The sequence below is a fragment of the Tumidithrix helvetica PCC 7403 genome (assembly GCF_965232925.1).
Lineage (GTDB): Bacteria > Cyanobacteriota > Cyanobacteriia > Pseudanabaenales > Pseudanabaenaceae > Tumidithrix > Tumidithrix helvetica.
This window is the reverse complement of record NZ_CBDDRA010000019.1, coordinates 1-115,343: the sequence shown is the minus strand read 5'-3', so window position 1 is coordinate 115,343 and position 115,343 is coordinate 1. Positions and strand designations below refer to the sequence as shown.

Below are 115,343 nucleotides of genomic sequence, written 5' to 3'. Positions count from 1 at the left end.
TGGGGCAGTGTTGGCAAAAACTAATTTGCGAAACTGCGATCTGAGTAAGGTGAGATTGTTTTATGGCAGTCTGGCGACGACTTCCCCGCGAGATCGCCTACATAACCCAAACTTTGAGACAGGGGAATATACTGGTGCTGTGGTAGAGGAGGCAGATTTTACAAATGCCCAAGATTTATCTGAAGAAAATCGTAAATATCTCTGTGCTTGGGGCGGAAGCAAAACCCGCCGCACCATCCCAGGTGGTTGTGACGGCATTCCCAATCGCTTGGGACGATAAAAGAGCAGACAAAAGCATCCATATGAGAATTACCAGACTGTTTCTCAGCTTTCCGATTATTCTGAGTACGTTCTGCGGTTCGTTGCCTCTGTACGCTCAGACAAATGACTCTTCGCTTCCACCTGCAAGCGATACGCCCGAAGAGGTTTTACGTGCAGAGATTTATACAGAAGCGCGATCGCCGATCGATGGCAAGGTCTTAACTGCGGCAGAATATATCGAACTATCGGAGGAACTGAGTTCCCTCGATCGCGTTCCGCCCGATGCCTTTGTCTCCCCTGCGGTGCGCCGATTGATAGGGATGTTAAGACTGCGTAAATTCCTACGCCAAGTGATTCCATTCTTTCCTTAAGCTCAGTTCGGGATAAGGAACCCTGAAAAGCTATACGTCCCAAGGATCCCCCCAGCCCCCCTTGAAAAAAGGGGGGAGAATTCACATTCACTTGTCCCCCTTTTTCAAGGGGGATGCCCGATAGGGCAGGGGGATTAAACCCCTCGGTTCCAAAAAGTTGGCTTGCTTTGAGCTTAAGTCCTTAACCCGAATTCACGCTTCGTATTTTTGGCGCTCGGCGATGAGGGCTGTTTTTACCCGATCGCTTTCTGAGATAAAGGCTTGTAATTTTTCAGGACTAACGTCTATCTTGCCATAACGTGCCATAAGCTCAAACTCTTTACAGAGGCTGGAGAGGGCTATAGCTCCAAGTGTAGCGCTGGTAGATTTTAGAGAATGGGCATTGTCTTTAAGAACTGCTGTATCTTGGGTGGCGATCGCGGCTTGAATTGCAGAGGTCATTCTTTCGCAATCTGTCAAAAAAACATCGAGCATATGTGCTAAAAAACTGGGTTCGTCTTTAAACTGATTTAGGAGTGTTTGGATCGCCTTAGGATCGAGGACTGGCTCGGTTGAACTTATGGTTGAGGTTGAGGTTGAGATTTTAAATTCGCATCGTTTTAACGCTTGGACTAAATCTTCTAGCTTAATTGGCTTGCTGATGAAGTAATCCATTCCAGCTTCTAAGCAGATTGCCCGATCGTCGATCAAGGCATTGGCAGTCAGGGCAACAATTTTGATGGGGCTGGGTGGTTGCGGCGCACGCTCTGCACTATTGCTTGATTCCCAAGCATTCAAGTTCTCGCGTTCTATTTTCCTGATCCGTTTGGTTGTCTCTAATCCATCCATTTCTGGCATTTGGACATCCATGAAGATTATGTCATAGGACTGGGAATTAATGGCTGCGAGGACTTCAATGCCATTGTTGGCGATATCGGCATCATATCCCATTTTTTGGAGAAAGGCGATCGCTAGTTTTTGATTGAAGACATTATCTTCTGCTAATAGGATTTTTAGAGGCGATCGTGTTGTTGCAGAAGCACGATCGTCAGAAGGAGCAGAAGGAGAAAGGTGGACAGTGGGGGGAGGATTGTCGGAATTGCTCGATCGCACTACGATCGTGAAGTAAAAGGTTGAACCTTCTGTACTGACGCTATCATGCTGCCATCCCACAGGAGGGGTTCCACCTAAACAGCCATTGCTCTCTACCCAGAGCGTACCACCCATTAATTTGCACAAGCGATCGCTGATTGCCAAGCCTAACCCCGTTCCACCATAGTGACGTGCAATTTCAGGATCTTCCTGACTAAAGGGCATAAATAAGTGGGCTAAGCGATCGGGCTTAATGCCGATGCCACCATCTTTAATCGCAAATAGAATCTCAATGGCTTGAGTATCTCGACGATTTGCTAAATTCTCAGATGCTGGATGCTCTAGATTCTCGGTGTGGGAAGTATATAGATTTACGGACAAAGTTACCGCACCACGATTGGTAAACTTGATTGCATTCCCGATTAGATTGATTAGAACCTGTTGGAGTCGAATGATATCTCCCATAATCGAGGTGGAAACCTCAGCAGCGATCGCATAGGAAAGCTCGATCTGTTTATCTTGCGCTTTGACATTTAGCAAACTAACTACGGCTTGAATGCATTCAGGTAAATTAATTGGCGTTAGCACCAGATCTAATTTGCCTGCTTCAATTTTTGAGAAGTCCAAGATGTCGTTCACAATGGATAGCAAATTCTCGCCACTGGCACTAATGATATCGACAAATTCTTGTTGTTCGGCTGTGAGTTGCGTATCTAAAAGTAACTGGGTAAAGCCAAGTAGACCATTCATCGGTGTGCGAATCTCATGGCTCATCATTGCCAAAAACTCGCTTTTCGCAAGGTTTGCTTTCTCGGCTTCGGCTCTGGCTGCCTGCTCTTGCTCTAAAAGCAAAATTCGTTCTACTTCTAGTTGCTGGCGTTGGGTAATGTCTTCGATCGCAAGCAAAATTAGGCGACGACTGCCACTGGGATTCTTCCCGTCGCTAGATTCCTCAATTTGGCGGGCATTGAGCCGCATCACTTTATGACCGATGGTGGCAAACTCATGTTCTACTTCAAAGTCTTGAAATTGACGATTGGTTTGAATTAATTCCGATAGCAGCGATCGCAAACGGAGAATATTCCACTCACCGTTGCTGATATTGTAGATGAGATGGTTCTCAACTTGAGCGGGTACGAGCTGAAACATCTGATAAAAAGCGCGATTTGCCGAGACAATGCTCAAATTTGTGTCGAGTACGAGCAATGATTCCCATAGAGTTTCGACGATCGCCAAAGCATAATTTTGCGATGCTAACAATCGCTGTTCGCTGCGTTTGATCGGATCGATGTCGATCGCGACAATCACGGCTCCCACAATCTGATTTTCTCGGGTTTTATAGGGTCTAACGATCAGGTTATACCAACGTTGTTCTAAGTCTTGTACCTCCTGTTGACTGACGCTGAGCGTATCAATCACTTGCAAGACCAATTGCTCTAAGTTGTCGATCTTGAGATTATGTCTGATATCAAGGAACGATCTGCCTTCGTCTGTGGGAATTAGGTTAAACATGCGCTCTGCCATCTGGGTAAAGCGCCGAATGCGCAGATCGTTCCCCAAAATCAAAATTGGCAGGGCGACACTGCTGAGTAAATTGAGCAAGTCGTCATTGAGCTGCGCTGCTTCTAAATTTCGGTTTCGCAGTTCGTCGTTTACGGTATTCAGTTCTTCATTCGATGACTGAATCTCTTCTTTGGCGGTTTCTAATTCCTCATTGGTGCTTTGCAATTCCTCATTACTAGAGAGAATCTCTTCATTGGCGGCGCGAAAATCTTGATTGGTATTTTCCTGCTCTTCAATAATGACTTGCAGAAATTCTTTGGTTGACGCTAATTCCTGCCGAAGTTGGGCAATCTCTTGTTCTAAGAGAGTTTGTTTTGCATTTCGGCTCGATCGCGACGGTTTGCGAGAGGGAACGTTTGCAGAAGCGGGAATCGCTGGTGTTTGGGACAAATCGGTGGGCTTGGGGTGATGCTCAATCCCCCATGGTTCCTGCTCAAACAAAATCAAGTAATAGCGCAGATCGGCTGCGGTCGGTTGAAATGGAATCACAGAAATAGCGATCGTTGTGCTGATTTTTGGATCTTGGAGTTTGATGCCATACTTTTCGATCGGAATATTTTGCTTGATCGCCTGACGAGTTGCCGTTCGCAATTCTAGGGCTAAGCCCGATCGCGCCATTTTGAGAAGGTTAAAACTAGGCTTCCCCGTCGCAGGACTGAGATAGAGACTGGTATCGCCGCGAAATTGCAAAATTTCTAGGTCGGCATTGACGATCACCCCAGCAGGAGCATAGCGCTCGATCGCGATCCGATCGGCAATTTTCTGGATATCTAACTCATGGGAGGCATCATCTGTCATGGATTTACCAGACCTAAGATTGTCTGAAGTATAGCGATTTTGGGTGAAATCAAAGTTTAATCTTGTTGCGATCTCTTTTTTGGTATAAATCTTGCAATCTTTGTCCAAGGTGGTAAACAGGTCAATAAACCCGTGGGTGGTTTCAGAAGTGCCTAATAGTAAAAAGCCATTAGGACTTAGCCCATAATGAAAACTTTGCATCGCTTTTTTTTGAATCGCCTTGCCAAAATAAATCAGGACATTGCGACAACTGACCAAGTCTAAGTTGGAAAAAGGTGGATCGCTAATCAGGTTGTGTTTGGCAAATACGCAGAGTTCGCGGATAGATTTAGCGATCTGAAAGCCACCCTTGACTGGGACAAAAAAACGACGCAACCGCTCTGGTGAAACTCCTGCCATGCCATGCCGATAGATCCCAGTTCTTGCGGAAGCGATCGCCGACTCATTCACATCGGTGGCAAAAATTTGGATGGGTGGTTTGATCGGTAAATTTTCTAGAAACTCTACTAAGCAAATTGCGATCGAGTAGACTTCTTCGCCCGAAGAACAGCCTGCTACCCAAATTCGGATCGGCAAATTGTGCGATCTCTCGGCAATCAGATTGGGAAATATTTGGGTTTTTAATGCCTCAAACACTTCAGGATCGCGAAAAAAACTAGTGACATCGATCAATAAATCTTGAAATAAATCAATGATTTCTGTGGGATTGTCTAGGAGATAAGCGACATAATCTTCTAGTTTAGACATGCCCTGTAAAGCCATGCGTCTATGGATTCTACGTTTTAGAGTGGAGGGTTTGTAATTACTAAAATCAACCCGCATCTCTCGCCACAATATTGTAAAAACCCGATCGAGCGGTTCTTCATCCATCGGAGACAAAACAGATTCTTTCGCTGCTTCCTCTAGCGGGGGAGTTTTAGTTTCATCTTCGACAATTTCATCTTCTGTAGTTTCATCATTTGCCTTCTCTCCTTTAAGGGGATTTTTGGCTTCTTTACCTTCTATAATTTCATCTTCTGACTTCTTTCCTTTAAGGGGAGTTTTGGTTTCATCTTCTGTAGTTTTATCATTTATCTTCTCTTCTTCAAGGGAGGTTTTGGCTTCTTCGCCTTCCACAATCTCATCTTCTGACTTCTTTCCTTTAAGGGGAGTTTTGGTTTCATTTCCAGTGCTTTTATCTTCTAACTTCTTTCCCTTAACGGAAGTTTTGGCTTTATCTTCTACGATCTCATCTTTTGGCTTCTCTTCTTTAAGGGGAGAAGATGGGTTTTTCCCAACGGATTCCTGAGAAATTTTGACCAACTCTTTTGCAATTCCCTCAGTAGGTAGAACAAAATCTACATAACCCGCAGAAATCGCGCTCTCAGGCATCTGTCCAAATTGCGATGATGCCGCATTTTGAGCAAAGGTAATTCCCCCCGCTGTTTTTATGGCTTTTAGTCCTAGCGTACCGTCACTATCTGCACCAGATAGCACGATCGCGATCGCATCTTTACCGCATTCTGTGGCAAGCGATCTAAAGAATGTATCAATGGGTAAATGTCGTCCGTGGGTCTTTTCGCGTGGCAAAAGTCGCAAGACTCCTTGCTCTAGCAACATCTTTTTGTTCGGCGGAATTACATAGACATGGTTGGGTGCGATCGGCATCTCGTTTGTGACTTCGCAGACGGGCATCTGGGTTTGCCGAGCCAGTAACTCAGTCAACAGACTCTTATGATCGGGGTCTAAATGTTGAATCAGTACAAACGCCATGCCCGTATCTGATGGCAAATGTTTGAGCAATTGGGTAAATGCTCCCAATCCTCCTGCTGAAGCACCGATTCCAACGACTGGATACATAAGCGACCTGATGCCTAGATTTGGTTTAAAATCCCTTGTTTCAATTAAAAATTAAGGGGGAAACGTTTTTTAAGGCATTGACTTAAGCATACAAGATAAAACAAGTTTCGCTTTCCAAAATCGCAAAAAAATTATATACAGCGTTCCCAAATGATACAAATGAAACATAAGGCTTAGAGCGTGTTTGCGAAGTTTTATCCTCTCTCCCATGGAATTGGCTGCCGCGCATGAGTAAATTTGTCTTCGTTATAAGCGATCTAGCCCCCTAAATCTCCCAATTCTGGGGGGCTTTAAGAATTCTTTTTCCCCCAGAATTGGGGGGCAGGGGGCAATTACCCTCTTAGGATTGTCAATCGGGCGATCGTTCGGGATGGATTTCAGTTTTTTTTTAGAATTGGGAGGCTATCGCATAACGGATGGAATGAGCTGCGATCGCATTTGAGAAGCTTTGATGGCTGAAGATCCTCAAGATTTTCTGCTATGCTCATGCTTGAAGGAGCTTTTCTGTAAAGAATCGTATGGTAATCAAACAAATCATGCAATTACTTTAGGTAAATCTAATAGAGTTTAGACAAACTTAGGAATAAAATCATGATCGCGACGAATCCACCGAAGCCTTTGATGGCTGTTTTGATTGTGGATGATTCTGAAAGCGATCGCGCCATTTATTCTCGCTATCTCAAGTCTGACCAGACCAGCAATTATCAAATTATCGAAGCTGAAACCCTTGAAGCAGGAAAAGAGCTTTGGAAATTGCATTCTCCCGATTTAGTTTTTGTCGATCTAAATTTACCCGATGGCAATGGCTTGGAACTGTTAGAAGCCATGAGGGAAGATGACCCAGATTTGTTTCTACCCGCGATCGTATTGACGGGTCAGGGAAATGAGCGGGTTGCGATTCAGTCAATGAAGTTGGGGGCAACGGATTATTTAGTCAAAAGCGAAGTCAATGCAGCGGTACTTTGTAAAAGCGCTCGTAATGCGATCAATCGCATTGTCATCCATCGATTGCAGCAAGAATCTCTCAAGGCTTCCGACTCTGTGAATATGCAACTCGATCGGCGCAATGACGAGCTAGAAAAAAGTAATTGCGAATTGCAGATCGCTCTAGAGGAACTGAGAACCACTGAGGAAGAACTCAGGGAAAAAAATATACAACTGCTATCCGAACAAGATCGCTACCGTTTTTTGTTTAACTTTGCTCCCGATGGCTACTTAGTGACCGATGCGAATGGCAAGATTTTAGAAGGGAATCAAGCGATTTCAGACCAACTTGCATGCAGACCAGAATATTTAGTAGACAAACCATTGGTTGTTTTTGTTGTACAACAAGAGATATCACTCTTTTACAGCCAATTGAGACAATTGTTGACTGAGACTCAGGTTAAAACTTGGGAGATGACACTGCAAGCGCGGCAGGGAAAGACGTTTCCCGTGGAAGTCACTGCAAATCATAGCTACGATCCTGCGACGAAAGAGACGCAAATACGATGGTTTATGCGCGATATCAGCGATCGCAAACAGTACGAAGCCTCACTACAGCAACTCAACCAAGAACTAGAGCAAAGAGTCGAGCAAAGGACGGCGGAACTACGAGAAACAAACCAACAACTGGTGATTTCCAATACCGAACTCGCCGCTGCTACGAGACTCAAGGACGAGTTTCTCGCCAATATGAGCCACGAACTGCGCACCCCCCTCAATGGCATCTTAGGAATGTCTGAAGCCTTTTTGGATCGTACTTTTGGTGATTATAATGACGGGCAAAAAAAGGCGATCGACCTGATCGAGCGTTGTGGCAAACATCTGCTCGAATTAATTACAGATATTCTCGATCTCTCCAAAATTGAATCTGGCAAACTAGAGTTAGAACCATCTTTGACCTCAGTCCAAAAACTTTGTAGTCATAGTCTGAGCTTCGTCCAAGAGATCGCTCACAAAAAAAACATTCGACTGACGATGCAAGTTCAGCCCGACCTCGATCTAATAGAGGTAGACGAACGACGGATGCGCCAAGTTTTGATTAACCTTTTAACCAATGCGGTTAAGTTCACGCCAGGGGACGGCATGGTGATTTTGGATGTAAAGACAGATCGCAGTGACCAAAAGATTCTATTCAGTGTATCGGATACGGGTATAGGTATTGCTGTCGAGGATTTCCCAAAATTATTCCAGTCATTTGTTCAAATTGATAGCAAACTCAATCGCCAACAAGAAGGTACAGGCTTGGGTCTATCGCTGGTCAAACGAATTGTGGAATTGCATCGTGGTCATGTTGACCTCGTGAGCACTGTTGGGAAAGGAAGTCAATTTACAGTGACCTTGCCTTATCCGATTTCATCGGGTAGTCAAGATTCGGGATCTTCTATTCAGTCAAGCGCGATCGCTGAAGCTCCAACGCCTCAAGCACAAAGAAAAGATATTGAGCGTGCAGGCTCATCCGATCGCGATCTTTCGGCACAACCCCTAATCTTACTGGCAGAGGATAATCAAACGAATGTCTTAACCTTCTCTGGCTATCTCACTGGCTGCGGCTATCGGACGATCGTTGCCATGAATGGTGAGGAAGCGATCGCTGCTGCCCACGCTCAAATACCCGATCTGATTCTGATGGATATCCAAATGCCCACAATGGATGGACTGGAAGCTATCCAAAGACTGCGTAGCGATTCTCGCTTTGATAAGGTTCCAATTATTGCACTGACAGCTTTGGCAATGGCAGAAGATCGCGAGAAATGCCTCAAGGCTGGCGCTAATGAATATCTCTCCAAGCCAGTAAGAATGAAACAATTGGTAGCTACCATTCAACAACTCTTATAGCAAGCATGATTCACCAGTAATTTTTTCTCTACCTAGAATCATAGGGGCAATTCATGAATTGCCCCTACATACTGACTTTTTCCGCTAGCGCTTTACGGGCGATGTGCGTAACGTAAACCGTCACTGCCAGTGTCGCAAGGAATCCCACAATCCGAATTGTCCATTGAATGGTGGAATTTGTCGGCTGATTTTCTGTGCCAATTCTCGCAAGATCGCCTGCGAGCGAACCAATATAGACATACATCACCGTGCCGGGAATCATTCCAATTGATGCCAGAGCATAATCCTTTAGGGTCACACCCGTAACCCCAAAGGCATAGTTCAAAAAGTTAAAGGGAAACAGGGGGGAGAGGCGGGTTAACAAAACAATTTTGAAACCCTCACTGGTAACCGCAGCATCGATCGCGGCAAACTTCTCATTTCCCTCAATTTTTTTGCCGATCCATCCCCTTGCCAAGTAGCGCCCAACCAAAAACGCCGCGATCGCGCCCAAGGTCGCACCAATAAACACATAGATCGAACCCAGTAGAACCCCAAACACGATGCCTGCCCCCAAGGTCAGGACTGTTCCTGGCAAAAAAGCTACTGTTGCAATGATATAGATGGCGATGAAGGTGATACCTCCAATCATGCCTTGACTTTCAATCCACTGCAAAGTGCCCCGCAGGAATTCTTGAGGATTAAAGCTTGTGCTGCTGCTCGGGGTTTGGGCAAGAACTGGAGAAGTTGCTAGTACGCAAGCGATCGCTCCTAAAATCAAACAGGCAACGATGCAGGTAATTAGTCTTCTTCGCCAAGATTTAGCCTGAGATTTAAAAAATTGCTGGAACATCATAGGTATTCTTAAGGAACGATTCTATGAATAGAAGCTACAAGCTTCTACAGGCGGATCAAATTGACAACTGGATTTACGGTCGGTTGCCATACCTTACCACCTTCCAAAATTTGAAATACTGCTGGAGGGTAGCTCTTGTCGTCAGCGCCGACCGCATTGCCGTCAACCTTAACCACAGATAACGTGACCTTATCCTTGTCGATCTTAACTTTCCCGACGATAGTTATCGTTTTAGAACTCGATCCGTTTTTTGGCGATATCATCTCAAAAGAACTATCGGGTTTGACGGTTAAACGCAAACTATCAAGCATGGGTTTTGACTGTTCGAGATAGCGTTGCTCGGAAACCGATCGCGATCGCAGAACTTTTGGGTCTAAAGCGCCTTTATAAACACCAGCAAGATCGGTAATTCCGATGGGCTTGACCGAGGTCTGAACCGTTCTGGGTGTTGCTGGAATGGTTTCAGCGATCGCTGGTAGAGCAATAGCTAGGGTAGCGATCGCACTGAACGTTACACAAATTCGACGAGCCATCATAAATTTTGGTAATCCTCAATAAAATACAAGCCTAGAATCGTAAGGGCAATTCATGAATTGCCCTTACGATTCTAACTGAGCTTCGTCAAAAACTTTAGAAGTCCTTGCGATCGCGGCGTGAGTAGGGTGCGGCGGTAGGCATCTGCGGCTTTTTTGATCGCTTCCGCTTGGGTGGGGTAAGGATGAATTACGCCAGAGAGGGCGCTAAGCCCCTGTTTTGTCGCGATCGCCAAGGTGATTTCACTAATCATCTCCCCTGCATGACGCGCCACAATCGTCGCACCTAAAATCCGATCGGAACCACGTTGATGCAAGATTTTCACAAAGCCCTCCGTTTCCCCATCGGCGATCGCGCGATCGACGGAGGAGAATGAAACCTTAATTGTCTCCGTTTCTAATCCCTTCGCCTGAGCTTCCGCTTCGTACAAGCCCACATGGGCAATCTCTGGATCGGTGTAAGTCACCCAAGGCATAACCAAGTTACTCAATTTGCTGCGTCCCAATCCAAAAGGCGAAAATAGCGTGTTTTTAATGACGATTCTTGCTGCCGCATCGGCAGCATGGGTAAACTTCCAGTTCATGCAGATATCCCCCGCCGCATAAATTTGAGGGTTGGTGGTTTGGAGATAGTCATTCACGCCCACACCGCGCCGCTTGTCATAGTCCACGCCCACTGCTTCTAAATTTAGTCCCTCGACATTTGGCGATCGCCCCGCCCCCACAAGAATTTCATCGACCTCTAGGGAGCCAGTCGTTCCATCTTGGCTGTAGTGGATAGTCTTCCCAGTTTCAGTCTTTTCTACACTTTCTAGCGTACAGTTCAAAATCAACTGCATACCCTCGCGCAGGAACCCTTGCTGGATAATCTCCGCAGCATCTCTATCTTCGCGATCGAGTAGGTGCGCGTTCTTATGGAAAAGTGTGACTTCGCAACCCAGCCGATAGAATGCCTGGGCAAGTTCGCAGCCAATGGGACCACCACCGATAACCGCTAAACGCTTGGGGCGATCGGTGAGGGAAAATGCCGTCTCATTTGTGAGGTATCCAGCCTCTGCTAGACCCTTGATATCAGGACGCGTTGCCCTTGCCCCTGTGGCGATGACAGCCTTCTTAAACCGCAAGCGATCGCCATTCACTACAACAGTTTTCCCATCCACAAATTGGGCTGAGCCTAAAAACACATCCACACCCAGCGATCGAAAACGTTCTGCCGAGTCATGGTGGCTAATACCTGCGCGAATACTTCGCATTCGTTGCATGACTGCGGCAAAATCAATATCGATAGTCTCTGGAGGATGAATCCCAAAGGGGGCAGCATTGCGAATATCCGTGATCGCGCGGGAAGAACGAATCACGCACTTGGATGGTACGCAGCCGACATTAAGACAATCGCCACCCATGAGATTTCTTTCAATCAGCGCCACCTTTAAGCCAATTCCTAACCCCGCTGCTCCCGCTGCAACCACCAGACCCGCAGTTCCCGCCCCGATCGCCACCAAGTCATAGCAGTCGGCAGGTGGAGGATTTACCCAGTCAAGCGGATGAACGTGAGAAAGGAGCGTGCGATCGGATTCATCGATCGGTTGTAGATCTGGGAAGGAATTGTTTGAAGTCATGATGGTGTTGTTTTGGGGATTAACGCATGATACCCCACCGATCTCACGATATTCAAGGCTACTGCTTCTGCCACTTTAATCCCATCAATACCTGCTGAGAGAATGCCACCTGCATAACCCGCACCTTCGCCAGCAGGATAGAGACCTTCTGTATTCAGACTCTGATAGTTCTCATTGCGTTTAATCCTGATTGGAGATGATGTGCGCGTTTCCACCCCAGTCAGCATGGCATCTTCCATGGCAAACCCTTTAATCTGTTTCTCAAAAGCAGGAAGTGCTTCGCGAATCGCCGCGATCGCATAGTCTGGCAAGCTCTGACTCAGATCCGTCAAATGTACTCCAGGCGTATAGGAAGGATGCACCGCACCGAGGGATTTAGAAGGGCGATTGGCAAGAAAATCGCCTACGAGTTGCCCGGGCGCATCGTAGGTTCCGCCGCCCAGTTCAAAGGCACGTTCTTCTAAGCGACGTTGAAAGGCGATTCCCGCCAGAGGATGACCGGGATAATCTTCAGGCGTGATGCCCACCACGATCGCACTATTAGCATTGCGCTCGTTACGAGAATATTGGCTCATGCCATTGGTAACCACTTTGCCTACTTCGGATGTTGCTGCCACGACCAGCCCACCTGGGCACATGCAAAAACTGTAGACAGAGCGACCATTTTGACAGTGATGTACCAGTTTGTAGTCCGCAGCACCCAAGCGGCGATGACCAGCCCAATCGCCAAATCTGGCGCGATCGATCAGAGTTTGTGGATGTTCTACCCGAAAGCCAATGGAAAAGGGTTTTGCCTCAATGTAAACGCCGCGATCGAACAGCATCTGGAAGGTGTCACGCGCACTATGACCCACGGCTAGAACGATATGATTGCTGGCAATATATTCCCCATTCGCGAGCGTGACTCCCTGTACCTTACCATTCTCGATATCGATATCCTCCACGCGACTTTGAAAGCGAATTTCACCACCAAGAGCTTCGATTTGAGCGCGGAAACTTTGCACGATTCCCACAAGTTTCAGCGTTCCAATGTGGGGTTTGTTGATGTAGAGAATTTCGGAGGATGCACCCGCATTGACAAATTCGGTGAGAACCTTGCGCCCATAATGTTGCGGATCTTTGACTTGGCTGTAGAGCTTGCCATCTGAGAAAGTCCCAGCGCCACCTTCACCAAATTGAGCGTTCGATTCGGGATTAAATTCGGCTCTTTTTTTCCAAAAATTAAACGTGTCTGCCGTGCGATCGCGTACTGCCTTCCCGCGTTCCAAAATAATCGGACGAAACCCCATTTGTGCAAGCATCAAACCTGCAAACATGCCCGCTGGCCCCATGCCGATAATAATTGGACGACTTGCAAGATCGCTGGGAGCTTTTGCTACATAGCGATAGCTCATGTCTGGTGTGGGCATGACATGGGGATCTTTTTTGAAGCGATCGAGCAGGTGCTTTTCCCTAGTCACTTCCACATCCAAAATATAGACGAGCATAATCTCACTTTTTTTGCGGGCATCATAGCTACGCTTAAAAACGGAAAAGCCAATCAGCTCTTTGGCAGAGATTTCCAGCTTTTTAAGAATGGCACTCTCGATATCTACTTCAGGATGATCGAGCGGAAGCTTGATTTCGCTTATTCGTAACATAGTCAATAAATCTATATGGGTTTCTCTACAGCCGAAATTCTTCTTAACCTAAGTTTTTTTCGCATTCTTGGAAAATATAGTGTAATGCCCCCAGTGTTTGCGGGGCATCATCTGAAATGTAGCCTCTACTTTCATAAACTGTATCTGTCAGGTCAAGTTTATAAAACATCCATTCCCTTGCATTAGTCACTATTCCTAATACATCAATGGGTTTCCCACCTTGTTTATTTTGCCATTGGCAAGCCTGCATTTCCACTAAGCATTGTGCCAGTCCCTGTTCAAAGTCATCTTTCTTCGCTTCGACAATACAAACCAATGGAGCTTCCAAATAGTCTTTTTTCTGGGCAATCAAATAGTCGGCATTCCCAATCAATAGGTCACTTTCCAACCTGCCGCCTTTCCAAATCTTAAGTTGGTCAAAATCTTCCATTGCTTCTTCACAGAAAGCATCGATTAGTAATTTCTTAGATTCTTCGTAGCTGCGTAGGTCAAAACGTTTCTGTAATCGCTCTAACCTCTTTTTAAAGAAATCGCTTATTGGTAGTGGATAACTTTCAAATTTCCAAGGCATCAATGTAATAATTCCTAGCTGTTTATAGGCTTCGCCAATACTAAAGCTGGAGAAGTTTTTCTTTTTGGATTTTGGGATTTTCGCTGTTGTCATGATTTATTCTTCCTCTGTATCAAGAATTTTTGTTGGATCTATCATAAATTCCATGATGGTTGTATCCCCCATAATTAATGTAAATATGGTCGCCTCGTTTAAATAATTTCAGTTAGTCCTCGCATGAATGATTCCCCCAACCTAGGAGTATTTTAAGTCTACCAATAAACTTTTGCGCCTACGTTTGCTTATATTATGTCCGCTATAATAGGTTCTCAGGTATTTACTTTTAGGAGCTTTAAGAATGACAACCTCCTTTAAATATGTGGTTCCCGATCTTGAGTATCCGAGCAGTGATGGTTTACCAATGGCAGAAAGCGATGCAGCAAGAGATTATTTAATCTATGGCGTTGAGGCATTGAGTTTATATTTTCAAAAACACCCTGATGCTTATATTTCGGGTAACTTGTTCATTTATTACGAACAGGGAAATCCAAAGGCAGTCGTCGCTCCAGATGTATTTGTTGTATTTGGCGTTGAAAAGAAAAAACGTCCGTCTTACAAACTATGGGAAGAAAATTACAAAGCCCCAGATTTTGTTTTAGAAATCACCTCAAAAAGCACAGTTAGCGAAGATCAAGGGATAAAAAAAGGACTGTATGCTTATTTGGGAATTAAAGAGTATTTTCAATACGATCCCACTTCCGACTATCTAAAGCCTTCCTTGCAAGGGCTGCGTTTAGTAGAGGGTAATTACTTACCAATTTCTTCACAAATCAAAGAAGGTGAGTTGTCCGTATTTTCTCAAGTATTGGGCTTAGAATTACGCCGCCAACAGGACGGACAAATGCGCTTTTACGATTTGGTAACAGATCGAAAATTACAGAGCACAGAAGAATTGGCGGAAGCAAAAAACGAAGCCGAACAAGCCAAACTTGAAGCCGAACAAGCTAAATTTGAAGCCGAACAAAAAGCTGCAAAACTGGCGGATAAGTTGCGCGAGTTAGGTATCGACCCCGAGCAACTGTCCTGAGTTTCAGATACTAATACAGTTCGTACTTCATTAACTGACAAGGTAAGGTTCCATTATAAACGGCTGTTCGTTGGGATGACTTTAGCCCAATCGATCGCGATAGTTCCTTATTACCGCTCAGCACGAACGCAGTCCAACCCTTAAATCGTTGTTTGAGCACATCCCCCAACAGTTTATAGAATGAACCCAAATCGCTATCTTTTCCCAAGCGTTCGCCATAGGGGGGATTGCAGAAAAAGACACCACTATCAGCGGGCGCGCATACTTCCGAAAGTTCGATTTGAGAGAAATAGACATGTTCTAGTACGCCGCAGGTCTTGGCATTTGCGATCGCTTGTTCGATCACGTTTGAGTTGCGATCGCTGCCCCAGATCGGTGCAGGTAGTGCATCGCGTTCGCCTTCCTGTGCTTCTTGCGCCAACTGCTTGAAAAGGGAGAGATCAAAGTCAAGCCAAGTCTCAAATCCAAAGCGATCGCGGAACATTCCTGGAGCAATATTTAGCGCTTTTAAACAGGCCTCTAGGGGTAGGGTTCCAGAACCACAGAGCGGATCGTAAAACATCTGCTCTGGTTGCCAACCTGAAATTTGAATTAATGCGGCTGCCAGAGATTCCTTGAGGGGGGCTGAGCCTACGGCTGGGCGGTAGCCCCTACGGTGCAGACTATTGCCAGAACTGTCGAGACTGACCGTGCAAACCTCGCGATCGATATGCACGCCAATGCGCACATCGGGTTCTTGGGTCTCCACATCCGATCGCGCCCCAAACCGATCTTGCTGCTGATCGACGATCGCATTTTTAACCTGAAGCGCCGTAAAGTGGGTGTGGTTGAGGCGATCGCTTTTACCTGTGGCATTGACTGCCAGCGTCAAATCTGGCGTGAGATACTCCGCCCAATCGATCGCCCTGATACCTTCATAGAGATCCTCGGCATCGCGACAGGGAAATTCATCCAGTTTCCATAAAATTCGGAACGGCAGTCTCGCAAAAAGGTTGACGCGATAGAGCAAGGCGCGATCGCCCTCAAAGGCAGCTCCACAAAATCCTGGCTCTACGGAATGAGCGCCGAGTTGCTCTAACTCTTGAGCCGCCAGCGTTTCTAAGCCTCGGGCTACCGTTGCAAAATATTGATTCATAAACCTATGATACGGTTGATTGTAGTGATTTGTTAAGTTCCCTTTCCGCTGACCTACTTTATGATCGCAATCGATCCACCAGCGCTGACGCCGTTGAATAGTATTTTTCTGTTTGGAACTGCCTTTCTTGGAGGCGGTCTCAATGCTGTAGCAGGGGGTGGGAGCTTCATTACCTTTCCAACCCTCATCTTTACAGGGGTTTTGCCGATCGCAGCGAATGCCACCAATAACACGGCGATGTGGGTGGCTGGTTTGGCGAGTGCGGGGGCGTACCGCAAAGATTTGGATATGCAAGGACGATCGATCCTGATTTTGAGCATCACCAGTTTAGTCGGTGGCATCTTGGGCGCGATCGCCCTGCTATTCACCTCTCCCGATGTGTTTAAGCAACTGATTCCCTATTTATTGCTGCTGGCAACGCTGGTATTTATCTTTGGCGAATCGATCAAAGCCCGAATCCAAGCGTTGAGCCAGAAATCATCCTCCGAGCCACCGTCTCTCTTGAGCTTGGTGGTAGCGCAACTAGCGATCGCCATCTATGGCGGCTTTTTTGGGGCAGGCATCGGCATTTTAATGCTGGCAACCTTGACGCTTTCGGGTATTAAAAATATTCACGCCATGAATGCTTTAAAAGCCTTTCTGGCAACCTGCATCAATGGGATTGCTATTGTTCCCTTTATCTTTGCGGGTGTCATTGTATGGCCTCAAGCCCTACTGATGGCGGTGGGCGGTTCCTTGGGTGGCTATATAATTGCGCGTTTTGCTCGAAAGATTCAACCTGCGATCGTGCGGCGATTTGTGGCGATCGTGGCAGTGAGTATGACCGCTTACTTTTTTATTCACGGCTAGCGATCGCGCATTGGCATGAATTTGGAAGAATGATTTTGGAACAAAGCCAGCCAACTTTGTGGAAGCAAAGGGTTCGATTTCCCTGCTTGATAGGGCATCCCCTTACAAAAGGGAAGAGATAATTGCGTTATGTTAAAAGCTCTCTGCCTCACTCCCAATCAGCCGCTATACTGCTAAACATAGGTTTTATCGCGATTCTAAATAATTCATGAGAGATTCTTGTCTCTGTTTGGAATCGTAAGGGCAATTCATGAATTGCCCTTACCTAAAAATCAAATTGCATAAAAGTGAAGAAACTTGATTTCGAGCGAGAAAATGATGCGATGAGCGATCTTGGTCTGACTCACATAGCCCTCCCTGTCTCAAATATCGATCGCAGCATTGCGTTCTATGCCACCTATGCGGCGATGCAGGTCGTTCACCGTCGCACTGATGCCGCAACGGGTGTGACCGTGGTATGGCTCAGCGATCGCACGCGTCCCTTTGCGCTCGTTCTGATTGAAGCAGATTCTGTACAGCCAGTCCTATCGCCCTTTGCCCATCTCGGTGTCGGCTGCGCTAGCCGCGAAGCCATGGATGTGCTTTGCGAAAAAGCAAAACATGAAGGAGTTCTGATCGAACCGCAAAAGGATTCGGGTTATCCGATCGGATATTGGGCTTTTTTAAAAGACCCTGACGGGCACACGTTGGAACTTTCCTATGGGCAAGAGGTGGGGCTTGCTGTGGAAAAGGCTTCCTAACCCAGTTGATGAAGCAATGTCGATGGAGCAATGTCGAAAAAGCAATCCTTTGGCGATCGCAGAACCTGCCATACTGAAGAATACTTTTGCTTAATTTGATTTCGATCGCGTGAACCAACCACCGCACTCTCATCATCCCCATAATCCCAACGAGTCACAGGATGCCGTGAATATTCGAGAGGATATCGCTTTTGACATTGTCCAAGAATCCGTGCTGGGGCTTTGGAAAGTTGTCAATAACCTGACGAGAATTCGTCCTTCTAAGCGCGATCGCTATCGGGTCAGTATTTTTGGCTCTGCCAGAATGCAACGTCAAGATCCGCTCTATGAGGGGGTGTTACACTTAGCCAGCGAATTGACGGTCATGGGTTGCGATATCGTTACGGGGGGCGGGCCGGGCTTGATGCAAGCCGCCAATGAAGGCAGTGTGATTGCCGATCCTGAGGATTTAACCCGTTCCATCGGCATTCGTGTCGATCTTGGGTTTGAGCAAGACACTAATCCTTTTGTGGAACAAATCTACAATCATCAAACTTTCTTTTCACGGCTACATCACTTTGTGTTGATTTCGGATGCTTTCGTCGTCGTCCCCGGTGGCATTGGCACGACGTTAGAAGCCCTGATGATCTGGCAACTGGTTCAGGCGCGCAAACTCCATGATACGCCGCTTATATTTGTCGGGCAGATGTGGGCAGATTTGGTTGAATGGGCTGATAAACATATGACAGAGCACAAAATGGCAGACCCTGCCGATATCTCTATTCCGCAGTGTGTGGAGCGATTTGAAGATGCTGTCGCCATACTTCGTGCAGCTCAAGCGCAATGGCAGCAAAAGAATCATTCCCCTTAAAACAAAAAGCAGCTTGGTATAATTTGTTACACTTCATTGCTAAAGCGATCGCATCCATATCCAGTAACAGACAATAGAGCTAGAGAAAAGCCTGAGTGAGTCACCGAAGTGAGTTTCTCCCCAAGTGAATTGCTAGTGAATTGCTTTGGCAACCATCAGTGGGGATAAATCATGAAAAAAGTATTCGTCTTGGATACGAATGTCTTGCTGCACGACCCAAATGCAATGTGGCAGTTTGAAGACAATGATGTAGTATTGCCAATCACGGTTATCGAGGAACTAGACCGTTTCAAAAAACAGCCTGAAATGACGGGCAGAAACGCCCGTCAGGCATCGCGCAATTTGGATGCTTTGAGGCAAAAGGGACATCTGACCGACGGAGTCACCTTAGAAAAGGGAGGTTTGCTCCGCGTCGCTCTCTGCCAGCGCAAGACATTGCAAGAGCTACCCGCAGAATTAGAGCGAGATAGTGGAGACAATGCGATTTTGGCGGTGGCTCTAGAACTCAAGCATCAGTGTCAATGTCCCGTGGTTGTGGTTAGTAAGGATACAAACCTTCGCATCAAAGCTGACGCACTGGGTCTAACTGCCGAAGACTATGAAAACGATAAAGTGGATGTTGACGAACTTTATACAGGTACGGCTGAGGTACTGCTGACAAGCGATCGGATCGACGAGTTGTACAAACAAGGAAGTATTTCCCTTGACGAGGAGTTTTTCCCCAACCAAGCGCTTACCTTAGTGGATGCGGCAAATCCTTCTCACACGGCACTGGCAATTTTTGATGGTATTACCAAGCAGATTGTGCCTTTATCTAAGCAAGCTTCTTCAGAGGTTTCCCATATTCGGGCGCGCAATCGCGAACAGAAGTTTGCCCTTGAGTTGCTATTGCGTGACGCTATCTCTTTGGTGACTCTCGTGGGACAAGCGGGGACTGGGAAAACCTTACTGGCGATCGCGGCAGGACTGACAAAAGTTGCCGACGATCGCGACTACACAAGGCTCTTAATTTCTCGACCTGTCGTACCGATGGGAAAAGATCTGGGCTATTTACCAGGAGATGTGAATGAAAAGCTGACTCCTTGGATGCAGCCACTCTATGACAACTTCGATCTAATCTTTGGCGCTCAAGATGCGGTCAACAAGTTTGCCCATCGCAGGAAAGGATATGAGGAATTAATTCAACACGGACTGCTGCAAATTGAACCGCTCACCTATATTCGCGGGCGCACGATTCCCAAACAATTTTTCATCGTGGATGAGGCGCAAAATCTCACCCCCCATGAAGTTAAAACTATCCTGACCCGTGCGGGAGAGGATACCAAGATCGTGCTCACGGGGGACATCAACCAAATTGACAACCCCTATGTTGATGCTTCTAGTAACGGACTTACTTATGTAATTGAGCGCTTTAAGCAAGATCCGATCGCAGGGCACATTACCCTAGTCAAAGGAGAACGCTCTAAACTCGCCGAACGTGCTGTGGCTTTGCTTTAAGCCTGGGATTCTATACTTTGCCTGCCTAAACTTCGCCCGACTAAACAAAAACATCATGGGAAAGCGAATCGTTAAATCCTTCAAAACGTTCTGAAACTGGCTCGGGACCAAAAGCGAATAGGCTGCCAAAAAAGAAAAAGGAAAAACCAGCAAAATCTCGATTGCGAGTTTCGAAGATCTGTTCTTCAATGGTGGCAAAAGGGACACAGCAATCCTTGAGCCCCGTCAGAATGCCAATGACTGTGGGGATGCGATCGCGGGCATTTCTCACCTCTGGCTTATTTAGCTCGTCAATAAAAGCTGGCAGATTGTCTCTATATATCTGTAAGACCATTTCTTCCATGAGTCCTTCTTGTTCCCATATATGCCAATCTGCCAAGCATTTGCTTTGAGAGAAACCGAGAGGATTGGGAGAAATGGAAAGGATGCAATCGGCATTTTTTGCCTTAATAGATTGAAATATTTTTCTCAGTAAATCTGTGATTTTATCCATTCGCCATTTTTTCCATAAATAGGAGTTGGGATTTTCCAGTGGATCTGCACCACCTGTCTCTTCTTTAAATAGTTCTAAAGTAAAAGAATCGTATCCCATTTCTACGGGCATAGCAAAATGGTCGTCTAGTTGAACGCCATCGATTGAATAATTTTGCGCAACTTCTGCAACTAGGTCTGAGATGAATTCTCGTACCTCGGGTTGGCAAGGATTTAGCCAGCACATGTTGCGATCGCTTAGAGATTTGTTTCCATTTCGATCCTCAGTCAAAAGCTCCGATCTCGTTTGCGTAAACATGGCGTTAGAGGGGGTCATTAAGCCATATTCAAACCATGCAATTACCCGAAAGCCATACGGTTTCGCTTCTTCAATCAGCTCGGCTAACATATCCCTATCTTTAAAGTGCGGATCGGGAGAAATAGAAGCCCCAAATGTATTTTTTGCAACGTCGCTAGGATAAAGCGTGAATCCTCTTTGCCACACAACTGGATAAATCGTATTAAACCCCAAGGCTTTCAGTTGGGCAAATCCTTTTCTCAGGTTCTCTCTAGATTGAAGGATATCACTATCTGCATTGGCAAGCCAAACACCACGAATTTCTTCGATCTGAACGTGCTCGTGAAAAAAGTAGCCTGAGGCTCCAACTGGAGAGATGCTCTCAGCCAGTTGCACGAAGTAGTGTTTCCCTTTCTTTTGGTATGACTTAATCTGTAGCGACTTACCTGCATTGATAAATGCTTTCTGAGTTACCGCAAGCGAGCTAGATGGATCGGTTGTTGCCTTAAAGAAAGTGTTTTGCGCAATTCTTAGTGTCAGCATACAAAAATTATTACCTTAACATCTATTTTGGCTGCAATTGATTGCAAAAGACAAGCTTTTTTTCATGTTTATGAAAGGCTGCTTGAGTCTACAGTACCAAAAAGTAAAAATGTTGGCATATTTGTATAACAAAAGTTTATAAAAATATCGTTATTCAGCTCAATTGGGAGGCATGATTCTGGAAACGGTTCTATATTTATGGCTTTGGAACGATGGAGGAACTCTACGAACGCGTGAAAACAAAGAATTCAGCATTGCTATAGATCCCAGCACTCTATTAGAATTAATCCTCCAAGTATAGGGAGCGCACAAACTTACTTCACAGTTGACAGCGACTTCAACACTTGAACGTAGGTTGACATGGGAACGGGACGACATGTCCTCCATCCACCATCGGCATTGCTGTCTGGCAGGGTTCCACCTGAAATTAATACAAGATTTCCTTTAAGACCCAAAAACGTGACAATGTTTCTGACACTGTTGTCACGCGCTTTTTCTATGTAAACTTCCAAGGTGCCAAATTCCGTCTGTTCTTCTCTCATTTTTTCTAGCCCGCGCGAACCAGATTGAGATGAGGTGACACTAATGCAGGTGTTGTTTTCGCCCTCATAGGCAATGATGTAGCCAGAATCATCATCACCATTGGCATATTTGGCTTTCTCACCAGAGGCTTTAACCAAGCGAAAGCCAGTAGGAAGAGAAGTTGGTGCGACGATGGGAATTGGTAGTTGCTTGAGTTGGGCTATTTGTTCGGGAGCCAATAGGTTACCCGTCATTGCCGATCGCGTATCTGTCTGGGGTGTGGATGTGCTAGAAATGCTATACCCAGGTTGTAGTTCAAAAAAAGAGTCCGTACTGTTTAGGCACTTTACCAAGGCTTCTGAATATTTGTCGTTCGCGCTCGGTTGAAAGAAAGTATATTCCTCTGGAGAACCGTTTTGATCGGTAATCAGAAGATTTCTCCCACTCTGGCGTAAGGTTAAGGTTTTCCCATACTTTTTCCAGCCATCGATCGCAAAATAATCTTTTTCGGGGGTCAAAGAACCCGTAGTTTCTCCCACGGATAATGCATAGCGCCCAGAGGGTGTAGAAAAACTTTCATAACAGGTGCGATTTCCTTGATTTGCGATCGTCATGTATCGGGAGCCGAGATTGTAAGTTCCTGCAATTAGTGTAGGTTGTGGAATGGATTTGTCAGCGACCATCGCAGTTTCTTGACTGGAAGTACTGACATTTAAATTTTTTTGTTGATTTGCATCTGTATTTGGAACTTGTTGGTTCGTACAGGCGACAGTGATTTGAACTGCTGCCAACAAGATAAGGGATAAAAGATATAATCGCGATCTCATATAACGTTCCTTATTCAACGAAAAGTCTATTAATTCTGAGTAAATCTAATCATGATACAGTTCTTGGAATCATTTGCCGATTTTTTTGGAGTTGCCATGCGATCGTGCGAAATAGTGACAGTACGATTATCATTTTTAGAAAAGCTACAGCGCTGTAAAGATTGTCAACCACATCACTGAAACAGGATACTATTGCTAAGGTAACGACTAATGCCAAATCTATGCATGCAAACAAAAATCTGCAATAGTAGAATAGTAGAGCAGTTACGTTCTAGTGCTTTATAAAAAGAGATGAGATAGAAGAGATGAGCGAACCTATCGTATGGACGGCTGAAGCTGAAGCCAAGCTAAAAGAAATCCCATTTTTTGTGCGTCCCGCCGCTCGCAAAAAAATTGAAAAATACAGTCAAGATCTAAATGCCTCCGAGATCACCCTTGAAATTTACGAACAGGCAAAAAAGAAATTCAACACGAAATGAGTGTTAAATCCCGATTAGTTAAACCTTGGCGGGGAGATTTGAGGTTTTGCACAAAACTTTACATAAAAAATATTCCTGTCACCTTTGCTATGCAAGCCTTTTAAGGCATTACTCCATTTAATTTGCAAAAAGACTAGCTTTTTTTAAAACAATGGGTTATATTACATTTGTGTGAGGAAGACCGAATTAATAAAAAAGAAGCCGAAGCGAAACATGGCAAGCTCGCGGCTTCTTTTTTATTTTTTGCATGGTTTGATAGGGATAAAAGTTCCCATCGTCAAGATCCATAAAGTTCCTATAAGATAAATAACTTCATGGAAGCCACCAATACCTACGATAATGGAATTGGAGAAATTATCTCATCATTTTAAAAAAATAATTTCAAAAGGAGGATGATCGATCGTGGCTACCACAGCGATGAAATCAGATCTTCATTACTACTCCATTGATGCAATTAAATGCGATGTTTGTCACCTTGTAAAAGAAGGCTATCTCGATCGCTTGCAACCGATTTACAATCTCTGTAATTTCTATGCCAATCGCGACTGGACATGTGTCGAGTGCGAGTTGGAGCGCAATGATTTTTTGCTACGCGATCGAATTATTGATTTGCTGGGTTGTGAAGAGTGGAGAGAAGATTAACGGCTTGCATGCAAGCTAAAGCTTCAGAGGTGGTTACTTCAGGAAAATGATTGTAAAAACTACTTACACTTCCAAACATGGTAGGTTCGGCAAGTAGAACTATTTTCTTGGCTTTGGATAAAAGTAGCGTTGACATACCCATAGGAGCCACAGGAGCCGCAATCCAGATGGCTTGGTAGGGTAGCGTACGCATCTCAGAAGCGATCGCCGCGATCGTCGCACCTGTGGCAATTCCATCATCAACAAGAATTGCTGTGGCACCGTTAATTGCAAGCTGGGGTCGGATCGGCAGAAAAGCTTGGAGCAGATCGCAAGCTTTTTGATGGGCTCTTTGGACGGCATCTGTCCATTCTTGGCAATTGGATACTTCTGGTCGATCTTGCCGCAGTATATGTCGATTGGGCGTGATTGCTCCCAAGGCAAGTTCTGAGTTATGAGGTAGCGTAATTTTTTTGGCGATCGCAACATCTAGGGGACAGGCAAGACGCTGCGCCACTGGTGCTGCTACTAAGAGCCCACCTCTAGGAATGCCATAAACAATGGGATTAATAGGCTGTTCCCTTGCAATCAGTTCTGCCAACTGCGCCCCTGCAGTTTGTCGGTCTTGGAATAGTCTACTTAGTTCCATGGGAAAATAGCCCTCCTAAGAAGCTCTACCATTCCTTCGCAATCCTAATAAAAATTTTATCATTTTCTTTGATGTAGGAGCAACCAGTGGGGATACTGCACAAACTTGACAGCATTACGATCGCTTTGTGAATTTATGTTGCCAAACTTGCATTTATTTCTTAATTTTCTCGAAAGAAAGCGATCGCTTATTGCGAACAAAGCGAGAATAAATATGCTCTATTTCATTGTTAAAGATTGATTACTTCAAATCAGGGATCGATTCTCGTAATCGGCTATGGAAATGCTCTCAGGAGCGATGACGGGGCGGGCTGTCGGGTAGCAGAGGTCGTTGCTAGCTGGCAGTTGCCCTACGTGCGATCGCTAACGGTTCATCAACTTGCACCCGAACTTGCCGAGCCGCTCGCTGAAGCAGATTTGGCGATCTTTATTGATGCTTACATCCATCCTAAAACTAAACGCAAGCCGACGATTCAAGTGCAGAGAATTTCGTCAACGGGTTGTCAGCCCATCAATACTGCCTTAGAAATCGGGCATTTGTCCGATCCCCGATCGTTGCTGTGTCTGGCTCGACAAGTTTATGGTAAAGCTCCTGCTGCCTATAGTCTTTTGTTGCCAGGCGTTGACTGGGAGTTTGGCGAACAGGTATCGGCATTGACGCGAAAAAGTATCGATCAAGCTGTCGATTTCCTCAGAACGCTATGTACGAAATTAGTCCCATCCAATCCACGCTAGAGACTAATTTTGCCCAAACCAAAAATCAAGACGCGACAAAAATTCATCAGTTCAATCTACAGATGGGTGAAGTTTCTCGCGACCATTGAGTATTCTCACGCATATCCCCATCGCCCGATCGTGTCGAATCAGTCAGAGGCAGAATCAATCCAAGCAAAACTTAAAAGACGCTCATACATTATTGATTGATATACGTTGGTATACTCATTGCGGCTAGTTTTTTAAACATCTCGTCTTGCAATCCTAAAAGCTGCTTGGATATATCACAATTTGCAATCATTCACTAAGTTTGTATGTCTGACACAGTCCCGATCTCGCAGGTTGATTTCAATCCCGATCCACTTAAAGCCTACCCTGGGCTAAATGAAACTGAAGTATCAGATCGAGTCAAACGCGGGGATATTAATGTTGTAGTTTTGCGATCGAGTCGCACCTATAAAGACATTTTCAAAGAAAACGTTCTGACCTTATTTAACATTTCCTTTGGGGTTGTGCTGGTGGTGCTGGCGGCGCTCGGACAGGTAACCGATGCCATATTTTCTGGCTTTACCGTATTTAGCAACATTGTCGTGGGTGTCGTGCAAGAGATCCAAGCAAAATTGATGCTCGATAAATTAGCTTTACTCTCTGTACAACAGGTAACGGTCAGACGAGATGGGGTTTCTTTGATTGTGCCCCTGAATGAAGTGGTTCGCGATGATTTGATCGAGCTTAAACCTGGCGATCGCGCTCCCGTGGATGGTGGGGTTGTGTTCTCTCAAATGGTAGAAATGGATGAATCGCTCCTCACAGGTGAATCCGATCCTGTTCCCAAGCAAATTGACGATGTAGTTCTCTCTGGCTCGTTTTGTTTGGCAGGTAGTTGCGTTTTTAAAGCTGAAAAGATTGGTAATGAAAGCTATGCTGTGAAGCTATCCCAGTCTTCTCGTGTTTACAAACGGGTATTTACACCTCTGCAAAAAAAGATTGACACAATTGTTGAGGTTCTAGTCTTAGGATTGATTGTCGCGAGTTTTCTGCATCTGGCTTCCAGTTTAAATAGCGGTTTATCTATTGTAGATACTCTGCGGTACTATTCAGTGATTATCAATAGTTTTGTCCCCGCAGGTTTAGTCCTATCGATTAGTGTGGCATTTGCTTTAGGGGCAGTCGCAATTAGCCGTCGCCGCACGCTCATTCAAAAAATTAATGCGGTGGACTCGATGAATAGCGTGCGCGTTCTATGCACCGATAAAACTGGAACGCTTACTCAAAATAAACTGGTGGTGCAGTCGATTATTCCCCTAGGCGATACAGAGGAATCAAGTTTAAGGGAATTGATCGCGCTCTACACGACATTAATGGCTACCCAAAACAGTAGTGCTAGAGCCATGGCGGGGTTTGTAGGATTCCCGCGATCGCAAGAGCGCAAAGCTGACGAAGTTGCATTTAGCTCTAGTCGGAAATGGGGAGCGATTTCTTTAGAGTTAGGAACGACAATTCTTGTCGGTTCGCCCGAAATGCTACTTAGCGATCCTGAGGCACAAGAGAGAGCCAGACAAATCAGCAGCGAAGGATTGCGCGTGATTGCAGTTGTCACAACCGAAAAAGCTGATATGGGAAGCATGCTGGGTGATGGAAGTGGTAAGTCTTCATCTCCTACGCTACCTGTAAATCTTAAGGATCGAGGTTTGGTGATTCTAGAAGATGCGCTTCGTCATGATGTGATTGACACGATCGCTTCCTTACAAGCAAAAGACATTGTGATTAAAGTAATTTCGGGTGACAGTGTAGAAACTGTTACCTCGATCGCGCGTCAAGCTGGCATTTTGGTCGCAGATGGTACGACTTACTCGCAGAAACAATTAGAAGCTTTAGATGCTCAAGCTTTTTCGCGTGCGGCGCTTACGGGTAGTGTGTTTGGTCGTATTACCCCCGACACAAAACGTCGTTTAATTAATGCCATGGTAAAGCGTGGCGCCTATGTCGCCATGGTTGGAGATGGGGTGAATGATGTGCCTGCATTTAAAGAAGCTCAACTCGCGATCGCGATGAATGATGGGGCTCAAATTAGTAAAGATGTGGCTGACATCGTCCTGTTAGATAACAATCTTTCGGCATTGCCACAGGCTTTTGCTGCAGGTGATGATATCAAACAAAAGATTCTGTCCTCGGCGAAACTCTACCTCACCAAAAATATTATGGTGATTTTGACCATCTCTTTTGTTGGGTTCGTGCAGCTTCCGTTCCCGATTGAGCCCCGCCAAATGACTATCCTTACGATGGCGGTTGTGGGAGTTCCTACCATTCTGATTGCCTTAGGTACGATCAAGCCCAAACGGATCAATGATTTTTTAGGTGATGTGCTAGGTTATAGCTTCCTTGCTGGGTTGATTGGCGCATTGGCGATGACGTTAGGCTATGTGCTCAGCTATTTTTATGGTTCGGGTCTTGCCGAAAATGTAGATGGTTTTCCTATTTTGACTTCTACAATGTTTGCTGAAATCGGTCGAGGTCCAGCACAGGCAGTTTCGACATTGATTGGAATGTTCTTTGTTTTGTTTGTATTTTGGGATGTCACCAATATCTCGATCTGGAAACCCAAAACCCTGCTGAAATACAAATCAATATCGTTGTTGGGAATCGGCATGGTACTGATATCGGTTGTGTTGATGCTCGCCTTACCCAATCTATTTCAAATTGAACGCCCCGATCGCTTGGGTTGGACAATGGCACTATTTTTGCCCACATCGGCGCACTATATTTTACGAATGCTGCAATCGAGTCATTTAATGCGAAACCTGTCGCGATCGCTCACCCAACCATAAATTCCAATCGCGATGGATTTTTAGCAACTGATATTTATTTTATCCATTCATCCAATCTATGCCTGCTAAATCTAACAAACGTCCTCTAATTATTAGCATTCTGTCAGTCCTGATGATAGGTCTAAGCTTGTGGTTAATTGCAATTCGCTCCTATATTCTCCGAACCAGTCTTACTGGAGAGAATATGCCTGATACGGGTGAAGTTATGATCAATCTGAAGCTGATTTCGGGCATGTCACTTGTGGGCATAGGCTTTATTCCCTTGGTATTAGGCGTAGGCTTGTGGGGATTGCTCCCTTGGGCGAGAGCCATTAGTATCTGTTTGTTTTCTTCCTTTATGCTCCCCTGTTTGGCGGCAGCGATCGGTCTAATTTCAGATCCAACCTTTAACCGCGCCAACGATTGGGCAATTGCTGGCGGATGCGCGATCGTCTTGGCAATTTTACTCCATCCCGCAATCGACAAGGCATTTACAGTCAGTAAGTTTTCTCAAAAAGTGGAAGAAGATTAAAAAACTCCTAGCGATCGCTCTCTGAAATTCAGATCTTACGATTTATTTACAGCACGCAGTTTTGGCGTAGCTGATTGCAAGAAGTTTAAGCCCATACGCAACGGCGATTTGTGCTTTTTGTTTAATTTGCGAAGGATTTGAGTAACTTCCATCATCTCTGCTTTTTTTGCCTGTTGTCGCAAATCTTGGCGATCTACAGGCTGATTTTTGCGGGAATTTGCTTTGGAATTAAGCTGCTTGGGATGGGCAATGCAGATAGAATGGCTTTCGATCATGCTAGGTAATTCTGGCTGTCTTTGCAAATATCTCGTCATAAATTGACTGTCATTCAAATAGTCCCCAATGCCAAATTGAGCGGCAGCATTCACGAAAGCATTGACCATGGCGCGATCGGGGTTGTACTCAAAACGGCGGGACGCATCTAGACTTGTGGAATGGTTACGATTGAATGAAAAATTCCCCGATTGATTTGCCAATTGATAGGCTTTATCACTTCCTGTAGCTTCGCGTGTAATGCCTGCTACCGTCAACATACATCGCACGGTGATATAGTCTGAAACTGCAATGGGGTCAGAATAACTGACTTGCCAATCAGGACAAATGCGATCGAGGCGATCGCGAATCTTTTGCCAAGGAATATAGAACCATTTCGTACCGCAATCACTAATACATTCTTGATGATCGGCAACAGGAAAAGGCTGTTTGAGGTCTGAGATAATTTGCTGAATACGCATGGTAAAGCCCTAGTGATAGATGTCTCATAGATTGCTTAGCCATTCATTAAGGTTTCGTCCATTGTTACCCAAATGCACGAAAAATACCCTAGTAAATAACCGTTTGATTATTGTACATAAATCAAACGATTTTGGCTAGAGTAAATTTAGTTGTGCGTTTTTAATGCATGGGCAAGCGGCGATCGCCTAGACTTTTCCCCTCACCGAGAAGCGATCTATCTACGGGCTATAAGGTGTTGTCTGATTTGCACGAGGTTTCCACCTCTTTCTAAAAAGCTAACCCAATAACGTCGACCAACAGGATCGACCTGCCGTCGCAGGATTTCAACATAGAGTTGATTGATGCGTTCGAGGGCTTCAGGGCTTTGGGCAATCTGCTTGCGGATGTCGAGTAGGGAAGTCCCGCCATTTACTGCTCTTAGCCAGCTTTGCAAACCCGATGGATCTGCATCTCGTCCCAAAACGTCACGATAGATTTGATTGATTTGACGCTCAGCCACTCGCTGTCCGCCATTATTGTAACCACCGTTGTTATAGCCGCCATTGTTGTAACCACCGTTGTTATAGCCACCATTGTTGTAGTTACTGTCAGAATCAACTCTTTGCCCGCAGACAATTTGACCAGCGTCCGTGCGAACGCAGACTCTTCTATCATCTCTGTCGGCAAAAGCAGGAGTAGCTGCTGCTAACGCTGTAGCTACTCCGATCGCTGCAATCCCACCCATTTTTATAAGGTTCATATTTTTGACCTAATCATGCTTTTTGAATTTGTCTGTGAAATAATGAGCCTGTAAGCTTAAGACATCATCTACTTATCATTTAGTTGAGAAGTTCTTACCTTCATTTTTTTGCACTCTGGTTGTGAAGGCATGAGTCAACTCAGCAAAACCCTGATATGATAATTTGATTGGTGTACATCTATCAAACATTGGCTACATTGTATGGGACGTGGTGGTAAACGAGAAGGTTCCGGTCGCCCTAAAGGAAGTGGGAAATATGGCGAACAAACCAAAGCTGTACGCTTACCTGTTAGTAAGCTGGAACTTTTGCCTGAGTTGCTCAAGATGGTCTCAGCTCCAACTGAGTTAGATGAAGCAACTACCCATGTGGCTACAGATAGCGATAAAACTGTAGATATGCAATCGCATGTGCGACGCAAGGCAAAAACGCGATCGCCTGAACTTAGTCCTGAAATTGGCACGATTGTGGAAGATGTCTTCAGTCCAGATTGCTCCACCCGATATCGCCTACCGCTTTACATGAATCCAGTATCGGCAGGTTCTCCCGCTTTTACCGAAGATTATGTGGAGGGAAAACTCGATCTCAACCGCCATTTGGTTCGGCATCCTACTGCGACATTTATTGTGAGAGTAACGGGTGATTCGATGATCGATGCTGGAATTCACCCTGGGGATATGTTGATTGTCGATCGCTCCCTAGAAGCTGCAGATGGCAAAGTTGTGATTGCAGTTGTAGATGGAGAACTCACGGTCAAGCGTATTAGTATTGATGCCAATCGACTATTCCTATTGCCACACAACACCAACTATCAACCTCTGAAAATTTTGCCTGAGATGGATTTCTTTGTTTGGGGTGTAGTGACGAATGTAATTCATCCTCTCTAGAACTTGCATCTTGGATTGGGATATAGAAGTCACGCATTGAAGAGTGGCTTAATATTAAGCATCCTTAAGTTTTATACGAAAGGATCAATTTTTTTAACAACAAAAATACATGATATTTCTATGATACCTAGCTTATGCTGTAAATGTGGATTGAAGGAGTGGTAATTCTGGCTTCAGAAGAGGGGATCGAGATGAATTTTTAGCCCACTACTAAGATTCGGAGAGAGTTTATGTCTATTCCAAGTCTCACTTTCCATCCCAAAACGAGCAACCCGAAAACTGAGTTGGGTTGGTGGATCGAAATTTTTTCTGCTCAACCTCCTTGTCTATATTTCTTTGGTGCTTTTGATAGTGCTGAAGAAGCAGAAGCACTGCAAGATGGATTTGTGCAGGATCTCGTTCACGAAGGCGCTCAGGGTATTGCTGTAAGACTGCAATGGTGTCAGCCAACGGAATTAACTGTTACCGACCCACTAGACTATTCGGAGTTCCCGCCTGGCGTTTCACTGGTTTGAGTACATTTCGTCGCTAAACAGCTTATTCTGCCTCAGTATCTTTTTTAGGATAAAAGATAGGGTTTGTGCGTGCTTTCTCTACATATAAGCAAGCATTTTAAAGTGGTCTAGAGCCTCAACAATTCCCCATGCGTAAGGCGATCGCGCTAAGTAGTGTTGAGAGAGGCGGTGAGATTGATGCCAATCGAGCAGTTCTTTTTGAGAATTGCTAACCAACACGCCCAAGGTTTGCTGCTCGAACAGGTTGATGTCGTTGCCAGAGCCACCACATACGAGGGTTGCTTCTGCGGAAATATCTAACTTCGATCGCAGATAGCTGGCAGCATTTCCTTTGCCGCTGCCGAAGGGCAAGATGTCTAGATCGCGATCGCTGCTAAAAATAATTTGGGCAGACAGTCCTACATTCGCCAAGAGATTGCGGATGGACTCGATAACCGCACGATTATTGCTAGATTTGACGTAGTAACTCAGTTTCCAAGGATTCTGTTCGCTGGGGGGCTGCAAAGACAGATCGGGAAAAGACTGGAGCAAGTTGGCGATCGCAGTGCGATGCCATTTCTGCGTTTGACGCTCTGCCCACTCGAGATCGAGTCCCGCTTGACCGTAAATTTCACTGCCCACCCCCGTCACCAGATAATCTGGCTCTAACAACCAGTCCCCTGTCATTGCTCGAAAATTACGAATCAGATCTTTAGCCGAATGAATCGATCGCCCCGTTGCATAGATCAAATAAAACCTTTTGCGATAGGGAAATAGCTTTTGATATAGTGCGATCGTTGCTTGGTTATCCCCAATCAGCGTGTTGTCTAGGTCTGTTACAAGTAAAAATCTCATGTTGGTCTAGTCTATGTTTGCCAAGTTTAGCGAAAAATCGATACTTGAGATCTTTAAGGAGTCAAGGGAAACTCACTATCTAAAACATCAGCTAAACATAACTATATCGGTTCAGCGCCTATTCTTTAAGGGCTGGTTGGAAACGATTGCTTTGACATCGCAAAAAATTTCGCCACGCTTTCCGAGATCTCATTGCCTTGTCTATCTAAAGGCATTGAATGATTTGAGCGATCGAACCATTCAAAAAAGTCAAAATTTCTGCATATTTTTGCCAATTCTTTCTAGCTTCAGCGTTAGGGCAAACGAGAAATCCCTGCAATTATTCCCTTGCAGACACCCGTGAGAAAATCTAAATCGAGCGTTTCTAAGCGATCGCTACGCTTGTGATAGTGAGGATTTCGCATATCTGCCGTATCTGTAATCATGATTGCCTTGTAACCCGCATCCCAAAACGGAGCGTGATCGCTACGACGCGTATCAGGTACAATCAGTCCACGCAAACCCGCAGGCAACCACTCGCAAGGCACAGAAGTTTTCATGTGGTGGCACAAATAGATTAAATCGGGAATCGTCTGTATATTCCCAATCAGTCCAATAAAATCGCCAGTATTCGGATAGAAATATTGCAATCCTTTCGGATAATGCTGTGAGTTAGGGATGCGATCGCAGTAGCCCAGCATCTCTAGGGAAATCATCAGCCGTAACTTTTGATTCTGCTGTTTCAACTTCTCTACGTAGGCTCTGCTTCCCTGCAAGCCATATTCCTCCATATCAAAAGCAATCAGATCGATGGGATAGTTGGCAGGATTTGCAGAAAGCGATCGCGCCAACTCCAGCAGCACGGCAACGCCAGTGGCATTATCATCTGCACCCACACAACCGGGAACGGCATCATAATGAGCCCCAATGAGAATAGGCAATTCCCTTTTAGAACCTTTCCATCGCCTTGAGCTTGGAGCAGAATCGAGCCGCAAAATCAGGTTTTGATGTATATTGCCACGCACCTCAAATTCATGAACTTCAACTTCGCCATACTGCGAGAGCTGCGATCGGATGTATTCTCTAACAAATAAGTGACCACCAGAGGCATAGTAAGGATCGCGTTCTCTTACGATTTTCTGGAGATGCTCCAATAAACGTTCTTGAAGATTTTCCATGGTGATTTCCATACTCAATTTCTTGGAGCCTTTTCAAATATCGCTTGTTAGAATAAACCGCCAATCGCTCTTATCCATGCCATGACTGACCAAACTGGCTGTGGCATCGGGGAAAATGCCTTTTGATTGCAGCGCGATCGCTAGATCGTCGCCATTAGGTACGCAAAACATATGGGTATATCCAGCTAGCGGAGTTGAAATGGTTGAAATGTCAGAGCGAATGCTTTCTCCCCACTGTACGTGCAGCAATGGCAGCATTTTCCCATTACTCTGCAGTTTTAGATCCTTAATCCCCTGTAGAGACAGATAAGAAATCTGACCGCGATATCGAATTAGTGTCGGCTCTAGCGATCGCATTGTGACATCATCCACGCTGTAAATGCCTAAAATCGACGAACATCGAAACCGCACGAGGTTAAACTTCTCATAAATACGCGCTAATCGGTTAGGTTTGCCATCGCCTACATTCATGGAAATCGTATAGCCGCGATCGCATTTGCCCAGACAGGACTGTAACGCATGGTGCAAAAGCCTCATCGAGAGATGTTGTCTCTGATAGTCGGGATGCACTTTTAAATCGCAGAGATACCAAGCCAAATGCGATGATTCTCCTTGGCGGTAAGGTACTTGCCGCAGTATGCCTGCACCCACTGCTGCAACTCGTTCGCCATCCAAGGCAGCAAAGTAATTGACTTCACCCAAGCGATCGAAAAAGGCAAAGTAACGATCGCCGTGATCGATTTGAAAAGAGTCGTTCCCCAATGGATAGAAAGCTGTCTGCTCGATCGCCTCAATTCCAGCTTGGAATAAAGTACGCTCAGCCGATTCAATCCGATGAAATTTCATGACCGAAACCCTACCACAACTTCACGATAGAAAAACGAGCGATCGCTTTCAAGCAATTCCCGACTTAGGGCGCGATCGACGGCTATATGCTCTGCCATAAACGCTGCTAAATTAAGATCGCCATTCAGTCGCCGCCCAATTATCGCACCCCCAGGCTTCAGACAAGCAACGGCATCTGTCAGCATTTGATGGAGATCGTCCAGAGGCATCCAGTCTGAAATATTGGAAAATTGAATTAGATCGAAGCCTTCTACGGTTGCCAGTTGTTGTAGGCGATCGGCAAAAGCACCTTGATGCAGTTGTAAGCGCTCTGTACCAAATGCCCGAATATCCCTCTGGGCAGAGGCTTGGAGATAAAGCGGAACGCCCTCTCCTGCAAGATTGGTCGTATAGCGATCGCCCCAGACCTGCGTTAAAAAATAATTCTCCTTGGGAATAAAACGCTGTAAGGCTTGGGCAAATACATCGGCAAAATGCTCGCCAAAGCTGCGATCCATCGAGTAGTTGACCGCTGCTTCACCGAACGTCTGCACGAGTTTACTCCGCTCGAAGACTTGCTCAAACAGCTCCCGCCATTGTGGGTGATGAATCGCTGCTAGGGGTTCCTTTAAAGGCTCGATCCCATTCCAAGCGAATTTTTCTGCCAGTTCGCGAAATAGCTGCTCAAAGCGTCCGAGCCGATTTACGCCAAAGGCAATTTGATCCTGTCTGGCATCCCAAAAAGCTTGTGCGATCGGAGGTAAGTAGGCGCGTAAGTTGGCATAGATCCTGAGCCGATCGCGATCGCTTGCCGATAAATCTGCACAAATCAATTGCAATTGTTCGTCTAGAGACAAATGGCATAGGGCTTGTCGGCGCAGTTCCACCAGATGGAGTTGGGCGGGATTCAGATCTACAGCTTCGATTTTGGCGATCGCGGGACTCGCGAGTAAACTGAGGGCGGTGCAGCCCCCTGAAGCCACTAAGAGAACCCTTAGCGATTGTTGGCGTTTTGCCAATTCTTGGATGACACGCAGTTCGATCCGAGGATCTTCGCGCACCTGTGAGAAGGCAATTTCTGAGACGATTTTAGGATTACAAACCATGATACAAACTCCAGAAGTAGTGAGCACCAAGTATCAAGCCCTGGATCGCCTGTCCCCGCGCATAGGGACTCATCCAACCCGTTTCGGCTAGGAGCAACAGGTCTCTAGCATGTTCGGTATCTAGCTTTTCGTGTACAGCATAGTGGGACTGACTACCCGCCGCCGTCCAGCCTCGCTGGTCTAGGGTTCGGGCGATCGCAGCACTGATACCGACATAGAGATGTTCGATGATGCCGAGCATGGCTGCGCCCGATTCTCCTGAATGCATTAGGCAATAGGTCAAAATCGATTGGTTAAACGCCAATACGGGGATCGTGCAGGGAGATTCCAGTTCGCCATCCGTTGCACCCAAGGCGCGAAGGTATTGCTGAAAGGTATATTTATGCGATCTCCAGCGATCGCCATGTCCGTGCTCTTCGGTGATATTTGCCAGCAATGGCAAGCGAGACTCCAAAGTTGCCGTTCGTGCCAATACCGCCGCTAGTGGCTGAGAGAATGACTCCACCGCAAACCGAAAGGGCAGTTGACTGCGCCGAAATGCATCGCGATCGGTCGTGGGATCTTCCATCCAGAGCATATAGGGATGGGAATTAAAGTTATACACCTCTGCTACCCGCCATACCGCCGCCTGTAGAGATGGCAACTGGAACAGAGCTTCGACAGCCAATTCAGGATATTGCTGAGTTCTGGGGGTAGCGATCGCCTTCTCGATCAACATTTGCATCATTTTTCTTTCCTCTCTTTTTACTCAATGAACCACAACGGAACCGACGGGCTGACGCTGAAAGCTAGCGGCGATGAAGTCTCGCACAAAGGAAAGATAAGAAGGAATGTAAGGCGCACCCTGACGTAGGAGATCTGACTTTAACTCTTGATGGAGGCGGGGTAGGTGATACCAAGGTACGGCTGGATAAAGATGGTGTTCTAAATGATAATTCTCATTGCACATAAAGAATCGCACCAAAGGAATGGTCAGGATCGTACGGGTTCCGCGAATTAGATCGGCTTCATGTTCGAGAAGCGTGTGCTGACTCATGCCGCGAATATTGACCATGGTATTAATCCACAGCATCGGAATCAGCCACCCATGAATTAATAAAGCGGCTGGTATGGGCGATCGCAGCACAGCCGTAGCGAATAAGCCGAGCAGGATAACTTCGATCGCAATCCATACCCGCTCGGAATGATTTCCCTGCCGAAAGCCGAGGATGGGAATTGCAATAATGTAAACAGGATAGCCAACGATCAATCTTCCCCAATGCATCAAAAAGGTGAGCCAGTTCCATTTTGTATAGTTCTTGTAATGGTCGGGATCTCCCTCTACGCCCAAGTGCTTATGATGTTTGAGGTGTAGGACTTTATAAGCTGAGAAATTTTGTCCGACGGGCAAAGCGCAGAGAATACTTAGCCATCGATTCCATTGAATATTATGGCTCAGAACGCCATGCACTCCCTCATGGGTAAAGAGGCTAATGCCATGTAACGAAGCTGCCGCCAAGAGATACAAGGGCAAACAGAGGATATACGACCAAGGTGCCGAGATCGCTTGCACGAACTCATAGGCTGTAAATGCTGCTATGACGTACAAACCGATGAAGATGGGTAAGCGCTGTGGGTGGCGATCGAGCGCATGGATTTGTTTGAGCAGTTCGGGATTGAGCTTGGGCTTTTCTACCTCTTCGCAGGGAGCAGATTGCTCGAGTCTAGTTCCATTTTCTGAGAATTGTTGTGTTTTCATGGGTCTAAGGATTCTCAAAGATAGGTTGTATACGTGGCGATCGCGAAACTTGATCTCTCACGCTTGGAAAGATACCAGATTTGATTTTCTTAAAGATTCGCTTTTAGGATCGCCGCTTAAAAAGCATTAACAAGATGGGCAAAATCTGCCGTGGACATAGAATAGGTGGGATACATGGTTTGCTCGGGATCGCTTGGGATTCTGTGAGCCTGTGCGACAAACGCGATCGAAAGACCAATAACCAATGTGGGTACAAAAACTTTGATGAAAGACATTCCCTTAAACTGCTGCATAACCGCCTCCAAACTTTGATTTCTATATTTTTAAGTTTGAGGGATTTTTCTCTGCATCTAGACTCAGCTTTGCGCTCAGTTTTGCACTCAGTTTTAGTTATATTCTTGCTGAAACTAAGTCAAAGCTAGACTTTGGTTGCTGGTAATTACTATGCCGTTGTGACCGTCCAAGAGGTTTACGAAAATTAAGGATTGTAGGAAATAAGATGGGTTCGGTTAGGGATATGCGGCATGGGAGAAGCAATCGGTATCAAAAACGAATATTTTGGCTGGGTGTGTGAATTGCTTGATTTATGTATAAATTGTTTGATTTAAAGAATATTCCACCTGCGATCGCCTCTTCCAATCGTGCGATATCGTACTTTAGAGAGAAAGACTTAACAACACTTTCATAGGACGATAAGAGCAACTATGCTGTACACTCGTTCTTTGATCTCTCATTCCTCGGCAAAATACGCTGATTTTGTTTGACTCTACCTGCACGGGGTGGTAGGGTGACACTGCCTTTCTCTGTGACGGTCAAATTGAAAGGCCAATTTAAAAGTCATTTCCTAAAATTCAGACTGCCTTAACCCTAGATCTGAGTCAAATGCACACCAGATCTACACAACCTTTTGCGCCCTAAATTCATATTTCCCAAATATCCATTACCCCGTGAGCGATCGCTTTTAGTAGCAAGGTCGCTTTTTCTGCTTTCCCATTGCCAACCATTTTTGTAGAAAACTATGAACATTCTTCTAATTTATCCCCTGTTTCCGAAAAGCTTTTGGTCATTTGAGAAAACCTTAGAACTGGTTGGCTTTAAAGCCCAACTCCCACCCCTTGGCATTATCACCGTCGCTGCAATTTTGCCGCAGCACTGGGGCTTTAAACTGGTCGATCGCAATATCCGCGATGTCACCGAAGCAGAATGGGAATGGGCGGATATGGTCATCATGTCTGCGATGATCGTACAAAAAAAAGATTTCGTCGACCAAATTCAAGCTGCAAAACAACGGGGCAAATTGGTTGCCGTTGGTGGGCCTTACCCCACAGCCTTGCCCAAAGAAGCCGAAGCCGCAGGTGCTGATTTTCTGATTTTGGATGAAGGCGAAATTACCCTGCCCCTATTTGTGGAAGCGATCGAACGCGGCGATCGCTGTGGGATTATTCGCTCGAATGGCGATCGCCCCGATGTTACCGCCACACCCATTCCTCGTTTTGACCTGCTGGAGCGAGATGCCTATGCCGAAATGTCCGTACAGTTTTCGCGCGGTTGTCCCTTCCAGTGTGAATTTTGCGACATTATCATTCTCTACGGACGCAAACCCCGCACCAAAACACCTGCCCAAATTCTTGCAGAACTGCAATGTCTCTACGATCTAGGTTGGCGACGCAGTATCTTTATGGTAGATGACAACTTTATTGGCAATAAGCGCAACGTCAAGCTGATGTTGCAAGAACTTCAGCCTTGGATGGAAGAACGCAATTATCCCTTCTCTTTTGCCACGGAAGCCTCAGTGGATCTTGCCCAAGATCCTGAAATGATGGACATGATGGTGAAATGTAACTTTGGTTCGGTTTTTCTCGGTGTAGAAACCCCCGATGCCGATAGTCTTGCGCTCACTAAAAAGTTTCAAAACAATCGCGATCCGCTCTCGGAATCTGTGATTAACATTGCCAGAGCAGGTTTGCGTGTCATGGCTGGCTTTATCATTGGCTTTGATGGCGAGAAAAAAGGAGCAGGCGATCGCATCGTACAATTTGTGGAACAGACCACCGTTCCGACTGCCCTGTTTAGTATGCTACAAGCTCTTCCAGACACTGGTTTGTGGCATCGCCTGATCAAAGAAGGACGCATGATCTCTGATAACAGCAACGGGCATCAAGCTACCTTGATGAACTTCACGCCCACGCGCCCCTTGGAAGACATTGCTCGTGAATATGTCCATGCATTTTGGACGCTCTACGATCCCTTGGTATTCCTCAATCGCACCTACCGACATTTCCTCATTCTTGGCGAATCCGATTATAAGAAGTTGAAGCGCAGAAAGGTTGAAAAAACTGCAGGTACGCCTAGTATGAATTGGGTGGCAATTCGGGCATTGCTGACCTTGGCATGGCGTCAGGGTGTGGTTCGCAAGACCCGTTTTCAATTTTGGAGTCATCTATTTGACTTGCTCAGACGCTATCCAAATGTTGTCACTAGCTACCTCTCAGTCTGCGCCCAAGGCGAACACTTTTTGGAATATCGTCAAATCGTGCGCGATCAAATCGAAGCACAGCTAGCTCTGTATCTCGCCAACAAGCCCCAAGAGCCCGTATTTCAAAAGGTAGCAGTGGAGCCAGAAAAGGTTCTGAGAACTTAAACATTCTAGAAATTTTAGAATCCACAGGAGAATCTACACTTGAAACTTTGTCGCGATCGCTCGAGCAATGAGTCAGCGATCGCAGCGATCTCTATACACTGGCGATAATTCATCCTCGGTTTCCTACCAGTTCTTGGCAATTCGGTTACAATTGATTACAAAAGTAGACATTTTTCAGAGATCTTATGGACTCTATTGACTTAGGTAAGCTATTGCAAAAGGGCTTTTACGTGACATTAGGCGCAACTGCCAGCCTTCTTGAGGTTTTACAAGACCCACGCAAACAAGAACAAAGTTTCAGTGCCTTGCGCCGTGACTTTGACAGCTTGACGCAAGAGTTAGCCGAAAAGGGGGTCGTTACCGAATCTGAAGCCCGCAGTTTGGTTGACAGTTTTATTGCCCGACAAATCAAGACAGATGGTAGTTCCAAAACCACTGAATCAGATGCTCCTTCTACGGTGACCGTGAATACCACGGCGACAGATGTGGTCGAGCCGATCGCCGAACCAAAAGTTTCAGCGAATGTTCAAACCGATCTTAAAGATTTAACGCAGCAAATTGCCGATCTCAGAGCAGAGTTAGAAAACCTGCGCCAAAAAGACAATTAACTATTTTCAGACGACTTCTGTGGGATAGCCTCTTGGCTATCCGTTCTTACCCATGCTTCTTTCCTGCCCATAGACCTATCGCTCTGTCGTTGCTACGTCAGAAACCGTTCCAACTACATCAATCGTCTCGCTCCTCTTGACAATCCGCCGATCGTAAACGGCATAGATGTACTGGACGGTTTTATTCATTTCTCCCAAAGCATTCTCAACTGTAGACCCCGTCAAGCGATCGCTTACAACTTATAGAGGCATACACGGGAGTAGAGTAAAATAATTGTCCCCCTACGGCACTTTCTCTCTTATTTGCCATGCCCTCTGACTATTTAAAGCGAATTTTGACTGCCCGTGTCTATGATGTTGCCCAAGAGACACCCCTAGAGGTAGCTCCCAACTTATCAGCCCGTCTGAATAATAAAATCTTGCTCAAGCGCGAAGATATGCAGTCGGTGTTTTCGTTTAAGTTGCGTGGCGCTTATAACAAGATGGCTCAGTTAACGCCCGAACTCTTGGCAAAAGGGGTGATTGCTGCATCGGCAGGAAACCACGCTCAAGGTGTTGCCCTCTCTGCGCGCCAGCTAGGAACGCGTGCGATTATTGTCATGCCCATGACCACACCGCAGGTCAAGGTCGATGCCGTCAAAGCACGCGGCGGCATGGTGATCTTGCATGGTGACACCTATGATGATGCCTATACCTATGCTCGAAAGCTAGAGTTAGAAAAAGGCTTGACCTTTATTCATCCCTTTGATGACCCCGATGTGATTGCAGGGCAGGGCACGATTGGCATGGAAATTTTGCGGCAATGCCAGAAGCCGATCCATGCGATTTTTGTCGCGATCGGGGGAGGGGGGTTGATTTCAGGAATTTCTGCCTATGTCAAGCAATTACGTCCTGAAATTAAGATTATTGGGGTTGAGCCGATCGATTCCGATGCGATGTCGCGATCGCTAGAAATTGGACATCGGGTGCGCCTACCTCAAGTCGGTTTATTCGCCGATGGTGTGGCAGTGAGAGAGGTCGGCGTGGAAACCTTCCGTCTGTGCCAGCAGTTTGTGGATGAAGTCATTCTGGTCGGAACCGATGATATCTGCGCGGCAATTAAAGATGTCTTTGAAGATACGCGCTCCATCCTGGAACCTGCGGGGGCTTTGGCGATCGCGGGGGCAAAAGCCTATGTGGAACGCGAACAAATTACGGGGCAAACCCTTGTTGCCGTTGCCTGTGGTGCTAACATGAACTTCGATCGCCTCCGTTTTGTCGCTGAGAGAGCCGAGTTAGGAGAACATCGCGAAGCAATTTTTGCTGTGGCAATTCCCGAGTCACCAGGAAGTTTGCGGCAGTTTTGCGAAAGTATTGGTAGACGCAATCTCACCGAATTTAGCTATCGCATTGCCGATGCGAAGGAAGCCCATATTTTTGTAGGGGTGCAAATTCAGAATCGGGCGGATGCGGTCAAGATGTTAGAAACCTTTGAAGCCAATGGATTTAGAACCGTCGATCTTACCGATGACGAACTCACGAAATTACATTTGCGCCACATGGTCGGTGGGCGATCGCCTCTTGCCCATGATGAGCTACTCTATCGCTTTGAGTTCCCCGAACGTCCTGGAGCTTTGATGAAGTTCGTTGATTCTATGAGTCCTAACTGGAATATCAGCTTGTTTCACTATCGCAATAATGGAGCTGACTACGGGCGTATTGTGGTTGGCATTCAAGTGCCACCCCATGAAATGGAAGCATGGCATGAATTTCTCGATACCCTCGGCTATCACTATTGGGATGAGAACGAGAATCCAGCCTATAAATTATTTCTAGGATAAAGGAAATATTCTTGGTTGGAAATTTTACTGTAAGTTCCGTTTGAAATCTAGCGATCGCTTTAGGCTTTCGCAGCTTTGGATAATGCGTACACCTGTAGGGGCAATTCATGAATTGCCCCTACTTGCCATTGAGATTTAGATCGTCAAAGTCTTGTGCAATCTATCATAACGATCTTAAAATAGAATTAATTTGGTAAAAAAAGATGGAAATTTCAAGCTTAGATAAACAAGAAATTATTAGCGCTCTCACATTTGCAGATTTGGAAGCGATCGCAAGCCAAATCGTGCAGCGCATTATTTCCCAAGAAGCGGCAAGTCTGATCCCAAATCAATACAGACAAGAAATTCCTTTTGACTCAGCAGCTACTCCTTTCTGGCAAATTGTTATGGAAAACTCCAGTAAAGTTCCAGAAAAAATATGGGGTGGCATTCCTAGCGATGCTTCTGAAAATTTAGATGCATATTTATGAAAGGTGAATAGATTATGAGTATGATTATTGACTTACCCCCAAAATTAGCAGAAAGGTTAGAAACCTATTTAATTGAGCATCCTGAAGAATCACTGGTCGATCTGATTCAAGAAGTGCTTGACTATAAGTTTCCTCGAAAAGACTCCTCTAAGCTATTAGAGCTAGCTGGAATTGTTTCTGATGCTTCTTTTGATAGTTCTGAACATGCAGAGGATCGAATAGAGTGAATCGTCTTGTTGTTGATGCAGGAGCATTTATTGGACTTTTTTACAGTAAAGATACCCATCATAGTCAATGCGTTCAAGGATTCTCTCAATTGGCGCATCAAAATGTTACTTTACTCGTTTCTATCCCAATTGTCTTTGAGGTTTACAAGTGGCTGTTACAGAAAACAAGTGTACTTGTTGCTCGTCGTTCCTTACAGATTATGCGTGAGAGCATTCATACAGTTCCCGTAAATCAATCGGATTTTGAAGAGTTGCAAGCCATGTTGGAGCGACTCTCTGATTGGCAGGGAACACTTGAGGATGCTTCTGTTATATCTACTGCAATTCGCTACAAATGTGCTGTCTGGACGTTTAACTATCGTGACTTTGTAGCTTTTAACGAAATTGAGTTTTGGAACCCAGAATAATCTACCAGTTCAAAAATGTTCTTATAGCCTTTGCTTACACAGTTCTTTCCATCAAGATCGCCTCGTCAACTTATCTCAAAAAAATTTAATTGCCTAATAGTGAAGGAAGTAAAGATAAAGAGTAAAAAGACAAGAGGATAAAAGGTTACAAGAGTCCTGAAGCTGAACAGGCAACCCGAAAACCAAGAGCGTAATAACGCCCCCTCGGATCGTCTGAGAGGCGAACTGCTGAACGGCAAAACCTAGGATCAGCGTCCCATGAACCACCGCGCAATATGCGAGTACTATTATTTTCGCGTTCGACAGCTTTGCCAGTTTTCCGAATTCGAGAGCTTTCGCTATTATATTTTTCGTAACTGTCCTGACACCATTCCCAGACATTCCCATTCATATCATACAAACCCCAAGCATTCGGTTTCTTTTGTCCTACAGGATGAGTTTTCTTCCCAGAATTTGCAGAATACCAAGCATATTCACCTAACTGAGATTCATCGTTGCCAAAAGAATATGCTGTAGTCGTCCCTGCACGATAGGCATATTCCCATTCAGACTCGCTAGGCAACCTAAATTGCTGACCAGTTTTCTGTGACAGTTTCTTACAAAACTCCTGAGCATCATTCCAAGATACTCGTTCTACAGGATTTTGCTCGCTGTCAGTAAATTCAGAAGGATTATTCCCCATAATCGCTTGCCACTGTGCTTGCGTAACTTCATATTTGCCCAAGTAAAAAGTGGAGATATTGACATCTTTAATTTGGGGACGCTCATCTTCAGATCCTTCCTCTTCCGGCGCAGAACCCATCGTAAATTTGCCTTTAGGAATATAGAGCAGTTCCAGATTCTCGCCGTTACCAAAGTCTACCGTCAAAGAATGAGACGGTTTTTCAATGATCATTTTTAGAAATACTGAGATTATTTTTAGAAGTACTACACCAGAAACTCCAACAAAGCCTAAGCCAGCAATAGTAATCAATCCTCGTCTGGATAAACGAATAGATGATGGAAATGTTAATAGTGGTACTGATGAGGCTTGAGAATGTGATGAAATGGGTGAATTTTGTCGTGATTCTTGACTGCGTTTAGCAGATTCTTCCTGTTGCTTTTTCAACTCTGCTTCTCGTGCTGCACAAACGGCAGTAACTCGATCTTGAATGTCTTCATCTCTCAAACCCAAGACTTCTTGCAAATCCTTGAGATTTACGCGGTATTTCACGGTTAAAGGGAATTGTAATTGAACGGCTTTCTCTAGTGTTTTTTGATAGCGTTCTAGGTTTTTTAGACGTCTGCGATCTGGCTCTAGGACTTCATTCATTATGGCAATTGCAATCTGATCAGACAGCCCCCACTCCTCACGCTTCAGTTCTAAGATATCCTCTCCCACAATGGATATCCTACCATTTTGGACATATTTTTCCACGAGACGGCGATAATGAAGTTTCCGATCTACTCTTGCTTTAATTAGTTTAATTTTGATGCCTTGTTTGATTCCATAAATCTCTGGCTCCATGTTGGGTTTGGCAGTTTTTACATGTCGTTTGGCATATTCATGCAACTCATCTGCCGAGATATAACCATCGCCATCCTGTTCCGCTGCACCCGACTCAATGCCTTGGACGATATAACTCGTATAAAGTGAAAGTTCCGCACCTTCTTGCTCAAAAGATTTCTGTGTCGAAGTCGAGGAAGTTAGCAATACGCTACCTTCAACCTCTAGCTGCGGGTGAATATTGACATCAACACTTTTGGTCCTCCATCCTTCTGCAAACGCACCACTGTAACAACAGTCAAGAATCACAACTTGATTACGCTGGTAACGGTAATCGCTCATAACGTCTTGGATAACACTGGCTGAGAGCGAATTGCCTTTAAAGTTATCCTTGCTAGTGTTGCGGGTACAGAGATAAAGTTTGCTATTATCATCGGTAATCCCATGTCCAGAGAAATAGAGCAATCCTAAATCGCCTTTTTGACAGCTTTTAAATAACTCCGCGATCGCGGTTTGCATCTGCCCCAAATCTGGATCGATCAGGGTTCGTACTTGCTCAAAAGGTTCTAGCTCTGGATCTTTCAGTACGCGCGACATCGCTTGCACATCCATCGGTGCAGCAAGTAATGTTGGTAGTCCTTCCCCATACTGACTCACCCCAATCAGCAGAGCCTTTTTAGCCATTGGCAATGTCCTTATTCTTGCTCATGGTTTCTAAAAGCCCATTAGCGATTTGCTCACCGATTAGCGCCGCTTTTGCGCCAGTGGTTTTGATGGTTGCTTCGCGATCGCCGACTTTAACATGTACCTCGATCGGCTTTTCAGCAAATTTCTCACTCAAAAAGCCGAAGAATCCCACAATTTTGCAGAACTTAACTATAGCCGTCAACATCCCAGGAATTTTATCTAGTCCGCCTTTGCCAAGCTTTTCAGGATTCAGATCTTCAGTGCGCTCTACGGCTTCGGCATCGCCCTGTTCGCGTAGCTGCTTTAGCAGTTTCTTGGCAAACTCCTGCCGCTCATAGTCGTCTGCATCGTCTAGGGCAAAAGTAACTTCAACGATCGGCTCACTCACCATACAAAAACCAAAGATAATTTGATCTAATGTGGCATTTTTCTAAAGCTTTGTACAGAGGAAAATCGTATTTTTCATAGTCGCCTCTAGATATTAAGTCAGTTTGGGCTAATGGCTTTAGGTGGCGTGATAGTAAGGATTTGTGAGGTTCTGTATAATAAACACTAGATGCTATCGCACGATTCCCCTAGTATCAACACAAAAGGTGGCTTCCCAATGACCCAACTCACACTGCAAATGCAGATGCTCTCACAGAAGCGATCGCATTGCTCGAACTGAGTGAAAAAATTCGGCTGCGCGACCTTTTAGATGCTCAAATTGCTCAAACGAAACCCTCTAACCAAGAGATCGCTCTCGAACCTGCGATCGAATGCTTTCGTCAAGGCTGGCAGAATGTTATGACAGGAAATATTCATCCGATTTCTGAACTATGGGAAGAAATAGAATTAGAGAAGATCGCGTAAAGCCTCTGCGATTTTTGGTCTGAAGCGATCGAGAAAATCTTGCCACCCGACTAGAATCACTTGGTGGTGAATCAGCGTATCGGGATTAATCGCATCCATGCCAAAACCAATTTCCCGACCTTCCAAATCGCAGCAAACTAGACCTGCTGCCTTAGCGATCGCTAAGGGCCCCACCGTATCCCAGAGCTTCACGCGACGATTGAGATAGATATATAAACTGGCGCGACCTAAAACCACTTCCATCACCTTCAGTCCAAAGCTTCCCAAACTGTAAAACTCCGCTTGAGGAATTGCCGAGCGAATCGCAGCACCATAGGCATATTCATCTTTAGAGCTAAGGATAACCTGACAGGAATCAGGGAGAGGCATCTGAGGAATTAATGGCTTAAAAGTAGAATTCTCTCGATTGGCATCGGCACTTATATTCAGATTGTCATTCAGATTGGAAAACAATCCATCGATCGCACTGCCACCAAAATAAAAGCGATCGCCTACGGGTGCGTAAACCCATCCCATAATTGGCTGATGCGCTTTTAGCAAGCCAATCATCACAGCATAATTCTCTTGTCCGTGGATAAAATCTTCAGTGCCATCGATGGGGTCAATAAACCACAAACTCGCTTGGTCTTGCTGGCAGTCATTTTGCAGCCATTGCTTTTGCGACAGCGAATTTTCCTCGCTGATCACAATATCGCTAGGAAACCATTGCTGAAACTGCTGGGTAAGCAAGCCATCAAGAATGCGATCGACATTCGTAACGCGATCGTCAATGCCCTTGTCATCGACTTGAAAGCCTTCCGTTCTCAGTTGCACCGCTTTTTGCCCAGCCTCGCGCACAAATTTAAGGATTTCAGCATTTTGGCTGGGACTTAATTCAGAACCTAGTTTGAGGTTTAACTCAGAATTTACTTTGGAGTTCATGACTTGCCTTTAGAGAATAGACGGAAATAAAGCGATCGCCAAAACTCAGCCAAGGGATAACTGAGATAGGTAAGCGGATTGACCGTAACGATAATGTCGCGACAGCCAACTTTTGCCAACGCCACAATCGCCCAAGCCACCCAACTCGGCGACATCACTCCATAGGGATTGAGTTCGCTTTTAAAGGGACCAAGCACCAACTTACGAATGATACAGGGAGCATCTAAACGCCGTAGGGTAATAATTTCCCCGATCGCGCGTTTCGACAGTTCGTAAAGCGGACTAAAGGCGGGATTGACTTCTGCTTCGGAAGTGTTAACCCACACCTCTTTTACATCAACCTGTTTTGAATCATTTTTAGAACGATTTGCTGCGATCAAAAAGAGTTCCATCCATCGCCATACCGAAAAGGTATTGACCTCAAAGGATTTTTGAATTGCCTCAGGCGTGCGATCGCCTAGTACATTCACGCCATGATTTAAAACGAGAATATCAATTCCTTGCAGGCGATCGCGTAATTCAGCTTCCGCCCCCAATTTCCAAGTTACAACTTCGATATTCCGATCCGCAACCTCAGCAAAACTGACATCAGGAGAAGTGGTCAACGCTACGATCTTCGCCCCCTGTTGGGATAATTCTGCAATGAGCGATCGCCCCATCGTGCCCGACGCACCTGTCACTGCGATGACTTTACCTTTGAGCGACAAACTAGTTCCCATGATTTCGAGCTACAAGCAAAATTTTACGACAGAAAGTTAAAACCAAAATACGAGCAAATTCAAGCAATCCTCACAATTTCTAGGACTACTAGATAACGTCTCATTTTGTTTGCAATCCTCCCTTAAATCATGAGGATACCTATTGGGGCAGGCGATCGGGCAGTTAAATACATTACGCCCAAGCATTAAGATTGATTAACCTCAACCTAAGCATTCTACCCGAATCGCTAGAATTTCTGCCTTGCGATCGATCGCGTGGTTAATGTTTGGTAAAAATTTGACTGGCAAAGGAACTTACAAATCCTTAAAACCGATCTTAGAATGTACATAGCAAGTAAAGCAGTATTTTCTAGTGGGTAATTTTGTGAAAAGAGGTTTCGTCAGCATTATTGCAACTAGCCTAATGTTGTTTGGTGGAGCGATCGGGACAACGGGGGCAATTTTAACAGCCGCGCCAAGGCCAATCCAAGCGCAGGATATCGACGAGGAGACCAATATTCGCGTTTACAAGGCAGCTAGCCCTGCGGTCGTGTCCATCCGCTCGGCAAGTGGTAATGGTAGCGGCAGCATCATCGACGCCAAAGGTTTAGTGCTTACCAGCGCCCATGTGGTAAAGGGCTCAAATACCGTCACCGTGACTCTGGCAAACAAGCAAAAGCTACAGGGGCAGGTAATCGCCAGCAGCCGCAATCCTGACTTAGCGCTGATTAGACTGCAGGGTGTCACCAGCGATCTACCCACGATCAAAATTGGTTACTCAAGCCAGATTCAAGTCGGACAAAGAGCCTTTGCGATCGGCGATCCCTTTGGACGATTTGCAGGAACCCTGACTACGGGGATCGTGAGTCGCATTGACACAGACCGCAACTTAATTCAAACCGATGCGGCACTTAACCCTGGTAACTCTGGCGGGCCTTTGCTCAACGGACGAGGTGAATTGATTGGGGTCAATACCTCCATTTATACCTCTGGAGATCGTGAAGGCAATATCGGTTTGGGGTTTGCGATTACCGCAGACACCGTGCGCGAGTTTATGGCAGCAGTGCAGCAAGGGCGCATTGCCAATAACAATCCTGTTAAACAGCCTCCCACAGCGCTTTTACTAAATGGTGCAGCGATCGCCAGCACGTTAACCGCTCAAGATGAGACCCTGCCCGATGGCAGCTTGTATAAGGTATTTCAATTTGAAGGACAGGCAAGACAGCGTGTCGTACTGGAAATGCGCAGCACGGATATCGACCCATACCTAGCTTTGTTTGATGCCAATGGCAATAAAATTGCCGAAGATGACGATAGTGGCGGTGGCAAGAATGCACGAATTACGATTACCCTGCCTAAGACTGGTCGATACACCCTCTATGCCAATTCTTACGAACCTGGGGATTCAGGACGTTTTACCCTCAGCGCTAAAGTCAATGACTATCAAACACCTACAGCGGCTGATTTCTCTGACCCACCCTCCAATAGTCAATCTGCAATTCTTCTGCAACGCAATGGCACTTTAGGAGCAGGTAGTCGCATTTTTGCACGGGATGGGAGCCTGTTTGACACCTTTAGTTTCTCTGGAACAGCCGGACAAATTGTTAAAATTACGCTGAGCAGTCGAGATTTCCATCCTTATCTCGTGATCTTCTCTCCCGATCGCCAAGTTCTCAAAGAAAACAACGGCTTACCCGATCGCAAAAATGCGGCGATTACCTTAGAGCTGCCGTTTACAGGAACCTATCGCGTGGTTGCAAATGCCTTTGACCGTTCGGGGCGCGGCAACTATTCGCTTACCGTGCAGAGACTTCGATAGGTTTGAGAGCATAGATTTGCTTGGGAACTTCTCTTTCTAAGTTGGGTCAATAATCTTGAGCTTCTACATCCCTTGATTTACCCGCAGTCGTCATTTTCTCAGTCAGCCTTAATTTACTGAGGTGCGATCGGGATAACAAAGGCGATCGCGCTCTGAACGTCGCTAGAGTTTGGCAAGAAATTGATGATTTTAGGATTTTGACAAAAAAGGGGGCTTTAGCGATGAAAAAGCAAGTGCTAATTGGTTTAGGGTGTAGTTTGGGATTTAGCTTGGGTTTGGCTTTGACAAATATCTCTCAAGCTTGGGCAGTGCAACCCTCTCCTGTCGATCAACATGCTGATATAGCTTGGTCTAAGGTTGTTGATAACCCATTTGATGGCAGAGTTGTCTATGACAAGAACTATACAGATGATTTTGCCTTTGTTTCAGTTTGGTCAAAACAAGGCATTCGTGCAACTTACACCCGCTATTGGAAGGTCGTAGATGGCTATAAACCCGTTTGGCGGACTCGTAGGGTTTACAGCCACCATGAAGGAAAATACGTCGATCGCGAATATCAAGATCGCGAGCCCGTGTATCGACAACTTTCTGAAGATATAGCTCCCAAGGAAATCATGTTTGCGATTCGCGGACAGGTCTATCGTTATGAAGATGGAATTGTAGATCCGAGTCTTGCAAATGCTCTAACTACAGCGCCATCAGGAAACATGACCATTCGAATTGTTTTCCCAAATGGTAAAACCTTGGAAACGGAAATTGGTAGTGACACCGTAGAAGCATGGAAAACAATTTTTAAGTGATACCCATTTCAATTAGATTAGCAACCGATTTGAAGTCTACGCGATGCAAAGGCTTTGATTATGCATGAATGTTTGGCAGCTACCTCTGGGGGATTTTTTTGAATTTGCCCAGAAATCAGATGACTTCTCTTTCCCAAAGCGTTTTATGATGGGATCAGATCGTCATTTTGTGTAAGAAACTTGTTAGAAATCAACGCTATTTATTTATTCTTCATTCTGTTCCAGCTCCCATTTACACTTGTATTGTTGGCAAGACTAGGAACAGCCCCCAGTCGGATTTTACCCCTACAGCGGCTGTCATCTGATGAAGAAGATAAAGCGAAGCGATCGCCTAAAGTTTCCGTCGTAATTCCGACCTTAAATGAAGTTTTGCGGCTACCCACTTGCTTAGAGGGAATGCGCGATCAAGCCGTCGCAGAAATTATCGTGGTTGATAGTCGATCGCAGGATGGTACAGCCGAGTACGTCCAAAAGCTGCAAGCTGACTATCCTAACAAACTACGCTTGATTACGGACGATCCCCTGCCTAAGGGTTGGGTGGGGCGACCTTGGGCGTTGCATACAGGATTTTTAAATGCCAATCCTGATAGTGAGTGGATTTTGGGCATTGATGCCGACACCGTGCCGCAGGCAGGTTTGGTGGCGAGTTTAGTCCAAAAGGCGATCGCGGAGGGCTATGATATTGTCTCGCTTTCACCCAAATTCATTCTCAAGACCGCAGGCGAACAGTGGCTACAGCCTGCTTTGCTCGTAACGTTAATCTTTCGATTTGGGGCAACAGGCGATCGCAATCAATTTACCCAAACGCGCGTAATGGCAAATGGGCAGTGCTTTCTCTCTCGCAAGTCAACCCTTACCGATTTATCGGGTTATGAGCTAGCAAAGTCTTCTTTTTGCGATGATGTGACGCTGGCAAGGATGGCGGCACAAAAGGGTGCAAAGGTGGCTTTTTTAGATGGCGCGGAGTTGATGCAGGTGCGGATGTATACCTCAATGGCAGAGACTTGGAAAGAATGGGGGCGATCGCTCGATCTTAAAGATGCCGCAATGCCTCTACAAACTTGGATAGACTGCCTATTTTTGCTAGCCGTGCAAGGTCTCCCATTACCTTTGGCGATCGGTTTATTGACAATAACGTTCGCGATGAGTTCAGCCATTAGCGCTTCTATCTTGAGTTGGACTTTATTAGGATTAAATGGATTTCTTGTCTTGATTCGTTGGTTGCTTGTGTTGGGAATTCGCTCTAGCTATACAGAAGTGGGGCTATGGTTCTGGCTATCTCCGATCGCCGATCCCTTTGCCGTATTACGTATCTGGATTTCTGCACTGACGCAACCCAAACAGTGGCGAGGAAGGACTTATGGCAATTAACCAGTGAAGCGGTTGTATAGAATATGGCTAAACCATGACTTAAGATAGATTGCTTTATAGGGTAAAGATGACTACCGATAGATTCTTTTATGAGGTATCAACTCTATTATTAATTAAAGATTCCTCACACACCTAATCGAGCACCCGTAAAGGATCCTAAAAAGTACGGGTGCTTTTTATTTGAGTTAGCATTCTAGATCTGCCTAGTTCAGATTCCCGACTTTTTAAGAAAAGTTGGGATTTTGTATTTGCGAATCATTGAGGATCGCGATAAATATTAATTCAATAATAGATAAGTTTTGTACTGTAGTTAATCAATTTGCACATCAGTTAATCAACTTGCCCATCAATTCAATCATGATTCTGCCATCGTAAAAGGGTGCGAGGAGAACACCATCTAACTTGAACTATATTTTTAGGAATTTAAGGCTATGCAAAAACTTGTTCTAAGTTGCTTTGTTACCATGTTTTCGATCGCGATCGCTTCAACAACATCAGTCATGTCAGCCAATGCACAGACTGCGGTTGAATATATAGACAGCTCTTCTCCTCAGGTAGTAGAAAATATTTCTGGGAATATCGTTACCTTCAAAAACGTGAGTGGAGAATCTCACAATTACTACGTTCCTACTTGGATGATTGAAAAATACGATCTGAAAGTAAGTTCTTCAACCTATCTCTACAATCGTAATATCGTTCAGGGGATCTACCATAGTCGCTATATTGATGAAGTAAGTCCAGGCTTACTCGAAATGGATGCTTTTACACTTCATGAAACCCTAAGAAACTGCAGAAGATTTGACAACCCCGAAAGCGAAGGCTTAGGATCGGGCAAACGCGTTTGGTATAAGACGGAAGGTTGCCCCTCGACGATTCCAATTGTCGGAGCAATGGGCGTTTCTCAACCCAAAACGGTTGCGTTTGTAGAAACATCTTCTACAACAACTCCTATAAACTCTACAACTTCTACAGACTCTACAACTCCCACAAACTATACAAATCCTACACCAGAAGTTGCCCCAGTTCGCGGACTATGGTAGGGATGTTTTCAAATAAGCAGTGAGAGATAACTACAGGATTTAGAAATGGAGGTAACCCGTGAGAAGTTTAAACCCTTTATCCAGTCAAAGTTTGAGTTTCTTAGCGTAAACCAATCTCCTTTTTCTGTGGTGACTCCAAGAATAGTAGACACCATACCCAATCCCCATCGGAGAGGGTATTTTTTTGTCCAAAAGTCCTTAAACACAAAATCAAAATCATGTTGATTGAATTATTCGTATCTTCTTTCACAATCGACGATCGCGGAAAAGTTACATTTTTGTCCCAGAAAAGGTGCAATAGGAGTGTATGATAGAGTGGAATAGTGTTCTAGAATGTAGGCTTCGCTTGCTCCTTGGCGTTGTAGGCTCACTAGAAGCCATACGGGAATGCGTGTTTGACGAAATTGTCAATTTTTAGCCTAATCATTCAGAATAGTAAGCATTCATAGTTTCTTAGACAGGTTCTTGAGCTTCTATTGCAGCGATCTCCTTATCCATAACCATAGAGATATAAGATGCTACCCAGACAGTATAGGCGGGCAAAGCAATACTATGTGCTATAAAGACTGCTGTGGCGACGCCTAATACATCCCAATGAACGCCAACCAGGAGAGAAATCGCAAAAAAGATCGTAAATAGAAGGTTCCATCGAAAATCCCAATTGGGTTTATCCAAAGCCCACAATCCTTTTGAAGCAGTATTGGCAAAAGGTCGAGCAATCGCCGATAGACAAATCAAAATTAGGATAGGAATGGCAGGTACCCATTTCGATCCAAATATAGTTGGCACATAAAATGGTGCAAGAACGGATTGGGCAAGAACCAAAGGAAATATTACCCAAGCGACATTCTTGAAACTACTAAAAAAACGTGACTTAAATTCACTGGGTTGACCACGCACAGCGCAAAGATGAGGAAAAAGTGCGGTATCTAAGGCATTAATCGCGCTCATACTAATACCGAGTCCCGCATTGAAGGCGAAATAATATAAACCTAAGGCTTCAAACCCTAGAAATTTGCCAGCGATCAGATAGTCAAGGTTGTTTCTCAGGGTATTCATCATTTTGACCCCCAAAATGTTGCGTCCAAACCGAATGATTTCTTCCCATTTATCTAAGGTAAATTCACGGGATGGTCGCCAAGGGTTGTTGGTGTAATGAACGATCGCCCAGATCGGCCCCACCAAAACTTTAGGAAGCACGATCGCCCACATACCCAAACCACAGAATGCCAATACAATGGTCAAGAGATTATCCACTGATACCTGCAACCCATTGGCGAATGCCATGACGTGCAGGCGATTCTCGCGCTGCGTTAAGGAAGCTTGAACTAAAGAGATCGGCATCATCAGATAGACGGTCGCCATCATGCAGATCGGCAAAATTAATTGGGTGTCTTTGTAAATCCAAGCGATCGGCAAAGATACCAAGCATTGCAGTAAAAAGAGCCCGCCACAAACAATCCAATTTAGACAATAGGCGGTTTGACAGAACTGCGGCAAATCTTGCTCATCGGCTTGAATCAGCTTGTCCCAAACCCCATTTTGGGTAAACACAAAAATGAATTCGTTGGTGGTGAGAACTAGTGCGGCTAAACCATAATCATATTTTGTTAGCAGTCGCGCCAGGACGACCGTTGCTGCTAGGCGAGATACGCGAATAAATAACTCTGATAAACCCAGCCAACCCAAGTTACGGAAGAACTTGTTTGCTAGCTTCTCTTTGATTGTGTTTATGAATTGCTGGACAGCCAAAATAGAGCCTCCCATTCAGCTAGATATTTTCCCCATGCTCCTCGCACGGTTTCTCTACCATGTTCTCCCCATTCGCATAGCGTTTGCGGGGAGGTGGCATGGAGATTCACCACGTTGGCGATCGCCCTTTTTAACGCTTCTACCGTTGCTTCCGCAACCAATCCGCAATCTTCAACCTGTTCGACTAATCCATCCACATTTGTGACGATTACAGGTTTACCAGCAGCTTTTGCTTCTAGGCAAACATTTCCCCAAGGTTCCCAACGGGAAGGAATCACCACAACATCGCAGGTTTCTAAAAACTTGGGGACATTTGCGATCTGACCGATAAATTGAATGCGGCGATCGCCTGCTGCAATTTGGTGCAACATTTCTTCATCCTCGCCATAGCCACCAATCTGCAGTTCCACGTCCAAATCGGGTATACCTTGCATGGCTTTGAGCAAAAGATCGATTCCTTTTTGTTTAGAAAATCGACCATAGGTTCCTAAAACTAACCTGTCTCCCAAGGGTTTGGTCGGAATAGCGAGGAAATCTTCTAATATTCGACATTGTTGAATTACTGTCAATTTTCGAGGCTTGACCAGTTTATGTGCCAACATCCAATCCATCTGGACATAGGAAACGGCAATGACTCGATTTGCGATGCCATAAGCGAGTTTCAGCATCAACCGAAATCTCCACTTAGAAGGCACCTCGATCGCTTCAAAGGATTCTGAATAATGGTGCTCTTGAATTAACAACTTACTTCGCGATCGCAAACGTATTAAGGTAAAAAGAAACTTCCAAGAGCAGGCATCATTGACAACAATCAGATCTGGTTTTAATTTAGACTTGAATTGAGATAAGGCTTCCTCAGGGGTGAGGAGCAAAAAATCGAATTTCTCCGCGAGTGGCGATCGCAACAAACTATTTACGGAAGCAGTCACGCCTCCGACGTTGCGATCGATCAGTAAATGTAAAATTTGGGGTTTCATAAAGTCTGGCAGAATCTACTTAGGGAAACAATCTAGTTCTGAGGATTTCGATCTGACCAGATCCTTCGCGATCGCTGGCTTTAAAACCAATCCCAATCATCAGCAACCCAGGCCAAACTAGATAGGCTAAAATTTCCAAGTTTTCACCAAATGTATATAGAAACAAAACTAAAATCATGCTCAAGCCAACTTTAGCAGTTTCACTGCGTTGTGCTTTGAATAGCAGATCGAAAAAGCTGTAGAGCATGGGCACTGCTAGCGCTAACAATCCCACAATGCCTTTGACAAATAACAGCCCAAACCATGAGTGATGCGAACCGATCGGCATATATTCCACAATATGCCCTCCTCCCTCGACCGTACCATGCCCCCAAATCGGAGCTTCCCGCCACCAGCGATCGACGGCGATGCGTCCCAAGGTTGCCCTCACTCTTGAGGAATCTGCTCTGGCGGCTGAAAAACCCTCAGAAAAGGCATTTAAAGCCTCGATCAGTTTGGGTGCAATCAACCCAAGCAGGGTACTGGCAATGCCAAGACTAATTAGTGCAGTAGGTCGGCTGAGCTTTGCCAGTACCCACGTCAGCAACCACACCACTGGCAAGCATAGCAAAGCCAATCTAGATGCCGAGACCATACACATCAATACACAGCCAGCCATACCCACCCAGCGCCAGTTAGCTTGTTTTTCTTGTAGGACTAAAAAAAAGTAAATATTTGCAACAAAACCTAAGGCAGGTGCCCAAGGCGTGAACAGTCGCCAACGTGGTGCATTGTTAGAACTGGGGTCTAACTCGTAAAGCCGAAATTCAAAAAACTCGGGACCTGGTCCGCCTACGGCTTGTAGGGGAGAGACATAAAGAACGGGTGGCAGGCGCAGATAGTAAGAAGCCAAAAATAAAGGGGACAAAAACAGCGTAATTAGGCAAACTACACAGGCTGCACGATAAAGAATTTGCGGTCTGATGTTTAAACACCCTGCAAGCGGAAATAAGGCAAGAGAGGCCCAACCCTTTGCCCACCCGACGATCGATTTCAGCATCTGTCCCAATGGGAGATTAAAGTCTAGATGCCCAGCGATCAGAGCGATCGACATCGCTAACATTCCTGCAATCCATACCCAAATTCCAATTGGAATTGCGATCGCTTGCTCGGGTGGCGTTGATTCGGACTGCTCCCACCAATGCAGGAAGAGACGATAGAGTAAGATCCAACCTAAAACCGATCCGACAATGTACAGACCTCCTATTAAGTAGAACCCATAGGTGCAGATAATCGCGTACCAGACCAGATGCTCTTCAAAATTATAAGGTTCTTTCGGATCTGTCTCTGGGAGGAAAGAAAGCATGTCTTAGAACGAGAGATGTTTAAAAGTTTAATACCTGTGGCAACTTGCGCCGCGATCGCTGTTGGCGAATCCCCAATAGAACAATGCCTGTAGTCACCAATAACGAGCCTGCGGCAGCACCTAAAAACACAAACTTGGGCTGAGGTGAAACAGGTTTGTCTGCCAACCCAGGTTGCACGATAATCTGGAGCAGAGGATAGGCGGTAAAAATATCTGATTTGCCAAGATCTAATCTAGCTAAGGTGGAAGCAAAGACTGCTTCAGCAATTTGGGTTTCTCGCTTCAGACTCTCTAGTTTAGAGCTTTTGAACGCCAACCCCTGCAATCGCTCTTCAAGGCTAACAATTTGTGTATCTAGCTCTTGAGCCTGAGCGCTTAACCCTTCGCGATCGGCTTGTAAGGCAATTAAATCTTTAAACAGCCCTGACTTTCCTGCACCCGAATCATTTGCAAGCAGATTTAAACGAGCGAGATCGGTGCTGTTAAGGGGCTCCCCCAGCAAGGATATACTTCTTTCTAACAGTGCAGATCTAGATGCTTGCTGTTTGCTAGATTCCTGCACATAAGTAGGATGATTTTCACCAAGTTTGGGTGCTAGAACAGTTAGGGTAGCTGTGGCATCACTATAGTCCTTAAGGTTTAGTTGAAATTGAGGATCGGACTGCAAAACAAAGGCACTTGCGGCAAACTTGGGCGATAAGTTTAAGGTAGAAGATAGCTGTCGCAAACGGTTGGTTGATTGCTGTAGTTGTGCCATCACCTCAGCTCTTTGCTTGCGGAGTTGCTCGATATTGGTAGATAGGTTGGAAATTTGATCTGTAGAGCTTAAACCCGAAGCAGTCTTGTAGTTAGACAAATTGGTTTGGGCTTTTTCTAGTTTCTGTCTGGCTGAGCTTAGGGTTGTTTCGATACCTTCGTCACGACGAGAAATCTCTTCATTTCGGAGTTCGTAGAGCCTTTTACTCAAAATCTTATAAAGCACTAATGCTTTTTGCTGCGCTTCCTCGGGGCTACGACCGCTAAACTCCATTTGAATCAATGTGGTGTTATCGACGAGTTTGATTTTTGGCTTGTCATATACAGTAGACGGTATGCCCATTTCGGCTGCGGCAGCATCTAAAACGGGTTCGCTGGTAGCAATATATTGATAATTAGCTCTTGGATCTTGAGCAGGGCTACCGTAAGATGAAACGGTCGAAGAGGTTGCTTGCCCGATTTCAGGTAAGTTGACATTGATCCCAGAACCAGAACCGGGTACGTTTAGTGCCATTTGACTCGTGTAGACAGGCTTTACGATTTTAAGATAGAGAAAAGCTACTCCCCAAATCGAGATATTGACAATCGCTCCGATCGCTACATAAAGTCGCCAAGAACCTGAGGACTTGACGATTTCTACTTTATCTTCTTTCACAATCGAGGACATGGTCATTACTTAAACAGGTTAATGATTGCAGCAAAGGGATTGATAAAATCTAAAATCGAGCGAGTAATATCGCGAACATCACTTACAGATGAATCATAGCAAGCCACCCCATCATCAGACTGTAAAAACGGATTATTTGTGTTATCTGTAGAGTCTCTTAATAGCTCTTCTATACTACGATCGTATGTATAGGTTTTCCCGGTTAAGCGATCGGTATGTACGAGCACGGCTCGACGATTGGCATTGGTGGACGGAGTTCCACCCGCACAGTTGGCAGCGACAACCGCTTGAGAAAAGCGCGCCCCATAGGGAAACCCAGTAGAATCTTTATTAACGCTGGCACTAGCATTACTAGTAGCAGGTACAGTTAGGTTTGACAAAAGCACTTTCACGCCTGGTGGTGTAATTTGCGTGGGTCGCATCAGTTCGTTTTGAAATTTATCAAGGGTGGGTACGATGACACGATCGCCAGCAATCAAGGGCAGGTCTTGCACGGGTTCGCCTGTAAATATGCCAGAAAGATCGATCGTAATTTCGCGATCGCCGCGAAACACCTGAATATTTTTGATATCTGCGTAGGGAGTTATCCCGCCCGATCCTTGAATTGCCGAGGTTAGGTAACGTTTTGGTGCATAGTCGCCAGAGATAAAAGTCAGCTTAGGAGTTCGCTGTTCGTCTTTATTGGGCTGGTTAATTAAAACTCGACTTGGCTCGTAGACAGCTCCACTTACTACAACTTGAACGGGAGCCCAGTCAAGAACTGCCACGCTCACGCGCAAAAAATTAGGTTGAAAATAGCGTTCCGTTGTCAGAATTGTGTAAAGTTTTTGCTCGACCTCAGTAGGTTCCAAACCAGAAACAGAAAGAGGCTTAAGATACGGAAGTTTCAACGTACCGTCTAGGTTAACTTCATAGCTACCTGTAAACGGTTCGCCAAAGGGGATTGTGATACTAATGCGATCGCCTGCCGAAAGGGGTAGAGCATTTGTAGGGGCAGGTAGTATAGTTGGAATTAGTAGCAGTCCTGAGCAGATCGCGACTCTACTTATCACATCTGTCATATGTGTTTCCCAATTCATTACATACAGAATCAGTTTAACGCATAGCAAAGTCGATCCAAACAATAGAAGATAAGTAAAGTATTTTTCTATAGCCTTAATCTTTCTTCTTTCTATGTCTAAAAGCCACAAATTCTTATAAAAACATGGTGACTGCAAATGAGACCTTCAATCAAACGTAATATCTTGCATCTAATTACGGATACCGACGTAGGAGGGGTACGGACAGCTTTAGAGGTCTTATTGAACTCTCGATTGAGTCAAGAGTTTCATTTTTCCACACTGTTTACAAATCAGGCAATACAACAATTGAGGGGAAATTCTCTTAAGCCCGATTTGATTGTATTTCATACGGCTTGCTCGTGGTCAGCCATTCCGAAACTATTTTGTCTCAAATGGTTTAGCAAAATAGCGATCTACGAGCATCATTACAATGATAGTTTTGAAGTCAAAGTGCCTTCCCCTTTGAGATTTCATTTGATGCTTTGGCTATCCTATGCGATCGCCGATCGTGTAATCGCCGTTTCTCAAGCACAAGCCAATTGGATGTACCAACATCGTTTAGTAAATCCGAAAAAGCTTAAAATAGTCACCCCTGCAAGGGCACTAGATCGGATGCTTGAGGTTCCCGAAATCTCCGCTTCTGAAATCTCTAATCCTGAAGCCGAGGCCTTGCCATCCAGCTTGTCACTAGGGACTTATGGTCGCTTTGCCCCTGAAAAAGGCTTTGACATCTTGATTGAGTCGATTAAACGCGTTCCATCTTTACTTCCCGACTTAACTGTCAAACTTTATATAGGCGGGTATGGAGATCAAGAAGACCATCTAAAAGCATTAGCCCATAGTTCAAACAACATTGAATTTGTCGGTATTGTTAAGGATGTAGCGCAGTTTTTACAAAAATGTGATGTGGTAGTGATTCCCTCTCGGCGCGAAGCTTGGGGTATTGTTTGCATGGAAGCAAAAGCCGCCGCCAGACCTGTGATTGCCTGTACTGTAGGTGGTTTGGTGGAGCAGATTTTAGTTGGGTCATCTCCCAGTCTAGAGGCTGATTATGGTGTTCTCGTTCCCCCAGAAAATCCTGAAGTGCTGGCTCAGGCGATCGCGCAGATCGGCGCGTTACCCAAAACTACTTTGAGAGAAATCGGCAAGCGATCGCGAGAATCGGTAAGGCATAGCTTGGAAGTCTATATTTCAAAATGGGAAGAGTTGATTTTGGAAGTACTTAAGCATTAATACCTCTCGCTAGAGGCGCGGGACTTTGCTATACAACATAAATATAGGATCGCAAATTAATGAAAATTAGAATGCTATATCGTCGATCGCGAGATAGATTTTTAGACTGGTTGAGAACGCTCCATCTTGGCTTGGTTCGCTATTGGGCGATCGAGCGTCAATGTCATCCTTTGCCCTTAACAGATCGGTCAGTCATTGTATTTGCGCCTCACCAAGATGATGAAGTGTTTGGCTGTGGTGGTTTGATCGCACTAAAATGCCAGCAAAATATACCTGTCCGAGTGGTATTTGTCACAGATGGGAAGGGGTCTCATGCAGGTTATACTCCCGCACAACAAGCAGAATTAATTCAAGGTCGCAAGCTTGAAGCGATCGCGGCTTTATCAGCACTAGGTCTAGATCCAAGCAAAATTGATTTTCTCGAACAACCCGATGGCGAGTTACAAAAACTGCCAGATTCAGAAAGACAGGATCTAATCCAGCAAATTGTAGGTTTACTGCAAACCTATCAACCTCAGGCAGTCTATGTTCCCCATGCCCAAGATGCCCATATCGATCACGAGGCAACTTATTCATTGGTGAAAACAGCTATTTCTCTTGTAGATCGGACTTCTACAGATCGAGCCATAGAACTATGGCAATATCCCATCTGGATATTTTGGTTCAGAGCCTTATTTTGGAACCTAACGCTTAAATCAATTCGTCGTCCCTACCGCTTAGAGATCAGGTCAGTACAGGCTCAAAAAAATGCGGCGATCGCTGTTTACAAATCCCAACATCAAGTTCTGCCCTCTGCCTTTCTCAAACAGTTTCACCTTCCTTACGAAATTTATTTTAAAGACGATTTGAAACTTGATTTTAGTCAGTCAAGAAACAACGGACAAATAATTCAGAAAGGATAAACAAGCGTGAAAAGGGAAAACAGCAAGATTAGGGAGGGATCTATACAGCTTTATTTTTGCGATCGAACAGAACAAGAATTGTTTTGACAATCAGTTGCAGGTCATACCAAATACTCCAGTTTTTACGGTATTCAAGATCGAAGTTTACGACTTCAGCGAAGGATCTAACACTCGAACGACCATTCACCTGCCACACGCCCGTCATACCAGGTTTAACATCTAGTCGATTCCATTCCGTAAATCTCTCTTGTTTGTATTCTACTTCCAATTCATAGGCGCTGATTTCATTGAAAGTCGGAGGGCGCGTTCCTACGAGACTCATATCGCCAGTCAAGACATTCCAAAACTGCGGAAGCTCATCAAGGCTTGTCTTACGCAAAAAACTCCCAGTTTTAGTAACGCGAGGATCGCGCTCATTCTTAAAGAATTTATTGTCAGAAACATCTTGCGATTGCGTACCTGCATCAATTTGATTTTGTACTTTGTTTTTCAATTCCTCTGCATTTTTGACCATCGAGCGAAATTTCCAAATCCGAAAGGGCTTGCTGAGCAAACCGCATCGTTGTTGTCCAAACAAGATGCCACCTTTACTTTCTTTTGCAATCGCGATCGCGATTGGAATAAATAGGATTCCAGTAATGAATAGACCTACGAGCGCTCCGATAATATCGATCGCACGCTTAATCGGATTGCGTACAGAGGGATGTAAATCGATGTTTGGGTCAATATCAATTGCCGGACATAGAAATTTTAAGGGGATAAGTAAAATATTTACAATAGGAATTTTCTTTAGGGCTTTCCAAATACTGTGTGAGAAAGAGTCTAGGGGATTAATTTTTTTGTCTCGATCTCTCCAATCATATTTTGAGAAACGGAAAGTTTGGGAAGCTGGTTCGATCGCAAAAACGTTACTTAAAGAGGTGACTGCAAGCAGCGAAATGATAGCGTCAATCACGCTCCATAGCACCAGTTCAGTTCCATTTGCGGTAGCTTGTTTAAGACAATTCACTAAAGCGCCTAAACCAGCACTATCGATAAATCGAGTGCCGCTCATATCGATCGTAATCTTCGCAAGCGAATCATCAGGATTGCATAAGGTTTTAAAATCATTAAAAAACTCCCTTGCTGTCAAAAAGTTTAATTTTTCGGGAGTGGAAATAAAAGCCATATGATCAAATAAAACGACCTTGGCTTGTTTGAAATCTTTGGTTGGATCGACCGAGTATTCATCTCCAACTGGAATATAAACAACCTTAGGATAGATATTTGCAATCGCTTCACTTCTGACCACAAGCAGATCGAGCGCACCGAATTTCTGCAAAATCCGAGCCGATAAGCTAATGTCTTTTAATCGTGTTTTTGATTCAATAAAAACAACCTTGCTTTTGGCAAGCCATTTAGCTGCTAATAAAAATGGAACCGCAACGCCCGCCCCCGTGGAAATTATTAAATCGGGTAACTGATTGCGCACTACCTTAAAAGCCAAAAACAAGTTGCGAATGAGGTTGGGAATGTTGCGATTTGTTGGACTATGCGCCCAATATCTCTTGAAGTCTGCAATCTCACTCTCCGTTGTACCCGTGCGAAATGTTACCCAAGCGCGATCGCTACAGGCTTCCCAAAAGGGTTTCAGACTTTGCATATACTTAAAGTGTCCACCCGAAGAGCAAATCAACATCAATTTTTGAGGTTGGTAACGTTCTTGTAGATATTCACATAGTTGTGTTTCCTCTGCATCACAGAGGTTGATTTTTGAGGTTTGAGTTAGCTTAATAAACTTGACTAGATCGCCTGGAGATCGCGCGATCGGGATCCCTCTTTGCTCAAAAGCCTCAGCCATCTCCATTTGATGGTTGTCAACATGTTCTCGAAATCGATGCGATCGAGGTATGAGAACGTATGGTTTATCCAAACCTTCCAATAGTTGAGCTGTTCCTTCACCACAGTGACCGATAATTAGCCTCGCACTCTCGATCAGCGTTTGAAACTCTTGTTCGGGTAAAACCTGATAAACTCTTGCACCATTAGGAAAGAACGTGGAAGCCCCATATTGTATAGCAATTTCTTCTGTAATTAGTTGGTACTTTCTAAGTAATTCGATCCATCTCATCAAGGCATCGAATTGATATTGCTCTGTTCCAACTGTAATGAAAAGCATAGCCTTTTCCTTGACTTATTTTGCAATGGCAAAACGAATATATAGCAATTCTAATTCGTTTGGGGCATCAGTTGGTGAAATAGCTATTTGCTGCCTGATTTTTTAGGGAATTCCACTAATATTCGCATAGATTTTTCACATATACCTGTGATACTAGGGAGGATTGCTGTCTATATGGGAAAAAGAAGCTCCAATTTGGGGACATGGAGTTGTTGTAAAAGGTTCTCACATGGAAGAACTCATGCCCATTAGCTCCAAAACGAAAGATCTGACATTCGAACGCCCATTTACTTACTACATCCCTCTTATACCCAGTTTAACATCCAATCGGTTCCATTCCGTGAATTTCTCATCTTGATATTCCACTTCTAGTTCGTAAGCACTAATTTCATTAAAAGTGGATAGACTCATTTATCACGGTGCGATCCTCGAAATCAAGTCAGATAGCTATCGTCGTCAGGCTGCTACTGCTCGCTCTCAGTCAACTTAACTTTTTTCTGTGCTTTTGTCTCAGCGATCTAACCTTGTCGTTGCGATCGCTTCTTGGCGCGGATTAAAGTTTGCGTTCGCGAAGCGTTTCCTACGAAAGTTTGAAATGCCCTTGCGCGTCAATTACCCGACATTAATCTGTCGCGACACGCAAAATCCTTGACATTTGATACCTAAACTCTCGCAGTGCCCTAGTCTCACTAATCAGCAAACGCTTTTGCATGTATTCCACCACGATCGCCGCAGGTAGCCAAGGAAACGATAGGCTTTGCTCCACACGCTCATACTCACCATTTTGCAAGGTATAAAATAGAAGTTCGTAGCCGTCATAGCGCCACAACTCAGGTACACCAAGACGCGCAAAATTGGCAAACGGCGATCGGATGGACTGGTAATATCAACTTCGAGAACCAGATCGGGAGGTGGATCTTCTCCTACGACAATATCTTCTTTCCCCCTGATAGCAGGTTCGTTTTGAATGTAGTAACAGGAATCAGGTTCGCCGCCCAGCTTTTGTTGTTTGATTTTCATCAATAGCGAACCAAGGTTTCGCATATCTATATCGAGTTCATCCGCAATGATGGTCAGAAGTTTTTCGATAAAACGATTGCTCCCTTCATGCAGCGATAGTGGGTACATAATTTCTAATGTTCCATCGAGATAATAAAAGCGAGTGCTACGACTATCCCCAGATTCCGCGAGCAAGCACTCAAAGGTCTCCCAGCTAACGTTATGAAGCAGCACGCGATGCTCGGCAACCACCTCAGTTGCGTAGGTTTGTGGAATGTCAGCCAGTGTCTTGACTTGTATTTCAGCAACCATCTCTGAATTCCTCCAAAAAATAAGCTTTGGTAAAAGTTTCGTAGAATCTCAGATATTTCAAGTTTGCCACAGAAATTGCTATATTGTTTTCGTTTAGCCCTCAAAAAGTCTCTGAGAAAACTAATGTCACCATTTAGCAAGCAGATTGGTAAGCTGATTTCCCTACATTGGACAAAGCCTTGGCAAGCGATCGCATCCGTTCCCCTCGGTCTTAGCTTAGCGATCGCCACAGGTACCTCTGCCCTTGCTGCGCCTCCACGCACCCCTGACCAAAACGTTGAGTGTGAAATCCTCATTGTAGGGGGTGGTTTGGCGGGTACGGCAACAGCCTACGAAGCTTTGCTGGCAGGACGCACGGTTTGCGTTACCGATATTACCGATTGGATTGGTGGACAGCTTACTTCTCAGGGAACTTCGGCATTAGATGAGTCTAAAAAACAGCGATTGCTCCTATTCTACGCGCGTGGCTATAAAGAACTGCGCGACAGCCTTTTAAATTACTATGGCAAGATCAATCCAGGTGATTGTTGGGTGAGTGCCTCTTGTTTTATTCCATCGGATGCCAATAAGTTGCTATTTGAGATTCTCGATGGTGCAGCCAAGAAAGGGGGCGGGCAGCTCAAGTGGTTTCCCAACACGACGATCAAGGAACTAGAAGTTAGTGCAGATGGCAAAATTATTGATGGTGCGATCGCGATCCAACATCGTGCAGCGCCCAATACTCCAGCGCTCAATACCGAGCCTCTCTCTGCGATTATCGAGGATGCCTATCGCTATGAAAATTCACCTCGACTGACCAAGACGATTCTCCATTTCACGGCTAAGCCTTCTGCTAAAACCAAATCCTCCTCTGCGCCTAAATGGTACGTGGTGGAAGCCACCGAAACGGGTGAAATCATTGCGCTTGCCGATGTTCCCTATCGTCTAGGTATCGATCCGCTTTCCCATCTCAATCCCTCTTCTCCTTCGGTCGCAGGCGATCCGTTCTGCACCCAGGGTTTTACCTATACCTTTGCCTTGCAGCAAACCGAGCAGCCTCAGCCCCAAACCAAGCCTAGTTTTTACGATCGGTATCTGTCTTACTATAGCTACGACCCTAAGCCGAACAAGTTTGATTTTGACTCGGTGTTTACCTATCGCCGCATCTGGGCTCCCAATGCCGAGAGTCGTCCGAAAGCTACGGTTTTTCGGGTGGGAGCCCCAGCCCCACAGGATATCTCCATGCAAAATTGGGTGTGGGGAAATGACTATCGACCTGGCACATCCGAGGATAATCTGATCTACAGCCGCGAGCAGTTACAGCAACTAGGTCAACTCGCCCCCGGTAGTTGGATGGGAGGATTGCGTACAGAAACCCTCCGCAAAGGAGAGGAAATTGCCTTAGGTTTCTATTACTGGTTGGTGGCAGGCACGACCGACTCCCATTTGGGTGATGGGGTCAAAAAGCCATACCCTAACCACCTCCTATTAACGGGACTAAATTCGCCAATGGGAACCATACATGGCTTGTCGAAGTACCCCTATATCCGCGAAGGTAGAAGGATTGTCGGTCGTCCATCTTTTGGCTATGCGGATGGCTTTACGGTAAGCGAGTTGGATATCTCTCGGCACGACTATCGCGAAGATTATTATCGCCAAAACCTTACGCCCAAGATGTATCGCGATATGTGGGTTGCGCTTGCAGGTTTAGAGTCCGTTGTGGCAATTCGAGGTGCATCGCTCGAGCAAATTTCACGCCGCACCCGTTCGAGTATTTATCCTGATGCTGTGGGAATTTCTCAGTATGCGATCGACTTCCATCCCTGCATGACTCTGTCTCCACCTGAGGCAAAAGGAAATACAGAAAGAGCTGGCGTGCGACAAGCCCATGGCATGGCTTTCCCCGCTCAGATTCCGTTGCGGGCGATGATTCCACAAAAGATTGATAATTTGATCGTGGCAAGTAAAAGCATTGCCGTAAGCAATATTGCTGCTGCTGCCTACCGCGTCCATTCCTTTGAATGGTCAGTGGGTGCGGCTGCGGGTACAACCGTTTCTTTTGCGCTAGAAAAGGGAATCCCACCCTTTCAGTTGGTTGAGGATATGCCTAGAGTCAAACCCGAACTGATGGAATTACGCGATCGCTTAGAGAAAAATGGCAACCCGACTGCTTTCCCAGACACTTCTGTGTTTAACTTAAGTTGGGAAGACTGGAAAGTTTGGTAGTTGTTAGGCAAGAACCCAATCCCATTGATTTAATCCTTGGCTCTCAGCAATTCCATAAGCTCATCGGATGGAATGGGTCGGTTAAATAGGTAGCCCTGCATTTCATGGCAGCCAAACGATCGCAATAGCTCCATCTGTTCCTTTGTCTCTATGCCTTCGGCAATTACGTTCAACTTAAGTTTATGGGCAAGGGTAATGATAGAAATAGCGATCGCTTGATCGTAGAGGTTCTCTGTAATATCTCGGACAAAGGATTGATCGATTTTTAAAACATTGATGGGTAGAGATTTGAGATAGCTGAGTGAAGAATATCCCGTACCAAAGTCGTCAATGGAGAGACTGATCCCCATATCTCGTAGCTTTCTCAGTCTGGTGATACTTTCGTCAACATTTTCCATCACAATGCTTTCGGTTAATTCCAGATCTAAGAAATTAGGATCGAATCCAGTTTCTTCAAGCGTTTGAGATAGTTTTTCGATAAAATCCTTTTGTCGGAATTGTCGAAGCGATAGATTGATACCTAATCGCAAAGGAGGAATTCCCGCCAACTGCCATGCTTGGCTTTGCGCGCATGCGTGCTTGAGCAACCAATAGCCAATGGAAACAATTAATCCCGTCTCCTCTGCAAGTGGGATAAACTGATTGGGTGGCAAAAGTCCTAAGGTTGGATGCTGCCAGCGCATCAAGGCTTCCACTCCAACGACTTTCCCGAGTTCTAAATTTACCTGCGGTTGATAGTAAACCAACAATTCATCATTCTCGATCGCCTTACACAAACGATTTTCCATAGATAATCGCTTGAAGGTGTTTTCGTGCATGATTGACTTATAGAGCTGGCAATTATTGCGACCGCTATCCTTGGCGCGGTACATGGCAACATCAGCATTTTTCATTAATGTGTCCACATCTTTGCCGTCAAAAGGATATAAGCTAATGCCCATGCTCGTGCTGATATGTAACTCGTGACCATCACACTCGAAAGGCGGTTCGAGAATTTTAGTTACCTTTTGCGCCACCTTGAGGGCTTGCTCTGGCGAAGTAATATGACGCAACACCAAAATAAATTCATCGCCTCCCCATCTCGCCAGTAGATCGCCTTGTGGGAGGTAGTGTTTGAGGCGATCGCACACAGATTTCAGAAGCTGATCGCCCGTACTATGTCCTAGAGAGTCGTTGATCAGTTTAAATCGATCTAGATCGAAAAACACCACGGCAATTCTCTCGGCAGTTCGCTCAGCTTGAGCCAGGGCTAATGTTAAGAAATCATTCATGTACTTGCGGTTAGGCAATCCCGTCAGCGAATCATGGGATGCCTGATATTGAATGATTTCCTGCGATCGCTTGCGTTCTGTAATATCTGCCACATAGATGCGAATCAAATCGCTACATTGGATAAAGTGGACAAATTGTTCGATTACGCGTTCGTTAATTTCCACCTCACGCACAAAAAATTCTTGACTGCCATTTTGCAGACTGGTAACTCTTGACAACAAACCTTGTAGTGTGGGGTGCTGAGAACCTAATGCATCAAGATTTGGAAACTGCTTTACAGCAGCAGGATTGAGATAGGTAATTTCTCCTGAAAGATCGATTTCAATAATAGGGTTGGGATTTAACTCAGGTATCGATGCCAGTCGAGACAAGAATTCCTCGTTATAGACCGCTAGCTCATCTTCAGAAATAGCGATCGTGGCATCATCGCTGGGTGAGGCTATTTCTGCAAAGTTAGAAGACACTTGATAGACTGCTTTAGTGTCTTTACTAAAAACGATTTCATCACCATGAGCCAGAATATGTGAGAGTTTGCGCTTGCCATTAATCAAGATGCCATTTCTGCTGCGCTCACCCTGTAAATTGCCGTCAATAATCCGAAAGAGTTGTAGGGACTTTTTGGGTATGGGTACACGTAGGAGGGTAGCGTGCTGACGTGAAACTAAATTAGAGTACAGTACGATACCGTTCGAAGGATTGCGCCCAATGGAATAGGTGGTAGAGTTTAGTAAAATTTTGCGCACACCTTGGATATCTTCTATAATCAGAAATTGATAGAGGTGTTTGTCTTCTAGTAGAGTAATATCCTCTGTCTGTTGCACTTGCAAAACCTCTCTTATACCCAGTCTCAAGCTTGAATTATCTAACATTAAATCATTCTTAGATGGATTGCCTTATACATTCGTCTTAGCTCACCTCCTAAACTTTACCTGCTTTTCATTGGTATTTTACTTGCATATTATAGTTAAGTTCTTATCTTGGAACTTTAGAACGTTTTGCTTTACCTAGAAATCTTTACCTAAAAGTAGCTTAAAGTCAGAGTAAATCAGGGTGTTTCCTAAACCTGCCGACATCTTACTGAATAGCAAAAAAATAAATAATTAAACAAATCTAAACCTTTAGCTTAAGGGACGATCATACGTATCATTCTAAACAAGACTTACAGTGTCTAGATTGGGGTATTTAATTAGCGACCATCATATCAAAGTAGATTATATCAACCTAGGAAATAGAAACAACCCTTTAGTGTTTTTAATCATGAGAAATTTGCTTTTTCGCGATCTTACCTCTCGCGATCGCGACATTGTGTGGCAGATGTTGATGTATGCCGCTCACGAACAGACCCTCAAGGCGATCGAAAGCCAAGCTTTGCTAACAAGGTATGCCGAAAATTGGGGACGGGATGGCGATCTTGGCATGGTTGCAATCGATCTTCGTAGCGATCGCGCGCTTGGTGCCGCATGGCTGCGCTTATGGACGACTACTGATCGAGGGTTTGGATTTGTACGCAACACAACACCTGAGTTAGCTATGGCTGTTTTGCCCGAACATCGCGGCAAGGGGATTGGTACGCAGCTCTTAGATTTGGTATTAGCGGCAGCAAAGACTAGATATTCAGAAGTTTCGCTCAGCGTCCGCGCCGAAAACCCAGTATTGCGCCTATACGAACGAGCTGGTTTTATACCAGTGGTCGGCAGTGAAATCAAGAACCGAGTTGGTGGGATTTCTTTAAGTATGGTGAAAAACTTTAGGGACTTTCTTCAATTTTGTCTGTTCCCAAAATCTACCAGAATGTTCATCCAGCTTTTTCACCTGTTGCACGATTGCTACGTGAAGTATAGCAATCCTATTTGTGGGGGTAATTCATGAATTGCTCCTACGATTCTAGGCTATATCGCTATAGTTGAGATAGTTTAAGCACCTAAAAAGCTCCGAGTTAATTTTATACCTAACTTTGATAATGAACCCATACCTGAGTTAAGAAATCCCAAAGGCATTTTTCAGTCTGGCGATTTGAGTTTAAAAATTGAAGGCGAAGTAGTTCCAGTTGTAGATTTACAATTGGGAAAACAGCAATCTGTTTATAAGGATGAATCAAATCTAGCCCTTGCTTGTCGGTCTTGTAATCTTCGCAAAGGAACTCGTATCAGTGGGATCGATCTTGATTCAAGTAGTGAATCTCACTCCCGCATGAACTATCCCGTCCACAAGCGGACGGGGTAGTTTATTACTAAAAACTTTGTAATGGAGTAGAGATTTCCACTGCGATTGCAAAAAAATCATAAGAACGATAAATTAAGAATGAATGAATTCAGACGCCGATTTAACTTCTAGCGATGAAGCCAGATGCTTTAACAAGGTGCCGACAGGCAAAGCACCCTGAAGATGTTGCCAAGGCAAAATGCGATCGCTTGACCAAGTTTGATGCACAAACCAATCGAGCGATGGAAGTTGCCCTCGTAATTCCTTAAAGGCGCGTTTGTACATACCATCACTGGGAACTTCACCCCCACTATAGGCATAGGCAAGTCGCAACACCAATTGCAAACGTCGATCGCCTCTAGAGATTAAGGCTTGAATCACCGAATCTTTATAGCCCTCTGGTCGAAATTCAATACCCTTGGGTGCTAACTGCTTTTGCAGGTATTTCAATTTCTTATCGGCACTGGTGCTAACAGGCATCCACTGCCAAGGTGTGTGCGCTTTAGGCACAAAGGTACTACAGCCAAAGGAAATCCTGAGTTTAGGCGCGAGCTTTTTAAGGGCTTTTAACATTTCAATCGTTTGCTCGATGTCGCGATCGATTTCTTCGGGTACGCCAACCATACCGTAGAGTTTGAGCGCACTTAAGCCTCCCGCTTGAGCATTCGCGGCTGCTTCATAAATTTCATCGTTATGCAGTTTCTTGTTGATGATTTGGCGCAGGCGTTCCGAACCGCTCTCTACAGCGATTGTCACCGAACGGCTATCTCGACTGGTCAAAGTCTGAGCCAACTTCAGCGAGAGCGTATTCGTGCGTACGGAAGCCAAACTCAAGCGCACCGAGTCGTACTGAGGTCGAGCGATAAAATCCAATAGGGTATCAAATTCTGGATGTTGGGTAATCGAAGCACCGAGCAAACCTAGTCGATTTGTGACTTTGAGTCCCCGTTCGATCGCAGGAATGAGGCTATCTGTAGCACTGGGTGTTCTAAATGGCAGGGTGAGATAACTGGCGAGGCAAAACCGACACATTTCGGGACAACTTCGCACCACCTCTACCATATAGATACTTTCCCATGCGGCTTTATCGGTTACAATCGTGGAACTGGAGAGCGTATTCCCCCTATAGGTTTGCTTCTCAACCGTAGCTGGAACCTGCGAATCGATCGGTTGAATCGCTGCGATCGCACCGTCACTTGCAAGATAGGTAACTTGATAAAGGCTGGGTACGTAAATGCCCGCCACTTGAGCGAGATCGAGAAGTTGCTCTTGGCGATTCGCTTTTCTGACGGTTTGATAGGCAGTCAACATCTTGCCCAGCAATTCTTCGCCATCGCCTAATAGGACAAAATCAAACCAATCGGCAAAGGGCTCGGGATTGGCTGTCAATACGGGTCCCCCCCCAAATACTAGAGGATGTTCCGCTGTGCGATCTCGGGCATTAATCGGAATTCCCAAACTCGTGAGAGCATTGAGAATATTGACATAGTCTAATTCCCATGAAAAAGAAAAGCCTAGAAGTTCGGGCGCTCTGGGCAGGGGTTCGTGGGCATCGGTAAACCAGCGACTAACTTCTACTTCTGATCGCGTTGCCAAGTTTGCCCAGACAACTTGATAGCCTAGGCTAGTGATTCCCACCGTGTAGGTATTGGGGAATGCAAACACCATCGGAATTGCATCGGAATTAGATGTAGCGCGATCGAATAGGATCTTTTCTGATTGAAAGTTTGACTGAGTTAGCAAAGGTTTTTGATGAAAGCTGAATATGAAACTTACCCATTATTCATTTTACTTGATTGATCAAATTTTAATTGGACTGCTGTGTGCTGGTGTCTGGGATGGGGACAAAGTCATAGCCTGTACCTGATTGGTTGCCTGGCTCGACTTTTACTAAGATGCCTCGACCTGAGCGATCGCCTGTTTTGCGAAACTGAATCTTGCCGCTAGCACCATCGGCTGAGAAGGAAGAACTTGTCAAAGCCTGTTGCAGTCCCTCACGAGAATCGCTTTGTTGTAAACCAGTGGCGATCGCTTGGGTGGCATCGTAGGACATTGCGGTACGCCAATTTACACTTCCGCCCCAAAGAGAAACCGCATCACTAGGGAACAAACTACCACTTTACCACGATCGCAGCGTTACAAGGTCAATGCACAATTGATTGATTGCTGAGCGATCGACATCATTCGGAAGCGTAGATTTTGAATGGGCAGATTCCAGTCCTGCATAGAGATCGTTTGCGATCGCCATGACATCGCTATAGGAATAGTCACCTCGCTTAATGGCAAGTAACTCCTCGGTATCACCTGCTTCGCGGCGATCGACGATAATACTTTCATGGGTCAAGATTTCAATCCCCGTGCGTAACAATCGAATCGCTTGCATTGCAAACTTACAGTCGTAGCCAACCTTGGCTTCCATCACTGCGCGGGCGGGATTGCGATTTTTCTTCCATTGTTGATAGTTGTCATATTCGCGGCAGGCATTGAGATATTGCTGGTTGGTTTGCAACAAGCGAATAAAATCATGGGAACTATGGGTAAGTTGTTGCGTATAGGTCAAGGTGTCTTCGGGTAGTTCATATTGCCGTAGCACGCCTTTAAAGTCGATGTCAGTCGTGAGTAAGCGATGAAACTCTTTTACTTGCTCTAAAAACTGCACGCGATCGCGAATCAGCAAATATAAATACTCTAGAAATGCATGGATCTCAGTCTTTGACATGACTTGGGTAGGCTCTAGACCAAAATCCTCTGGTTGAGGCTTTTGTTGTGGGGGATCGAGCAACCATTTGCGATGAGATTCTAGCTTCCTGATTTGAGCGTAGCCATAACCTGCATAGGTTTTCCATACTTTTTTCGATAGAAACATCTGCTTGCGATCGATCAAGGCTTTACCCACTGGGGTCAAATGCATGTAGTCCTTATACCAAAGCAGTTCGAGGATGTTGGGATTATTATCTGCGGACAATTCCAAATATTTCTTGAGTTCGTAGATGCAGGTATCCTTCCCTAAATAGGAAAACAATCCTTCTCCTTCAACCCAGTCGCGATCTCTTTGTTCGATTTTGCTGAATCCATAGTAATAGGGCTTCGTAGCAATAAAGACCCCACGATAGTCATAGTCAGAGCTTTCTGTTTGCAACCCATAGCCTCTAGAGCCCGTAAGCGCAATCAGGATCGTTCTTTGTTCGATTTCATTACGATTCATAGCTGGAATTCATAGATGGGATTCATAGATGGGTTTTCATTCTAAGGCGGACTAAGAGATCGTGGAGCGCATCTTTGCTGGTTGGATCTGGTGACTCAGGCAAAGTACTGACTTGGCCGGCTTGTTCGAGATCTGCAAGTAGGCGATCGCATTCTTGGCGATAAAATTCAATTTCGGCATCCACTAGATCGGACTTTTCTCCTCCTTCTAATTTCTGGGCTATCAAGTCTGGAATATAGGAAAGCTGAAACTTCTGATTTAGAATGCTTAGATTCGCTTCAATCCTACCTGTTTGCATCAAGTGAATGCCTGTAAGCAAGACCCGATAGACATAGAGCAGAGGCTTGACTCGTTTGCGCGTTTCCTTCTCAAATAGCTGCCATTGATTCTGTGCGAAACCCAGATAATGGTGGGAATGATGCCGCGTTATGCAGGATGCCGCGATCGCCTTGAGTTCCTCATGCTCTGGCGTACTATGCACGATCAGTGGTGAATAGAGTTGCTCTAGCACATAGCCGTTTTTCTTTAAAAGCAACCCAAAAAACTTTTTGACATCATGGGTAACTAAGTCAAGTTCCAGATCTGCTCTCAGTTCAGCCACCTCAATGGTTTCCTGCCCCATATGTAAACCGATTACCTCAGGAATGGGTAAAATATGCACGCCTCTCAGATCGTAGTCAGAATCTGGTGAGGGAAAGCCGTACAGATGTGCGCCACTAATCGTAGCAAATAGAAGTGGGTAAGGCTGACTTGCCGCGATCGCAGATAGATCCATAGAAACCTAGCAATTATGCGTGGATTACAGATTCGGTCTATCCTACTACGTTTGAGCGTATGATGAGGGTAATTTACTCCCAATTTGATTAAGATGCAGAACGCGGCTGAATATTACTGCGCTTATTGTGGTGAAGCGAATGTAACGTTTGTTGACTTTAGCGCAGGGTCGCAACAATCCTATATTGAAGACTGTCAAGTATGCTGTCAACCGAATGTGCTATTCCTTGAGATTGATGAGCAGACGCTAGAGATCGAAATCACTAGCGAACCTGAGAGCTAATTCGAATGCGTGTAATTGTAAATGGTAAGCGTTTGAAGTTTGGAAGTTCAAAGCTACAGAAAGCTCGGTCTGGAAACATTACCAGCAAATCGCTATACAGGTTAAGCTTATGGGGTGATCCTAATAGCAATTAGCAGAGCAGATTATGGGTGCAAGCAACAAGCCACTTCGACAGACTCGCCCTTTTGATGCACTGAGGCGATCGCTCGAATCGATACCATTGCCCCAAGCAGAAGAGTCTATTCCCCTGCGCGTTTTGGTGCAGTTATTGGTATTTGTGGGGATTGCCTCGGTCGATGTTGTCGCTGGTACGGAAAATAGCATTTGGGCACTTCCCCTCAGTGCGATTGGGGCGGTGTGGGGATGGTATGCCAGACACAAGCGTAATGTGGCAGTCAAGTTTTTTATTGCGATCGCCATGATTGTGATGCTGGTCGTGTTTTTGGGCGATCTGGTCAGGCAAGCTGAGGAAACTCGATTACTTTTGGCGAGATTGTTAATTCAGCTACAGGTGTTGCATAGTTTTGACCTACCTCGGCGCAAAGATTTGGGCTATTCGGTCGTAATTGGCTTAATTTTATTGGGTCTGGCAGGCACGCTCAGCCAAACCATGATTTTTGCTGTGTGGTTGATGCTATTTCTCGTAATCGTTTTGCCCGTACTGGTGTTAGATCATCGATCGCGACTGGGCATCAAAACCCGCAGTTTTAAACTCACCAAAATCGGGATCTCGCCTTTGCCAATGCTTGGGCTGCTAACGGTTGTATTAGTCTTGGGCTTAACGATTTTTGCCCTATTGCCGCGTTTGCCAGGGTTGCAGTTACGCAACTTTCCTGTGAGTGTCAACCTTAACGTACAACGCCAGATTCCTGCAGGTGGAATTGTCACCGCAGGTCGAAACAGTCAACAGCGGCAAGGTACAGGGGGAACAAATGGTACGGGGGGAGATAGCACAGGGGGGCAAGCTGGCGGGGGGGTGGAACTACTGCCGCCCATCTTTTCCACCGAAATTGATTCGACAAAATCAACTCAGATTAAACCAGAGCTGGTGATGCGGGTGCGATCGCAAGCCGAGTTGTTCTGGCGGGTGTTGGCTTACGACCAATTTACTGGCAAGGGTTGGAAAATTTCTCGCAATGATAAAAGCCAAATTCGCACGCTCAGGCGCTCCTATTGGAACTACGAGTTTTTTATCCCTTCATTTACTGGCTTTTCGGTTAATGCCAATGCCACCCAAGAAGTAGTTCAAACCTACACCATAACAACTGAAAATTTCCCTAACCTCGTACCTGCGGCAGTGACCCCCACAAGGTTATTTTTCCCAAGCGAAGAGATGGATCTTGACTATGAGGGAAGTTTGCGCGCACCAGGACAATTGCCGAACAACCTCACCTATACGGTGATTTCATCAGTTCCTTACCGCGATCGCACGGCTTTGATCAAGGCTCCTCAAGAATACCCAAGGTCGATTCGCACGCATTATTTGGACGTGCCCAGTACAATCTCTCCTAAAGTTAAGGAAGCTGCCTTAGATATCTTGACTAATGCCAAAGGTGTTGTGAATGGCAAGCCCTTAACCTTCGATAATCCCTATGATAAGGCGCTGTATTTAACCCAAATTATCAAGCAAAAATACCGCATAAAAGAATTTGTATTCAATCCTGATGGCAGTGATGTTGTCTCGCAGTTTGTCGCTCAAGGCGGCGGGGAACCCACCCATTTCGTTTCGACCTTAACGATCATGTTGCGATCGCTAGGAATTCCAGCCCGTTATGCTGTGGGGTTTGCACCTGGTAAATTCAATCCATTTACGGGGCTTTATGAAGTTCAAAACACCGATGCCCAGTCTGTCGTGGAAGTGTTTTTCCCAAATCACGGTTGGCTCGCCTTTGACCCCGTTCCTGGAAATCCTTTATTTCCGCCCTCGGTTGAGAACGATCGCACATTTAGCGCCTTACAGAGCTTTTGGAATTGGATTGCTAGTTTCTTGCCACCGCCAATTGTGGGCTTTTTTACCGTCTTGTTTAACTCCATTGGCAAGTTTATCAGCGAATCCTTTACCTGGTTAGTGAATAGCCTTAGCGCGTTGGGTTGGGTTGGCGTTGTTATTGCAGTGATTATGCTGTTCTTATTTGGTCTTTTACTCTGGGCGCTCTGGCAAGCCGTAATTTGGGCAAGCGATCTCCGCCGTTTCCAAAAACTCGATCCTGTCCAAAGAATTTATTACTTGATGCTGCAATGGCTTGCCGAGCAGGGCTTACCCAAAGCTCCCCATCAAACGCCCCAAGAATATGTGGCACAGGTCAATAGCCAAGTTAGTCCCCAAAAAGCCGAAGCGATCGCCGCAATCACGCAGTCCTATCAAGACTGGCGATATGGCGATCGCCCTGCAAATCTGGCTCAGCTAAAATCCTTACTGCGAAAGCTGCGTAGCCTGCCTAAGCGTTCTTAAACAAAAATGGTATTCCCTCTGTAATGGTAATCTCCTTGTAGGATCTAGGGCAACCACGGGGGGATTGCCCCTACAGGATGGGATAGATTCTCTTCGCTAATTTAACGAAACCTGAGTTCGGGTTAAGGATTTCGGAACAAATCAAGCCGACTTGCTGGAACCGAGAGGTTTGATCCCCCTGCCCTATCGGGCATCCCCCTTGAAAAAGGGGGACAAGAGAGTTCGCCCCCCTTTTTTCAAGGGGGGCTGGGGGGGATCCTTGGGATGTATAGCGTTTCAGGTTTTCTTATCCCGAACTGACGTTAACGAAACCAATAAACTGGCAGGTTTACTGAGTTCGCCTTCTAAATGAAGGCGTTGATTGGCGTGAAGGTGGCGCACAATGCGATAGAGAACTTCAATCTCGCTAGTAGCGGCGATCTTTTCGGCAATTTGCTCTAGAGAGAGCTTACCTCCTTCGGCTTTGAGTAATTCCATTAACCTTGTCTGCAAAGCCAGAACCTTAGCCGCTGCTTTTTTGCCAGCTTCTACACCGGGTTGGTGATAAGCATTGACATTGACAAAAGAAGCATAGAAGCTTACCGTGCGCTCGTAGAGAGCAATTAAAGCACCAACATTTAGAGCGGAAACCGTGGGAATTGTAACTGTAATGGAATCCCTACCATTTTCGTAGAGTGCTTGGCGCGTGCCTTGCAACAAACCCGACAGATAATCTCCACTGGTGATGCCTACTTCCACTTCAGGATGAGGTTTGTCGCTATCATGCAAAACCTCGATAAAGGTGGCAAAGAAATTCGCTACCCCTTCCCTGAGTTGTTGCACGTAAGCATGTTGATCGGTGGAACCTTTATTCCCATAAACCGCAATGCCCTGATAGACGGTGTTGCCAGCTAGGTCTTTCTCTTTGCCTAGAGATTCCATGATCAACTGTTGCAAGTAACGGCTGAATAGCAATAGGCGATCCTTATAGGGAAGTACCACCATGTCTTTCTCCCCTTTGCCATTGCCTGAGAAATACCATGCGATCGCCAGCAAAGCCGCAGGATTTTGTTTGAGATTCTCCACTCGTGTGGCTGCATCCATGATCTTTGCCCCTTGCAGCATGGCACGAATATCAACTCCTTGGAGAGCCGCAGGCAGCAAGCCCACTGCCGAGAGTTCCGAAGTCCTTCCTCCGACCCAATCCCACATCGGAAACACATCTAGCCAACCAGACTGCTTCGCGAGTTTCTCTAAGCTACTATCTTTACCTGTAACCGCAACCGCATACTTAGAAAAGTCTAAACCTGCCTGTTCGTAGGCATATTGCACTTCCTTCGCACCATTCGCAGCCTCAGGGGTTCCACCTGATTTAGAAATCACGATCGCCAGTGTCGTTGCCAAGCGATCGCCCAGTTGCGCTAACACCAAATCGATTCCATCTGGATCGGTATTGTCAATAAAACTAATTTGCAAAGGCGGCTCTGCGGTAGCCAAACACTGCGCGACAAATTGAGGGCCTAAAGCCGAGCCACCAATCCCAATGGAAAGAATATTTGTAAATTTGGCAGCATTGGGCGGATGCACTGCCCCCGTATGGACATCTCGTACAAAAGCTTCGATACGATCTACCGTAGTTACAATATCTTGACGTAAATCGACCGTTGGCGCTAGCTCAGGCGCACGCAACCAGTAATGCCCCACCATGCGTTGCTCATCAGGATTGGCGATCGCGCCAGATTCCAATGCCTTCATGTCGGCAAAAGCCTGCTTGAGCTTTGGCTCCATCGCGCTAACAAAGTCTGGCGTAAATCGCATCCGACTAATATCAACGTACAAGCCGAGTTCAGCGTGATAGTACAGCCAATCTTGGTAACGTTGCCACAACTCCGTAGCCAAATCCATAAACACCTCAAAGTAACAAAACCTTTGCTTAAATCAGCTTAAATCAACATCCTCCACAAGACATTAAGCCGATGTTAAGAAGTGATCTGAGATTGTCATACTTTGTAGGACAAAATGCTAAGGTGAATCTATAGACCAGTTAGCCACAGTACATCCCCCAGAGTTTGAGGTTCAAAAAGGGAAATTGCGATCTGTCAAAAGGTTGATTGGTATCATCTCAACATTGAGGTAAATATATGAAACTTGTAATTCAAGGCAAGAACATTGAAGTCACTGATGCTATCCGCGAATATGTCAGTCAAAAAATTGACAAAGCCGTTAGCCATTTTCAATCACTGACAACTGAAGTCGATGTGCATTTATCCGTTGCACGAAATCCTCGCATTACCTCAAGACAAGCTGCCGAAGTCACGATCTATGCCAATGGAGCCGTGATTCGGGCTGAAGAAAAGAGCGAAAACCTCTATGCCAGTATCGATCTGGTTGCAGATAAGATCGCCCGCAAGTTGCGAAAATTTAAAGAGCGGAAGTCGAGTAAGAGTGCTGCTAAAACTGCGGTTGCAGTGCTAGAACAGCCACCTTTGCCCCTTCCTAATGACAACCGCGTACCTGAGCTGCCTGCTCAAGTTGTGCGAAACAAGTATTTTACGATGCCACCTATGAGCGTCGAGGAAGCTGTCGAGCAGCTAGAGCTTGTCGATCATGACTTTTACGTGTTCCGTAACACTGATTCGGGGGAAATTAATGTGGTTTATGAACGCAATCATGGCGGCTATGGGGTGATTCAACCTCATGCTGTAAATGGTCATAAGAAACATTAGTTACGATCTAAGACGCGCTGAACCTCACCATCGTTGTTTTGTTAAATAGTTTTAAAAGAAGGGGCGATTTGCTCCTTCTTTTTTTGCGGACAACAGATGTTAGCGTTCTACCCGCTAGAAATACTTAGTGCGATCGCGTACTATAGAAGTCCTAATTAAATGCATAAGAATTCTTGCAGATAAGATGTTTTGTCTGACTGATTATGGTCAGTCTACGGACAGCCAATCGCTTATCCCCAGAATTTACATATCTGATTTAGGATTGCTATAGGTACTCCGTACAACCAAACAAATCTATGACAGTCAAGCATGGCGAAGAGGCGATCTTAGAAACCAGCCTCACAACTTTTCCCAATCCGAGGATTGGCAGAAACTACAACGTTCAAATTACTCTGCCCGAATTTACCTGCAAATGTCCTTTTTCGGGCTATCCAGATTTTGGCACGATTTACATTGACTACGTCCCCGATCGCTTGCTGGTCGAGCTAAAAGCGATTAAGTTGTACATTAACAGCTACCGCGATCGCTACATTTCCCACGAAGAATCGGTTAACCAGATTCTCGATGATTTTATTGCTGCCTGCGATCCTAGCCATGTGAATATTAAAGGGGATTTTAATCCACGCGGAAATGTACATACCGTTGTAGAAATTAACTATGATAAGCCTGTTAGTCTGTCTTAACGTAAAAAATAGGTAAAATGAACCCTGTATGTAGCCAAGTGGTTGCCTAATGCCTAACACTGAACCCAAAGACCGTCCTGTCAGAAAGAAAAAAGCCAAAAAAGGATTTAGACTAAGCTACAGCTTTGTTTTGCTCATTTTGATGGTGATTGTCGGTACGATTACAGGTTTGATAGCGTATGAATTTGGTAAAAAGGCTCTGCAAGGAGTAAACCCTTCACCCACAGGGGTCAAGTTGCCTAAGCTAACCCCTAAACCAAGTCCTAGCCCTAGCGGTACGCCCAAAAAATCTGACGCCACTTCATTTTTATTGGACGAGCATGAGGTGATTCTTGCCTCACAACAACTGTTTAACGAACAATTGGGCGGTTTAACCCGTAAACCCAGATTTCCCCGATCGCCGGTTCAAAATACTCAGGTGACAAGGTTGGCGTCCATTCGCGATCGCTTAGGACTGCCCCGATATCGAGAGTTGGGCAATTTTGCGGTGTTGAAAGAGTCGGACTTATCTAGCCCGTTGGGGCGTAGCGATCGCAATGTCAGTCAGAATGTCTCAACCTCCAGAACCGCAAAGGATTCCAGCCAAGAATCCGCGATCGCCGAACCTGACTCCCCACCGATTGCCCTATTTGCTCCCCAACGCACCAATCGTCAAACCATTGAATCTCTCTATAGTCCAATCGAGCCAAGCGATCGGACAACGGGCAACGCGCGATCGACGACTGAGCCACTCTCCGCCTTGTCTTCTATGCCATCCCTACAAGACGCTCGTAGTCGTCAAGTCGATCTAAACGATCTATCTGGCTACCCTGAGCGATCGCTACATCTAAAACCACGCAATCTGTCTCGTTAGGGGCTTGTTAGGGGTATATGTGTCATCGGTGATGGGTGATTAGTGTTCAAGAAATAGCGAATTCCCATCCCTTAACGCCAAACCTCAACCGATGAATCCCGAAAATCTCCTTAGACTGCTTAAGGTTTTTGTATTTCCTGTTTTGCGGATTGCGGTCTTGGTGTATATCGGGCTTTTGGTGGCTCTCTATTTTGGGCAAGCCAAAATGGTGTTTATGCCCCGTACCGATCTAACGGCGACCCCCAAAGATTTAGGCTTAGCCTTTGAGCAGGTGCGACTGAGCACAAAGGATAATCTGGGTTTGTCGGCTTGGTTTGTCCCCGCTAATGAGAAAGATCCCATAGGCAAGGCTGTGATTTTGTTTTGTCATGGCAATGCTGGCAATATCGGCGATCGCACCCCCTATTTACCGATATTTCACAGTTTAGGGCTGTCAACCTTGCTGTTTGACTATCAAGGCTATGGCAGCAGTGAAGGTTCGCCCACTGAAGCAGGAACCTATGCGGATGTGGAGGCAGCATGGCAATATCTCACCCAAGTACGTAAGATTCCTGCCAGCAAGATCGTAATCTATGGCGAGTCCTTAGGCGGCGGTGTGGCATCCTATATGGTGGAAAAACAGCGATCGGGAGGCTTGGTTTTGGCATCGACATTCACCTCGATCTCCGATAGAGCCGCAGAGCTTTATCCGTTTTTACCGATTCGCCTAATTTCTAAATTTTCTTACAACACGATCGCGCGCTTACCGAATATCAAAAGTCCTGTTTTGGTAATTCACAGCCCAGAGGATGAACTTATTCCATTTCACCATGGCGAAGCCCTCTTCAAGGCGGCGCATGACCCAAAAATGTTTATCAAAATTAAAGGCGATCACAATGGTGGCTTTTTAGAGGCTCAAGAAATTTATAGCGCGGGACTAGAAAAGTTGGTAAAGCAATATATCTCTTAAGATAATCAAATAGTGAGCGTGTATTTTTGGGATAAATAATTTCGTGCTATTAGGATTCGATCCAGGCAAAAGTAAATGTGGCGTGGCTGTAATGGGGCTCGATCGCAAGTTGCATTTTCAAGCAGTTGTGAAAAGCGAACAGGCGATCGCTCAGGTGCAAACGCTGCTGGAGCAATATTCGATTTCCTTGATGGTGATTGGCGATCAGACTGCTTCAAAACAGTGGAAAGCAGATTTGTCATCAAAATTTCCCGATCTGCGAATTATTTCGGTGGACGAACGCTATAGCAGCGAAGAGGCTCGCAAGCGTTACTGGGAAATTTATCCCGCACAGGGCTTATTGAAGTTATTGCCTAAGGGGATGCGATCGCCGCCGCGATCGATTGATGACATTGTGGCAGTAATTTTAATCGAACGATATCTCAATCGGCTGGTGAGCTAAAAATAGTTGGCGATCGCCAAGTGGAGATGGGGATGAAGATGGGGATGCGCTAACGGATGCTGAAAAATTTTCAAGGGTTAAAATCACTATTCCATCACCGCCGATTGCCAAGATTGCCAGAATTTAGGTTGGTAGGCTATCGATCTGCGATTGTCGGGAATGCGATCGTCTTGGGGCTGCTCTATGGGGTAAAGCAACTGGGCGGACTACAACAGTTAGAGCTAATGGTCTTTGACCAGATGATGCGATCGCGTCCAGATCGGGGAATTGACACTAGATTACTCGTGGTGACTATTACAGAAAGCGACATCAAGGCGCAAAAATGGCCGCTATCAGAACGTATTGTCGCTCAAACGCTGGCAGAACTAAATCGCCACCAACCCGCAGCGATCGCCGTAGATCTAAACCTACAGCGCAACGACCCCCAGGAGCCTAGTCGCAGCGAACTGATTACCCAGCTACGACAGCCCAACGTAATTGCGGCAGTCAGTACGGGCAACCATGAGAACGATCGGATCGAGCCTCCAATCGCGTTACCTAAAAATCAAGTGGGTCTGGTCGATCTGCCTAGCGACGCCGATGGGTTTATGCGACGAGCGTTGTTATTTACCAATCGCGCTTCTTTCTCGATTCAGCTACTCAATGCCTATTTACGAGCTGGCTGTCCCAGCGATCGCCCACAGCGTCAGGACTTTTGTCGAAATCTCAAACCCTCGTTTAATTCCCAAAAAGAATACGAACTGGGTGGCGTAGCATTTCCACTGCTAAAGTCAGACTCTGGGGCCTATCAGAACATTAATAGTGGTGGCTATCAAATTTTGATTAACTATCGCGGTTCGTCCCAATCATTGCAGCGAGTTACGCTCGCGCAAGTCTTGCAAAAAGAAGTAAATCCTGACTGGATTAGGGGCAAGATTGTGCTAATCGGGGTAAGTGCGCCCAGTCTCAAGGATGTGTTCTTGACTCCTTACAGCGTGACGGATAAGGGCACGGTGAGAATGTCAGGGGTGGAGGTACAGGCTCAGATTACCAGTCAGTTGCTGGGTGTGGTGCTAGATGGCGATCGCCAGTTTTGGTTTTGGGCTGAGTGGCAAGAGTTTTTATGGATTTTGGGTTGGGCGATCGCAGGCATAGGCTTGGCTTGGTTTATCCACAAACCACTCGTTTTAATTGCTAGCGAACTTTTACTGTTATCGCTCCTGGTGGGATCTAGCTATATTTTGTATTTGCAACAGGGCTGGATTCCAGTGGTAGCTCCTGCTTTGGCATTTGTGCTGACAAGCGTGACGACGCTGATCGATCGCCTGTATCAATCTCAGCAACAACAGCAAATGATGATGCGACTGTTAGGGCAACAAACTTCGCCAGAGATTGCAAATGCACTTTGGCAAGGACGCGATCGGCTCTTGCAGTCTGGGCGATTGCCTTGGCAAAATGTGACAGCAACGATTCTATTTACGGATATCAAGAATTTCAGCACGATCGTGGAAGGAGAATCACCCGAACAGGTGATGGGATGGCTGAATGAATATCTGACGGCAATGGCGGATCGGGTGCAGTCGCATCAGGGTGTGGTGAATAAGTTTATTGGTGATAGTGTGATGGCGGTGTTTGGCGTACCAATTTCCCGCCAGATAGAGTCAGAGGTTGCCACAGATGCGCAGCGAGCAGTTGCCTGTGCTTTAGCGATGCGATCTGTGCTTGCAGAGTTAAATCAGCGCTTTGAAAAACAAGGACTGCCTAAAATCCAGATGCGCGTGGGAATCTTTACGGGTGCCGTGATGGTAGGCAGTCTGGGTGGTAAAAGTCGGTTGGAGTATGGCGTGATTGGCGATAGCGTGAATATCGCTTCTCGGTTGGAGTCCTGCGAGAAGGATCGACAAATCGATGACTGCCGCATTTTGATTGCGCAAGAAACGCTAGATTATCTGCAAGATCGCTATAAGGTAGAAAGTTGGGGGGCGATACATTTACGGGGGAAAGCACAGACGGTGGAGGTTTACCGAGTAATTGGTAATTGAGAGCGCGAGCGATCGTGACATTTTAGGTGTTGTGCCAAACACAAATGCCCCATAAAAGTTTGATAGGCTAGTATTCCTCAGAGTTTTCACTATATTTTGCTGTCGGCAAAATTTCACTTTATTCCTAAACGTACTATCTAAACCTATGACCATTGCTAAGAAAGAAGTTTCAGATACCAGTTCTAAAAAGGAAGCGCCAGAAAATCAAGACACAGAACCCACCGAAGCAACAACCAAAGATTCTAAAGTCAAAGATTCTGAGCCAAAATCTTCTGGCTCGAAACATTCTGAACCGAAATTAGCTGGCAAAGTAGAAACGCTCTTAGAAAGTCAACCAGAAATCGTCGAATTATCCGCAGAAAATCGGCAAGAATATTTCTTTAACCGCGAACTGAGCTGGATCGCTTTTAACCAAAGGGTTTTGCACGAGGGACTCGATCCCCGCACACCACTTTTAGAGCGCGTCAAATTTTTCTCGATCTTTAGCTCTAACCTTGATGAATTTTTTATGGTGCGCGTGGCTGGCGTCAAGCACAAAATCGCCGATCAACCAGAGTCTTTCTCCGATGATGGTTTAGCTCCAAAAGCACAAATGAAGGCAATTCACAAAGCGCTCGTTCCATTGGTGAAACAGCAACATCAAAGTTTTGAGAAGAAACTTCGTCCCGAACTCGCAAAGGCAGGGATTCATTTACTCGACTACAAAGATATCGACAAGAAGCATCAAAAGCACTTACAACAATACTTTCAAGAGAAACTATTTCCAGTTCTCACCCCTCTTGCAGTCGATCCTGCCCATCCGTTCCCCTATATCTCGAATCTCAGTCTCAGCCTTGCCGTGGTAGTCCAAGATGACGAGACCAATGAGAAATTTTTTGCAAGGGTCAAGGTTCCCCATCTGCTTCCCCGTTTCGTTCCCATTCCCGACACGAGCAACCATACCTTTGTACCCCTAGAACAAGTGATTGCCCATAATCTCGATGCCCTTTTTCCAGGCATGTCGATTTTAGAATACTATCCTTTCCGAATCACTCGCGATGCCGAACTCGACATTGAAGAAGACGAAGCTGATGACTTAATCTCTGCATTACAGGCAGAATTGCGGAAGCAGAAATTTGGTCCTGTAGTTCGCCTTGAAATCACCGATCGCTCGCCCACAGAACTTCGCAGGAAATTGATCGAGCAATTGGGGATAAGTGAGGATGATGCCTACGATATCCCTGGTCTTTTGGGCTTAGGGGATTTGATGGCTTTGACTGGTCTACCTTTACCCGACTACAAAGACAGGTCGTGGAAGTCTACGAGTCATCCTCGCCTAAAAAAGTTAGAAGCGAATGATGGAGACATCAATATTTTTGATGTGATTCGTCAAGGTGATTTTTTAGTACATCATCCCTATCAGTCCTTTACTACAACCGTGCAGCGCTTTATCGAAGCAGCTGCCGTCGATCCTCATGTATTAGCAATTAAGCAGACTTTATACCGCACCTCTGGAGATTCTCCGATCGTGCATGCCCTAATCAAGGCAGCCGAAAATGGTAAGCAGGTGGCTGTGCTGGTGGAACTTAAAGCTCGATTTGATGAAGCGAATAACATTCTCTGGGCAAGAAAATTAGAGAATGCAGGGGTTCATGTGGTCTATGGCCTAAAGAACCTCAAAACCCATACCAAAACCGTGTTGGTGGTGCGCCAAGAAGGCGATCGCATCGTGCGCTACGTTCATATTGGCACAGGGAATTACAATCCCAAAACTGCCAGATTTTACAGCGATCTGGGACTATTTAGCTGCCGAGAAGAGCTGGGAGCCGATCTTACGGAGTTGTTTAACTATCTCACGGGCTATTCTCGACAAAGGGTATATCGCCGCTTATTGGTTGCCCCTGTGAATATGCGCCCTCGGTTTGCGCAGCTAATCGAACGTGAGATCGAACATCAAAAGAAGGGCTATGCTTCTTACATCATTCTCAAAATGAATTCCCTTGTCGATCCAGAGCTGATTGCTTTACTTTATAAAGCTTCGGATGTAGGCGTACATATCGATCTAATTGTGCGTGGCGTGTGCTGTCTGCGTCCAGGTGTACCAGGGCTAAGCGATCGGATTCGGGCAATCAGTGTAATTGGCAGATTTTTGGAACACTCTCGCATCTTTTATTTCAGCAATGGTGGCAAAGAAGAAGTGTTTATCGGTAGTGCTGATTGGATGCCTCGCAATCTAGACTCTCGAGTGGAAGTGGTTACACCTCTTGAGGAACCAAGTATTGTACAGGAGCTTAAACAGATTTTAGAGATCATGCTGGCAGATAATCGTCAAGCTTGGGATTTGCATCCTGATGGTACTTATACGCAACGCCATCCCAAAGAAGATGAGCCAGAGCTAAGTTCGCAACGCCATTTTATGTCTCAGTGTCGGGCTGATTTTGCTTAGAAATCGGAGAGGCAATACAGGCGACTTAGGCGTGCTAGAAATAAATGTTGAATAATGGCGTTATAATGTGGTACCTGAGGATTGGGCGATCGCATAGCCCAACCAATTGACTCACCCTACTCTAGGGAAAGTACTACCAATGACTGACGACGAATTACAGCAAGAGATCCAACAAGCCCCCAAAGACAAGGTAACAAAGCTAGATCTTTTTCGGAAAAAGTTAACTTCCCTGCCAGAGTGGATAGGGCAACTGACAAAACTTACCCATCTCGATCTCAATGACAATCAACTGACTGGTTTGCCAAAGTGGATAGGGCAACTCACAAACCTTACCCAGCTTAACCTCAGTAGTAATCAACTGACGAGCCTACCCGAGTCAATTGGACAACTCACAAACCTCACCCAGCTCGATCTTAGAGGAAACCAACTAACGAGTCTGCCCGAGTCAATTGGACAACTCACAAACCTCACCCAGCTCGATCTTAGAGGAAACCAACTAACGAGTCTGCCCGAGTCAATTGGACAACTTACAGAACTGACTGTGCTGTACCTCAGCAATAAGCAACTGACAAGCTTGCCAGAGTCGATAGGGCAACTCTCCAAGTTGACAGAGCTTTACCTCAGTGGTAATCGAATGACAGCTCTACCAGAGTCGATTGGAAACCTCACCAATCTGACAGTGCTCGATATTATCAGCAATCTGACCAGCCTGCCAAAATGGATTGGACAACTTACCAACTTGACAAAGCTTATCCTCAGTAGCAATCAACTGACAAGTCTACCAGAGTCGATTGGGCAGCTCTCTAATCTGACAAAGCTTATCCTCAGCGACAATCAATTAACCAGTCTGCCAGAATCGATGGGACAACTCTCGAACTTGGCAGAACTTTACCTGAGTAGCAATCACCTGAACAGCCTGCCAGAATCGATTGGACAACTCACAAAGCTGAAAGTACTTTATCTCAGTAGCAATCAGTTAACCAGTCTACCAGAATGGATTGGACAACTTTCTAACTTGACAAGGCTTTACCTCGGTGACAATCAACTGACGAGCCTACCAAAATCGATTAGAAAACTCTCTAATCTAACAGTGTTTTACCTCAATGACAATCACCTGAGCAGCCTGCCAGAATGGATTGGAGAACTCACCAATTTGACAGAGTTTTCTCTTGGTGACAATCAACTTACAGAATTGCCAGAGTCGATAGGGCAACTCACAAAGCTGAAAGTACTTTACCTTTGGGGCAATCAGCTCAAAGATCTGCCAGAGTCGATAGGGCAACTCTCCAAGTTGACAGAGCTTTACCTCAGTGGCAATCGAATGACATCTCTACCAGAGTCGATTAAGCAGCTCACCAACCTGACAGTACTTGACATTATCAGCAATCTGACCAGTCTACCAGAATGGATTGGACAACTCTTTAACCTGACGAAACTTATCCTCAACAAGAATCAATTAACCAGTCTGCCAGAATCGATTGGACAACTCTCTAATCTGACAAAGCTTATCCTGAACGAGAATCAATTAACCAGTCTGCCAGAATCGATTGGACAACTCTCGGACTTGACGGAGCTTTATCTTTTTAACAATCAACTGACGAGTCTACCAGAATCGATTGGACAACTCTCTAACCTAAAAGTACTTTACCTTTGGAACAATCAGTTAACCAGCCTACCAGAATCGATTGGACAACTCTCTAGACTGGCAGAACTTTATCTTGATGGCAATCAATTGACAAGTTTGCCAGAATCGATCGGACAACTCTCTAACCTCACAGATCTCTCTCTTAAAAACAATCATCTGACAAGTTTGCCGCCGAGGCTTGGGCAACTTTCCAACCGAGTAGAGCTGAGCCTCTAGCGATCGCGTGGAGTAAAAGGCAGATTCAGATTGAGTCAAATCAAGTTGAGGATTTCTGATAGCTTTAGATAGCCGATCAAGCAACCTGAGTACTGACAGTCTTTAAGAAAAGCGATCGCTTCCCATTCGTTCTTACTCACTGCTTCAAATACGCTACCATCTTGAGTAGCGACTTCGGGTTCTATTCCCGTGACATCTGTCCAAAATAGATAGACAATCTCGTTGGACTGCGTACCTGTGATGTACTGACCAAGCGGTGAAAGCGTTTCAAGGCGATAGCCAGTTTCTTCCAGTGTCTCTCGCACAGCACATTCTAGGGGATTCTCTCCCTCTTCCATACCACCTGTGACTGGACAGGGATGCAAGCGCATTTCCTCATCAAGGGTAGAACTATCTATACAAAGCGGCTGAAATCTAACCAATACTTCTAATTGATCAAAGGGCGTTTCTTTAACAGAACTCCCTTTCGTACCGCGCACCAAAAAGATCGCCACCGAATCTTTACCTTTGCGTTCTAAGTAATAGAACTTTCTAGGGGTTTCTTTGATAGAGACCCATTTGGTACTAAAAATTGTCTTGTCAATGCTCATAAATTTAAAAACCAGTAAGAGACTTGTGCGGAAACAACCGATGACTTCAACTCCGATGACTTCGGCTCCCCTTAGCTAACGGAACTGAAGCCTATGCCTAATTCTTTTTAGTCAAGCCCAGCTTTTGTAAGATCGCAGACTGGGCGGCGGGTTGTTGGCTGTAAGCAAATGCCCAAGAAAGATTGACAGGCAGGAGTGGCAGCAATCGATCGAGGTTGTAGGGGCTGCCGTAAACCGCGATCGATTTTAACTTCTGCTTTGATACTAGGGTTTGAATTAAGCTTTGGGTTTGACCGTGCATCTCAGCACTGCCCCGAAACGGATTGCCTCGACTAAAGATTTGCAAGAGCACATTGGGAAGTTTCTCGATGTGCAAATGGCTTAAAGCTTGACCATCTAGAACTAATCTTTGGCATCCATATTGATGGGGTAATACGATGGCAGGCGATCGCGGGTGCAAAAATTCCTCGCAGGCGAGAGGATCGTCCACCAAGATCAAGTTCACCAGTTCATCCTTTGGCGAATCATTTTCAATCACTATAGGATTGGGTACGTGAAAACGAATGGAATGGGTTGCGATCGCTTCCGCAGTTGCCAAATGTTCTGATTGAGCCACCGATGCTAAGCCCGTAGGCGCTTGGCAAACCCTTGCCTTTGCCTTCCAGATCCGCTCCACGGAGGCAAGTATGCGATCGCGGGGGATTTCACCTGACTCCACGGCTTTACAAACCGTATCGATTGTAAGGATTGGATCGATTGGCATAAGTAAGATATCGGCTCCTGCTTTGACCGCCTGTACGGCTACCTGCTCGGGTGTATAGCGATCGGCTACCCCTGCCATAATCAGGGCATCTGTAACCACCAGTCCCTCAAATTTCAACTCGTGACGCAAAATATCCGTGAGAATGTGAGGCGAGAGCGTTGCTAAATTGTCTGCGTCCAGTGCAGGGGCGGAAATGTGTGCTGTCATTACCGCATCGACACCTGCGGCGATCGCATGGGCAAAGGGAGGTAGTTCTACTTGGTTAAACCGATCGCGATCGTGGGGAATCACGGGTGTATGTAAATGCGAATCTACTGCCGTATCGCCATGCCCTGGAAAATGTTTGACTGTAGTTAGGACAGGATAGGGTTTCGTACCTAAAATAAATGCCCTTGTCGCCCCCATCACCTCACCTGTGGTTTCGCCAAATGCGCGCACATTGATCACGGGGTTGGCAGGGTTGTTATTCACATCGGCTACGGGAGCAAATAGCCAGTTGATCCCAATTGCAGCCGCTTCGATCGCCGTAATTTTACCCATGGCTTCAGCATAGTCAGGCAAGACCGCTTGCAATGCCATCGGTGGCGGAAACCAAGTCGCACCTTTAAATCGCTGCCCCACACCTTCTTCAATATCAGCGGCAATCAAGAGGGGAAACTTTGCCCATGCCTGTAATTGTTGCGATCGCAGGTAGATCTCTGGCGCACTGCCACCCACCAAAGTGACGCCGCCAACCCCATATTCACCGAGTAGCGCCAAGAGCGATCGATTGGGAGATTCCCACTGTGGATATTGAATCTGATGATCGTAGAGATATCCACTCGCTCTAATCGTCACCATCTGAGCTACCAGTTCTTGCAATGAGAGCGAATTAATATCTGGCAGGGATTTCATTCAATTGGGTTAAGAAGAACACTTAAAATTTTAAGGCAATAGTCCACCGTCGGGGCAATCTTCCTATGGTTGTTCTAGATCCCATAAGGCAGGCACGGGGGCACTGCCTCTACGAGGGGGTGATTTTGTATTGGAAATTTTCTAGCCTAAAACTCTAAGCCAAAATCCTTACGGGTCAGGGGTTGTGGAATTTCTAAACCTTCACCCCCCAGATAGGCTAGGGGCTTGCCTTCTACCGATAAATATAGTTTGGCAGCAGGATCGAGACTCGTCGCCGTATAGAGAATCTGGATCACCCGTCCTTGCATACTTGAGGTGCCACCCCCCGATTTAAATTCTTTCGACAAATTTAAGCGAATGTCTTTACCACTTACCGAAAAGTCCAAGATTCTGGTGTTTTTGGGAATTGCGCTGTAGAAAGTTGCTTCTTTGGTAGGCTCAGCTAACATTTTGGCTAAAGCTTCTTTTAAAGCTGCTTCGGTATTGGCGGCTTTGATCGCAGTCGGTACGGCTACGAGTTTATTTTGCTTGGACTTAATCCAATAAACGGAAACCTGTTGCTCGATCGCTTGGGGTGCAGTGGTTGGTGTCACCTGAGTCACGACGGGAGGCTTTGTTGTAGGAGGCTGCTGAGACAAGCTCCCCACGATCGCTGCCGTACTCGCACCGCCAATTACAGCTACAGCCGCCAACCCTAGCCAAACTTTGTTTTGTAGTGCAGGAATTCTCATATAATTTTCCCCTTAGGAACAATCAGGTAGGTTCATTTTGGTCGATTTAACTGTCGATTCAACTTTGGCTCATGACTCAATTTAGTATAAATAAGCAAATCGGCGCCAAAACTATATAGATCTATAGACGTAATTGGCATGTATTTAGCTCCTAGATCGCTGTATTTTCTCTAGCGGTCGTTTAGTCTTGTATATAGACTCGCATTCTTATTGCAAGCCTTACTTAAAGTCTTATGTTCTTAATTTAAGGTTAGTGTTTTGTCGTTTAAATTCTACGAGGGAATCAAGTAGTGAATGGAAAAATTGGATTAAATTTAGTGATTTAGCATTGCCTAGCTTGGCAAAGTGTACAGCTAAAAACAGTATGATATGGCTGTTTTGTGAAATAACAAGGTGAATACAATGGCGATCGCATTACCCAAAAAAATCATGCTTCTTGGCGCTGGCGAACTGGGTAAGGAGGTTGCCATTGCCGCTCAAAGACTGGGTAATACAGTAATTGCGGTCGATCGCTATGACAATGCACCCGCGATGCAAGTAGCCGATTGTCGAGAAGTGATTTCAATGTTGGATGGTGAGGCTCTTGAAACCGTCGTGAAAAAACATCAACCCGATCTGATTGTGCCAGAAGTAGAAGCGATCCGTACCGAGAAACTGCTCGACCTAGAAGCTCAAGGTTACACCGTTATTCCCACTGCCACCGCCACCAGTTTCACCATGAACCGCGATCGCATTCGGGACTTAGCAAGTAATGAATTGGGCTTACGTACTGCCAAATACGCCTACGCCACCAGTCTTGATGAGCTGAAACTCGTTGCCCCCGAAATTGGCTTCCCAAACGTGATTAAACCTGTGATGTCTTCCTCTGGCAAAGGTCAATCCGTTGTGCAAAATGCCGATGAACTAGAAAAAGCTTGGGATTATGCGATCGCTGGAGCGCGGGGTGATACCGCCAAAATCATCATCGAGGAATTTATCAATTTTGAAGTCGAAATCACCCTGTTAACAATACGCCAATGGCAGGGTGAGACGCTATTTTGTGAAGCGATCGGACATCGTCAGGAACGGGGTGACTACCAAGAATCATGGCAGCCCGTCGGCTTAACTCCTTCCCAAGTCCAAGATGCCCAGGACATTGCCCGCAAAGTCACCAATAAACTCGGCGGCGCAGGGCTTTTCGGTGTGGAGTTTTTCATCACGAAAGATGAAGTGATTTTCTCAGAACTGTCCCCCCGTCCCCACGATACGGGAATGGTTACCCTCATCTCCCAAAACCTCAACGAATTTGAACTCCATTTACGCGCAATTTTAGGCTTGCCGATTCCCACGATTGAATTGCTCAGTCCGTCGGCTAGCGCTGTCATTCTTGCCAGCCAAACTAGCGTTAATATTTCCTTTACAGGCGTAGAAGAAGCCCTTGCAATTCCTAACACTGAAATTCGTTTGTTTGGGAAGCCAGATTCTCGTCCCTACCGCCGCATGGGGGTCGCTTTAGCTAAAGGGAAAGATGCCATTGAATCCCGTCAAAAGGCAACAGAAGCTGCCTCCAAAATCAAAATCATCAACATCTAATTGATATCGCAAGAATTATTTATCCACGAATCACAATAATTTCTCGACCTAATGATCCATGAGAGATTCTTTCTTTTGCATAAAATCGTAGGGGCAATTCATGAATTGCCCCTACACACAAATCAAATAGGATTGCTATATATCAACGAGCCAAGCAAACCCCTAGGAGTATTTTATAATTGCGATCGCAAGATCGAAAGAAATACAAAGGAGTTATTCATGGTGCAACATTTGCGATCGCTGGGTTTGGCTACACTGTTTGTGCTTACCCCATTAACCATTCCTGTCCAACTCTCTGTTGCCCAAGCTCAAACTACTCCTAGTCAAATATCTGAAGTATCTAAAGCCGATCGCCTGCTTCAAGAAGCCAATCAATTGGCTGAGTCAAAAAGTACATTGCTGGAAGCATTGCCAAAATATCGCGATGCCCTCGGAATTTATCAAAAGCAAGGAAATCCCGTCAGAACGCTTGCGGTGCGTCAAAAGTTTGAAGCAGCTTTCGTTGCTGCGCGTCCATTATTATCTAAGCAGGAACAAGAGATTCGAAAGGCTAGTAATGAATTATTTAAGCGTTATCCAGCTAAAACTACCAATGATACTGCCAAGAAACTAAAAGCGATCGCCGCAACAAAATTAGGGTTTGCTTTGTGGAGCGATACCAAAAGTCCTTCTGAGATCTCAAAAGAGCAAGCCAAGGCGTATGAGGCAATCCGCAAGCCCCTTGATGACTATCTAAAGTTACAAGCTCGAGGAATTAATCAACCTATCCCTGAAAATTTACGCAGTTTTCTGGCTACCCATGCTGTGGCACTCAAAGAAGTTCAGACATTACTACTGACAGAGGATATCCCGCAATGGGAAATGGATTTGACTCATTTACAGAAAGGAGATATTACTGTGCCTCTTCCTTCTTTTTTGGGGCTAACTAATCTCAATAAATTGCTTTTATTAGATACGCTAGACAAGTTTCAGCAATACAAGAATGAGGAAGGAATAAAGTCATTCGATGCGGCTTGGCGACTGCGGTTATCTTTAAATGGCGATCCGAGATTGATTAGCCAGCTTGTCAATCTGATTATTGCTAGATCTCAAGTAGGTGTTATTCGTAATTTAGATGGAATCCCTTTGGAATGGCAAAAACGCTTGCGCCAATTCGATCATGCAGCGGCGCTTTTAACCTCGATTGAGATGGAATCCTTTGCGATCTTTGCCGGTTACAATGAAATATTTAAAGCATCTGCTGAGTTTCCTATTACCTTACAGCTTGATTGGGGGAACTGGTCAACGTCGATGCGTCAAGATTACTGGCGGTGGCTCAATATCTATTTGAATCAATCTTCGCGCAGGGTTTATGCTCAACTTCCCAAACTAGATGCTTGCAATGGTGATATCAAATCTGCGATCGCTTTGGAAACAACTATCAATAATTACGACATCGTAGCTTCACCAAGTTGGGTAAATCAATGGGTGAAAGGAAAGAAGATGATGCTACAGCTAGAGCTTACCGAAAAGGTTTTGGGAGTAAGAGAAGCGATCGCTAAATCTAAACTTCCAAAATCTATTCCTAGCGCGTTATCTGTTGCTTGTCCTTCTAGTAAATGGAACTACTCTGTCATGCCTGAGAAAGTGACGATCTCTCTAAGCCCAACCCCAGATGCATTAACTAAATCTGAGGACGATTTAGCGTATTCCTACACAATATCGATTAAGGCTCCTAGAGAATAATTTAGCGACTCAGTTCCCCGACTTTTCGAGAAAAGTCGGGGAACTCGCATTAGGCAGATACTTAGGCGGCGGCAGATTGCTTGCGCTTTAAGGCGCGACTACCAAAGTACATACCTGCCAAAATCACCCCAGGCACGATCGCAGGAAATGGAACGGCTGTCCGTTCACCTCTAAAGGGTTTAGCATTTACGATAAAGTCATTATTATCGCGATCGGGGTCAGGATCGTTCCACGCAATTTGATATACATATCCAGTACTGGGAAGGAGACTGCTTGCAAAGGATCCAGCGGTCGGGTATGTACCAGTAGTGGTCGTTCCATCAGAAAAAAGTGTAGGTTGATTATTACTTTTTAGGTAAAAGAAATTCTGCGGATTGGTTGTGAAATCATGAAAAATCGTGCAGTTTGCACATACACCAGGATAGTCCCCTACAGAGGTGGTATAACCAGGAGGTTGCTCAGTAATCTCGTTAGGAGGGGTGACGGGTGGTTTCCCAATTCCAAATTGAGAATTAAATGCACCATTGGATGAGATAAAGTCAAATTGCCATAGCCCAGTAAAGTTAATGGTAGTAATCGGGCTATCAAATCTAAAAGCAACGTTTGATGCTTGAACAGGTGATGTTACACAGGTTACCAACCCAGAAACAGCTGTTGCAGCTACTAACCCTAGTGAAATATTTTTCATGATGAATACCTTTCTGTTAATAACGGTAAGTATGACAAGCCCGTGTTTGCTTTCATGGTTGAATCGTTGCTTGGGTTCACCGAGAATACTGACATCGAAGTAAATTGGGCAAAGATCGGGGCAAATTGCCAACCATTGCATGTCTGTTTGCTTGTTTGATGGCTTGTATTATTTGGGAATTAAATTAAGTCGCTGAGTAGATCGGAGATTTCGCCTTGGGCATTAGTGCGGTTGTCATCGTAGAGCATTAGCGTATCGAGTTTTTTATGCCTCGAGAGCTTTTGGACTTTGCGGACATTGCCATTGGTGGCATCCAATGCAGCAGTAATCGCAGAATGTCGGATGCGGTGGGGTGACATTTGTTTAGAAATTCCAGCTTGTTTTGCTGTTTTATTCACAAGTCCGTAAATCGAAGCGCCTGATAATCGATGTCCCAAGTTAGCAGAGTCGAGAGCTGAGAATAATGGCTGGTTTGGATCGTGAGATTCAATGTTTGCAAGCCATTCTTGAATTGCAAGCGTGGTGGCTTGGCTGAGACTAATGGAAGTTTGCTGCGATCCTCTACCTTTACCTAGAATCTTTAGCGATCGCGTGTCGGGGTCAAAATCACCAATATTCGTGCCTGCAATCTCATTACGACGCAGGGCGTTATCCCACAGCAGTCGCAGAATTGCGTAGTCTCTTTTGCCTGTGAGAGTTTCGCGATTGGGAACCTCTAGCATCGCTTTAATTCCTGCTGGTTTGATGCCTGTGGTATCTCGATAGGTTTGAACCGTTTCACCTTGGACTTCATTTAAGTTCCATAGGCAGTGACCGAGTTTGCCAGCATAGTCAACGAGAGATTTAATCGCGGAGAGCCGACGGTTGACTGTCGCTTCTTTAAGATTTCTGGCAATCATCGCGGATTTGTATTTCAAGACCAGCGCGATCGCGTCAAATCGCTCTAGCCTTAAAAACTGTCTGACTAATTCCTCAGAGGGCAAGCGATCGTAAGCTGCTAAAAAGAAGTATTTCAAGTCTTTTTCGTAGGCTTTTTTGGTGTTGATGCTACGTTTGTCTGCCAGAAGGGCGGCAATTAGGTTGATATCTCTTGAGAGATAAGACTGAGATAAAGGGGTAGATACTTCTGGGTAAATTTCGATAGGAATCAGGGCTTCTTCGCGATCGCGTAAATTTTCTGTCTCTATTTTTAGCTTTTTAGGCATATCTGTAGGCTCGATCGCCGAGGCTCGGATGCGATCGGGTGACATTTGCTGCCGTTTGTTGGAATTGATGCCAATCTTTCTAGCTGTTCTTGCGGTAATTTTATAGATTGCAGTACCCGTAAGCCTGTGCCCCCAACTAGCTCGATCTAAAGCAATAAATAGCGGTTGGTCTAGCGATGGATCGAATTCTAATTTTTCACGATTTACTGCATGTAATCTGGCATCTAACCAATTTTGAATTGCCGCATTCGTTTCGGGACTGAGCTTTATCGATCGCGATCGGTGCTGATGCTGAATCTTTTTACTGACCTTGAGGGTTGACTGCTCAAAATCAAAGTCACTGATACTGGCTGCGGATACCTGTTGCCGTCTGAGCGAATTTTCGTGGAGTAGGAGCAAAAGGGCATAGTCTCTTACGCCAATCAAGGTATTGCGATCGAGGATAGATAACATACCCTGAATATCCTCTGGATTTATACCTAGCTTAGTTTCATCGATCATAGAACACCTCTAGAAACAGTGATTTAAGCGATCTCTGGACGGTACTGACATCCTATCATCTTAGGTTATGAATATTTTAAAATGGTTATGATTGCGATAATGGCTCTGAGGCGAAGTCTGCAACCCTCTCTGGGTAAGGAAATGGGCGTTTTTCTAGCTTGGATACCAATTAAAATCCAAGTTCAGCGTAGTGTTATCTAGCACTGGCAATACTTCTACGAAGTTTATTCCTAGAGTTCCATCGTTACTAGTTAGTACTCCTGTCGCAGTAATTACCGATGGACTTGTCCCGCTATTTGTAGACGCACTCGTTATTTTTAGATTCTCTGGAATATAGCTAGATCCACTATCCCAGATGACTTTAAACGCCCAACATCCTGAGCCATAGAGACCAAACTCACTGCCTAGGTCAAACTGCATCGGATTGGAGTTAGGACTAGGCAGAATAGCAATTGGCTCGCCAAAGTCAAACCCGCTTTCAATAGATGCTGATGGCAGAGGAGAGTGATAGACCCGTATTTCAGATAATTCGCTGTAAGTGAAAGATGCCAAGTCATTAACAAATAAGTTGGAGAATCTGTCATCAGATGTATTCACCCATCCTCCAATAGAAAACATATGCCGAGAAAAATAAAGCTTCCTATTCCTCCAATCCCAATATTGCAAACCTTGCTTCTCAGGAATAGATGTAGGCAACCCATCTCCAAAGAGAAACGCACCTTGAGCGCTATCCGCAACGAGTAGCTCTAGATCGCCTTGAGTTGTGCTAATGGCTCTATAGAGCCTCTTGTCACTACCGATAAGAATTTGATCCGCGAAATCAGCAGTCACGTTAGACGGTAAGCCAGTAAACACTTTGGCTTTGGCATAATGCAAGTCCGTAGTTAGTTCTGAATGTCTCATTGTTCTATCCTTTTAAAATTACATTTGTCCCATCGGTCACCACGTCACCATTCGCGACCAAGATGTTATCGAAGATAGCTAAATCAATTGATTCGGCATCAATTCTAATCTCTGACCAGTCATTCACAGATAGAACCCCTTTTGAAATCCATAGCCGTCTTGACGATGGATTGAACCACATGAGTCCTACCATTGATGGGGCTGTGTCTGGGTCGTGAGTTATCACAACAATAGTAGGCTGTTCGTTAACTGGCAATAGTTCGATTGGTGTGTTGTTAAGCGGGTTTTTGATTGGCATTATTTTAAGGGCTGTAGCCCAACTGGTTGAGTACTTGTCCACAAATCAAAGCGAATTATATCTTGGTCTAGGATTGACCCATCTTCAAAGGCTTTGCCCACAGTTTTACCAGTAACGCTTGTTTGTGATGTGGGCTTGCGAACTAAAAGAGTTCCGTAAGCTGGGTAAATCTTTACGGTCTTCTTTTTTAATCGAACATTCTTTTTATCACCTTCCTCTGAGAAGTGCCAAGATATAGGCTTAGCAGTAGTTAGGGTCAAGAAATCTTTCATCCTGTTTTCTGCCTCTGATTTTGATGCCGCGTAAACAGACATGATTCTCTCGTTATCCAACTTAACCCAACACTTGAAACGCCCCCAGTTATAGGGCTTGCAAACTCTCTTGATTTTGTCCCAACTGAGCCCGACGATCGCGTCTGGGATTGTGATCTCTTTTTGCTTTGCAACTTCCCTCGTTCCATTGGCTTCCTTGTAACCCCATGGTGGGGATTGCTTTGTTTTGTAAACGATGACAAGCTGCCGTCGCAGGACTTTGGTTGAGGCGAAGTCTTCCGCAGGTTGACCGACAATTTGACCGATATCTTTACTGACAAGTAGTCTATGCTGTGCAAGCACTTCAGGAATCATTGATTTTAATTCCGTCTCAGTCCCAGTCAGTAAGATTTGTCCTTCTTTCTTATTCGCAATCCGTTTGTCTGGAGTAATTCTGACAGTCCTGCGTTTCCCGTGTTGCTTTTGGTTTGCTTGTTTCGCCCCTTCATAAGCAGCCGTTAACTCATGAGCAACAATATACCCCCCCTCAAAGAAGCTTTCTTCTGCTTCCTCAACAAGCGATCGTACAAAAGCTTGGAGGTATTTATTATCGATTGAGGACACTCTATCTTCCTGCCATTTCTGGAAAGATAATTCTGGTTGCCCGTCGTTGCCCCATTTCTCCTTGATGTATTTAGCGTTTTGCGTGCCGAAGTAAGCTTCTAGAGTGTCTAGGGGAATTGTCTTGAACCACTTTCTGATATTGATGTAGGTCGTTGTTGCTGCCCCTTGCGCAAGTACTCTTGCAGTTTGCTGCAAAGCACCTTTAAAAGCATTGCCTAACTCGTCAAGTCCTTCAGCCCCTGCTTTGGTTGCTACAGTCCTTGCTAAAGTGGCACTGCCAACTACAGGCAGGAAAAAAGCCACACCATAACCCAAGCCGATCGCGACTGACCAGCCTATAGCCTTGCCTAACGTTCCACCCCAAATTGATGCAAGCGAAACTAACTGACTATCAAAAGATTTCTCTAGCTGATCGTCTGTAGCATTCCAATTAAAATTCTTGAGGGCGATATAACCTTGATGTAACCAAGTGAATAAGGTTGAAAATGTTGCTACACCAATATTTAGCAAGAAACCGACAGCACTAAATATAAATTTCCCTGTCTCAAAAAATGGCTTTAGGAAGTTTCCTTCCTCATCCTTTTTCCTAGATACTGGGTGGCTTGGATCGATAATTCTGAAACGATTTTCCCCAGTAATCGCTTTACGGATTTGTCTTGATGATAGAGCTTGCTTAGCCAGTGTCAAAGCACTCATAGGTTTTTACCTCCAAACCCATCGGACAGTTTGACCTCATCAACTTGTATGTCGGGCGTTATCTGCCCCTCGTTGAAAATACTATTAGGGTTGTTTAGTAGATTCTTGTATCTATCCCAAGTCTCATCAGAAGTCTTAGTACTGCCTGATTCTAGTGCTGCCTCAATCTCTCTCTGGAATAAGTCTTTTTCGTTCTTCCCACGGAAAAACACCCCTTTTATGATTCCTGCTGAGAATAGCAACTTTTGCAGGTAAGTTACTAAGTTCTCTTTGTCCGTATCTTTCCATCCAGATATTTCAACATCACTCTCTCTCAGTACTTGAGCTACATCGCTAGGGTCACCAGTATAGTCAAGTGCTGAATGTATTTTCCGCTTAACTGGCTCTCCTCTATATCCCAGCCAAGATGCATTGGCTTTAACATAATCCTGAGTTGTTACAGCCATGTTCTTTACGGCGAGAACCTCAGAAGCCATACGGGTTAGGAAATTCAGGATAAGTTCGCTGTTTATCGTACCTCTCACGTTCATACCGTACATTTCAGCCATGCCTTCAGCAAGGTTTGGTATGTCAATTATTTGCTCTTGATCGCCTGACTTTAAAGGATCGATATCCTTAATTTTTATTTGCAGGGGAAACTCACCGATTAGCCCATCCAATTGCTTGACGATCCAAATAAGGAAAGCCCCTGTAGAGGTTATGGTAGTTGTTTCCGTGCCGTTCCCTATAAGTGTTGATGGCACGGTAATAGGGTATTCATTAGACCCGTTTGTTTGTTCAGCTCTTTTCGCAAACAGTTCTATCAAGTCTGGAAGATTAGTTATCACCACATTGCTACCTACTCCCCCAGTAGAATAGGCTTTTGGAAGTTTATTCCCTCCAACTGTTTGTAAAACCATTCTAAGCAGATCGTTTGTCTCATCACAACATGGCATGTCTTTGGGGCTCTCTGGAGTAGGTTTGTAAGGTGGTTGCTTGTCTCTCGGACGTACAGGGCTGAATCGTGGGGCTGGGAAATTACATGACGGGATAATCCCGACTATCTCCCATGGAGCAGGAAAAGTTTCAAAAAGCTCTGCCATCTTTTCATCGACATCACTGAATCCACTGTCAGTATTAAATCCTACACTTATCCATTCTATTCGGTATCTTGGTACAGGTGAGGGATTCTCGCTAGGCACTCTCTCAGTTGACTCCAGTAGGATATAACTTTCATTGTAATTACTCAGATCGGGCATGGATGCAGGATAGGGCGAAAAACCACCTGTGTACCCAGGGATGTTATCGTATCTAGCTGCATAGTCCCCCCCAAATTGCTCCGCTTTTACGTCGTATACATGACCAATCGTCTCGTTGTAATAATTCAGCGCGAATTCTGTGTGTATGTAAAACGAAAGTATCACCCGTGCTGTGCAGACACTAGGTAGAGGGCTTATTTTAGGTCTAGGAGGTAGAGGCTTATTTATCGAATAGCTGCCACTAGGCTTAGGAGGTGGAATAAATGGGTTGTGTCCACAGACAAATAAAGGAGCCCCAGTAACGAAAACTACGACGGGTGTAAGTCTCACACAGGTTGTTTGCCCGTAGTTCTTTACGTCAACCTCATACCCTACTGGCAATATAGATAAACCACTGCCACCACAATAGGGGCTGTTTGGATATCTCTGGCAGTCTCTTGGATCTACCCCATCAGGCGAACTAATGCCAATTCCCCCCGTCGGAACTTTAACAGGCGCTACACCATAATTAGGCTCTTGGCTCCTACCCTTGTTGACCAAGTTGATAGCATTTTGAGCTATCTGTAAACTTCCCATGAATGTTATCCTCTCTGGATTTAGCTTTGGGATTGATATTTAGAGTAAGCTCTCAGATGACGGATTAATCAATATCAAATCGTTCATCGGTACGAATCTTTCAAGTCTGAGCAATAGTAATTCTGCTTCAACGATGCCCATGTTATAGGGTAATTGGAATTGCTTGGCTCCAAAGTCAGAGCGGTTCTCAGCATAAAGCCAGTTATCAAGGTCAAACATCTAAGTACACTCCAAGCCTGTAAGGATTGCGTTCCCAGTCGATATCGCGTTAATAGAACCTTTGTATAAATTTGAGAAGTTAATCTCATACGACCCGCCATTAGGGTACAGAGTGATCCCTTTGCCTATCTCGGCTGGGGCTCCATAATTCAACCATATCGCCCTATCGGGGCTGATATTTGTAAGTGTTGCTTGTAATCGGTTTGGATTGACAGGGAGAATGATTTGACTGGTATTAGTGACAGTCCAGTCAAACGCTTGAGAAATTAAAATTTCTCTCTGGTCAGTGGGAAGAGAAACAATCTCCTCTCGGACAGAACCGAATAAAGTAACATGGTCGTTACTCTCTAACAGCCCATAACCTGCATTGATAATACGAGCCCCTAGCAACGCATTATCAGCCAGATCGAACGATGGGTTATCCGTCAAATAAGGCAAGAGATTTAAGGTGTAATAGGGGACTCGATTGAGCAAGCTGACAGATGCGATCGGTAGCCACCCAGCCCCAGACACTTTAAACAGGATTTCTAGCTCTTTACGAGCGGCTAACCACTCCATATCTCTCACAGCAGTTAACCTTTCTGCTCTTGTGGCGGTTGCTTCTAGGTCTGGGATTGGTGACTCTGGTATTGAGTTGACATCCACTCGCACGCGCAAGGAAGTTATGAACCCATAAAAACGCAGGCTAGCAATCCTATCTAGCCCTGTGGTTAAAGATGGTTGGTAGATCGTTCGTATTCCTGAATCATTTACGGCAAATGGTTCGAGAATATTTCGCGATCGCTGTATTGATTGTTGAATGCTACCCATAGACCCTCTTTATTAAATAAGCCCGTTCTTTCATGAGCTGGTTGTAAACCGCCTGCGTACTCATCCCTAGTTCTCTGGATAGCCTAGCCAAAAGGTTCCCTCTAGGGTTGTAGCGATATGGTCTCCCCCATCTACCTTTTACTCTGCGGATAGCACGCCTACTGCATGTTTTTAGCCTTTGATAGCAGATTAATTCCATGGTCAAAAATCTTAATAATTGCCTAGATATGGACTTGTCTTAAGAAATACCCTTAAGGGTTCTTCTATGCCTAGTATCCCATGTACATCAGTTGTAGTAAGTATTTATACCTATTAATTTTGAAAAAATAATGTTAGGTTTTGGGTACAACTATCAACCAAACCCTAAAACAATGGCTGCTGATTTAACTTTTGCTAATTTAAACACTGCTCTCGGTGGTTCTGTGCTTTCTGCTACGGGTGCAGTTTTATCAATTGATTGCTCGTTACTAATGGGTGAAACTGGTATCGCTTTGACGGATGCGAAGGTATCTGAGTTCATGACTCGTGTTTTAGATGCCTGTGCCACCGCTCAAGTTGCCTATAACTTGGCTAACCCTACAGCTCAACTTGCTGGGTTCCCCCCTTCTAATGGTGGAGTGCCAGAACTAGATCCAACTGACGGCAAATACTACATCACGACTCGCCAAGAGATGTTGTCTCGCGCACCAATCAACAAGAATGAAACGACTGGTGTTTTAGCCTAATCCTTTTGATACTAGTGCTTTCCACCCAATTGGAAGACACTAGTATCCTTAACAATTTCTAGCAAAAAAACTCATATATAGCAGGTGGAACAATGTCACGACTCGTATCCGTTGCAATGGAAAATGCTTACGCTGGTGTTAGCTATGCGTTTAGAACCCCAATCAAACAGGCTGAAAGCACTGTTTTAGGACATACGGCGGTAACTGCTACTACAGCAGTAGATAAGCTGATTTTTGGTGCTAACCATCCAAAGCCAGCAAGAGCAACAAAAGCATTTGCTACTGGCACAACCAGTTCGTTTGTATCCAGTTCGTCAATAGTAACAGCCGATCAAGCTGGTTGGGATATCCAGTCAACAAAATCTAAGGGATTCAAGACGGGTGGAAGATTCTCACTTGTGGTTTATCTGACACTGAATAACATTCGATATGCTTGGGCTATTTCTAAACGCCGTTGGGCAAAGGTTCAAACTATTGCTAATGCGATGGGAATCAAGCGTGCTACTGGGACTGAGACTAATTTGGTATTCGGTGCAACTTTCCCAAAACCGCCGATCGCAAAAGTCTTTATCGCAAGTGCAGAAAATGGTGGCTTTGGCTCTAAGGTGGGCGTATTTTACGATCCTGAGTCGGCTATCTTGCCAGAGGGGACACCACACGGCGGTGGAAAATATTCTCAAGCTCATTGGGCTAAAATCGTTCAATAGGCGGTAATATGGAACGCTTTATCATGCTTCCTAGTGATGCTGGCTTTTACGATATCCTGCATAAACGATTGCCACCATCACTAGGTGAGAATAACTGTTACATACCAAGAGCTGACAGTAACATTCTAGAGGCTGTTAACTTACAGACAGCTATAGAGTATGCAATGGGTGGAGAAATGGATGAATGCCGATTTGGTAATGTAGAAGATGGCATGGAGTCAAATTACACAGATAACGTTATCGGCTCAGACGATTACGACTGTGATGATAACGACGGGTTTGAACAGTCCCTTGATTGGCTTCAAAGCCATAAACAAAGCGACTGGAAAGAACTGGCTAAAAGCTGGTAGGGCATTCCAAATCTCTGACAACAATTACTTCACTCTGAAGCAGATGTATGTCGGCTTTGAAGGGCAAAACGCTTACCATATGGATTTATCGCTAGGTTCATATGGTATTTATTTCCGTCCTGTTCATTGGCATTTAGGAATAGATTTAATCCTGTCTCGTTGGGATGGGGACTTGCTGCCAAGTACTGCTAACGATGGGAATATCACCGATGTTGGGCTAGGGCAGACTACAGAAGATATCGGGCTGCTATTTAACGCTGGAATTCCACTCAACTAAAGGAAGATAAAATATATGAACTTCGGTAGAGCCTCTCTCGTATCTGGGAATCAAGCCGTACTTGGCTTTAAGCATGACGATCTTTTTGTCGGCTGTGAGCCTGTACCTGATTACATTTTGTTTTACTGGAATTCAAGGAATGGGAATCAGGTTAATAAATTTAAGATGGAATGGGACAAAGAATTTCCCATAGAATTAACCTCTATAGCAGGGGGAGAGAACAATAGAATCTCAGAACTTAGAGTCTATCAGGGGTTGCAGTCTAACTCAGGCAATACGATCGCATGGACTTGTAATTTCCAAAACGCTCAAGGGTCATATGGTTACATGCCTTACCAATTCCCTCTCGGTGCTATGTTGCCCCCAAAAAGTTATATCGAATTTAATCTTGATACTAGCTGTAGTTGGTTGCAAATTATTGGCAAACCATGCCATCCAATAGAAACAGGTATTCTAACCCCACAGAACTAACGTGAAGAATAAATGGCAGGCTATTATCGTTGCTCAGAGCCCTACCCCACTCCCTACAACCCAGTCAAACTTCAACCTATCTCCATTAGAAGCAGGGCTGCTTACTGTGATTATTTCAGGACTTACAGCCCTTGGAGTGCCAAAGCTACTTGAATTATGGGGAAAGACAAAAGTAGAAGGGGTACAGTCCGATCGCCGTAGAGAGGATAGTGTCTATAAGACCTTACTGGACAACAGTCAAAAGGCTCAAGATAATTTGACGGAGACTGTTCGCACTTTGATGGCTAATCAGACTTCTCAAACGTCTGAGCTGTTCCAGTTAGCTAACATGATGGTTGTTGAGGTTAAAGAGCTTAGAGAAGTAGTCGCATCAATGGTTTTACAAGACCATAAGAAGACAGAAGCGATGGAGAGATTGAACTATGAGATTCAAGATCTAAAAAATATCATAGAACAGAAAACAGATATCACTAGAACCTAGGCTTTCTTAGGTCTAGCGATCGCATCGTAGGCATGAAAGAGACAGAGAACGCTGATTATCCAAATAGAAATCTCTGCATAACCATCTTGTGTATAGAGGTATGAATTTCCTCCCCTTGGCATGAATACGATCAGGATAGCAAAGGTAAATAGAAGGCTTAGAACCGTTACCACGAAAGCAAGTACTGCTTCTTTGATGCTGTTGATAGCTGGCAATTTCTTACTGTGTGACTCTGCCTTTTTGCCTAATAGCCAACTATGAATGTAGGCATAGGCTATGAATGGCAGAAGTGATAAGCCTATGAACAGAGCAACTATTAATCTTTCGTTCTGAGCAGTAATAATTTCGCGCCCAAACATTCGCAGCAGTTGCCCAGTCAGCCCTACTATAAACATCAGTACGAAAGTTCTAAGAAAACTAACAGGACGAGGTATCCAAGGTGACATGGCTCATTTCCCTACACTCTCCGCGATCGCAACGAGTCTATCAGAAACCGCTCGATAGATATAAGTCAGTTCTGTTATGCTCATTGAATCAACCTTTTGAGCAACTGCCAAGTAGTTTATTGAATCATCTATCTGCTTATCTTCTTCCCCCTCAAGATAGCTCATTAATTCTTCTAGGCTAAAGCCTGCAATCTTAGCGATTTTGGTTAGGTTTGAAGCCCCTGGAGTAACCTCAGCATCTTCCCATGATTGAATAGCACCATAGGTTACGCCTATCATCTTGGCGAATTCCTTCTGAGTGGCATTCCCGCGAAGCTGTTTGATTAAGAGCGCAAGTCGTGCTTTAGCATTGCTATCCATACGCATTTACGCATTTACATGTATATGTTTTAGCACAAATACGTGTATGAGTATTGACTCTTTCGTGTTTTTGTGTTTACACTTATATCTGTATTTGCTAAACAGACATATATGTATTCAACAGACACCAAGTCACGGCTAAATATCACTATTGATAGTGGTATTGATGAGCAGTTGCGCGTTTTATCCGCCCGACATCGGGGTTCAACCCTTAGCAGCATCGTTGAAGATGCCCTCAGACATTGCTTGGAGAATCGCCATTTTTTGGAAAGACTCAAAGCCAAACACGAAAAAGAGCCACAGTACTAGACCTTTCTAGGACGTGGCTCTTTTTTTGCCAACAAAAAGCGATCACCGTAAGCGATCGCTTGATTCAGTTGAAGTTAACAACAACCAACAGTATAAACCCATGCCCACAATCACTCAAAGAACGCTCAATCTTTATCTTTCAAAAGGCAGATACACGATCTACGACCCTATGGGGAAATCAATGGCTCATTATCAAGACGATGACATCAATGTTTTGTCCCGCTGGCTGTGGTCAGACCTGACCAGACTTACCAAGCGTGGCTATGACGTAAAAATCTCTCGTTGTGAGATGGAAATGCATGGCTAAACCAATCTCCTACTATGTAAGGCTTTCAGCCCTTACCACCAACGAACTAGCATCCCTGTCACCCCATGAGCAACTCGATCTAGCGAGAGGGCTAATTGAGGTTGCACAGGCGATCGCACTGAAAAAAGCAGAGGAACCCCGACATGGAAAGTAGAGACGATCTAAGCCAAGACGCGAAATCCATAGCAGGTAAAGCCTTGATGCTAGCCGATGCCCTAGAGCAGATCGCTGGCAATCTGAACAATTACATCGTTGCCATGCGAGGCGATCGGGCTGACTGGGGAAACAATGCAGGGCTACACCTAGGGCGAGAGGAATATGGAGTATTTGCCGACCTCTGGAATGCCAGAGAAGAAGCAAACTCAGTCCTACATTGGATTTCACAAACCACTGAAGAAGATGCGATCGAATATCTAATTGACCACGAATAACCAAAGTAAGCAGCCATGAAACAGACCCACCACCAAACAGAAATCCTTGAAAAGAACTACGGTAAACAGCTCTGTGGTTACGCCACCATCGACGGCAAATATATTCCTGTGACTTTTCACCCTGCGATCGGTTGGTATTTCATGGATGCCGAGCTTTACTTTCATTTCATTGACGAACCAACCAGCGATCGCACCCTAACCCAGTGCGATCGCATTATTTCTACAACGAGGTAACTATGAAAGTCTGTCTGACAACCGCTAACCGTGAATTTATTCGTGAGGCTGAAATCCCCCCCTTTCAAACCGCCCCTACAGTCATTCTTTGGGGCGACAGAGTATTTATTCGAGACACGACAGTTAAACACGCATTCTATTTCAGAGAATGCTTTTTCTGCATAGTCAATTAACCAAGCGATCGCATTCATCACTTTGAGGAAACAGAAATATGTTAGACGCACTAGAATCGGCTAAAAGTACCCTTGTTCATTACCTTCAACTTGCCAGTGAGTCAGAGTTTAGCCATGCAAGTGCACGGCATGAAGAGATCGGAGGGCTTGTTGAGGACATCGTTAATGTAGCAGTATCAGAGGCTCTAGAAAAGATGCCAAAACCAACCGTAGAGCCTAAACAAGAGATTGCAGATGTAGCGATTACAGCTATCAATCAAATTCAGCTTTTACTATTCAGCATCCTGTGCGATGACAGTTTGACCCATCGGCAGAAAAACGATCGACTGAAGGAGATAGGCAGGAATTGCCTTGCCGCAAAAGTACAAATCACTTGCATGAGCCCTAGATATCAGGATGACTTCTAACTATGCCACTTAGAACCTATACAGAGCTTAGTCTCAGAGAGAAAATTGTCCAGTGCAGATATATGAAACGCTTGCACTACAAACACTTTGAAATTGCTTATGAACTGCAATTACCCAGCAAGGTGATCACGCACATCCTGACGCATTCAAACCCATTTGATACAGCAGAAGAAATTGAGGCACGAATCAAACAAGATTACAAAGATCTCTAATATGTTCAATATCACCCATCACGTTGATTTTGACAGCAAGGGCAGAGCACAATGCCCTTGCTGTCTTTCTGTTGGTAAAACAGCCAAGAATTTAGCCCTAATCCCAAACACCGATGGGGCATACAAATGCCATCGCGGCTGTACTCCAGACGATATCCGATCCGCAATTGGGCACCCCAGGAACGAAGATGTCCAAATCCCCAAAGCGATCGCCACCAACGCCAGGACAAACAAGCCAAAATATCACACACCGCAAGAGCTAAAAGCCAATACTGACAAGCTATTGACTCAAAGCAAACTTGCAAAGCAGTGGTTGAGCGATCGCGGCATCGATGCTGATGACATAGCCCGACATCGGCTTGGTATTGTCACCAGAAAAATTATTACGTCTAAAGACCCCTTTGAATTTGAGATGCTGCCCTGCATCTCCATACCCTACGAAATCAATACAGGTCAGTGGCTCCAGAAATATTATGTTTTGCCTTGGCTGCCTAAAGCAGAAAGAGTGAGTAAAAAAGGCGTAGAACTGCAAAGGGTGCAACAAGACTCAGGTTTAGCCGCTACTTGGTGGTTTACTCGCAAGTCTGAAAGCAAAGAGCTTTGGGTCTGTGAGGGTGAATGGGATGCCATGGTCATGGCGAAGATTGCACAAGCCGATGTGGTCACATCAACGACGGGCGCGGGTAATGTGCCCAAAGACCTTTCACCATTTGACCAATACCAACAGATAACTATTTGGTATGACCTTGACGATGCGGGCAAAGTTGGAGCTGAAAAGTTAGCCAATGCGATTGGCCCAAGGGCAAAGATTGCCACAGTTCCCCATAAGCCAGAGTCAAAGGAAGGCTGGGACATATCTGATGCAATCAAAGACGGTTTTACCATTGACCAATTTAATGAGGCTGCCAAATTAGCGATCGCGCCGCCGTGGCCAGCGGGTAAAAAATCAGCCCTAAAAGACAGGCTCAGTACCACTGCTGAATTAATGGCAAGAGCCAAAGACTACACCGATTGGCTGATTGATGAAATTCTGCCTATCAATGAGTTAATTCTGCTAGCTGCCTCACCAAGAGCTGGTAAATCACTAATGGCTATGAACATTGCTCAGTGTGTAGCTAGTGGTAGCAACTTTCTAGACAGACCAGTTACCCAAGGCAGTGTGATTTATGTCCAGTGTGAAGACTCAGAGACAAAGACCAAACAAAGAGCGATCGCTCAGGGCTGGGATGAAAACTTACCAGTGTATTGGCTGGAGAAATTCAAACTGTCGGAGCTGTCGGAGCTGATCGATTTAGCAAAAGAAATTGAGCCAAGGCTGATCGTCCTAGATACCCTATCCAGAGTCAGAGACGATAACACCACAGAATCAAGTGCAGAGATGGGCAGAATCTTAGAGCCACTCCAAGAATTTGCCCGTGACCATAACTGCTGCATCTTGCCCATTCACCACACAGGCAAAATCAAACTTGAGTCAGCCGATGCCCTTGACGTATTTGAGACCATCCGAGGTAGTAGCGCCATCAGGGCAACTTGTCGAGGGACATTAGTGATTGCAGCAAACGAGCAAGGCTATCGACTCTGCATTGAAAATGGCTACAACAAACAGGACTTAAAGGTAAGCCTAGACCTGAATACACTAACGTGGCGACTGCTTGGTAAATGGGGAATTCAAGCCGATGCCAGTCAAGCAGATCAGGTTTTGGACTATCTGACAAAGGTTGAACATGCAACCCTTGAACAGCTACATGAATCTGTAGGTATCAATAAGCCAAGTTTGTATAAGGTGTTGTCGCGGTTGGTGCATGACGAGAAAATCTCTAAAACTGGCTCTAGGAAAGCGGTTGTCTATTCTCGCTTGCTGCAAAAACTCGCTAAAGCGCAATCTGACATATCAGACATGTCAGATACGTTGTCAGATTCGGAAACTCGCACGGTACAAAGCATAGAGGTGCTATCTGACAAAAAATCAATTTCTCTTTTATCTGACAACATGCAGGTACAAAAATCTGTTGGTGACACCACACCAGATCGAAGCAAGTTGTCAGATTGTCAGGTAAGTAGCTCAACACCTGACACAGCAAGCGTTTCCGAATCTGACAAGTTACCTGACAAAACCAAAGTTGTCAGATACGAGATTGGCGATCGCGTCGAAATCAGGACAGGCAGATTTACGGGTAAAGCCGTTGAGGTAGTTGGTTTTGATGGCGAATTGTACGAGGTCAAGGGCAAGACTTGGGCAGTAACCCAGTTCTACCCACAGCGCTATTTATTCAAGTTAGAGGTTGCACCATAAGGTTACGCCTGCCCATGGTTACGCCTGCCCAACCATTTCCGAAAACAAACGTCTGTTTACGAATATGAGCGACCAAGAATTAGCAACCATAATCGAAATCCTGCTCACAGAGCTGAAAAGGAGAATTCTGCCAGAGCCAGAACAACCAAAACCCGTTGAATTATTATCGCAACCAGAAAACTCGATACCATTGGTAGCAGACTATGTGAAGGGTGATGTTTTGCCGCGCGATCGGTACGAAAAAGGGCAGATGATTCTCTGGCAAAATCCAGCGAGCGGAGGTCAATTAGCTTGCAAAATCATTGATGTGATTGACTCTGACAGATATGTGATTTTCACCAAGGGTTGGCGAAAAAATCGGATCGCAACCAGTGCCCAGATAGTAGGGCTCTATATATCCCGTTAGGTTACGAAAAACGGTAGCTTACGGTAATGGCTCTTTACGCAAGCCAAATAAATTCGTAACCTTAAATTCGCAATCCTGTAAAACAAATGATCTTTCACCCAAGTGGGTGAACTGATCAGAGGAAGTTACACCCTAGAATCTGTCTATAGACTTACAAGAACAGTCAGAGTACGTCTTTAAAAAGTTGGATACCGTTATGATGCTTGATATTCAAGTGTTTGCACCTCGCGGAAATTTTGATAGTAGATATAGCGCTAAGTTTAGAGCCGAGATTGCTAATATTGCTCTCAAAAAACCAGATGTCTTGATCGTGGATATGCATAATGTCACCTTTATTGATAGCAATGGTCTAGGGACATTATTTGCAGCGAGCAAACTCACAAAAGTCTATGGAGGCAGATTGATTATCTGTTCCTTATCAGAACCAGTAAAATTTTTGCTCGAAGTAACTGCAACCTTCAAATATTTTGAAGTTTTTGCAACTCGAGAGGAGGCATTAAAAACGATCTTAGCTGTGCAGTTGGACAATTTGGAATGGTCTCCACGTAACCCAGACCATCCAAACAACAATTAATATTGCAGCCATAGAAGTCATGTACCAATAAGCAATTTTGAATTTGAATGTAGCTACTCGTTGTCTTATCAGAAAATCATGAGACTCTGCTTAAGTCTAGCTGTGATATAGTAAGACTTAAATTAAGCAAATACATCACCTATGGATTTTGAGTCTCAAAATACAAATGCTTCGCTTATGGATGTAGAAGCAATTCAAAAAGCACTTGGGCGATCGCGTCCTTCGATCTATCGTTATGCAAATACCGACCCAGAGCAGCTAAATACACCCTACAACCCTAAACTGCTCAACCCCGAACTTCGTAAAGATAAAAACGATCCGCTCTTATTCCACCCAACCGAGGTATCGCGATTTGCGCGAGACGTACTCAAAATTAAGCAAGTGACGATTCAGGTACAAGAACCTGCTGCTACAGTCACCAATCAACTGCTGCAAGAAATTTTGTGCGAATTGCGATCGCTAAATCAATTTCTACAAAACAAGTCTTAAATAAGTCTTGATAGGATCGCGATGAGTCTCATAAATAGAAATCAAGACTCATATTCAAGAATATGTCCAGTTGCGCGGAAAGACTCATTTCCATTAAGTTTTCCTGTCTTTGTCTCCATAATCTTGAATCCCTCGCTTAGATAAAGATGTAAGGCTGTATCATTACCACTCAGTACGGATGTAGATACGGTTTTACCACATCGATCGATCGCTTGGCGCAACAATTTTTTCCCAATTCCCTGTCGATAATAGTCAGGTGACACATATAACCAAGTCACCTCATCATCGGCAAAAGCGATAAATCCAACTACAGCTTCATTATCGCAAGCGACCCAAACTTCTCCTTCAAATAGTCCCTCATTTTCGAATGTAGCAGCCAATGAGAGAAATGCTTCGACACCAACTGAAGCTCTCAATTCATCTAATCTTGCTCTATCGTGAATATCTGCAATAGCATCCCAATCTTCAGAGTTATATTTCCTTAGCTGTATCATGAAAAGCTCTTAGATTTTTATTCTGTGTTGAATAGTTCAAAAATACAATCTCCTATTCATCTTGGGTTTGAAAGCATAACGTTCCCGCTAACCAGACGCAGACAATCTTGGCATCTCACCGATAACTTGACTTCGTTCCGGTTCAGCGGGATTGTTATGCCCCGACCACCTAACAATCACTTATCCTTGCGATCGCCGATAACTTCTCGGAACTCATCAACAAAGCTAATAATTTTTGATTGCTTAAACTTGGCTAAAAGTAGCCAAGTTTACTGGTTTCGGTATAACATTTGCTTAACCTTCAACCTGACTTGTCACGTGAGTCAAGTTGAAGCGGTTGTTAGATTGATATTTTTCTTGTAGCATGATTTATAATCCATTTAGTATTTGTATCATCAGACTTAGACCATTCAAATAATAATGTTCTTGTCGCTTCATAATTAACTTTTAAATAGTCAGTTACATTATTCGCAACAGACTTTTTAACAAATTTAACGCTATCCTCTTTCAGAATATCAAGAATTTCAAATACAGGTTCAGGCTTATCAATAAAAGTATCTAGTTTTGTAGCCCAAGGTAATTTGGGTCTACTTCCTTCTGAAGATAATCTTCTTAAATGGAAATTATTTGATTTCGCCCAAATTAATAATTGATATATTGTTTGATCAGGGAATTTTCTTAAGAAAGGTCGTATGGCATATTCTCCAGTATTTCTTTTTGTAATTTCCTCAATAGCACGCATTGAAATGTCAAAATTATCTATTCCAAATATTTCAACATATTTTCCAATGGGCATAACCCAATAGAAATCGGTAAACATCCCTGTTTCCTTTTGATTCTCTTCCCCAAGAATTGAAATTAATATACTAATTGATCTTTCATAGTCTTCAGGTAGATGCTTGTGTAACTCATTAGCATGTAACTCAATTCTTTGTTTATAGCCCAAATCATTTACTTTTAGTGATATGGCATTTGTATAAGATACATAATCAAAATCAGAAAAGACCGTTAGTATTTTTTCTGACAATAGTTCGGCAAGATTTACCCCAAAATACTGAGTAATACTCTTATCTGTCGTCATCTTAGCTCCTCCGCCCGAAAGGTAAATCTAACTGCTTAATTGAGCGGCAAGCGATCGCCTCTCAACAAAAATCTCTCAATATTGTCAGATCCAATGTTATTTTATGCCCCGATCGCTTACCAATTCTTTATCTTTGCGATCACTAATAATCTATCGGAACTCATCAACGAAGCAAATCATTTTTGAGGGCAGAATCTTGGCTGAAAATAGATAGCTTTGACGGACGTATCGGTTTCGGTATAACGGTTGAATTGAGCGGCTTTCGATATTTTTAAGATTGCTCCAAATTATAGCTCTTTAGTCCGTTCCAATGATTTTATGGGGAGACGAAAACAATCAAGCCGAGGAGACGACCATGCAACGAGTGATAGATTCATGTCCACTAATATATCGCATCGCTCCTTACATCAGACAAAGTATACCCTACAGAAAAGATT

General features: G+C 45.0%; 111 protein-coding genes and 1 pseudogene (1 of these 112 running past the window's edge). 60 read left to right on the top strand and 52 right to left on the bottom strand.

Annotated elements, in window-relative coordinates:
• On the top strand, positions 1-280 hold the end of the coding sequence (locus ACP2WE_RS17610; RefSeq protein WP_425216855.1) for a pentapeptide repeat-containing protein. The gene continues 821 nt to the left of window position 1, outside the view; the window shows 280 of its 1,101 coding nt (coding positions 822-1,101); its start codon lies beyond the left edge, outside the window; its stop codon occupies positions 278-280.
• A 22-nt stretch (positions 281-302) separates the two neighbouring features.
• Positions 303-632, top strand: a complete 330-nt coding sequence (locus ACP2WE_RS17605; protein WP_425216854.1) for a hypothetical protein — start codon at positions 303-305, stop codon at positions 630-632.
• A 192-nt stretch (positions 633-824) separates the two neighbouring features.
• Here the strand turns inward: ACP2WE_RS17605 and ACP2WE_RS17600 are convergent, their stop codons facing one another.
• Complete coding sequence (locus ACP2WE_RS17600; protein ID WP_425216853.1) at positions 825-5,903, bottom strand: chemotaxis protein CheB; 5,079 nt, start codon at positions 5,901-5,903, stop codon at positions 825-827.
• Between the two features lie 591 nt (positions 5,904-6,494).
• Here ACP2WE_RS17600 and ACP2WE_RS17595 point away from each other — a divergent pair.
• Complete coding sequence (locus ACP2WE_RS17595; protein WP_425216852.1) at positions 6,495-8,723, top strand: hybrid sensor histidine kinase/response regulator; 2,229 nt, start codon at positions 6,495-6,497, stop codon at positions 8,721-8,723.
• Positions 8,724-8,787: 64 nt separating this feature from the next.
• Here the strand turns inward: ACP2WE_RS17595 and ACP2WE_RS17590 are convergent, their stop codons facing one another.
• The 5 genes from ACP2WE_RS17590 to ACP2WE_RS17570 form a co-directional block, all read right to left on the bottom strand.
• A complete protein-coding gene (locus ACP2WE_RS17590) occupies positions 8,788-9,558 on the bottom strand; it encodes a TVP38/TMEM64 family protein (protein ID WP_425216851.1) in 771 nt (256 codons plus the stop codon).
• Positions 9,559-9,602: 44 nt separating this feature from the next.
• Positions 9,603-10,094 (bottom strand): hypothetical protein, encoded by a 492-nt coding sequence (locus tag ACP2WE_RS17585; RefSeq protein ID WP_425216850.1) that lies wholly within the window; start codon positions 10,092-10,094, stop codon positions 9,603-9,605.
• A 71-nt stretch (positions 10,095-10,165) separates the two neighbouring features.
• Positions 10,166-11,710, bottom strand: a complete 1,545-nt coding sequence (locus ACP2WE_RS17580) for a mercuric reductase (RefSeq protein ID WP_425216849.1) — start codon at positions 11,708-11,710, stop codon at positions 10,166-10,168.
• Positions 11,707-13,350, bottom strand: a complete 1,644-nt coding sequence (locus ACP2WE_RS17575; RefSeq protein WP_425216848.1) for an NAD(P)/FAD-dependent oxidoreductase — start codon at positions 13,348-13,350, stop codon at positions 11,707-11,709. The genes ACP2WE_RS17580 and ACP2WE_RS17575 overlap by 4 nt, the downstream gene beginning before the upstream one ends.
• A gap of 43 nt (positions 13,351-13,393) precedes the next feature.
• On the bottom strand, positions 13,394-14,014 hold the full coding sequence (locus tag ACP2WE_RS17570; protein WP_425216847.1) for a hypothetical protein: 621 nt from the start codon (positions 14,012-14,014) through the stop codon (positions 13,394-13,396).
• 244 nt (positions 14,015-14,258) lie between these two features.
• On the opposite strand from ACP2WE_RS17570, the gene ACP2WE_RS17565 reads away from it, so the two are divergent.
• On the top strand, positions 14,259-14,987 hold the full coding sequence (locus ACP2WE_RS17565; RefSeq protein WP_425216846.1) for a Uma2 family endonuclease: 729 nt from the start codon (positions 14,259-14,261) through the stop codon (positions 14,985-14,987).
• Between the two features lie 10 nt (positions 14,988-14,997).
• Here the strand turns inward: ACP2WE_RS17565 and ACP2WE_RS17560 are convergent, their stop codons facing one another.
• Entirely contained in the window at positions 14,998-16,122 is a 1,125-nt protein-coding gene (locus tag ACP2WE_RS17560) for a THUMP domain-containing class I SAM-dependent RNA methyltransferase (protein ID WP_425216845.1), read from the bottom strand.
• A gap of 60 nt (positions 16,123-16,182) precedes the next feature.
• On the opposite strand from ACP2WE_RS17560, the gene ACP2WE_RS17555 reads away from it, so the two are divergent.
• The 4 genes from ACP2WE_RS17555 (at position 16,183) to ACP2WE_RS17540 (ending at position 20,058) form a co-directional block, all read left to right on the top strand.
• Positions 16,183-16,971 (top strand): sulfite exporter TauE/SafE family protein, encoded by a 789-nt coding sequence (locus tag ACP2WE_RS17555; RefSeq protein WP_425216844.1) that lies wholly within the window; start codon positions 16,183-16,185, stop codon positions 16,969-16,971.
• A gap of 323 nt (positions 16,972-17,294) precedes the next feature.
• Entirely contained in the window at positions 17,295-17,711 is a 417-nt protein-coding gene (locus ACP2WE_RS17550) for a VOC family protein (RefSeq protein ID WP_425216867.1), read from the top strand.
• Between the two features lie 109 nt (positions 17,712-17,820).
• Complete coding sequence (locus tag ACP2WE_RS17545; RefSeq protein WP_425216843.1) at positions 17,821-18,561, top strand: LOG family protein; 741 nt, start codon at positions 17,821-17,823, stop codon at positions 18,559-18,561.
• Positions 18,562-18,732: 171 nt separating this feature from the next.
• On the top strand, positions 18,733-20,058 hold the full coding sequence (locus ACP2WE_RS17540) for a PhoH family protein (protein ID WP_425216842.1): 1,326 nt from the start codon (positions 18,733-18,735) through the stop codon (positions 20,056-20,058).
• Between the two features lie 40 nt (positions 20,059-20,098).
• Here the strand turns inward: ACP2WE_RS17540 and ACP2WE_RS17535 are convergent, their stop codons facing one another.
• Together ACP2WE_RS17535 and ACP2WE_RS17530 are read right to left on the bottom strand one after the other, a co-directional pair.
• A complete protein-coding gene (locus ACP2WE_RS17535) occupies positions 20,099-21,370 on the bottom strand; it encodes a glycoside hydrolase family 10-like protein (RefSeq protein WP_425216841.1) in 1,272 nt (423 codons plus the stop codon).
• 314 nt (positions 21,371-21,684) lie between these two features.
• Positions 21,685-22,719 carry a hypothetical protein gene (locus tag ACP2WE_RS17530; protein ID WP_425216840.1) on the bottom strand — a complete coding sequence of 345 codons (1,035 nt, stop codon included), beginning with the start codon at positions 22,717-22,719 and terminating at the stop codon, positions 21,685-21,687.
• Positions 22,720-23,024: 305 nt separating this feature from the next.
• On the opposite strand from ACP2WE_RS17530, the gene ACP2WE_RS17525 reads away from it, so the two are divergent.
• Both ACP2WE_RS17525 and ACP2WE_RS17520 read left to right on the top strand, forming a co-directional pair.
• Positions 23,025-23,198, top strand: a complete 174-nt coding sequence (locus ACP2WE_RS17525; protein ID WP_425216839.1) for a PCP reductase family protein — start codon at positions 23,025-23,027, stop codon at positions 23,196-23,198.
• Between the two features lie 417 nt (positions 23,199-23,615).
• Entirely contained in the window at positions 23,616-23,840 is a 225-nt protein-coding gene (locus tag ACP2WE_RS17520) for a DUF4327 family protein (protein WP_425216866.1), read from the top strand.
• Here ACP2WE_RS17520 and ACP2WE_RS17515 read toward each other — a convergent pair.
• On the bottom strand, positions 23,800-24,468 hold the full coding sequence (locus tag ACP2WE_RS17515; protein WP_425216838.1) for a phosphoribosyltransferase: 669 nt from the start codon (positions 24,466-24,468) through the stop codon (positions 23,800-23,802). The genes ACP2WE_RS17520 and ACP2WE_RS17515 overlap by 41 nt on opposite strands.
• 236 nt (positions 24,469-24,704) lie before the next feature.
• Between ACP2WE_RS17515 and ACP2WE_RS17510 the strand changes: the two genes are divergently transcribed.
• From ACP2WE_RS17510 to ACP2WE_RS17500, 3 genes are all read left to right on the top strand, one after another.
• Positions 24,705-25,202 carry a hydrogenase maturation protease gene (locus ACP2WE_RS17510; protein ID WP_425216837.1) on the top strand — a complete coding sequence of 166 codons (498 nt, stop codon included), beginning with the start codon at positions 24,705-24,707 and terminating at the stop codon, positions 25,200-25,202.
• A gap of 293 nt (positions 25,203-25,495) precedes the next feature.
• Entirely contained in the window at positions 25,496-28,009 is a 2,514-nt protein-coding gene (locus ACP2WE_RS17505) for an HAD-IC family P-type ATPase (RefSeq protein ID WP_425216836.1), read from the top strand.
• 58 nt (positions 28,010-28,067) lie between these two features.
• On the top strand, positions 28,068-28,520 hold the full coding sequence (locus ACP2WE_RS17500) for a hypothetical protein (protein ID WP_425216835.1): 453 nt from the start codon (positions 28,068-28,070) through the stop codon (positions 28,518-28,520).
• Between the two features lie 35 nt (positions 28,521-28,555).
• Here the strand turns inward: ACP2WE_RS17500 and ACP2WE_RS17495 are convergent, their stop codons facing one another.
• Both ACP2WE_RS17495 and ACP2WE_RS17490 read right to left on the bottom strand, forming a co-directional pair.
• Positions 28,556-29,254, bottom strand: a complete 699-nt coding sequence (locus tag ACP2WE_RS17495) for a hypothetical protein (RefSeq protein WP_425216834.1) — start codon at positions 29,252-29,254, stop codon at positions 28,556-28,558.
• 215 nt (positions 29,255-29,469) lie between these two features.
• On the bottom strand, positions 29,470-29,994 hold the full coding sequence (locus ACP2WE_RS17490) for a DUF4214 domain-containing protein (RefSeq protein WP_425216833.1): 525 nt from the start codon (positions 29,992-29,994) through the stop codon (positions 29,470-29,472).
• Between the two features lie 201 nt (positions 29,995-30,195).
• On the opposite strand from ACP2WE_RS17490, the gene ACP2WE_RS17485 reads away from it, so the two are divergent.
• Both ACP2WE_RS17485 and ACP2WE_RS17480 read left to right on the top strand, forming a co-directional pair.
• The gene (locus tag ACP2WE_RS17485; protein ID WP_425216832.1) at positions 30,196-30,879 is read left to right on the top strand and encodes a LexA family protein; all 684 of its coding nucleotides are present in this window, start codon (positions 30,196-30,198) and stop codon (positions 30,877-30,879) included.
• Between the two features lie 230 nt (positions 30,880-31,109).
• Positions 31,110-31,394, top strand: coding sequence for a DUF1816 domain-containing protein (locus ACP2WE_RS17480; protein ID WP_425216831.1), 285 nt, complete (start codon positions 31,110-31,112; stop codon positions 31,392-31,394).
• Between the two features lie 78 nt (positions 31,395-31,472).
• Here the strand turns inward: ACP2WE_RS17480 and ACP2WE_RS17475 are convergent, their stop codons facing one another.
• The 7 genes from ACP2WE_RS17475 to ACP2WE_RS17445 form a co-directional block, all read right to left on the bottom strand.
• Positions 31,473-32,228, bottom strand: a complete 756-nt coding sequence (locus ACP2WE_RS17475; RefSeq protein ID WP_425216830.1) for a sucrose-phosphate phosphatase — start codon at positions 32,226-32,228, stop codon at positions 31,473-31,475.
• A 293-nt stretch (positions 32,229-32,521) separates the two neighbouring features.
• A complete protein-coding gene (locus ACP2WE_RS17470; protein ID WP_425216829.1) occupies positions 32,522-33,385 on the bottom strand; it encodes a M20/M25/M40 family metallo-hydrolase in 864 nt (287 codons plus the stop codon).
• A gap of 33 nt (positions 33,386-33,418) precedes the next feature.
• Positions 33,419-34,231 (bottom strand): GNAT family N-acetyltransferase, encoded by an 813-nt coding sequence (locus ACP2WE_RS17465; RefSeq protein ID WP_425216828.1) that lies wholly within the window; start codon positions 34,229-34,231, stop codon positions 33,419-33,421.
• Entirely contained in the window at positions 34,228-35,316 is a 1,089-nt protein-coding gene (locus ACP2WE_RS17460) for a DUF3419 family protein (protein WP_425216827.1), read from the bottom strand. The genes ACP2WE_RS17465 and ACP2WE_RS17460 overlap by 4 nt, the downstream gene beginning before the upstream one ends.
• Positions 35,306-36,043 (bottom strand): iron-containing redox enzyme family protein, encoded by a 738-nt coding sequence (locus tag ACP2WE_RS17455; protein ID WP_425216826.1) that lies wholly within the window; start codon positions 36,041-36,043, stop codon positions 35,306-35,308. The genes ACP2WE_RS17460 and ACP2WE_RS17455 overlap by 11 nt, the downstream gene beginning before the upstream one ends.
• 21 nt (positions 36,044-36,064) lie before the next feature.
• Positions 36,065-37,054, bottom strand: a complete 990-nt coding sequence (locus tag ACP2WE_RS17450; protein WP_425216825.1) for a fatty acid desaturase family protein — start codon at positions 37,052-37,054, stop codon at positions 36,065-36,067.
• A gap of 116 nt (positions 37,055-37,170) precedes the next feature.
• On the bottom strand, positions 37,171-37,347 hold the full coding sequence (locus ACP2WE_RS17445; protein ID WP_425216824.1) for a hypothetical protein: 177 nt from the start codon (positions 37,345-37,347) through the stop codon (positions 37,171-37,173).
• A 725-nt stretch (positions 37,348-38,072) separates the two neighbouring features.
• On the opposite strand from ACP2WE_RS17445, the gene ACP2WE_RS17440 reads away from it, so the two are divergent.
• From ACP2WE_RS17440 to ACP2WE_RS17415, 6 genes are all read left to right on the top strand, one after another.
• Positions 38,073-39,695 (top strand): B12-binding domain-containing radical SAM protein, encoded by a 1,623-nt coding sequence (locus ACP2WE_RS17440; protein ID WP_425216823.1) that lies wholly within the window; start codon positions 38,073-38,075, stop codon positions 39,693-39,695.
• 185 nt (positions 39,696-39,880) lie between these two features.
• The gene (locus ACP2WE_RS17435) at positions 39,881-40,303 is read left to right on the top strand and encodes a hypothetical protein (RefSeq protein WP_425216822.1); all 423 of its coding nucleotides are present in this window, start codon (positions 39,881-39,883) and stop codon (positions 40,301-40,303) included.
• A 308-nt stretch (positions 40,304-40,611) separates the two neighbouring features.
• A complete protein-coding gene (gene ilvA, locus ACP2WE_RS17430) occupies positions 40,612-42,123 on the top strand; it encodes a threonine ammonia-lyase, biosynthetic (RefSeq protein ID WP_425216821.1) in 1,512 nt (503 codons plus the stop codon).
• Positions 42,124-42,326: 203 nt separating this feature from the next.
• On the top strand, positions 42,327-42,593 hold the full coding sequence (locus ACP2WE_RS17425; RefSeq protein WP_425216820.1) for a hypothetical protein: 267 nt from the start codon (positions 42,327-42,329) through the stop codon (positions 42,591-42,593).
• Between the two features lie 14 nt (positions 42,594-42,607).
• Positions 42,608-42,820 carry a hypothetical protein gene (locus tag ACP2WE_RS17420; RefSeq protein ID WP_425216819.1) on the top strand — a complete coding sequence of 71 codons (213 nt, stop codon included), beginning with the start codon at positions 42,608-42,610 and terminating at the stop codon, positions 42,818-42,820.
• Positions 42,817-43,227 (top strand): type II toxin-antitoxin system VapC family toxin, encoded by a 411-nt coding sequence (locus ACP2WE_RS17415; protein ID WP_425216818.1) that lies wholly within the window; start codon positions 42,817-42,819, stop codon positions 43,225-43,227. The genes ACP2WE_RS17420 and ACP2WE_RS17415 overlap by 4 nt, the downstream gene beginning before the upstream one ends.
• Positions 43,228-43,372: 145 nt before the next feature.
• Here ACP2WE_RS17415 and ACP2WE_RS17410 read toward each other — a convergent pair whose 3' ends face one another.
• Together ACP2WE_RS17410 and ACP2WE_RS17405 are read right to left on the bottom strand one after the other, a co-directional pair.
• The gene (locus ACP2WE_RS17410; RefSeq protein ID WP_425216817.1) at positions 43,373-45,397 is read right to left on the bottom strand and encodes a caspase, EACC1-associated type; all 2,025 of its coding nucleotides are present in this window, start codon (positions 45,395-45,397) and stop codon (positions 43,373-43,375) included.
• Positions 45,390-45,791 carry a hypothetical protein gene (locus ACP2WE_RS17405; protein WP_425216816.1) on the bottom strand — a complete coding sequence of 134 codons (402 nt, stop codon included), beginning with the start codon at positions 45,789-45,791 and terminating at the stop codon, positions 45,390-45,392. Before ACP2WE_RS17405 ends, ACP2WE_RS17410 begins: the two co-directional genes overlap by 8 nt.
• Before the next feature lie 263 nt (positions 45,792-46,054).
• On the opposite strand from ACP2WE_RS17405, the gene ACP2WE_RS17400 reads away from it, so the two are divergent.
• Positions 46,055-46,252 (top strand): hypothetical protein, encoded by a 198-nt coding sequence (locus tag ACP2WE_RS17400; RefSeq protein ID WP_425216815.1) that lies wholly within the window; start codon positions 46,055-46,057, stop codon positions 46,250-46,252.
• Here the strand turns inward: ACP2WE_RS17400 and ACP2WE_RS17395 are convergent.
• Both ACP2WE_RS17395 and ACP2WE_RS17390 read right to left on the bottom strand, forming a co-directional pair.
• Positions 46,235-47,173 carry a 3'(2'),5'-bisphosphate nucleotidase CysQ family protein gene (locus tag ACP2WE_RS17395; RefSeq protein ID WP_425216814.1) on the bottom strand — a complete coding sequence of 313 codons (939 nt, stop codon included), beginning with the start codon at positions 47,171-47,173 and terminating at the stop codon, positions 46,235-46,237. The two genes, ACP2WE_RS17400 and ACP2WE_RS17395, sit on opposite strands and share 18 nt — an antisense overlap.
• Positions 47,170-47,892, bottom strand: a complete 723-nt coding sequence (locus ACP2WE_RS17390) for a bifunctional sterol desaturase/short chain dehydrogenase (RefSeq protein ID WP_425216813.1) — start codon at positions 47,890-47,892, stop codon at positions 47,170-47,172. Before ACP2WE_RS17390 ends, ACP2WE_RS17395 begins: the two co-directional genes overlap by 4 nt.
• Positions 47,893-48,295: 403 nt before the next feature.
• On the opposite strand from ACP2WE_RS17390, the gene ACP2WE_RS17385 reads away from it, so the two are divergent.
• From ACP2WE_RS17385 to ACP2WE_RS17370, 4 genes are all read left to right on the top strand, one after another.
• Complete coding sequence (locus tag ACP2WE_RS17385; protein ID WP_442778036.1) at positions 48,296-49,690, top strand: trypsin-like peptidase domain-containing protein; 1,395 nt, start codon at positions 48,296-48,298, stop codon at positions 49,688-49,690.
• Positions 49,691-49,911: 221 nt separating this feature from the next.
• Entirely contained in the window at positions 49,912-50,490 is a 579-nt protein-coding gene (locus ACP2WE_RS17380; protein WP_425216811.1) for a hypothetical protein, read from the top strand.
• Between the two features lie 189 nt (positions 50,491-50,679).
• Entirely contained in the window at positions 50,680-51,861 is a 1,182-nt protein-coding gene (locus ACP2WE_RS17375; protein ID WP_425216865.1) for a glycosyltransferase family 2 protein, read from the top strand.
• 431 nt (positions 51,862-52,292) lie between these two features.
• Positions 52,293-52,901: a hypothetical protein gene (locus ACP2WE_RS17370; RefSeq protein ID WP_425216810.1), complete on the top strand. Its 609-nt coding sequence runs from the start codon at positions 52,293-52,295 to the stop codon at positions 52,899-52,901.
• A 230-nt stretch (positions 52,902-53,131) separates the two neighbouring features.
• On the opposite strand, the pseudogene ACP2WE_RS17365 reads toward ACP2WE_RS17370, so the two are convergent.
• The 6 genes and pseudogenes from ACP2WE_RS17365 to ACP2WE_RS17340 form a co-directional block, all read right to left on the bottom strand.
• Positions 53,132-53,293: pseudogene (locus ACP2WE_RS17365) on the bottom strand (DUF433 domain-containing protein); the annotation flags it as partial.
• A 61-nt stretch (positions 53,294-53,354) separates the two neighbouring features.
• On the bottom strand, positions 53,355-54,653 hold the full coding sequence (locus ACP2WE_RS17360; RefSeq protein ID WP_425216809.1) for a lipopolysaccharide biosynthesis protein: 1,299 nt from the start codon (positions 54,651-54,653) through the stop codon (positions 53,355-53,357).
• A complete protein-coding gene (locus ACP2WE_RS17355) occupies positions 54,632-55,630 on the bottom strand; it encodes a glycosyltransferase family 4 protein (RefSeq protein ID WP_425216808.1) in 999 nt (332 codons plus the stop codon). Before ACP2WE_RS17355 ends, ACP2WE_RS17360 begins: the two co-directional genes overlap by 22 nt.
• Before the next feature lie 19 nt (positions 55,631-55,649).
• Complete coding sequence (locus ACP2WE_RS17350; RefSeq protein ID WP_425216807.1) at positions 55,650-56,975, bottom strand: O-antigen ligase family protein; 1,326 nt, start codon at positions 56,973-56,975, stop codon at positions 55,650-55,652.
• A 19-nt stretch (positions 56,976-56,994) separates the two neighbouring features.
• Complete coding sequence (locus tag ACP2WE_RS17345; protein ID WP_425216806.1) at positions 56,995-58,398, bottom strand: GumC family protein; 1,404 nt, start codon at positions 58,396-58,398, stop codon at positions 56,995-56,997.
• 5 nt (positions 58,399-58,403) lie between these two features.
• Positions 58,404-59,459 (bottom strand): polysaccharide biosynthesis/export family protein, encoded by a 1,056-nt coding sequence (locus tag ACP2WE_RS17340; RefSeq protein ID WP_425216805.1) that lies wholly within the window; start codon positions 59,457-59,459, stop codon positions 58,404-58,406.
• 156 nt (positions 59,460-59,615) lie between these two features.
• On the opposite strand from ACP2WE_RS17340, the gene ACP2WE_RS17335 reads away from it, so the two are divergent.
• Together ACP2WE_RS17335 and ACP2WE_RS17330 are read left to right on the top strand one after the other, a co-directional pair.
• A complete protein-coding gene (locus ACP2WE_RS17335) occupies positions 59,616-60,692 on the top strand; it encodes a glycosyltransferase family 4 protein (protein WP_425216804.1) in 1,077 nt (358 codons plus the stop codon).
• Between the two features lie 59 nt (positions 60,693-60,751).
• On the top strand, positions 60,752-61,594 hold the full coding sequence (locus tag ACP2WE_RS17330; RefSeq protein ID WP_425216803.1) for a PIG-L deacetylase family protein: 843 nt from the start codon (positions 60,752-60,754) through the stop codon (positions 61,592-61,594).
• 40 nt (positions 61,595-61,634) lie between these two features.
• Here the strand turns inward: ACP2WE_RS17330 and ACP2WE_RS17325 are convergent, their stop codons facing one another.
• The gene (locus ACP2WE_RS17325; RefSeq protein ID WP_425216802.1) at positions 61,635-63,752 is read right to left on the bottom strand and encodes a sugar transferase; all 2,118 of its coding nucleotides are present in this window, start codon (positions 63,750-63,752) and stop codon (positions 61,635-61,637) included.
• A 693-nt stretch (positions 63,753-64,445) separates the two neighbouring features.
• Positions 64,446-65,063 carry a Uma2 family endonuclease gene (locus ACP2WE_RS17320; protein WP_425216801.1) on the bottom strand — a complete coding sequence of 206 codons (618 nt, stop codon included), beginning with the start codon at positions 65,061-65,063 and terminating at the stop codon, positions 64,446-64,448.
• A gap of 123 nt (positions 65,064-65,186) precedes the next feature.
• Between ACP2WE_RS17320 and ACP2WE_RS17315 the strand changes: the two genes are divergently transcribed.
• Positions 65,187-67,268: an FAD-dependent oxidoreductase gene (locus ACP2WE_RS17315; RefSeq protein WP_425216800.1), complete on the top strand. Its 2,082-nt coding sequence runs from the start codon at positions 65,187-65,189 to the stop codon at positions 67,266-67,268.
• A gap of 29 nt (positions 67,269-67,297) precedes the next feature.
• On the opposite strand, the gene ACP2WE_RS17310 is transcribed toward ACP2WE_RS17315, so the two are convergent.
• Positions 67,298-69,409, bottom strand: a complete 2,112-nt coding sequence (locus ACP2WE_RS17310; protein ID WP_425216799.1) for an EAL domain-containing protein — start codon at positions 69,407-69,409, stop codon at positions 67,298-67,300.
• Positions 69,410-69,797: 388 nt separating this feature from the next.
• Between ACP2WE_RS17310 and ACP2WE_RS17305 the strand changes: the two genes are divergently transcribed.
• Positions 69,798-70,409 (top strand): GNAT family N-acetyltransferase, encoded by a 612-nt coding sequence (locus tag ACP2WE_RS17305; RefSeq protein ID WP_425216798.1) that lies wholly within the window; start codon positions 69,798-69,800, stop codon positions 70,407-70,409.
• 144 nt (positions 70,410-70,553) lie between these two features.
• A complete protein-coding gene (locus tag ACP2WE_RS17300) occupies positions 70,554-70,763 on the top strand; it encodes an HNH endonuclease (protein WP_425216797.1) in 210 nt (69 codons plus the stop codon).
• 72 nt (positions 70,764-70,835) lie between these two features.
• Here the strand turns inward: ACP2WE_RS17300 and ACP2WE_RS17295 are convergent, their stop codons facing one another.
• The 4 genes from ACP2WE_RS17295 to ACP2WE_RS17280 form a co-directional block, all read right to left on the bottom strand.
• Positions 70,836-72,410 carry a B12-binding domain-containing radical SAM protein gene (locus tag ACP2WE_RS17295; RefSeq protein WP_425216864.1) on the bottom strand — a complete coding sequence of 525 codons (1,575 nt, stop codon included), beginning with the start codon at positions 72,408-72,410 and terminating at the stop codon, positions 70,836-70,838.
• A 139-nt stretch (positions 72,411-72,549) separates the two neighbouring features.
• Positions 72,550-72,795, bottom strand: coding sequence for an ABC transporter substrate-binding protein (locus ACP2WE_RS17290; RefSeq protein WP_425216796.1), 246 nt, complete (start codon positions 72,793-72,795; stop codon positions 72,550-72,552).
• A 66-nt stretch (positions 72,796-72,861) separates the two neighbouring features.
• A complete protein-coding gene (locus ACP2WE_RS17285; RefSeq protein WP_425216795.1) occupies positions 72,862-73,947 on the bottom strand; it encodes a nucleotidyltransferase domain-containing protein in 1,086 nt (361 codons plus the stop codon).
• Between the two features lie 22 nt (positions 73,948-73,969).
• Positions 73,970-74,722 carry a nucleotidyltransferase domain-containing protein gene (locus ACP2WE_RS17280; protein ID WP_425216794.1) on the bottom strand — a complete coding sequence of 251 codons (753 nt, stop codon included), beginning with the start codon at positions 74,720-74,722 and terminating at the stop codon, positions 73,970-73,972.
• 93 nt (positions 74,723-74,815) lie between these two features.
• On the opposite strand from ACP2WE_RS17280, the gene ACP2WE_RS17275 reads away from it, so the two are divergent.
• Together ACP2WE_RS17275 and ACP2WE_RS17270 are read left to right on the top strand one after the other, a co-directional pair.
• Positions 74,816-75,004 (top strand): CPXCG motif-containing cysteine-rich protein, encoded by a 189-nt coding sequence (locus ACP2WE_RS17275; protein WP_425216793.1) that lies wholly within the window; start codon positions 74,816-74,818, stop codon positions 75,002-75,004.
• Between the two features lie 145 nt (positions 75,005-75,149).
• A complete protein-coding gene (locus tag ACP2WE_RS17270) occupies positions 75,150-77,456 on the top strand; it encodes a transglutaminase TgpA family protein (protein ID WP_425216792.1) in 2,307 nt (768 codons plus the stop codon).
• Between the two features lie 276 nt (positions 77,457-77,732).
• Here ACP2WE_RS17270 and ACP2WE_RS17265 read toward each other — a convergent pair whose 3' ends face one another.
• Positions 77,733-79,340: a glucose-6-phosphate isomerase gene (locus ACP2WE_RS17265; RefSeq protein WP_425216791.1), complete on the bottom strand. Its 1,608-nt coding sequence runs from the start codon at positions 79,338-79,340 to the stop codon at positions 77,733-77,735.
• Between the two features lie 236 nt (positions 79,341-79,576).
• On the opposite strand from ACP2WE_RS17265, the gene hpf reads away from it, so the two are divergent.
• The 8 genes from hpf to ACP2WE_RS17225 all read left to right on the top strand — a co-directional run bounded on the left by hpf (position 79,577) and on the right by ACP2WE_RS17225 (position 89,395).
• Complete coding sequence (gene hpf, locus ACP2WE_RS17260) at positions 79,577-80,161, top strand: ribosome hibernation-promoting factor, HPF/YfiA family (RefSeq protein ID WP_330485042.1); 585 nt, start codon at positions 79,577-79,579, stop codon at positions 80,159-80,161.
• A gap of 296 nt (positions 80,162-80,457) precedes the next feature.
• Positions 80,458-80,844 (top strand): preQ(1) synthase, encoded by a 387-nt coding sequence (gene queF / locus ACP2WE_RS17255; RefSeq protein ID WP_330485041.1) that lies wholly within the window; start codon positions 80,458-80,460, stop codon positions 80,842-80,844.
• A 49-nt stretch (positions 80,845-80,893) separates the two neighbouring features.
• Positions 80,894-81,697, top strand: coding sequence for a hypothetical protein (locus tag ACP2WE_RS17250; protein ID WP_425216790.1), 804 nt, complete (start codon positions 80,894-80,896; stop codon positions 81,695-81,697).
• A gap of 91 nt (positions 81,698-81,788) precedes the next feature.
• Positions 81,789-82,646 (top strand): alpha/beta hydrolase, encoded by an 858-nt coding sequence (locus tag ACP2WE_RS17245; protein WP_425216789.1) that lies wholly within the window; start codon positions 81,789-81,791, stop codon positions 82,644-82,646.
• 43 nt (positions 82,647-82,689) lie between these two features.
• Entirely contained in the window at positions 82,690-83,088 is a 399-nt protein-coding gene (locus tag ACP2WE_RS17240) for a pre-16S rRNA-processing nuclease YqgF (protein WP_425216788.1), read from the top strand.
• A 56-nt stretch (positions 83,089-83,144) separates the two neighbouring features.
• The gene (locus ACP2WE_RS17235; RefSeq protein ID WP_425216787.1) at positions 83,145-85,109 is read left to right on the top strand and encodes a CHASE2 domain-containing protein; all 1,965 of its coding nucleotides are present in this window, start codon (positions 83,145-83,147) and stop codon (positions 85,107-85,109) included.
• Between the two features lie 145 nt (positions 85,110-85,254).
• A complete protein-coding gene (gene ppk1 / locus ACP2WE_RS17230; RefSeq protein WP_425216786.1) occupies positions 85,255-87,534 on the top strand; it encodes a polyphosphate kinase 1 in 2,280 nt (759 codons plus the stop codon).
• 139 nt (positions 87,535-87,673) lie between these two features.
• Positions 87,674-89,395 carry a leucine-rich repeat domain-containing protein gene (locus ACP2WE_RS17225; protein ID WP_425216785.1) on the top strand — a complete coding sequence of 574 codons (1,722 nt, stop codon included), beginning with the start codon at positions 87,674-87,676 and terminating at the stop codon, positions 89,393-89,395.
• A gap of 35 nt (positions 89,396-89,430) precedes the next feature.
• On the opposite strand, the gene ACP2WE_RS17220 is transcribed toward ACP2WE_RS17225, so the two are convergent.
• The 3 genes from ACP2WE_RS17220 to ACP2WE_RS17210 all read right to left on the bottom strand — a co-directional run bounded on the left by ACP2WE_RS17220 (position 89,431) and on the right by ACP2WE_RS17210 (position 92,373).
• Positions 89,431-89,985 (bottom strand): NUDIX domain-containing protein, encoded by a 555-nt coding sequence (locus ACP2WE_RS17220; protein ID WP_425216784.1) that lies wholly within the window; start codon positions 89,983-89,985, stop codon positions 89,431-89,433.
• A gap of 97 nt (positions 89,986-90,082) precedes the next feature.
• Complete coding sequence (locus tag ACP2WE_RS17215) at positions 90,083-91,642, bottom strand: glycoside hydrolase family 3 N-terminal domain-containing protein (RefSeq protein WP_425216783.1); 1,560 nt, start codon at positions 91,640-91,642, stop codon at positions 90,083-90,085.
• Between the two features lie 146 nt (positions 91,643-91,788).
• Positions 91,789-92,373, bottom strand: coding sequence for a GerMN domain-containing protein (locus tag ACP2WE_RS17210; protein WP_425216782.1), 585 nt, complete (start codon positions 92,371-92,373; stop codon positions 91,789-91,791).
• Between the two features lie 402 nt (positions 92,374-92,775).
• On the opposite strand from ACP2WE_RS17210, the gene purT reads away from it, so the two are divergent.
• Both purT and ACP2WE_RS17200 read left to right on the top strand, forming a co-directional pair.
• A complete protein-coding gene (gene purT / locus ACP2WE_RS17205; protein ID WP_425216781.1) occupies positions 92,776-93,945 on the top strand; it encodes a formate-dependent phosphoribosylglycinamide formyltransferase in 1,170 nt (389 codons plus the stop codon).
• Positions 93,946-94,164: 219 nt separating this feature from the next.
• On the top strand, positions 94,165-95,670 hold the full coding sequence (locus ACP2WE_RS17200; RefSeq protein WP_425216780.1) for a hypothetical protein: 1,506 nt from the start codon (positions 94,165-94,167) through the stop codon (positions 95,668-95,670).
• Between the two features lie 61 nt (positions 95,671-95,731).
• Here the strand turns inward: ACP2WE_RS17200 and ACP2WE_RS17195 are convergent, their stop codons facing one another.
• The 8 genes from ACP2WE_RS17195 to ACP2WE_RS17160 form a co-directional block, all read right to left on the bottom strand.
• Positions 95,732-96,358, bottom strand: a complete 627-nt coding sequence (locus ACP2WE_RS17195; protein ID WP_425216779.1) for a hypothetical protein — start codon at positions 96,356-96,358, stop codon at positions 95,732-95,734.
• 179 nt (positions 96,359-96,537) lie between these two features.
• On the bottom strand, positions 96,538-98,064 hold the full coding sequence (locus ACP2WE_RS17190) for a tyrosine-type recombinase/integrase (RefSeq protein ID WP_425216778.1): 1,527 nt from the start codon (positions 98,062-98,064) through the stop codon (positions 96,538-96,540).
• Between the two features lie 153 nt (positions 98,065-98,217).
• Positions 98,218-98,967 carry a hypothetical protein gene (locus ACP2WE_RS17185; protein ID WP_425216777.1) on the bottom strand — a complete coding sequence of 250 codons (750 nt, stop codon included), beginning with the start codon at positions 98,965-98,967 and terminating at the stop codon, positions 98,218-98,220.
• Between the two features lie 4 nt (positions 98,968-98,971).
• On the bottom strand, positions 98,972-99,265 hold the full coding sequence (locus tag ACP2WE_RS17180; protein WP_425216776.1) for a hypothetical protein: 294 nt from the start codon (positions 99,263-99,265) through the stop codon (positions 98,972-98,974).
• Complete coding sequence (locus tag ACP2WE_RS17175) at positions 99,265-100,836, bottom strand: hypothetical protein (RefSeq protein WP_425216775.1); 1,572 nt, start codon at positions 100,834-100,836, stop codon at positions 99,265-99,267. Before ACP2WE_RS17175 ends, ACP2WE_RS17180 begins: the two co-directional genes overlap by 1 nt.
• Positions 100,833-102,650 (bottom strand): hypothetical protein, encoded by a 1,818-nt coding sequence (locus ACP2WE_RS17170; protein WP_425216774.1) that lies wholly within the window; start codon positions 102,648-102,650, stop codon positions 100,833-100,835. Before ACP2WE_RS17170 ends, ACP2WE_RS17175 begins: the two co-directional genes overlap by 4 nt.
• A gap of 39 nt (positions 102,651-102,689) precedes the next feature.
• Positions 102,690-102,869: a hypothetical protein gene (locus ACP2WE_RS17165; RefSeq protein ID WP_425216773.1), complete on the bottom strand. Its 180-nt coding sequence runs from the start codon at positions 102,867-102,869 to the stop codon at positions 102,690-102,692.
• Positions 102,870-103,679 (bottom strand): hypothetical protein, encoded by an 810-nt coding sequence (locus ACP2WE_RS17160; protein WP_425216772.1) that lies wholly within the window; start codon positions 103,677-103,679, stop codon positions 102,870-102,872.
• A gap of 371 nt (positions 103,680-104,050) precedes the next feature.
• On the opposite strand from ACP2WE_RS17160, the gene ACP2WE_RS17155 reads away from it, so the two are divergent.
• From ACP2WE_RS17155 to ACP2WE_RS17130, 6 genes are all read left to right on the top strand, one after another.
• Entirely contained in the window at positions 104,051-104,404 is a 354-nt protein-coding gene (locus ACP2WE_RS17155) for a hypothetical protein (protein WP_425216771.1), read from the top strand.
• A 92-nt stretch (positions 104,405-104,496) separates the two neighbouring features.
• Positions 104,497-105,111 carry a hypothetical protein gene (locus ACP2WE_RS17150; protein WP_425216770.1) on the top strand — a complete coding sequence of 205 codons (615 nt, stop codon included), beginning with the start codon at positions 104,497-104,499 and terminating at the stop codon, positions 105,109-105,111.
• 8 nt (positions 105,112-105,119) lie between these two features.
• Positions 105,120-105,461 carry a hypothetical protein gene (locus ACP2WE_RS17145; RefSeq protein WP_425216769.1) on the top strand — a complete coding sequence of 114 codons (342 nt, stop codon included), beginning with the start codon at positions 105,120-105,122 and terminating at the stop codon, positions 105,459-105,461.
• Between the two features lie 79 nt (positions 105,462-105,540).
• A complete protein-coding gene (locus ACP2WE_RS17140; protein ID WP_425216768.1) occupies positions 105,541-105,738 on the top strand; it encodes a hypothetical protein in 198 nt (65 codons plus the stop codon).
• A 15-nt stretch (positions 105,739-105,753) separates the two neighbouring features.
• Entirely contained in the window at positions 105,754-106,209 is a 456-nt protein-coding gene (locus tag ACP2WE_RS17135; protein WP_425216767.1) for a hypothetical protein, read from the top strand.
• Position 106,210: 1 nt separating this feature from the next.
• On the top strand, positions 106,211-106,690 hold the full coding sequence (locus tag ACP2WE_RS17130) for a hypothetical protein (protein WP_425216766.1): 480 nt from the start codon (positions 106,211-106,213) through the stop codon (positions 106,688-106,690).
• Here ACP2WE_RS17130 and ACP2WE_RS17125 read toward each other — a convergent pair.
• Both ACP2WE_RS17125 and ACP2WE_RS17120 read right to left on the bottom strand, forming a co-directional pair.
• Complete coding sequence (locus ACP2WE_RS17125; protein WP_425216765.1) at positions 106,687-107,136, bottom strand: hypothetical protein; 450 nt, start codon at positions 107,134-107,136, stop codon at positions 106,687-106,689. The two genes, ACP2WE_RS17130 and ACP2WE_RS17125, sit on opposite strands and share 4 nt — an antisense overlap.
• A gap of 3 nt (positions 107,137-107,139) precedes the next feature.
• Positions 107,140-107,496, bottom strand: coding sequence for a helix-turn-helix transcriptional regulator (locus ACP2WE_RS17120; protein WP_425216764.1), 357 nt, complete (start codon positions 107,494-107,496; stop codon positions 107,140-107,142).
• A gap of 111 nt (positions 107,497-107,607) precedes the next feature.
• On the opposite strand from ACP2WE_RS17120, the gene ACP2WE_RS17115 reads away from it, so the two are divergent.
• The 11 genes from ACP2WE_RS17115 (at position 107,608) to ACP2WE_RS17065 (ending at position 113,331) form a co-directional block, all read left to right on the top strand.
• Positions 107,608-107,805, top strand: coding sequence for a hypothetical protein (locus ACP2WE_RS17115; protein WP_425216763.1), 198 nt, complete (start codon positions 107,608-107,610; stop codon positions 107,803-107,805).
• A gap of 25 nt (positions 107,806-107,830) precedes the next feature.
• Positions 107,831-108,112 (top strand): hypothetical protein, encoded by a 282-nt coding sequence (locus ACP2WE_RS17110; RefSeq protein ID WP_425216762.1) that lies wholly within the window; start codon positions 107,831-107,833, stop codon positions 108,110-108,112.
• Entirely contained in the window at positions 108,105-108,266 is a 162-nt protein-coding gene (locus ACP2WE_RS17105) for a hypothetical protein (protein ID WP_425216761.1), read from the top strand. Before ACP2WE_RS17110 ends, ACP2WE_RS17105 begins: the two co-directional genes overlap by 8 nt.
• The gene (locus ACP2WE_RS17100) at positions 108,256-108,543 is read left to right on the top strand and encodes a hypothetical protein (protein ID WP_425216760.1); all 288 of its coding nucleotides are present in this window, start codon (positions 108,256-108,258) and stop codon (positions 108,541-108,543) included. Before ACP2WE_RS17105 ends, ACP2WE_RS17100 begins: the two co-directional genes overlap by 11 nt.
• Before the next feature lie 15 nt (positions 108,544-108,558).
• The gene (locus ACP2WE_RS17095; protein ID WP_425216759.1) at positions 108,559-108,777 is read left to right on the top strand and encodes a hypothetical protein; all 219 of its coding nucleotides are present in this window, start codon (positions 108,559-108,561) and stop codon (positions 108,775-108,777) included.
• A gap of 211 nt (positions 108,778-108,988) precedes the next feature.
• Positions 108,989-109,357 (top strand): hypothetical protein, encoded by a 369-nt coding sequence (locus ACP2WE_RS17090; protein ID WP_425216758.1) that lies wholly within the window; start codon positions 108,989-108,991, stop codon positions 109,355-109,357.
• A gap of 2 nt (positions 109,358-109,359) precedes the next feature.
• Positions 109,360-109,569 carry a hypothetical protein gene (locus ACP2WE_RS17085; protein ID WP_425216757.1) on the top strand — a complete coding sequence of 70 codons (210 nt, stop codon included), beginning with the start codon at positions 109,360-109,362 and terminating at the stop codon, positions 109,567-109,569.
• 1 nt (position 109,570) lies between these two features.
• Positions 109,571-111,862 carry an AAA family ATPase gene (locus tag ACP2WE_RS17080; RefSeq protein ID WP_425216756.1) on the top strand — a complete coding sequence of 764 codons (2,292 nt, stop codon included), beginning with the start codon at positions 109,571-109,573 and terminating at the stop codon, positions 111,860-111,862.
• A gap of 64 nt (positions 111,863-111,926) precedes the next feature.
• On the top strand, positions 111,927-112,268 hold the full coding sequence (locus ACP2WE_RS17075) for a hypothetical protein (protein ID WP_425216755.1): 342 nt from the start codon (positions 111,927-111,929) through the stop codon (positions 112,266-112,268).
• Positions 112,269-112,464: 196 nt separating this feature from the next.
• Positions 112,465-112,842: an STAS domain-containing protein gene (locus ACP2WE_RS17070; RefSeq protein ID WP_425216754.1), complete on the top strand. Its 378-nt coding sequence runs from the start codon at positions 112,465-112,467 to the stop codon at positions 112,840-112,842.
• 141 nt (positions 112,843-112,983) lie between these two features.
• Entirely contained in the window at positions 112,984-113,331 is a 348-nt protein-coding gene (locus ACP2WE_RS17065) for a DUF8631 domain-containing protein (RefSeq protein WP_425216753.1), read from the top strand.
• Between the two features lie 41 nt (positions 113,332-113,372).
• Here the strand turns inward: ACP2WE_RS17065 and ACP2WE_RS17060 are convergent, their stop codons facing one another.
• Together ACP2WE_RS17060 and ACP2WE_RS17055 are read right to left on the bottom strand one after the other, a co-directional pair.
• A complete protein-coding gene (locus tag ACP2WE_RS17060) occupies positions 113,373-113,825 on the bottom strand; it encodes a GNAT family N-acetyltransferase (RefSeq protein ID WP_425216752.1) in 453 nt (150 codons plus the stop codon).
• Between the two features lie 340 nt (positions 113,826-114,165).
• Positions 114,166-114,906 (bottom strand): DNA alkylation repair protein, encoded by a 741-nt coding sequence (locus tag ACP2WE_RS17055; RefSeq protein WP_425216751.1) that lies wholly within the window; start codon positions 114,904-114,906, stop codon positions 114,166-114,168.
• Positions 114,907-115,343 lie beyond the last annotated feature (437 nt).

Coding starts and splice junctions, on each gene's coding strand:
- ACP2WE_RS17605 (WP_425216854.1), top strand. CDS start 303: ATGAGAATTACCAGACTGTTTCTCAGCTTTCCGATTATTCTGAGTACG.
- ACP2WE_RS17600 (WP_425216853.1), bottom strand. CDS start 5,903: ATGTATCCAGTCGTTGGAATCGGTGCTTCAGCAGGAGGATTGGGAGCA.
- ACP2WE_RS17595 (WP_425216852.1), top strand. CDS start 6,495: ATGATCGCGACGAATCCACCGAAGCCTTTGATGGCTGTTTTGATTGTG.
- ACP2WE_RS17590 (WP_425216851.1), bottom strand. CDS start 9,558: ATGATGTTCCAGCAATTTTTTAAATCTCAGGCTAAATCTTGGCGAAGA.
- ACP2WE_RS17585 (WP_425216850.1), bottom strand. CDS start 10,094: ATGATGGCTCGTCGAATTTGTGTAACGTTCAGTGCGATCGCTACCCTA.
- ACP2WE_RS17580 (WP_425216849.1), bottom strand. CDS start 11,710: ATGACTTCAAACAATTCCTTCCCAGATCTACAACCGATCGATGAATCC.
- ACP2WE_RS17575 (WP_425216848.1), bottom strand. CDS start 13,350: ATGTTACGAATAAGCGAAATCAAGCTTCCGCTCGATCATCCTGAAGTA.
- ACP2WE_RS17570 (WP_425216847.1), bottom strand. CDS start 14,014: ATGACAACAGCGAAAATCCCAAAATCCAAAAAGAAAAACTTCTCCAGC.
- ACP2WE_RS17565 (WP_425216846.1), top strand. CDS start 14,259: ATGACAACCTCCTTTAAATATGTGGTTCCCGATCTTGAGTATCCGAGC.
- ACP2WE_RS17560 (WP_425216845.1), bottom strand. CDS start 16,122: ATGAATCAATATTTTGCAACGGTAGCCCGAGGCTTAGAAACGCTGGCG.
- ACP2WE_RS17555 (WP_425216844.1), top strand. CDS start 16,183: ATGATCGCAATCGATCCACCAGCGCTGACGCCGTTGAATAGTATTTTT.
- ACP2WE_RS17550 (WP_425216867.1), top strand. CDS start 17,295: ATGAGCGATCTTGGTCTGACTCACATAGCCCTCCCTGTCTCAAATATC.
- ACP2WE_RS17540 (WP_425216842.1), top strand. CDS start 18,733: ATGAAAAAAGTATTCGTCTTGGATACGAATGTCTTGCTGCACGACCCA.
- ACP2WE_RS17535 (WP_425216841.1), bottom strand. CDS start 21,370: ATGCTGACACTAAGAATTGCGCAAAACACTTTCTTTAAGGCAACAACC.
- ACP2WE_RS17530 (WP_425216840.1), bottom strand. CDS start 22,719: ATGAGATCGCGATTATATCTTTTATCCCTTATCTTGTTGGCAGCAGTT.
- ACP2WE_RS17525 (WP_425216839.1), top strand. CDS start 23,025: ATGAGCGAACCTATCGTATGGACGGCTGAAGCTGAAGCCAAGCTAAAA.
- ACP2WE_RS17520 (WP_425216866.1), top strand. CDS start 23,616: ATGAAATCAGATCTTCATTACTACTCCATTGATGCAATTAAATGCGAT.
- ACP2WE_RS17515 (WP_425216838.1), bottom strand. CDS start 24,468: ATGGAACTAAGTAGACTATTCCAAGACCGACAAACTGCAGGGGCGCAG.
- ACP2WE_RS17505 (WP_425216836.1), top strand. CDS start 25,496: ATGTCTGACACAGTCCCGATCTCGCAGGTTGATTTCAATCCCGATCCA.
- ACP2WE_RS17500 (WP_425216835.1), top strand. CDS start 28,068: ATGCCTGCTAAATCTAACAAACGTCCTCTAATTATTAGCATTCTGTCA.
- ACP2WE_RS17495 (WP_425216834.1), bottom strand. CDS start 29,254: ATGCGTATTCAGCAAATTATCTCAGACCTCAAACAGCCTTTTCCTGTT.
- ACP2WE_RS17490 (WP_425216833.1), bottom strand. CDS start 29,994: ATGAACCTTATAAAAATGGGTGGGATTGCAGCGATCGGAGTAGCTACA.
- ACP2WE_RS17485 (WP_425216832.1), top strand. CDS start 30,196: ATGGGACGTGGTGGTAAACGAGAAGGTTCCGGTCGCCCTAAAGGAAGT.
- ACP2WE_RS17480 (WP_425216831.1), top strand. CDS start 31,110: ATGTCTATTCCAAGTCTCACTTTCCATCCCAAAACGAGCAACCCGAAA.
- ACP2WE_RS17475 (WP_425216830.1), bottom strand. CDS start 32,228: ATGAGATTTTTACTTGTAACAGACCTAGACAACACGCTGATTGGGGAT.
- ACP2WE_RS17470 (WP_425216829.1), bottom strand. CDS start 33,385: ATGGAAAATCTTCAAGAACGTTTATTGGAGCATCTCCAGAAAATCGTA.
- ACP2WE_RS17465 (WP_425216828.1), bottom strand. CDS start 34,231: ATGAAATTTCATCGGATTGAATCGGCTGAGCGTACTTTATTCCAAGCT.
- ACP2WE_RS17460 (WP_425216827.1), bottom strand. CDS start 35,316: ATGGTTTGTAATCCTAAAATCGTCTCAGAAATTGCCTTCTCACAGGTG.
- ACP2WE_RS17455 (WP_425216826.1), bottom strand. CDS start 36,043: ATGATGCAAATGTTGATCGAGAAGGCGATCGCTACCCCCAGAACTCAG.
- ACP2WE_RS17450 (WP_425216825.1), bottom strand. CDS start 37,054: ATGAAAACACAACAATTCTCAGAAAATGGAACTAGACTCGAGCAATCT.
- ACP2WE_RS17445 (WP_425216824.1), bottom strand. CDS start 37,347: ATGCAGCAGTTTAAGGGAATGTCTTTCATCAAAGTTTTTGTACCCACA.
- ACP2WE_RS17440 (WP_425216823.1), top strand. CDS start 38,073: ATGAACATTCTTCTAATTTATCCCCTGTTTCCGAAAAGCTTTTGGTCA.
- ACP2WE_RS17435 (WP_425216822.1), top strand. CDS start 39,881: ATGGACTCTATTGACTTAGGTAAGCTATTGCAAAAGGGCTTTTACGTG.
- ilvA (WP_425216821.1), top strand. CDS start 40,612: ATGCCCTCTGACTATTTAAAGCGAATTTTGACTGCCCGTGTCTATGAT.
- ACP2WE_RS17425 (WP_425216820.1), top strand. CDS start 42,327: ATGGAAATTTCAAGCTTAGATAAACAAGAAATTATTAGCGCTCTCACA.
- ACP2WE_RS17420 (WP_425216819.1), top strand. CDS start 42,608: ATGAGTATGATTATTGACTTACCCCCAAAATTAGCAGAAAGGTTAGAA.
- ACP2WE_RS17410 (WP_425216817.1), bottom strand. CDS start 45,397: ATGGCTAAAAAGGCTCTGCTGATTGGGGTGAGTCAGTATGGGGAAGGA.
- ACP2WE_RS17405 (WP_425216816.1), bottom strand. CDS start 45,791: ATGGTGAGTGAGCCGATCGTTGAAGTTACTTTTGCCCTAGACGATGCA.
- ACP2WE_RS17395 (WP_425216814.1), bottom strand. CDS start 47,173: ATGAACTCCAAAGTAAATTCTGAGTTAAACCTCAAACTAGGTTCTGAA.
- ACP2WE_RS17390 (WP_425216813.1), bottom strand. CDS start 47,892: ATGGGAACTAGTTTGTCGCTCAAAGGTAAAGTCATCGCAGTGACAGGT.
- ACP2WE_RS17385 (WP_442778036.1), top strand. CDS start 48,296: ATGTTGTTTGGTGGAGCGATCGGGACAACGGGGGCAATTTTAACAGCC.
- ACP2WE_RS17380 (WP_425216811.1), top strand. CDS start 49,912: ATGAAAAAGCAAGTGCTAATTGGTTTAGGGTGTAGTTTGGGATTTAGC.
- ACP2WE_RS17370 (WP_425216810.1), top strand. CDS start 52,293: ATGCAAAAACTTGTTCTAAGTTGCTTTGTTACCATGTTTTCGATCGCG.
- ACP2WE_RS17355 (WP_425216808.1), bottom strand. CDS start 55,630: ATGAAACCCCAAATTTTACATTTACTGATCGATCGCAACGTCGGAGGC.
- ACP2WE_RS17350 (WP_425216807.1), bottom strand. CDS start 56,975: ATGCTTTCTTTCCTCCCAGAGACAGATCCGAAAGAACCTTATAATTTT.
- ACP2WE_RS17345 (WP_425216806.1), bottom strand. CDS start 58,398: ATGTCCTCGATTGTGAAAGAAGATAAAGTAGAAATCGTCAAGTCCTCA.
- ACP2WE_RS17340 (WP_425216805.1), bottom strand. CDS start 59,459: ATGACAGATGTGATAAGTAGAGTCGCGATCTGCTCAGGACTGCTACTA.
- ACP2WE_RS17335 (WP_425216804.1), top strand. CDS start 59,616: ATGAGACCTTCAATCAAACGTAATATCTTGCATCTAATTACGGATACC.
- ACP2WE_RS17330 (WP_425216803.1), top strand. CDS start 60,752: ATGAAAATTAGAATGCTATATCGTCGATCGCGAGATAGATTTTTAGAC.
- ACP2WE_RS17325 (WP_425216802.1), bottom strand. CDS start 63,752: ATGCTTTTCATTACAGTTGGAACAGAGCAATATCAATTCGATGCCTTG.
- ACP2WE_RS17320 (WP_425216801.1), bottom strand. CDS start 65,063: ATGGTTGCTGAAATACAAGTCAAGACACTGGCTGACATTCCACAAACC.
- ACP2WE_RS17315 (WP_425216800.1), top strand. CDS start 65,187: ATGTCACCATTTAGCAAGCAGATTGGTAAGCTGATTTCCCTACATTGG.
- ACP2WE_RS17310 (WP_425216799.1), bottom strand. CDS start 69,409: ATGTTAGATAATTCAAGCTTGAGACTGGGTATAAGAGAGGTTTTGCAA.
- ACP2WE_RS17305 (WP_425216798.1), top strand. CDS start 69,798: ATGAGAAATTTGCTTTTTCGCGATCTTACCTCTCGCGATCGCGACATT.
- ACP2WE_RS17295 (WP_425216864.1), bottom strand. CDS start 72,410: ATGGTGTTTGCATTCCCCAATACCTACACGGTGGGAATCACTAGCCTA.
- ACP2WE_RS17290 (WP_425216796.1), bottom strand. CDS start 72,795: ATGTCCTACGATGCCACCCAAGCGATCGCCACTGGTTTACAACAAAGC.
- ACP2WE_RS17285 (WP_425216795.1), bottom strand. CDS start 73,947: ATGAATCGTAATGAAATCGAACAAAGAACGATCCTGATTGCGCTTACG.
- ACP2WE_RS17280 (WP_425216794.1), bottom strand. CDS start 74,722: ATGGATCTATCTGCGATCGCGGCAAGTCAGCCTTACCCACTTCTATTT.
- ACP2WE_RS17275 (WP_425216793.1), top strand. CDS start 74,816: ATGCAGAACGCGGCTGAATATTACTGCGCTTATTGTGGTGAAGCGAAT.
- ACP2WE_RS17270 (WP_425216792.1), top strand. CDS start 75,150: ATGGGTGCAAGCAACAAGCCACTTCGACAGACTCGCCCTTTTGATGCA.
- ACP2WE_RS17265 (WP_425216791.1), bottom strand. CDS start 79,340: ATGGATTTGGCTACGGAGTTGTGGCAACGTTACCAAGATTGGCTGTAC.
- hpf (WP_330485042.1), top strand. CDS start 79,577: ATGAAACTTGTAATTCAAGGCAAGAACATTGAAGTCACTGATGCTATC.
- queF (WP_330485041.1), top strand. CDS start 80,458: ATGACAGTCAAGCATGGCGAAGAGGCGATCTTAGAAACCAGCCTCACA.
- ACP2WE_RS17250 (WP_425216790.1), top strand. CDS start 80,894: ATGCCTAACACTGAACCCAAAGACCGTCCTGTCAGAAAGAAAAAAGCC.
- ACP2WE_RS17245 (WP_425216789.1), top strand. CDS start 81,789: ATGAATCCCGAAAATCTCCTTAGACTGCTTAAGGTTTTTGTATTTCCT.
- ACP2WE_RS17235 (WP_425216787.1), top strand. CDS start 83,145: ATGCTGAAAAATTTTCAAGGGTTAAAATCACTATTCCATCACCGCCGA.
- ppk1 (WP_425216786.1), top strand. CDS start 85,255: ATGACCATTGCTAAGAAAGAAGTTTCAGATACCAGTTCTAAAAAGGAA.
- ACP2WE_RS17225 (WP_425216785.1), top strand. CDS start 87,674: ATGACTGACGACGAATTACAGCAAGAGATCCAACAAGCCCCCAAAGAC.
- ACP2WE_RS17220 (WP_425216784.1), bottom strand. CDS start 89,985: ATGAGCATTGACAAGACAATTTTTAGTACCAAATGGGTCTCTATCAAA.
- ACP2WE_RS17215 (WP_425216783.1), bottom strand. CDS start 91,642: ATGAAATCCCTGCCAGATATTAATTCGCTCTCATTGCAAGAACTGGTA.
- ACP2WE_RS17210 (WP_425216782.1), bottom strand. CDS start 92,373: ATGAGAATTCCTGCACTACAAAACAAAGTTTGGCTAGGGTTGGCGGCT.
- purT (WP_425216781.1), top strand. CDS start 92,776: ATGGCGATCGCATTACCCAAAAAAATCATGCTTCTTGGCGCTGGCGAA.
- ACP2WE_RS17200 (WP_425216780.1), top strand. CDS start 94,165: ATGGTGCAACATTTGCGATCGCTGGGTTTGGCTACACTGTTTGTGCTT.
- ACP2WE_RS17195 (WP_425216779.1), bottom strand. CDS start 96,358: ATGAAAAATATTTCACTAGGGTTAGTAGCTGCAACAGCTGTTTCTGGG.
- ACP2WE_RS17190 (WP_425216778.1), bottom strand. CDS start 98,064: ATGATCGATGAAACTAAGCTAGGTATAAATCCAGAGGATATTCAGGGT.
- ACP2WE_RS17185 (WP_425216777.1), bottom strand. CDS start 98,967: ATGAGACATTCAGAACTAACTACGGACTTGCATTATGCCAAAGCCAAA.
- ACP2WE_RS17180 (WP_425216776.1), bottom strand. CDS start 99,265: ATGCCAATCAAAAACCCGCTTAACAACACACCAATCGAACTATTGCCA.
- ACP2WE_RS17175 (WP_425216775.1), bottom strand. CDS start 100,836: ATGAGTGCTTTGACACTGGCTAAGCAAGCTCTATCATCAAGACAAATC.
- ACP2WE_RS17170 (WP_425216774.1), bottom strand. CDS start 102,650: ATGGGAAGTTTACAGATAGCTCAAAATGCTATCAACTTGGTCAACAAG.
- ACP2WE_RS17165 (WP_425216773.1), bottom strand. CDS start 102,869: ATGTTTGACCTTGATAACTGGCTTTATGCTGAGAACCGCTCTGACTTT.
- ACP2WE_RS17160 (WP_425216772.1), bottom strand. CDS start 103,679: ATGGGTAGCATTCAACAATCAATACAGCGATCGCGAAATATTCTCGAA.
- ACP2WE_RS17155 (WP_425216771.1), top strand. CDS start 104,051: ATGGCTGCTGATTTAACTTTTGCTAATTTAAACACTGCTCTCGGTGGT.
- ACP2WE_RS17150 (WP_425216770.1), top strand. CDS start 104,497: ATGTCACGACTCGTATCCGTTGCAATGGAAAATGCTTACGCTGGTGTT.
- ACP2WE_RS17145 (WP_425216769.1), top strand. CDS start 105,120: ATGGAACGCTTTATCATGCTTCCTAGTGATGCTGGCTTTTACGATATC.
- ACP2WE_RS17140 (WP_425216768.1), top strand. CDS start 105,541: ATGGATTTATCGCTAGGTTCATATGGTATTTATTTCCGTCCTGTTCAT.
- ACP2WE_RS17135 (WP_425216767.1), top strand. CDS start 105,754: ATGAACTTCGGTAGAGCCTCTCTCGTATCTGGGAATCAAGCCGTACTT.
- ACP2WE_RS17125 (WP_425216765.1), bottom strand. CDS start 107,136: ATGTCACCTTGGATACCTCGTCCTGTTAGTTTTCTTAGAACTTTCGTA.
- ACP2WE_RS17120 (WP_425216764.1), bottom strand. CDS start 107,496: ATGGATAGCAATGCTAAAGCACGACTTGCGCTCTTAATCAAACAGCTT.
- ACP2WE_RS17115 (WP_425216763.1), top strand. CDS start 107,608: ATGTATTCAACAGACACCAAGTCACGGCTAAATATCACTATTGATAGT.
- ACP2WE_RS17105 (WP_425216761.1), top strand. CDS start 108,105: ATGGCTAAACCAATCTCCTACTATGTAAGGCTTTCAGCCCTTACCACC.
- ACP2WE_RS17100 (WP_425216760.1), top strand. CDS start 108,256: ATGGAAAGTAGAGACGATCTAAGCCAAGACGCGAAATCCATAGCAGGT.
- ACP2WE_RS17095 (WP_425216759.1), top strand. CDS start 108,559: ATGAAACAGACCCACCACCAAACAGAAATCCTTGAAAAGAACTACGGT.
- ACP2WE_RS17090 (WP_425216758.1), top strand. CDS start 108,989: ATGTTAGACGCACTAGAATCGGCTAAAAGTACCCTTGTTCATTACCTT.
- ACP2WE_RS17085 (WP_425216757.1), top strand. CDS start 109,360: ATGCCACTTAGAACCTATACAGAGCTTAGTCTCAGAGAGAAAATTGTC.
- ACP2WE_RS17080 (WP_425216756.1), top strand. CDS start 109,571: ATGTTCAATATCACCCATCACGTTGATTTTGACAGCAAGGGCAGAGCA.
- ACP2WE_RS17075 (WP_425216755.1), top strand. CDS start 111,927: ATGAGCGACCAAGAATTAGCAACCATAATCGAAATCCTGCTCACAGAG.
- ACP2WE_RS17070 (WP_425216754.1), top strand. CDS start 112,465: ATGATGCTTGATATTCAAGTGTTTGCACCTCGCGGAAATTTTGATAGT.
- ACP2WE_RS17065 (WP_425216753.1), top strand. CDS start 112,984: ATGGATTTTGAGTCTCAAAATACAAATGCTTCGCTTATGGATGTAGAA.
- ACP2WE_RS17060 (WP_425216752.1), bottom strand. CDS start 113,825: ATGATACAGCTAAGGAAATATAACTCTGAAGATTGGGATGCTATTGCA.
- ACP2WE_RS17055 (WP_425216751.1), bottom strand. CDS start 114,906: ATGACGACAGATAAGAGTATTACTCAGTATTTTGGGGTAAATCTTGCC.